The sequence below is a fragment of the Oribacterium sp. Sow4_G1_1 genome (assembly GCF_052116105.1).
In the GTDB taxonomy this organism is placed as follows: Bacteria; Bacillota; Clostridia; order Lachnospirales; family Lachnospiraceae; genus Oribacterium.
In genome coordinates this window covers 57,672-173,014 of record NZ_JBQKLS010000002.1, presented here as the reverse complement: position 1 = coordinate 173,014, position 115,343 = coordinate 57,672, and the positions used below count along the sequence as shown (strand labels likewise).

The following is a 115,343-nucleotide window of genomic DNA, read 5'->3' as shown; positions in this document are numbered from 1 at the left end:
GTCAAGACGTAGCGAAACATGGTAACCGCTCAGAACTTCGGCTTCGGCTGATAATGAATCTCATTCACGTTATAAACCGTCACGAACGCCTTCGGATCGACTTTCATCACGAAATCCATCAGTCGACGGAACTCATGCTTCGTCACGATCGCGATGATCTCCGTGTGCTTCTCGAGATTGTAGGCGCCGACCGCCTCATAGAGCGTCGCACCGCCGATCTCGCGGATGATGAACTGCCGGATCTCCTCGCAGTGGTTCTGCGACACGATGCAGACGCGCTTTTTGATCGTCTGGCCGAAGATGAAGTAGTCGAGGATGATCCCGTTGAAGTAGGTGCCGAGCAGACTGAGCACCACCGTCTTCGAGTCATAGGCGAGCGCACTGGAGAGGGCAATGATGACGCCCGCAGCGGTCATCGCCTTCCCGAGCTCGATATGAAAATACTTATTCAGCAGCTTCGCGACGACATCGAGCCCTCCGGAGGAAGCATTGTCGTTAAACAGGATACTGCAGCCGACCGACACGACGATGCAGTACGCTACGACGTCGAGTGTTGCATCGCCGGTGAGCGAAGTGTAGTGCGGGAACAGCAGCTCGAACAGACCGAGAATCAGCGGCAGGATGATCGAGGTATAGGCGGTTTTGAAGCCAAATTCCTTTCCGAACACCGCATAGCCGACGATCAGCAGGATGCCGTTCATGATCATCGTGAGCTGCGAGATGCTGAGCGGCACGAAGTGCTGCAGCACGATGGCAAGACCCGAGATGCTCGACACCGCCGCATGGCTCGGAACCAGGAAGAAAAAGACCGCAGCGGCGATGATCGTGCACGCAACGGTCATCAGCAGGAGATCCTTCAGGATCAGACGATAAGAGAGATTCTGTTTCATACATTTCCCTTTCATGATTCAGGCCGCACCTGCGCTTCGCATCCGCAGGCAGCCTGAAGAGGTTTATATAGTAGATAAGCGCGACATCCAGACCCCCGAGTCCGACTCAAACGGGGCGCACCCGCACTTGTCTCTGCATCCCATAGCACGCATCAGTATAGCATCCGTCCGCCCGGCGTGCCCACAGGTATTTTATCATAACTCCAGAGAAATGCATCCATAACCGTATCCGTTTTCTCGACGTCAGACCACAATATATAGTGATGTGCCGTCTCAAATATCCCCTATTTACTAGGTATGATATGGTTAGCCTTAACTAAAAGAATTTTTCAAAAAAATACATTTTTTGAAATTTTTCAGGTTGTAGTTTTCGAAAATCTATATTAATATACAGGCATAGGTCGTACGGAAGTACGAAAACCATTCAATTAAATTTTTATTCTAGGAGGAATTTTATCATGGCACATGTTATTTCTGATGAGTGCGTTAGCTGCGGTGCTTGTGCATCTACCTGCCCGGTTGAGGCTATTTCTGCTGGCGACAGCAAGTATGTTGTAGACGCTGGTACCTGCATCGATTGTGGTGCTTGCGAGGAAGCTTGCCCAACAGGCGCTATCCACGCTGAATAATTAGAAGCGATACGTAAAAGTAAAAGAGCGATGGTTCGATGAACCATCGCTCTTTTTAGTTCAGTGAAACGCCCCGGAGGGCCCCTTCACCGAGCTTAAAATCTATCCACCTTCAGCTCAAACTCCTCCGGCATGAAACGCGGGCATACATTATCCGTCGTGGAAATCACCGAGCTTGCGAGACGCGCACCGATATGGCAGGCCTCGCCGAGGGTCTTTCCGTAGGTGAGACCGATGGTCACACCGGAGAAGAATGCATCCCCGGCACCCGTCGTATCGACGACGGCGACATTGATCGGCGGACAGATGCCGAAGCTTCCATCGATTTCCGCATAGACAGCGCCCTGCTCGCCCATGGTCACGACCATACGTGGATACTGCGCAGATTTCACCTTGCGACCGATGATCGGCGCCAGCTCCTCCGGTGACAGCTTCTCATAGTCATCCGAGAACAGCAGCCCGGCCTCCTGCGCATTGCACACGAGACATGCGGTTCGCTTCATAAGGTAACGGCGCTCCATTGCGATGGACATATTCGACACCACCGCATAGACCTGCTTATGGTACTTCTCCGCGAGGTCCAGGATCTGCTTCAGAATATAGGACTCCATATCGATGTCGACTGTCACGGCATCTGCATCTGCGATGATCTCATCGCCCTGCTCCTTCAGAATCGTCGAGATCTCTGAGAGATCCGGACGCTTCGAGATCGACGCGACCACATCCCCGTTATGTGAAAACACCGCGAGCCACGTACCGAGCCCATCCTCGGTGCGACGGATGTAGCTGGTATCCACCTTATGCCGGTTCAGCTTGTTGATGACATCCGTACTGATCCCGGAGTTATCCACCACACTGACGAAGGTCGGCCGCAGCTCCACATTCGCGATATCCTCCACCACATTCCGGCTCACACCACCATGCACCTCGCAGACCGTGCCTGCATTTCGCCCGGCCGGCACGTACTTCCCCTCCGGATACCCCTTGATATCCACGAACGTAGCCCCGATCACGACGATTCCCTTACTCATGCTTACCTCTCCCATACTTCTTTACTGAATATTGACTCGAAAATTATACGATATATACGGAAAAACACAAGTGGGGAATTCCCGTCGCGAGTTTATAAAAATTTAATGGGGTCAGACCCCCTTACGTAAGAGGCTGGCCCCATGATTGGAATCACGCTTTTCTGCGCTTGAGCAGACAGATACACTCGCAGTTGTTCGTGCGCGGGAACATGTCGACCGGGCAGAGCTTCTCGACCTCGTAGCCGGCGTCCTGAAGCGGCACGAGGTCACGGGCGAGGCTCTTCGGCTTGCACGCCACGTAGATCAGGCGGTCGACGCCGTAGTCGATGATCTTTGCGAGCGCCTTCGCATGGATGCCGTCCCGCGGCGGGTCGAGGATGATCATATCCGGGCGCGGTGCGTCCTCGTAGCTGCCGTCCTCACGGATGAGTCGGCCGCCCTCCTCGATAACCTTCAGCACATCGCCGGCGATGAAATCGCAGTTCTCGATGCCGTTCAGCTTCGCATTCTCGTGCGCAGCCGCCACGGCCTCCGGGACGATCTCGACACCGACCGCCATGCTCGCCACGGAGCTCATCAGCTGTGTGATCGTACCGGTGCCGGAGTAGAGGTCGTAAATCACCGGCTTTTTCACCGAAGCTCGCGCCGGATCGGCCGGGCCCGGCTGACCAGCGTCCACACCTTTCTGCGCAGTGTCTGCCCCCGCGTCGCCTGCATTGACTGCGGCCTGCTGCGCCGCCTGCAGCTCCGTAAATCCGGCATACTCGCGCACCTTCGTGTAGAGCTTCTCCGCACCGAGGGAGTTCGTCTGGAAGAAGCTGAACGGGGTGATGCGGAAGCGAAGTCCCAGGATCTCCTCATAGAAGAAGCGTTCGCCGTAGAGTACCTCGGTGCCCTGGTCCTCGACGATATCCGCCAGGGTGTCGTTCTTTGTATGCAGGATACCGGCGAAGGTACCCTCGATCTTTCCCTCGGCCTTCAGCTGCAGCAGTCGATCGCGCCAGCCGGCGAGCACCTCCTCCTCGGAGAGCTCCGGCTGCACACGCACGAAGCGGTCTGCGGTCGGACGGGTATGCTTCTGCTGGGCCTTCGGGCTGTAGCGTCGCTCGAACCACTCGTCGAGTCCCTTCTGACGCTCCGCGATCAGCTCCTCGGATGCCGGCACACGCTTCGCACTCGCCCAGTTCGTCGAGGTCACGAGATCCACGAGGATCTCGCCGGTCTTCACTGCACGGCGGTAGAGCAGATGACGGAGGTAGCCCTCCCGTGTCTTCTTATGAAGGTAGGTGATGTCCAGCTCCGCGAAGTATGCCCGCGTCGCCTGCACGATCACGCCCGCATCCGGATGCGTCAGCTGGCAGACATCCGCATCGATGATGTTAAAGAAGCTCCGCTTCTGGTGGAGTCCCAGCGTCAGCTCCCCGCCCATCCGGCAGTCGCCGAAGGAAAACTCCATCTTATTCCGGTAGCCCTCAGAGACCGGTGACGGCACGATCGGCTCGAAGGTATACGCATTCGAGCGTACCACCGGCTCAAACAGTGCATGTAGCGTCTCCTCCTTCGTCTTCAGCTCTTCCTCGTAGCTCGTGCCCTGATAGAAGCAGCCGCCACAGATTTCCGCATTATCACATACTCTCATACTCTTCATCCTTCTCCATCGCGGTGCGGCCCATGCCTGCATCCGCGTTCCTGACTCTTTTTTGTGATCACACTCTACCACATCTCACGACAGAAAAACAGGGCCGGCCAGCGCCGACCCTTTTGTAAATCGTATAAATCTTCAGTCCTCGTCCTCGAAATCATCCGCATCATCCTCGAAGTCATCATAGTCCTCGAGGTAATCCGGCATCATGAAACGATAAACGGCATACGCGATCCCTGCGACGGTCGCGACACATCCGATGATGGCGAGCACGGTGAGGATCGTCTTCTTCAGACGCTCATCCTCCTTCTTCTCCTGGATGTACTCCTGCAGCTTCAGCTTCTGAAGCAGAAGCTCCGCGTGATCTCTGGCATCATCCTTATATGTTCTGACACTGTCCGCGAACTCTCTTGCATTTGTTCTCAATGCATTCATATCCAGCTTCTCCATATGGCACCTCCTGCGCTGTTTTTCTATTAAGAAAAGTATACCATCGCCGACCCCGTTTGACTACGTTTTCACAGCTTTTTCAGCTTCGCGAAGCTCGCGAGCATCTTCTTCTGGCCAGCGGTATCGAAGTTTACCGTCACGGTATAATCCTTCTTTCCGTCCTCGATGGCCTCGACGGTACCTTCTCCGAACTTGATGTGCTTCACACGATCACCGACCGCATAGTCGAGGGTCTCGAGCTTCTGGATGCCGGTCTGAACTAGACTCTTCGGAATGCCTGCGCCCTTCTTCCGGGCTGCACCTGCCCCGCTCTTCGCGAGATAGCCGACTGAACCCATGCCCTGCAGACCATAGCTGTTCGCCCCGAAGCTGCCGGTACTGCCCGATCCATACGCGCCCGATCGTCCGACGTAGCTGCCGGAGCCAGATCCACCGCCGTAGCTGCTCGAACTGCCTCCACGGCTGCCATAACTGCTGCCGGAACCATATCCGCCGGAGCGTCCGCCCTTCGCACCGAAGCGTCGTGCGCCCCCGCCGAAGATATCCGAGTCGCCATAGTCGTCATCCTGGAACATATCGTCGTAGCTCTTCAGCAGCTTCTTATCGCAGAGCTCATCCGGGATCTCATCGATGAACTTCGACGGCTTCATCCGCTCATACGCGCCGTTCAGCATACGGCTCCGCGCAGAGGTCATCACCAGCTCCTCCTGGGCACGGGTGATGCCGACGTAGCAGAGACGACGCTCCTCCTCGAGATCCTCCGGATTTCCGATAGACGCGAAGCCAGGGAAGAGTCCGTCGTTCATCCCGACGAGGTACACCTTCGGGAACTCGAGTCCCTTCGCACCATGCAGCGTCATCAGCGTCAGAAGATCCTGTCCCTCGTCCTTCCGATCGATGTCTGCCACCAGCGACACATCCTCCAGGAACTCACCGAGCTTCGGCGCGTCGCTCTGTGCCTGATAGTCCGCTGCCTTACTGATGATCTCCTCGATGTTCTGAAAGCGGGTCTCGGCTTCGATCGTTCCTTCCGCCCGGATCTCCATACCGTAACCGGTATCATCCCGCACCGACTCGATCAGTGCCTGAATCGAGAAGCTGTCCTCCTCACCCGGCTCCGCCTCGGTCTCGAGGTAACCGGCTCTTCGGAGCTTCTCCCGCCAGTCGTCCATGCGCTCGACGAACTCCGTCAGCTTCGTGCCCGCCTTTCCGCCGATCCCGATCATCGGTGCACGCTCCGCCGCCTCGAGCAGGGTGATGCGATGCTCCGCAGTCGATGTATCTGCCGCATAGCTCCGGAGCTTCTGCAGGGTCGCCTCGCCGATGCCGCGCTTCGGCACGTTGATGATACGCTCGAAGGCGACATCATCCGCACCGTTCGCGATCAGCTTCATGTACGCGAGGACATCCTTGATCTCCCGGCGCTGGTAGAAGTTGACACCCCCGATGATCTGATACGGCACGCTCATCTTGATGCACTGCTCCTCGAGCAGTCGCGACTGCGCGTTCGTCCGGTAGAGCACCGCCTGGTCATGATACGCCCTGCCGCAGTTCCGGGCCTCCCGGATCACCGCCTGTGCTTCATCATTGGCTCCCTCAAACTCCTGGAAGCGGACATCCGGACCGCCCTTTTTCTCGGTCCACAGCTTCTTCTGCTTCCGGCCATGATTGTGGCGGATGACCGCATTGGCACAGTCGAGGATCTTCTCGGTGGAGCGATAGTTCTGCTCGAGCTTGATCACGCGTGCACCTGGGAAGCTCTTCTCGAAGCTCAGGATGTTCTCGAGGTTCGCACCACGGAAGGCATAGATGCTCTGGTCGTCATCGCCGACGACACAGAGATTCCGGTACTTCTTCGCGAGCGCATGCACGAGACGGAACTGAATATCGTTCGTATCCTGGTACTCGTCGACCATGATGTAGCGGAAGCGCTCCTGATAGTACTGAAGCACCTCCGGCTCCGTCTCGAACAGCTCCACGGTCTTCAGCAGAAGATCGTCGAAGTCGAGCGCGTCGTTCTGATGCAGCTTCTTTTCATAAAGCTCGAAGCAGTCCGCCATCTTCCGCATGCGCAGGTCCCCGCCGCTGGCCTCCTCCTTCCGGAACTCAAGTGGGCTCACGCCCCGGTTTTTCGCACCGGAAATCACCGACAGCACCACGCGCTCCTTAAACATCTTCGGGTCGATGCTGAGCTCCTTCAGCACCTGCTTCATCAGCGTCCTCTGATCATCCGTATCATAGATGGAGAAATCCGATTTGTAGCCGAGACGATCGATATAGCGCCGGAGGATGCGAACACACATCGAGTGGAAGGTCGATACCCAGACCTCACGCGCCTGCGTTCCGATCAGCCGGTCGACACGCTCCCGCATCTCCCCCGCCGCCTTATTCGTGAACGTGATCGCAAGGATGTTCCACGGCGCGACACCACAGTTCTCGATGAGGTAGGCCACACGATGCGTCAGCACACGCGTCTTCCCGGAACCCGCACCCGCCAGCACCAGCAGCGGCCCCTCCGTGCAGCGCACCGCCTCACACTGCTCCTTATTCAGAATCTTCTCCAGATTTTCCATAACTCTCCTAAATCTCAGATTATTTATCAAAACGAATGTGCGTGAATTATAGCACAGAAGCCCAGTTGAATTCAAGCAAAGAGCTGCCCCGGAGAACCCTCGTCAGTGTTCAAACGTAGTTAAGTCAAGGAGTGGCTCGGGGGACGGTTGCCGAGCTACGATTGAGCAGTAACATCCACATGGTTTAGAAAACCATGTCTTGTCGCTCCGGTGTGAATGTGTTATAATCGCTGCTATGGACGAACATTTTTTTCAGAATTTAATGGAATATCTGCAGTCGATCGGGCACATCGCCTCCGATGACATCCCGAACCTCGAGCTCTACATGGATCAGGTAACCGGCTTCATGGACAGCCACCTCACGACCATCAAGCGGCATCCGGAGGATAAGGTGCTGACGAAGACGATGATCAACAACTATGCGAAGAACAAGCTTCTGCCGCCGCCGGATAAGAAGCGCTACAGTCGCGATCATATGCTGATCCTGCTTTTCATCTACTATTATAAGAGCATCCTCCAGCTGAACGATATCGAGGCGATCCTCCGCCCGCTGAAGGAGAAGTACTTCGGTGGTCAGAGCGACGCGAAGCTGAAGGACATCTACGATGAGATCTTCGACCTCGAGCCGGCCGTGAAGGCGAAAACCCTCCGCGATGTCAGCGAGATGGGCGTCAATGCACAGGAAACCTTTCAGGAAAGCGACCCTCGCTTCCAGCAGCTCTCCGACGAGGACCGGAAGGAGCTCCAGCTCTTCCTCTTCCTCTGTGAGATCGGCACCGACATCTACCTGAAGAAGCTCCTTATGGAGAAGGTCGCGGATCAGCTCCACGACATCGACCTCGAGCGCCAGGCCGCCGAGCGCGCATCGAAGATGAAAAAATAATGAAACCCCCGCTCCTTTCGGAGCGGGGGTTTCCTGCCTCATCTTATTTCTTCTTCAGATTATCCTCGAGTCCCAGACGACTGAAGACCATATCATAGCCGTCGGCACCGTAGTTCAGCGAACGATTCACACGGGAGATCGTCGCCGTCGACGCACCGGTCGCCTTCGCGATGTTGAGATAGGTCTCCCCCTCACGCAGCATCTTCGCCACCTCATAGCGCTGTGCCATGGACAGCAGCTCATTGATCGTGCATACATCCTCGAAGAACTTGTAGCACTCCTCCTTCGACTCCAGCGTCAGCACCGCATCAAATAAATGATCAACTTCCTTTGTTTTTAACTTACTATTCATCCTGTTAACAACTCCTGTATATTACTTAAGCACGAAAGCTGCACACTGCTTTACTGGTTCTCAGTTTCAACGTGTGAGCTTTCATGCTTTAATTTGCAAAAGTAGTATAACACCACCGCCCCCGACTTTCAAGCAGATTAAATGTAATCTGTACAAGGAGACACTGCCCGGGGGCATCGCTAAGCACCGCCTTCTGCGGTGTTCAGCGATTAATTCCACTCAATCGGTGTCGGCCGTCTGGTGTCGAAGACGCTCTGCACGTCCATGAGGTCGCTGAGCTTCGTGTCTTCGCCACAGTAGTCCTTCCAGAGGCGATAGCCGTCGAGATTCCGGCGCCCCTGGCGCATGGTGTCTCCACTGATCTGCGTCCATGCCTTCGTGGAGTCGACATTACAGAAGTAGCGGAAGCCCGCCTTGTCAAGCATCTGGAACTTCTCATTGTCGGCACTGTACGGGTGCCAGTCGCCGATATCCGCACCGAACGGATAAAGGATGATATCACACGGCTCCGGCATCAGCGTCTCGACATTCCGCTCCCAGCGATCCGTGTCCCGTGTGAGATCCGCGAGGCTCCGGTTCGTGAAGTTGATGTGGCCCCAGCTGTGGGAAGCGAGCTCATAGCCATCCTCTACCAGCGCCTTCATCAGCGTCTTCACCGTCTCCCGATCCGCCTCGATGTTCGGATTCGCCGTATTCTTCGGATCATAGTTCGGCGAGCTCGCATCGTAGGTCTCATCCGTACGGTAACCGAGCACACCGTTGTAGCCCGTGAACGCCATGATGGCCTTCGCACCACGATAGGAGAAATCCGGATGCTCGTCGACGAAGTTGTCCAGGATCGGGACGATATCATAATCCCCGATAGAGGCATTGCCCGCAGCATCCGTATACTGCAACTTCAGCTTCCCGTTCTCGTCGAGCACCATCTTATCCGCGAAGCCGCGGCCCTCCATGTACTCATAGTAGCAGACGTCGTCCTCCGACATCACGAACGGCTTCTTCCCCTCCGGCAGCATGATCTTCTTCGACACCATCTTCTCCGTGCCGTCGTCCTGCTTCTGCACCTCCGCGATGTCGTGAAGCCCCACGAGCACGTAGCCGCGCTCATACATCTGCTGCAGGATCTTCTCGAACTCCGGGATGGTCGTCATGACCTGATTGAAGTCCTTCCCCTGCCTGTCATCGGTAAACGCGCGCTCCGTATCCACCGTCAGGATATGGAAGAACACATGCGTGATCTCACTGTTGTCCGCCGCCACCATCGTCGCTGCGGTCGCCTGATAGCGCTCGATCCGGCTCAGCGCCTCCGGGTCCTCCTTATAGTCGGAGTTCGCCAATGTCTCTGCCGCGGCATCATAGTCATACATCGCAGCGAGTCGATCTGCCTTCGCAAAGAGTGCTGTCCGCGCATCCTGTGGCGCAGCAGCGGTCTCTGTTTCGCCGCCGTTCTCTCCCGAAGTCACCACCACCGTCCCGTCGCCTGCATTGGCTTCATCCGACGCATCGCTGCCCGGGTTCAGCACACTCTCCTGCGTCTCGCCCTGCTTCCCGAAGTGAAGCTTCCCACCGAGCGCACGCACACCGACGACGAGCAGCAGAATCACATCGATCAGAATAAACGCCGCCAGGATACGGTAGAACCAGGCCTTCCGCACCCGCGCACGGTACCGCGCCTGACGCTCCGCCCGACGCGCCGCGAGCCGCTCCTCATACAGCCGCTCCATCTCCTCCGGATCCTCGTCAAAGGTATCATACACCGGCTCACCCGTCGCGACATCATAACCATCCGGTTCTGCATTCTCAACCGGACCTTCATTCTTCAAATCTATATCCTCAATGTCCAGATCATCCGCTAAACCTTGCTTCAAATTCTTTTCCTTCATAAATCACTCTCACCAATATCTATAAAAGCGTAAAGATCTACAATTACGTTTTTGTCAATTATGCCTACATCTTACCCCAGAAGCTCACTATAGGCAAGAACGACTTCCTTAAGGTTTTTCAACATGCAGGGAGCCCCGGAGGGGCCCCTGCATGTCTGAGCCCCATCACACCTAGACTCCCGATTGACATGTCATGCCCGTCTGCTATAATATCTAGTATTGAAAACTATGTGTTGTTAAAGAGGCGAAGCATGAACTATAAGGTTATAGGTGACAGCTGTTGTGATTATACCCCGGCACTGAAGGCGGATCCGCATTTTACGCTCGTTCCGCTCACGCTGGAAATCGGAGATTATTCCGTCGTGGATGACGACCACTTCGATCAGCTCGATTTTCTGAAGCGTGTACACGCCTCACTGATCGGACCGAAAACCGCCTGCCCGTCTCCGGAAGCCTATATGAAGGCGATGGAGGAAAGTGATGCCGATGAAGTATATGTCATCACCCTCTCCGAGCATCTCTCCGGCTCCTATCAGGCCGCCGTCATCGGAAAGCAGATGTACGAGGAGGAGCACCCGGACGACGGACGAAAGATCTATGTATTCAGCTCCGATACCGCATCGGCCGGTCAGCTGAATTTCTGCCTTACAATTAAGGAATTAAAGGAAGCCGGAAAAAGCTTCGACGAGGTCGTCACCCTCGTAAACGAAAAGATCCAGACGATGAAGACCTATTTCGTGATTGAATCCCTCGACACCCTCCGGAAGAATGGACGTCTGTCTGCCGTGAAGTCCTTCCTCGCATCCGCCCTCAACATCAAGCCGATCATGAGTGCCAACGGCGGTGTCATCATCCAGCTCGAGAACCAGCGCGGCATCAACAAGGCACTGAAGCGTATGTGCCAGATCGCGGTTGAAAAGGCCGGCGGTCCAGAGAAGACCGCTCTTCTCCGTCTCTGTATCACGCACGTGAACAACCCGGCCCGTGCCGAGCTCGTAAAAGAAGAGTTTCTGAAGCTCGCATCATTCCGCGAGATCGTGATCACCGACGCCATGGGCGTCGCCACCGTCTACGCAGAGGACGGCGGGATCGTCATCGGACTTTGATGTTTTTCAAAAAAACGAACCCCTGGAGATTTCCAGGAGTTCGTTTTTATTTTTTCAACGGCTCGGATCTAAGCTTTTGCGCCCGTCTCAGCAAGCGTTGTTTCATCAGAACGTGATGTTCTCATCAAACAGCGAAAAGAAATTATCGGCGTCGCTCTCCGGATGTGCCGTGAGATCGATCTCCTTCCAGAACGGTTCACGGAAACGGACGATGTGCTCATCCGCGTACGCCGTATACTGCTTGAGGAGTGCATTCGAGCGAATCGTTTCCTCGAGCTTTTTCTTCCGCTCGAGGGTCGCCGCCTCATCGTAGGCATCGATGCATTTCAGAATATAGTACTTGCCATCCTGCTCGATGATATCCGAGATCTGTCCCTCCTCGAGGGCGAAGGCCGCCTGGTAGATAGCGTCCTCCTTCTCAGACTTCGCGAGCGTATTCTCGATGTTCGGATCCTCGCTGTTCTGACGCGCGTAGTAGGAGAAGTTTGCGCCCGAAACATTCACCTGCTGCAGAAGCTGCTCTGCGAGGAGCTCATCCGAGACCACGATTTCCTGCACACGGATGATCTTCGCATCTGCATCGGAGACCTCGGAATCCACATCCGAGATCAGGTACTCGGCGGTCTTGCAGGCCACGAAATACTCGGTATAGATCGAGATGACATCCTCGAGCGTGCAGTCACCCATGAAGGCCATATCCTCTGCGCTCAGGCCGTCGTAGAAGTCGTGTGCGACAGTACGGATCTTCTCCATATCCGTCGAGGTCGCGATGATCCCCTTCTCGGTCGCCAGCAGATTCAGCGTCTTGATGTCCTGAAGAAACTCCTTCATCTTCGCAACGAAGTATGGACCGTAGGTACTCTCCTGCTGGTTTTCCACCGGCAGATCCCAGATTTCCGCACCGAGCTGATTCTGATAGCGGTTTCGCTCGGAGCCGATCACGATCATCGCCTGTGCCTCCGTATAGCCGTCGACATCCTCTGTTTTACCCGTGATTTCGATACCCTTACACGAAATGAAGCTGCATGCCATCAGCACGCAGCTCAGTACAAGCACTGTTTTCTTGAAAAGTCGTTTAAACGTCATTCAGTAGTTCTTTCTTTTAATAAAAGCCGCGCATCCAGAAGGCCGTCGCGATGCCGAGGATCGCCCCCATCAGCACCTGCAGCGGTGTGTGGCCGACATACTCTTTCAGCTTCATCTGAAACTCCTCCGGCTTCCAGTTAAACGGGTTATCCTCGAGGATCTTATTGAGAAGCACCGCCTGCTTTCCGGTCTCCATGCGTACGCCGGTCGCATCGTACATGACGACGCTGGCCAGGATGAAGCTGACCGCGAAGGCCGGCGACTGGAGTCCATACTGGAGTGCGGCAGCGGTCGTCAATGCCACAACCGTAGAGGTGTGGCTCGACGGCATCCCACCGGATCCGGTGAGACGCTCCCAGCTGATGCCGTGGTTAAGATAGGCATCCAGCGCAGTTTTGATCACCTGCGCGAGAAACCAGGAAACCACCGCCGAAACCAGCATATAGTTCTGTAATAAGTCATCCAAAAAATTCATCTAGTATGTTCTTTCTGATTAGTACCCTATGAGCCAGTCATACAGCTCCTGGTACTTCATAGCGCTGGTCTTCCAGGAATAGTCCGCAGCCATCGCACGGTCCACGAGCTTGTTCCACTCACGCTTATGGTCGTAGTATACGCTCTCGGCATAGCGGATCGTGCCGAGCATCTCATGCGCGTTGTAGTTCGAGAAGGAGAAGCCGTTTCCGCTATCCTCGTACTCGTTATATGGCTGTACGGTATCGCGCAGACCACCGGTCTCACGTACGATCGGAACCGTTCCGTAGCGGAGGGCGATCAGCTGGCTGAGTCCGCACGGCTCGAAGAGGGACGGCATCAGATATGCATCGCAGGAAGCATAAATCTTATGGCTGATTTCATTGGAATAGTAAATCTGTGCGGATACCTTATCATGGTACTTCCAGTCATAGTGACGGAACATGTTCTCATACTTCTCATCCCCGGTACCGAGCACCACGAACTGGATATCATCCTGGCAAAGCTCATCCATGATGCACTCGACGAGATCGAGACCCTTCTGGTCGGTGAGACGGGATACGATACCGATCATCATCTTGCCCGGATCCACGTTCATGCCGAACTGCTCCTGGAGTGCCTTCTTGTTCTTCGCCTTCTCCTTCCGGAAGTTGCGTGCGTTGAACGGCTTTACGAGGTACTTATCCGTCTCCGGATTCCAGTCATCATAGTCGATGCCGTTAACAATGCCGCGGAGATCATGCGCACGTGCACGAAGCAGTCCATCGAGGCCCTCTCCGTAGAACGGCATCTTGATCTCCTCCGCATAGGTATCGGAAACCGTCGTGATCGCGTCGGCATACACGATACCACCCTTCAGGAGGTTACCATCCTTCTTACACTCGAGCTTATCCGGTGTGAAGTAGTAGTCGGACAGCTGGGTGAAGCGCTGGATCGTCTTCACATCCCATACACCCTGGAACTTGAGGTTATGAATCGTCATCACCGACTTGATGGAGCGGTAGTACTCTCCGCCGGCGAAGCGGTCATGCAGCAGTACCGGAACGAGACCGGTCTGCCAGTCGTGACAGTGGATCACATCCGGATGCCAGTCGAGCAGCGGCAGCGCAGACAGCGCTGCATAGCAGAAGAAGCAGAACTTCTCGAGATCCCAGTACCAGTCACCGTATGGACGGTCACCGGAGAAATACGACTCGTTGTCGATGAAGTAGTAGGTCACGCCCTGGTGCTCATACTTCAGGACACCGACATAGCGGTCCTGTCCGAGATAATTCATATAGAAGTGGGTCACGTACTCCATCTTCTGGCGCCACTCCCACGGGATGCACATATACTTCGGAATCATGACACGACAGTCATAGTACTGCTTGTCGATGGTCTTCGGAAGCGAGCCGACGACGTCCGCGAGTCCGCCCGTCTTGATGAAAGGCACGGCCTCCGATGCGAGCATGAGTATGTTTTTCATTATAGTCCTCCGGTCCATATTTCTTAAATAGAAATATAAATTATAGATAGCATCTATTTTAATCCTTCGTCAAGCGCTACGCAAGGCTTTTAGCTTCGTTCGGCCAATGCCGTCGACCGGCACGCACTCACCGTCGCGCCAGCTTCTTCAGCTCCCGCGCGTTCGCGAGCACTGCGTCCGTGATCTGGCCACCCGCAAGCAGTCGCGCAAGCTCAAGAACGGATTCTTCTTCCGAGAGCGCATGGATCCTGGTATGTGTATGGCCGTCGGACACCGACTTCTCGATGCAGAAATGCTGATCGGCCTTCGCTGCGATCTGCGGCAGATGCGTGATCAGGATGACCTGGTGAAGCTGTGCAATCTTCCGGAGCTTCTCTGAGACTTTCTCTGCCGTCCGACCGGAGATACCGGTATCGATCTCGTCGAAGATCAGGGTCGGGATCTCATCGCTGTCGGCCAGCACAGTCTTGATGGACAGCATGATACGGCTGAGCTCACCACCGGACGCCACCTCACTGAGCGGTCGCAGCGGTTCACCTGGGTTCAGGCTCACGACAAAATGGGCCTCATCCATACCATTCGCCCCCGGCTCCTTCAGTGCGCTGAGCGGAAGCTCGAAGCGGATATCCAGGAAGCCCATCTCCGACAGCTCCTGACGAATGCGCTCACTCAGCTGCTTCGCGCCCTTTTCACGGGCCTTCGTGAGCTCTGCACAGCGTGCCCGAAGCACGGACTCCGCCTTTGCCACGGCCTTCTCGCAGCGTGATCGTGCCGCATCATAGTCCTCGAGCTCAGCGAGGCGCTGCTTCTTCGCCACGAGGGTGTCCTCCACCTTCGCGACAGTTCCGCCATACTTCATCATGATCGAGCGGATATAGTCGAGCCGCTCCGTCACCAGCTGGAAATCCTCTTCGTCGTACTCGTTGTCCTCCATATAGTGGTCGAGCGCACGCACGGTATCCTCGGAGATCGAGGAGAGGTCATACAGGCTGTCGCTGACGTTCTGAAGCGCGCTGTCGTACTGAAGCGCATCCTGCATCTCGTGGATCGCCGACGAGAAATCAACGCCGGCGAGGATTTCCCGCGTCCGTGCGACCGAACCGTAGATGCGCTGCGCATTCTGGTACTTCCGGTACTTCTGGGCGAGCTCTTCCTCCTCACCCTCGCGCAGTGCCGCCTTCTCGATATCGTCGATCTCAAACTGCAGGAAATCAAGCTCCCGCTGACGCTGCGCCTCATCCATGTCGAAGCCGGCGAGCTTCTCCCGGAGCGCCGTCCAGTCATGGTACTTCTCTGCGATCTCCGCACGCAGTGCCCCGGTCTCCTTCTGCTGGAAATCGTCGAGGATCTTCAGATGGTAGCCGTCCCGGAGGAGCGACTGATGCTCATGCTGCCCGTGGATGTCGATGAGGAGCTCTGTTACCTTCCGGAGCTTCGCGAGTGTCACGGTCTCATCATTGATCTTGATTTCCGAACGCGTAGCGGAGATCTTCCGGCGGATGATGAGCTGCCCGTCCTCCGGCTCGATGTCGAGCGCCCGCAGCTTCCCGACGAGTTCCTCGCTGAAATCACCGAAGACAAGCTCCACGAGTCCATACGGTTGTCCGCTGCGGATCATGTCCCGGCTGGCCTTCGAGCCCAGCGCAAGATTGATGGAGCCGATCAGGATCGACTTTCCGGCACCCGTCTCACCGGTCAGAATATTGAGCCCTGGCTCGAACTCCACCTCGGCGGAGTCGATCAGGGCGAGATCCTTTACATGAAGATGATATAACATATGCGTTTCCTCCGAAACTTCCGTTATATGTAGTAAGACCGGACGCCGTAGCGCCCAGTCTGCATGATTCTTCCACCTGCGTACGCTGCGGAGATTCTCTGTACCTGGATGCTCCGTCAGCTCTTCTCTCCGAGGAGTCCTCTGACCTTATGCATGATACGCTCCGCATCGTCACCATTTTTCGTTGCACACATGATGGTATCATCGCCGGCCAGCGTGCCGACGATTTCTTCGAAGCGGAAGTGATCGAGCGCCGCCGCGACCGCGTTCGCCATACCGGACATGGTGCGGATCACCAGCAGGTTTCCTGCCGTATCCATACTCATCAGCGCCTCGCGCAGTACACGGATATACTTATCAGCGTACGCCTGCTCCTCCGGCTCCAGCAGCTGGTAGTACTGTACGCCACCCGGTCCCGGGACCTTGCTTAGCTTGAGCTCCTTGATATCACGAGAAACGGTCGCCTGCGTCACCTTATAACCTTCCTGGTTCAGGATATCCGCCAGCTCCTCCTGCGTTGCGATACGTGTATGCTGCACGAGATCGATGATTTTCTGGTGTCTGGATTTCTTCATTTGTAAACCTCTTCATGGATGCTGCCGCTCCCGGCAGCGCTCGTATCACCGGTGTCCCCACGTCCCTCGGACGCACCCGTGGTCTTTCAGCCGGGCATCTTCGACGCCCGCGTACATCAGTCTTCGTCGTCCATCTTCTCGCGCAGGGTCTCCAGGAAGCTGGACGCGCGAAGCTTCACGAAGGTGGTCATCTCATTCGCACGCCGCACCTTCACGACGTCGCCCGGCTGCAGACGCACGATCCGCTCACCGTCGAAGGCCACGATTTCATTTTCCGATTCGATGCGCACCTCGATATGGCTGGTATCCGGCAGGATCACCGGTCGGCTGTTCGTCGAGTGGGCGCAGATCGGCGTCATGATGATGACCCTGGTCTCCGGTGCCGCGATCGGTCCGCCCGCCGACAGATTATAGGCCGTCGAGCCGGTCGGCGTCGCGAAAAGGATGCCATCCGCTGTATAGTGACTGAGCTCCTCGCCATCACAGAGCACCGTGAAGCGCAGCACGCTGATGCCCTCACAGCGTGAGATCAGGATCTCATTCAGCGCGGTTCCGCGGCGGATCACCTCGCCATTTCGACGCACACTGCCATGCAGCATGGCGCGCACATCGCGTGTATAGTCATGGGCGAGGAGCCGATCAAGCGCACCCGGGATCTGGTCCGCCTGCGAGACCTGGGTCAGATACCCCAGGTGGCCTGCATTGACCCCGAGCAGCGGTGTATCCTGTCCGCGCAGCACGCCCGCGAGACGAAGCATCGTGCCATCACCTCCGATGGAAATGATGGCGTCCGCATCCGAGAAGTCGTCCCGTGTATACTCACCGTACAGCGCCTTCACCTGCACATCCCGCACCTCGAGGTACTGCCGGATGCTCTCTGCATAGCGGCAGGAGTCCGGCTTTTTCGCATTTACTACCAGTGTGATATTCATGTCTCATCATCTCCCGAACCAGAGGATCCTCTATCCGCGCGCATCGCCCTCACTTGATGTCGAGCATCGCGTGGGATGCCTTTACGACCTCCACCGCACGCGCATGCAGCCACGCCGGTGCCGGGCTTTCCTCCCCCTCGGTCGGCCAATGCTTCGGATCCGCTGCATCGTCACCGCCGGCCGCGTTTTCTTCGTGCTCCGCTGCGTCCGGCTTCTCCACCGTCGCGTCGGAAACGGTCATATCATCGTTCTCCGTTGCGGTATCCGGCCGGAGCATCAGCTCTGCGAGGTACTCGATATTCCCCTCCGGTCCCTTGATCGGACTGAAGGTCAGCTCCTTCAGCATGAAGCCGAGGGCATAGGCGGCGGTGATGGTCTTCTCGATGACCTCGACATGGACCGCCTTATCACGGACCACGCCCTTCTTGCCGACCTGCTCTCTACCCGCTTCGAACTGCGGCTTGATGAGGCAGACGACCTGACAGTCCTCGGCGATCAGGGTCTTCACCACCGGCAGCACGAGCTGCAGACTGATAAAGCTGACATCGATAGACACGAGCCGTGCCTTCTCTCCGATATCCTCCGGCTTCACATAGCGGATGTTTGTCTTCTCCATGCAGACCACACGCGGATCGTTTCGGAGTTTCCAGTCGAGCTGGCCGTGGCCGACATCGATCGCGAAGACCCTGACCGCACCGTTCTGCAGCATGCAGTCGGTGAAGCCGCCAGTGCTGGCACCGATATCGAGGCAGACCTTGCCTTCACAGGATACGCCGAACTCGCGGATCGCCTTCTCGAGCTTCAGACCGCCACGGGAGACGTACGGAAGCACGTTACCGCGGACCTCGATCTCGGATTCCGGATCGAAGGTAGAGCCGGCCTTATCTTCCTTCTGGCCATCGACATACACGATGCCGGCCATAATGGTGCGCTTCGCTTTTTCTCTGGATTCTGCCAGTCCTCGATTGACCAGCAGCACGTCAAGTCGTTCTTTCTTCACTGATGACTCTTTCCGGGCTGTGTTCTGCCCTTTGTATTCTTCTACGCCCGGGTCGGCGATGCACATATTCTGGCGCATCTGTCCCCGTTCCGGCGCGTTTTCACTTCGTTTCGTCCGCCGGTTCAGCGCCCGCGGAGCTCTCTTCGTTCCGCTCGTCTGCATTGGCCGGATCCCCCGCCGGAATCACGCCCTCCTGGCGGAGCCGCTCGATGATCGAGTCGCTGTCGATGCCGAGGTAGGCGCGGAGCTTCGTCACATCGCCGTGCTCCACGTACTTGTCCGGGAGGGTGATCGTCACGACCTTCACCTCCGGATGATGCTCATGGATATACGCCTCGACCTGGATACCGAAGCCACCCTGCTTCACGTTCTCCTCGAGGGTCACGATCGTGGTATGGTTTTCTGCGAGACGATCCAGCATATCCGTATCGATCGGCTTCACGAAGCGCGCGTTCACGAGCGTCAGTTGATGGCCGTAGGATACGGCCTTTTCACGTATGTGATCCGCCGTGGAGACCATCGAACCGACGGCCACGAGGGCGATATCACTGCCCTGATAGAGAAGCTCGGCGCGGCCATGCTCGATCGGTGCCGCAAATTCACGAAGCCCCTGGTAAGCCGCACCACGCGGATAGCGGATGCTGATCGGCAGCGGATACTTCATCGCAAATGCCAGCATCGCTGTGAGCTCATCGGCGTTTTTCGGTGCCATCACCGTCATGTGCGGGATGTGCGTGAGATAGCTGTAGTCGAAGATCCCCTGGTGCGTCTCACCGTCGGAGCCCACGAGGCCGGCACGGTCGATGCAGAACACGACTGGCAGCTTCTGGAGGCAGACGTCATGCACGATCTGGTCGTAGGCACGCTGCAGGAAGCTCGAGTAGACCGCAAACACCGGCTTCAGGCCGTTGCTTGCCATACCGGCGGCACAGGTGACGGCGTGCTGCTCCGCGATGCCCACATCGAAGAAACGATCCGGGAATTCCTTTGCGAACGCACTGAGCCCGGTACCGTCCGGCATCGCAGCGGTGATGCCGACGATTTTTTTATTTTCGCGGGCGAGACGGCACAGCGTCTTCGAAAAAACAGAGGTGTAGCTCTCCTTCGATGGCGAGAGCGCCTTTCCGGTTTTCTGATCGAACGGAGAAACCCCGTGATAGTGCGCGGGATTCTGCTCTGCCGGTGCATAGCCCTTGCCCTTCGTGGTCAGGACGTGCACGAGCACCGCGTGGTCGATCTTCTTCGCCTCCTCGATGGTCCGCTCCACCTCACGGATGTTGTGACCGTCGATCGGCCCGAGGTAGGTGATGCCCATATCCTCGAACAGCATGCCCGGAATGAGGAGCTGCTTGAGCGAGTTCTTCGCCCGCTGCACCCGCTTTACGAGCTGTGGTCCGACGCCCGGTACGCGCATCAGCGTACTGCCGACATCGATCTTCAGCTGATTATAGCCACGGTTCGAACGCAGTCCGTTCAGGTACTTCGACATACCGCCGACGTTTCGGGAGATCGACATCTTGTTGTCGTTCAGCACGATGATGAAGTTTTTCTTCATCTGGGCTGCGTTATTGAGTCCCTCATACGCGAGGCCACCGGTCAGCGCGCCATCGCCGATGACGGACACGACGGTATAGTGCTCGCCCTTGATATCGCGGGCCGCGGCGATGCCGAGCCCGGCGGAAATCGAGGTGGAGCTGTGGCCCGTACCGAAGCAGTCAAACGGACTCTCCGCCCGCTTCGGGAAGCCGCTCATGCCATGATACTGCCGGAGTCCGTCGAAGTTTTCCTTTCGACCGGACAGGATCTTATGAGTATAGGCCTGATGGCCTACATCCCACACGATCTTATCCTCTGGCAGATCAAGGGCCAGATACAGCCCGATGGTCAGCTCCACCACCCCGAGATTCGAGGCGAGGTGGCCTCCGTACTCGGAGGTTTTCTCTATGATAAATTGTCTGATTTCGGACGCGAGTTTTCTGAGCTGATGATCATTCAGTTTCTTCAGATCCTCCGGTCCATGTATATCATCCAGTAGCATACTTTTCACTTATCCCGGTGCACGTTTCGCCGCTGTCTCTGCTCCACGTTCCGGTACAGCGTCACGAGCATCCGCCTGCAGCGTCCTGCTGCCACGTCCGCCTGTGAACGCATTCTCCTTTTTACTTTTTCCGATGAATCAGCTCTTCGGTGAGTGCGATGAGGAACTGACGGGCGTCTTCATCGACCTCCAAAAGGCTCTTCAGTCCCTCGATGGCTTCCTCCGAGAGACGCTGCACCTCGGCCTGGGCCGCCTCGAGTCCGTGAATCGACACCCAGGTCGTCTTGTTGTTTTCCTCGTCCGAGTGGATCGGCTTCCCCAGCACCTCCTGTGTGCTCGTCTCGTCGAGGATATCATCCTCGATCTGAAAGGCCACACCGATGCTGCGGGCGATGCCTTCGAGCCGCCGAAGCTCCATCTGCGATGCACCTCCGAGAACCGCGCCCATCATCATGGCGGCCTCCAGCAGTGCCCCGGTCTTCAGCTCATACACAAACTGAAGCTGCGGCTCACTGAGCGGCTTTCCGGTCATCTCGACGTCGACGGTCTGACCGCCGAGCATGCCATCGACACCGGACTTTCCGGCGAGGATAGCCGTCGCCTTCAGTACGGCGTTGGCAAACTTCGAGGATTCATCCGGGCTGTCCACGCCACCGGTCACGGCCGCACGGGAAAGCTGGCGGAGATACACCTCCGTCACCCGCTGAAAAGCATAGAGGGAGAGTGCATCCCCTGCAAGGGTGCCCATGTCCTCGCCGAACCTATACCAGGTCGATTCCTGACCACGACGATACTGATCCCCGTCCATGCACGGAAGGTCATCATGGCAGAGCGAGAAGGTATGGATCATCTCGATCGCCCCCATGAAGGCCTCGACGATCGGCTTCATAAAGCGGTCCCAGCCGGCGTCCTTTCGGTCCTTGTAGAGCGCATAGCACTTCTTCACGAGGATCGGACGGATCCGCTTTCCGCCGGCGGTCACGGAATACTGCATCGCCTCCAGCACGGTCTTCTGCTGTCCCTCCACCTTCGGGAGCTGCGCGAGGACGATCGCGTCGACCTCCGCGACTGTCGTTTTCAGTTCAAGAGAGAAATCCTTCATCATCCAGCACCTTTACCTGTTTTTCGATTCGATCGATACTGTCATTTGCACTCCGGAGAAGCGTCACGCCCTTCTGATACATATCGAAGGTCTTCTCGAGACTCTCCTCACGGCTCATCTTCTCGACGAGCTCGTCAAGCTCTGCAAACACCTCCTGGAGAGGCTTCTGTTCCTTTTCTTTTTCTGCGGCGGCTGCCGCACTCTTTTTCACCGGCATAACTATCCTTTCCGAATTTACTTCGTCGTCGTGATCTGCTCCACCCGACTCCGGAAGCTTCCGTCCTGAAGCTGCGTCGTAATCAGCTCACCGATCGCCAGCTTTCCGACCGAGTCCACGCGATGTCCCTCGGCATCCTGCACATAGCCGTAGCCACTGCTCAGCTTCCGAAGCGGACTCACGCCCTCGAGCTTTTCGGTCCGGAGCGCAAGCCCATGACGGGCGCGGTCCAGTGTCTGCGTCATCCACATCGGCAGCGCATCGTAGCGGTGCAGCTGCTCCTTCGCGCCGTGCAGTCGCTGAAGCATCTGCTCCCGGAGGCCGCTGTAGCCCGCCAGCCGGTCCTTCGCCTGCTGCAGCTGTGTCTTCATCTCTGTGCGTAAGCCGTCATAGCGGCGTGCACGGTCCTTCGCGTCCTGCAGCTTCTCCCGCATCGCATCGCGGAGCTGCGTCTCGTACTGAAGGCTCCGCTTCTGGTACTCCTTCAGGATGCTGCCAGGGCTCAACTGGTTGAGCCGCAGCTTCTCCATCGCGAGCCGCTGACGCTCATCCTGTATGCGCTCGTTCATCACGCTCCCAAGGGTCGCATGCCAGCCTGCCATCTCCTCCATCAGCTTCTGATAGTCGAAGACCGCAAGCTCCGCGCCTGCACTCGGGGTCGGTGCACGGAGATCCGCGACATAATCTGCGATGGTCGTATCCGTTTCATGGCCGACCGCGCTGATGATCGGGGTATCCGCCTCGAAGATCGCCCGGGCCACGGGCTCTTCGTTAAACGCCCACAGGTCCTCGATGGAGCCACCGCCACGTCCGACGATCAGCACGTCGAGGCCCAGCTGGTCCAGTGTCCGTATCCCATGTACGATAGACGGAACCGCCCCCTCCCCCTGCACCAGTGCCGGGTAGAGGACGATCTCCACATATGGATTCCGTCGTTTCGAGATCTGGATGATATCGCGGACAGCTGCGCCGGTTTTCGCGGTCACGACACCGATCCGCTGCGCATACTTCGGGATCGGCTTCTTATACATCGGATCGAAGAGTCCCATCTCCTCGAGCTCCTTTTTCAGCTGCTCGAAACGGATGTAGAGATCTCCGATCCCATCCGCCATGAAGCGCTTCGCGTAGATCTGATAGCTGCCGCCACGCTCATAGACGCCGACACTGCCCGTACAGAGTACGCGCATGCCATTCTCCAATTTAAACGGAAGCCCCGCACGGTCACCGGCAAACATGATACCGGAGATCTGCGAAGCTGCGTCCTTCAGTGTAAAGTAAATATGCCCGGTCGGATGGTATTTCAGGTTTGAAATCTCACCCTGGATCGTGATATTTTTCAGTGCGAAATCCGATGAAAACATGTTTGCGATATATCGGTTCACCTGGGACACAGTATATGCACGACTGTCTTTATTCATAGGAATCCTTTATTCTTATCTGTTGCGGTTCACGATGATCTGAACGCCCTTACCGGCAGTCTTCTTCTCCGTGAGCTCACCCTGCTGCTTACGTGGTGCCTTCACGCTTCGCGTCGATACGCGGTCGCTGTTCACAAGACGTGCCAGGACACCATTGACGAAGGAGCCGGACTCGTCGCCACCATACTTCTTCGCGAGCTCGACCGCCTCGTTGATGGCTACCCTGTCCGGGACCGTCTCGTCATACTCGATCTCATAAAGTGCGAGACGAATCGCCGTCAGGTCGGTCTTCGTCATACGATCGGTCTTCCAGCCCTCGGCAGCGGAATCGATACGCGCATCCAGCTCCGGGAGCTTCGCGGTGATCTTCTCCACCTCCGCCTCCAGACGCTGCTGGTCCTCCTCGCTCAGATTCTCGATGTGCACGACGCCATCGCCATCCTCGTAATCCGGGGACTCGAAATAGCGTGCGAGCTGCTCCGGAATCTCCTGCCCAGGGTAGAACTGTGTGCAGAACAGGAGCTTAAACTTATGATCTCTTTCTTCTCGTTTATTCATGATTTCCTTACCTATACTTTATTTCAACTCACTCGTTCTCAGCATTGACCACACCGGCGATGCGGATGTTGACATCCAGCACACTGAGACCGGTCATGGACTCGATGGCCGAAGCGACCTTATCCTGTACGTTTCTCGATACATCCGGGATGGAGTAACCGTACCTTACGTTCAGGCTCAGCTTCACGGAAACGTGCCCATCCTCGATGCTGATGCTTACACCCTTACTGAGGTCGCGGATACCCATTCTGGAGATGATCTCGCCGGACCAGCCGCCATACATGGAATCGACACCCTTTACCTCGGTCGCTGCGATGCCTGCGATGATCGCGACGACCTCATCCGCGATGACGATCTGACCATGCTCATCCTTCTCATATACAACATGTGTTGCTCTCTCTTCATTCTGTTCCATATAGAACCTCCGTATGTACTGCACCCGGGCATAATCCGAGAATTAAGACTAAACTATGGGAACATGATACCACAAAACATGCATAAAACCAATGTAAAAACATATTTTATGCATCCTGTCAACTTATCTCGATTGTAGCAGTTTTATATGATTTTAAACAGTAATATGTGCCTTCAGCTTATCAAAGGTCTTCTCGCCGATCCGTTTCACGTTCATGATTTCTTCCGGAGCGGCGAAACCGCCGTGGGTTTCGCGGTAAGCGATGATGTTTTTGGCAGTGGAGGGGCCGACGCCGGGGAGTGCGTCGAGTTCTTCCAGAGTGGCGGTGTTCAGGTTCACGCGTTTGTCTTCAACCGGCACCACCGTTGGATCAGCGGCCGATTCCGTCTGCGTTACCATCATCGAAGCATCTGTTACGTTCACAGCAGTGCTCGGTATGATCTGCGTGATCTGGTTTGCATCAGGCAAAGTTTTTTCTGTCGATTCCACCTGGCTTTCCATCGGCGTTTCAATTTCCTGTAGGATGGTCTGGCATGTTTCATCGTCTGTCGTCTCCGGCTGTAGATAGCTCTCGATTTTGAACTTCGTTTCCTGTACTTCTTTATCTTGATTTCTATTTGTTTTCACTGTTGATTCGTCCACGTTCGTCATGATCGCTGCATTCGTCACCTGGCCACGCTCAACGGTCATATAATAGAGGCCGGCGATTGCCATAAGGATGATCATCACGGTCTGGCGGATTTTTGCCAGTTTTTCTTTTCGTTTATGCTGCTCTTTCGCAGTCAGCGGATAATTTCCCATCTCTGTTCCTTTCTGTTTTCCACATTTCAAAGACACGCTGTCCTCCTCCCACAACGTCCTTTCGTTAATCCCACTGTCTGGGCAATGTTGCCGAAATCTTCATGTTGCCGTCCCTCCGGCCCCCTGCCGGAACTGTTACAAACTTCTACATCTTCGTCGTTTGATCGTGCATATCCGCTATTGACATGACTTTCCTCTGTTTTATAATGGTGCTTGATTGCTAGGGGCGCTTATGCTGAGAGGATTCTTCATAGAACCAACCCTTCTCACCTGATCAGGTCAGTACCTGCGTAGGGAAGCATGACAGCATTTTTCTGCTGTCTATATTCTGCCCCTCCTGGCCAAGTCACGGATGATCCGTGCGATTCAAAGGAGGTTTTTTTATGTCAAAAAATGTCAAGGTTCTGGTTTACTGTGCGGTATGCATCGCACTTGCGACGGTCACCTCGATGATCAAGGTGTTTGAGTTCCCGACCGGTGGCTCCATCACCCTGTGCTCGATGCTCTTCGCGATGCTGCCTGGCTTCTTTTTCGGTCCGGCGATCGGCATCGCGGCGGGTGTAGCCTATGGTATCCTGCAGTTCATCATTGACCCATACGTACTGACACCGGTACAGGCGATCCTCGATTATGTGTTCGCCTTCGGTGCATTCGGTATTTCCGGTTTCTTCGCAAGCCATAAGAACGGTCTTCGCCTCGGCTACATCGCTGCCTGCATCGGAAGATACGTCTTCGCCTTTCTGAGCGGCTGGGTATTCTTCGGTGAGTATGCCTGGGAGGGCTGGAATCCGGCAGCCTACTCTGCGGTCTATAATCTCATCTACATCGGTGCAGAGACGGTCATCACCCTGATCATCCTTTCGATCCCGGTGATGTCCACTGCCATCCAGCGCACGAAGCGCAGTGCACTGCAGTGACACGATATCCTGTTCTGCTTATCCACCATCGGTTCACCCGACTTCATGCAGCGTAGAAATGCCTCTGCGGGATATCTTTAAAGACCTTTACACCGTACAAAGTACGGATCGACCGGCCGACGGATGTGCTGTTCTATCCAAGGCCTTTACGCCGTATATATAGTCCACGATAAAGAGTGTCGCATACCGCGGCGCTCTTTTTTCTTTGCAGTTTTATCCAGCCGAAGACGCAGCTTCTGCACGCATGGTGATGCCATGCGTGCATTATGAAGTTTTAAATTTTGAGAACCGGACAGAAGAAATCTGCCCGTGATCGACACCTATTTGTCAGATACACTGATTCTACACGAACCGCCGAAGAAATACAAGAAGCCATCAAAAATCGGCGCCTGTCCATGCTTTTAATAAATCTCAGATATGCATTCCGTCACAAAAAAACTCGCCCGAAGGCGAGTTTTTTTTATCACTCGGGGCCAGATCAGGCTTCTCCGACTGAAATCCTGCCAGCAATATCCTCTGCGGTCATGGTCGACAGTGCGTCGATGAGTGCGATGTGGTAGCTTCCACTGCCGCGTGGGGCCGTCTCCTCTGCGATTTCACCGACGATGCCCATAAATGCGGTAGCGACCACCGCCGCGTGGAAAACCTCTTCGCAGGATGCCACCGCCAGGAAGGCAGTGAGCAGCTCGGTCGCCATGCAGCCGGTGCCGGTCACACGCGACATACGCGGACTGCCATTCTTCACGAAGCAGAGTGCATCCCGTGAAGCGACGATGTCCTCCCGGCCGGATGCCACGAGGATCATCGGAAACGCAAGCGTACGGAGGTAGTTCTGCATCCCGTGTGCCAGTGCGTCCCTGGAAAGTGCCGGATGCGCTGCATCAACGACCGCATCCACGCCTGTGCCGGTGTCTGTACCGGCGAGGAGTGCGTGGATCTCCGAGTAGTTTCCGCGGATAGCCGTCGGCTGCAGCTCAGAGAGCATACGGTGGAGCGCTTCGCGTCGGAAGGTCGAGCCGGAGATCCCCACGGGATCGATGACCCGCGGGATGCCCTTTTCCCGCGCCGCCTGTCCGCTCAGGAACATCGCGTCGAGGTATTCTGTGGCACCGAGGTTCAGCTCCAGCGCCTGACTGCCACGGGTGATTTCCGCCGCCTCCCGCGGATCATGCGACATGACCGGGCGCGCACCGATCGCAAGCAGGGCGTTCGCGCAGTCGTTGACCGTCACATAATTCGTGATGGAGTGCACGAGGGGCGCGGTGCGCTGAATCGCGTCCATCCATGTATATATCTGATTTCTGAAGTTTTCGTCGATCATTCGTGGCTCCTCACTCTCGCCGACTGCTGGCTGTCACTCGGCCTGCCGGCTTTTCCGTCATCCGCCGTACTGCTTCCGAGGCCAATGTCTCCATCCGGCGCCGCCCGGAAAGGGCCGCACGACGGGTGTCCATGGCACGCTCACTTCAGCATTTCCTTCGCACGCTCGAGGAAGCCGGTCTGGCTCAGCGCTACGGTGATGATCACCGCGATCAGGGTACCGCCGCAGGTGCTCACCAGGAACGGAACGACGAAGGTGAAGACGGCCGCCTTCGTGTTGCCCATGATGAAGGCTGCGATCGGGTAGGACAGGATGCCACCGATGATGCCGGTGCCGAAGATCTCGCCGACATAGGCTGCCGGAAGCTTCCGAAGCTTCTTATAAAGATAGCCAGACAGGAAGGCACCGCACATGGAGCCCGGGAACGCAAGCAACGAGCCGAGGCCCATCAGATTTCGGATGACACTGGCGATGAACGCCGCTGCCACGCCGTAGGCCGGGCCGAGAAATACCGCGCACAGCACATTGACGAGGTGCTGTACCGGCGCACACTTCGAGCCGAAAACCGGCACAGAAAAGGTCGAGCCAACCACCGCGATGGCGGCAAATACAGCCGCGAGGGCCAGCTTCTTCGTGTTTACACTTGTGGTTGCTACGCTTGCCGCAGCAGAATTTTCGTTACGCATCATGAATCTCCTTTTACAATCTAAGCATCGCCGAAGGAAGGTTCACCTCACCGCCTTACGAGGCCGTGTTCTTAACTGCCTGAGATCTGACCGCCTGCAGCCGGACCTCCACCGAGGTCGTTTTGCTGCTTCGCGGGTCAGCGGCTCAGACAGATGCCGAATAATCGCCCTGGATCCTGAAGCCGTGGTCCATCGGACCGCTGCCCTTTCCGAGATTCAGCATCGCATTCAGTGCGCCGGAGATATAGTTCTTCGCGTACTGTACGGATGTTTCGAGATCATATCCCTTGGCCAGATTCGACGCGATCGCTGAGGACAGCGTGCAACCGGTTCCGTGCGTGTTCGAATTCTCGATTCGTCTGCCGTGGAACCAGGTCACCTGCTCTCCATGCACGAGCACATCATTCGCATCGTCCAGGCTGTGGCCGCCCTTCGTAAGCACGGCACAGCCGAACGCTGCGTGGATCCGCTTCGCCGCTTCCACCATATCCGCGGAACTGCGAATCGTCATCCCGGACAGCACCTCACTCTCCGGAATGTTCGGTGTGATCACCGTCGCAAGCGGCAGCAGCTTCGACTTCAGTGTATCGACCGCGTCGTCACTGATCAGCTTCGCCCCGCTGGTGGCGATCATCACCGGGTCCACCACGATGTTTCTGGCCTTGTAGAATGTGAGTCTTTCTGCGATTACCTCGATGAGGCTACCAGAGGAAACCATTCCCGTTTTCACTGCATCCGGATAGATATCCGTAAAAATCATATCGAGCTGATCCTTCAGGAAATCAGGCGTCGACTCCATGATACTCTTTACACCGGTCGTATTCTGGGCAGTCAATGCCGTAATCGCGCTCATCGCATACACATGATTTGCGAGCATTGTCTTGATATCTGCCTGGATGCCGGCGCCTCCACAGGAGTCACTTCCTGCGATTGTTAATGCTGTATACATAGTACTCCTCCACACGCATTAATTTTGTATAGCGACCTGAGGTGGTGCCCCCAACCTGCCGCTGTGATGTATTTGAACGCTTAGCGCGGTCAAACCGTTAAAAGTGTCCGTCGGAACGTCTGCCACTGTCCATGCAGAGATCAGACATTCTTCCAGTCAGAAAGCGAAACCGCTGCTCTTCTGTCGGACGCCTCGTCACCGGTCGGTGACGATGTCATCTGCGATCGCCCGCAGCGTCCGCGCCGCTTCTGTGATGTCCGCTGCACCGAAGAGACTGCTGACGACGGCGAGTCCCGCAGCGCCATGGGCTTTCAGGGCGCCTGCATTGGCCGCACTGATCCCGCCGATGGCCACGACCGGAATCTGAACCGACGCTGTGATGGCCCGGAAGGTCTCGAGCGGCATCGTCTTCGCATCGAGCTTCGTGCTCGTGCCGAACACCGCGCCGGAGCCGAGGTAATCCGCGCCGGCCGCTTCCGCTGCCTGCGCCTCCGCCACCGTCCGCGCGGTTACGCCGATGATCTTCGCCGGACCGAGGCGACGACGGGCTTCCGCCGCCGGCAGATCACTCTGCCCGACATGCACGCCGTCGGCGTCCAGCTTCTGCGCGAGGTCGACATCGTTGTTCATGATGAACGGTACCCCATGCTTCCGGCAGACCGCCTGTACGGCCCGCGCGTCCTGCTCGAGCCGCGCGCCCGTAAGTTCCTTTTCACGGAACTGCACCATGGTCGCACCACCGAGGATCGCCTGCTCGACAGCCATGGTCAGTGCCTCTGTTTCGGAGGTCGAAGACTGCTTCAGGCAGTGCCGATCGGTGATCGCATATAATCGAAGTAAATCTCTATTCATAATTGTGTTTCTTTCAAATCACAAACAAAAAAGGCTGCCCGATCGGACAGCCTGGAATACGCGTGCAAAAAGCCCATCTCCCTACGTTGGCATGATCCAAATCAGGTTTCCAGGGTCCGGAACGCACAGTTCCCATCTCAGCCGGTTCTGACCGACACCCCCGTGTACTTTTATTAAACTTCGTCATTATAGCACGGGACAGGACGCTCAGCAAGGGCCCGACGGGCGGCAACATATGCCATACGGAGAGATCGTGTAAAATCAAGCCGGGGCCCCTTGCTGAATCACAGGGTTTTCTTTTGCGAAAAAATCGAGTATTATGACATCGAAGAATCACGAGAAAGAAGGAACATACGATGACATCAGGGGAGACGACGATTCGGACATATCTGGAGCGATTAGGTGCGCGGGAATCCGTGCCGGGCGGTGGAGGCGCGAGTGCGCTGGCCGGTGCCTATGGTGTAAGCCTCGGCATGATGGTCTGTGCATTCACCATCGGGAAGAAAACATATGCGGAGGTTGAGCCGCGCATCCGGGACATCGAGGCGCGGCTCGCGAAGCTGCGTGAGGCCTTCCTGGCGCTCTCCGACGAGGATGAGAAGGTGTTCCTGCCGCTCAGTCAGGCCTATGGCCTCCCGGACAGTACGCCGGAGGAGAAGGACTTCAAGGAGACGACCCTGGAAACCTGCCTGAGCACCGCATCCATGACACCGATCAAGGTGATGGAGCGGGTCTGTGAAGCGCTCGACTATCTCGGCGAGCTGGAGGCGCATGGCTCGAAGCTCATGCAGAGTGACGTCGGTGTGGCCGCTGCTTATCTCGGCACCGCCCTCGAGGGCGCGGTGATGAATGTCTACATCAACACGAAGATGATGAAGAATCAGAACCGTATGATCGAGCTCAATGAATACGCCCGAAAGCTGCTCATGGATGGCCGCGCGAAGAGTCGTCTGATCTACGAGGCGGTCGAGGATAAGGTGAAGCCGCAGTACGATCCGGAGCTGGACCGCATCGACCGGAACAAGGTGGACTTCTCGTAAGAGAGATGGCCCGGAGCCCTGCAGGCTGTTTCATAGCAGACAGCTGCATGCCCCGCGTAGAAGTCCCGAGCTACTCTATAGAAGAAAATCAAACAGATAAAACGAGAGAAAGTGTGAATATATGCAGGAATTAAGAGGAAAAATCATCGCAGATCAGATCAAGGGCGAGTGCCTGGACTTCGTCGGACAATACAACGGCATCCTGCCGGCGCTGGCGATTCTACGTGTCGGCCACAAGGAGGCCGATCTCAGCTATGAGCGCAGCATCAAGAAGCGCTTCATGGATTTCGGCCTGGAGGCGAAGGACTATGAGCTTCCGGAAAACGTATCGAACGAAGAGTTTCAGCAGGTCTTCGACTTCATCAACCAGGATCCGGAGATCCACGGCATTCTCGTGATGCGTCCGCTCCCGAAGCAGATCGACGAGGCAGCGATGCTTCGCAAGATGAATCCGCTGAAGGATCTCGACGGTATCACCGACACAAACGTCGCCGGCGTCATGCGTGGCGATGCGGATGCCTTCGCACCATGTACGGCCCAGGCCGTCGTGGAGATCCTGAAGGGCCATCAGATCGAGATGGCCGGCAAGGAGGTCTGCATCATCGGCCGCTCCATGGTGGTCGGGAAGCCGCTCAGCATGCTGCTGCTCCAGGAGAATGCGACTGTGACCGTCTGCCACAGTAAGACCGAAGACCTGAAGGCCGTGACCAGCCGTGCGGATATTCTGGTAGCGGCCATCGGTAAGGCGAAGTTCATCAGCAGCGGCTATGTGAAGGAGGATGCAACCGTCATCGACGTCGGTATCAATGTCGACGAGGCCGGCAATCTCTGCGGCGACTGTGACTGGGATCAGATCATCCTGAAGGCCGGAGCCGCTACCCCGGTACCAGGTGGTGTCGGCACCGTCACTACTGCTGTCCTTGCGAAGCACCTCGTCCAGGCCGCGAAGCTTCAGATGAAGCTCGCACCGATCGACGACAGCGCAGATGAATACCTCTCCTGATGCTATACAGGACACGATTTCCGTAGACACGTTGCATGATTCGAACCGAATTCATGCCTGCAATACCAAAAATAAACCCCGGCGGACTGCTCCGCCGGGGCTTTCTATTCCTATCTTCTTCGATATGCCATTTCGATCGTCGATGCCTCATGCCAGCTCTGCCAGCACGGCTTCCAGTTTTTCCTTCATCGCGTCGATGTGCTCATGCTCGATGACGAGTGGCGGCACGAAACGAATCGTGTTGTGCTCCGCCGCGATCAGGATGACCTGCTGCTCGAGCAGCATCTTCCGGACGATCTCCCCAGCCGGTACGGATGGGGAGAACTCGAGGCCCTGAATCAGGCCCATGCCACGGTGATCCTTCACCATCTCCGGGAAAGCGGCCTTCACTTCATCGAGGGCCTTCCAGAGGTACGCACCCTGTGCCTTCGCGTGGCCCGGGATATCTGCTTCCTTGAAGACATCCAGCACTGCGGATGCCGCGGCGCAGACAAACGGATTTCCACCGTAGGTGGAGCCGTGGTCACCCGGCTGCATCGCATGCGCAGCCTCGCCACAGGCGAGGAAGGCACCGATCGGCACGCCGTTTCCGAGGGCCTTCGCCACCGTCAGGACATCCGGCTTCACGCCGTAGGCCTGCCATGCAAACATGGCGCCGGAGCGGCCCATGCCACACTGGATCTCATCGAGGATCAGCAGCAGATCATGCTCATCGCAGAGCTGCCGTACGCCCCGGAGAAAGTCCTCCGTCGCCGGATAGATACCGCCCTCACCCTGGATCGTCTCCATGATGATCGCACCGGTGTTTTCATTGATCTGCGCCTTTACGGAATCGAGATCGTTGAAGGTTGCGAAGCGCACACCTCCGATCAGCGGCTCAAACGGCGCACGGTAGTGATCCTTGCCGGTCACGCTGAGCGCGCCCATGGAACGACCGTGGAAGGAGCCCTGCATCGCGATGATCTCGCAGCCGGCCCGGCCCTTATTATAGTGGTAGCGACGCGCGATCTTCAGCGCGCCCTCGATCGCCTCGGTACCGGAGTTCGTGAAGAACACACGGTCCATTCCGCTCGCCGCAAGCAGCTTCTCCGCCGCCTCGATGGACGGCTCATTGTAGAAGAGATTCGACGTGTGCAGCAGCCCCCGGTCGATCTGCTCCTTCATCGCCTGGTCCACCAGCGTGTTGCCATAGCCGAGCCCTGCCACCGCGATGCCCGCACCGAAATCGAGGTACGCATGTCCGCCCGCATCGTAGAGCTCGACGCCCTTCGCGTGATCAAACGCTACCGGAAAACGATTGTAGGTCTTATACAGTACCTGCTCGCCCTCCGTTACGAGGCGGTCATTCACGATATTTCCCTTCACGATGGAATCATCCATAAATTTCATTTTTTTCACCCCTCATCTGTCTATCCGCCGCATGTTTCGGCCAATGCACTCTCACAGCACCCGCCCGCACGGGCACTTCCGCCACGATGCGCAGCGCCTCTTCCCTGAAATTTTCAGAACCACGCGTCGATCGACTTCTCGATCATCGTGCCGATGCCCTGGTTCGTGAATATCTCGAGGAGCAGACAGTGCGGCACACGTCCGTCGAGGATATGCACACGGTTTACACCCTTCTTCATCGCATCGATGCAGTTCTGGATCTTCGGCAGCATGCCGCCGACCAGCTCACCGGCATCCATCATCTCCTGTGCCTGCTCGATGGAAAGCGTCGTGATGAGGGAGCTCTTATCGTTGAAATCCTTATATACACCCTCGACATCCGTAAGGAAGGCGAGCTTTTCGGCGTGCATCGCTGCCGCGATCGCGCAGGCCGCGTCATCCGCGTTGATGTTGTAGCTCTGGCCACGCTCATCGAAACCGATCGGACAGATCACCGGGATGAAGCCGTCGCTCAGAAGATCATCGATGATGGTGGTATCCACACCGACGATGTCGCCGACGAAGCCGATATCCTCTCCCTTTGAGTACTTCTTCACGCACTTCAGGAGATTTCCATCCTTACCGGAGATACCGACGGCCTTGCCACCGAGGTTGTTGATGAGCTGCACCAGGGACTTGTTGACCTTGTTCAGCACCATCTCGGCGATCTCCATGGTATCCTCATCCGTCACGCGGAGTCCGTTCACGAAGTGCGGCTCCATGCCGACCCTGCTGATCCACTTCGAGATTTCCTTGCCGCCGCCATGAACGATGATCGGCTTCAGGCCGACCAGTTTCAGGATCGCTACATCCTGCATGACATGCTTCTTCAGATTCTCATCCGTCATCGCGGATCCGCCGTACTTTACGACGACGACCTTATCCTGAAATTTCTGAATATATGGCAGTGCCTCGACAAGGGTCGCCGCCTTATCCATGATCCTGTTCTCGATTTCCATGTCAGCTCCTATAATCCGCGTTGATGTTTACGTACTCGTGGGTGAGGTCACAGCCCCAGGCCGTGGCCTCCTCTGTGCCCTCGTGCATCTCGATGAGCGCGGTGACCTCCTGGTAGCCGAGGATCTCGGATGCGTAATCCTCATCGAAATCGACCGGTACTCCCTGGTGGAAGACCTCGATCTTTCCGATGTCGTTGACGAAATACAGGTTCACCTTATTCGGATCGAAGCTCGCGCCACTGTAGCCCATCGCGCAGAGCACACGGCCCCAGTTCGCGTCGCGACCATAGATCGCCGCCTTCGTGAGCGTCGAGGAAACGACAGAACGTGCGATTGTCCGGGCCTCCTGCTTGTCCTTTGCCTGGGTGACATGAACCGTGAAGAGGTGGGATGCACCCTCCCCATCGGCCGCCATCTCACGTGCCAGGGTCTTCGACACCTGGAGGAGCGCGGTCTTGAAGGTCTCATAGTCCTCGCCCTCCGTATCGATGATCGGATTCTCCGCAGCACCGTTTGCGAGGATCACGCAGGTATCATTCGTCGAGGTATCGCCATCGACGGAGATCATGTTGAAGGTATCAACGACGTTCTCGCTGAGGGCCTTCTGCAGCAGCTCCTTCGTGATCGAGAGATCGGTCGTCAGGAAGCAGATCATCGTGCACATCTGCGGATGGATCATGCCGGAGCCCTTCGTCATACCGCCGAGGTGGACCTTCTTCCCGCCGATCGTGAATTCGAGTGCGAACTCCTTATTCGTCGTATCGGTCGTCATGATGGCCTTGCTGGCTGCGGTAGCGGCTGCCTCACTCGCCTCGAGCTTCGGTACCATCTCGGAAATCGCATTCTTCATCTTTTCGATCGGAAGCTGCAGACCGATGATACCGGTGGATGCCAGCAGCACGGAATCCGCAGAAATTACCTGACCGAAGGCCTCCGCGGTCGCGTCGGCCTCCTCCTTGCAGATATCCAGTCCCAGCTGACCGGTGCAGGCATTGGCGATACCAGAGTTGATGACGGCGGCATGGACCGGACGGCCACTGTCGACCAGTTCACGATCCCAGAGGACCGGTGCCGCCTTCACCACGTTGCTCGTGAAGGTACCGGCCACGACGCATGGCTTCTCGGAAAAAATCATCGCCATATCATCCCGACGCTTCGACTTGATCTTCGCAGCGGTCGCCGCTGCCATAAACCCCTCGGCAGCACAGATGCCACCCTTGACTGCTATCATTCCCATGACTACTCCCTTTTCATATCTGTTTTATGTCCATCGGTATTATGCGCGGACAGGTGATGGATGTCCTTCCGTCATCAGGTCAATGCTTCCGGAATCTCATCCTCACCTGTCCACCGAATGGATGATTACTTGTTATTTGTAAGATTCTGTACCTCGAGCAGCTTCATCGCACGTACCTTCTCTGGAAGACCGAAGAGGGTGATGAAGCCGGAGGCATCGTGGTGATCATACATGCTGCCCGTCGTGAAGGACGCCAGTGACTCGTTGTAGAGTGAGTACGGTGAGGTCGTGCCGGCCTTGATGATGTTGCCCTTGTACAGCTTCATCTTCGTCGTACCAGTCACATACTTCTGAGTGCTCTGGACGAAGGCCTCGAGTGCCTCACGAAGCGGATCGAACCACTTGCCCTCGTAGACGACCTGCGAGAACTTCACATCCACCATGTTCTTGAACTCCATGGTCTGACGGTCGAGGATCAGCTCCTCGATCTGCTTGTGTGCCTCCATGAGGATCGTAAGACCCGGGGTCTCATAGACGCCACGGCTCTTCATGCCGACGACACGGTTCTCGACGATGTCGATGATACCGATCCCGTTCTCACCACCGAGCTTGTTGAGCTCGAGGATGATCTCCTTCACGGTCATCTTCTGTCCATTCAGCTCGACCGGAACACCGTTCTCCCACTTGATCTCGACATCCGTATCATGATCCGGTGCCTTCTCCGGTGTCACCGACAGCATCAGCATATGATCGTAGTTCGGCTCCTGAGACGGATCCTCCAGCTCGAGGCCCTCATGCGAGATATGCACGAGGTTCCGGTCACGGCTGTAGGAATTATCCTCGGAGAAGGTGAGCGGGATGCCCTTCGACTTGATGTAGTTGTACTCATCCTCACGGGACTGGAAGGTCCAGATATCCGTCATACGCCACGGAGCGATGATATCAAGATCCGGGGCCAGTGCCTTGATGGCCAGCTCGAAACGAATCTGATCATTTCCCTTACCGGTTGCACCATGGCATATCGCCTTCGCGCCCTCCTTCCGTGCGATCTCGACCAGCTTCTTCGCGATCGCTGGACGCGCCATCGAGGTACCGAGCAGGTACTTGTTCTCGTAGGTCGCATTGGCCTCGAGACACGGAAGCACATAGTTGTCGCAGAAGTCGTCAGTGATATCCTCGATGTACAGCTTCGACGCACCCGAGATCTTCGCACGCTCTGCCAGACCATCCAGCTCGTTGCCCTGCCCTACATCGACACAGCAGCAGATCACCTCATAGCCGAAGGTCTCCTTCAGCCACGGCACGATACAGGTCGTATCGAGACCACCGGAATAAGCCAGAACGACCTTCTCACCCTGCGTGTTATTCTTTGGTACCAGATTACTCATAATCACTTCTCCTCTATAAAACGCCCCCGACGCATAAACGCATCCACGGAAGCACCCCTCATTTACGATGCCGTTATCATACGCCATCAAAAAACAGATTGCAAGCGCAAATTTGTATATTTATGCATTTAAAAATGTATTAATTTCCGTTTTTATGCATATCAAATGTATATTATGGCTGATATAACTCATTAATATACACCTTGCAAATGAATATGGCCCGGAGGACCGGCAACAGAAGCCATACGAAGAGGTCGTGAAAAATCAAAATTCCACCCCATAGAAGTACTTGGAGTGATTTTCCTTAGCACCCTCTGCAACGCTGAGTTTTCATAAAGAAAACTCAGTGATTGCAGAGGGCCTAGTACTTCTTAGGGGTGGAATTTTAGATTTTTCCGAGCTCGCAGTACTGTGCTTCTGTTGCCGGCCCTCCGGGCTCTTTCATTCATTCGTAGTTTCGAGCAGTGCCCCCGGCGCGCCCAGCGTCTTCCGGTTCCGCACACAGGTCTCCAGCGAAATCGCCTCATAAATATCCGGATCGATCTCGTCACATACTGTATGATACTCATCGATCGTCAGATCATCGAGCGCACAGCCCTTCTGCTCACAGAGCAGCACCAGCTCCCCGACGATGCCATGCGCCGTACGGAACGGCACACCCTTCCGCACGAGATAATCCGCCACATCCGTCGCATTCGTGAAGCCGAGCTTCGCCGACTCCTCCATCCGCGCCCGGTTCCAGCTCATGGTCGCCAGCATATCCTTCATGAGAATCACCGAATTCTGCACGGTATCCATCGCGTCGAACGCGAGCTCCTTATCCTCCTGCATATCCTTATTATAGGCGAGCGGCAGCCCCTTCATCACCGTCAGGAGACTCATCAGCGCACCATATACCCGACCGGACTTGCCACGGATCAGCTCCGCGATATCCGGATTCTTCTTCTGTGGCATGATGCTCGAGCCCGTCGAATACTTGTCCGAGATCTTCACGAACTTATACTCGTTCGAGTTCCAGATGCAGATTTCCTCGCTGAGACGGCTGAGGTGCATCTGGATCGTCGCGAGATCGAAGAGGTACTCGAGGAGATAGTCACGATCCGACACCGAATCCATCGAGTTCTCGGTCGGCTTCCGGAAGCCGAGCTTCCGCGCAGTGAAGTCGCGGTCGAGCGGGTAAGTCGTCCCGGCGAAGGCACCGGCACCGAGCGGACACTCATTGAGTCGGTCCCTGGTATCCCCGAGCCGGCTGACATCACGCAGGAACATCGCACGGTACACGCCCATGTGGTGCGCCAGCGTCGTCGGCTGGGCCTTCTGGAGATGCGTGAAGCCCGGCATATAGCTCGCCCGGTTCTCCGCCATGATCCCCTCGACCGTATCAAGCAGCGCCTGCATATGCCCAATCAGTTCATCGATGTGGTCCCGCGTATACATCTTCATGTCGAGCGCCACCTGGTCATTCCGGCTCCGTCCGGTATGCAGACGCTTCCCCGGCTCCCCGATGCGCTCCGTCAGCTCCGCCTCGACGAAGCTGTGGATATCCTCGGCGTCACCCTCGATGACGAGCTTCCCGTCCTCGATATCCTGCAGGATCCCCTTGAGACCCGCGATGATCGCCGCACTGTCCTCCTGCGAGATGATCCCCTGCCGTCCGAGCATCTCCGCATGTGCGATCGAGCCCGTGATATCCTGCCGGTACATCCGCTTGTCGAAGCTCAGCGACTCGTTAAATTCCTCCGTCCGCTGATCCTCCGCCTCTGTAAATCGTCCACCCCAAAGCTTCATAATTTCCCCCTCCGGACGTTTCCCGTCCTTTATTCTTCATGAATTGCGATGATCTCGAGATCCGCATCGTCTTCGTTTCCGTTCGTATCCTCTGCCAATGCTTCCGGCGTCGCATCGTCACCATCCGCAGGCGCCGCTGTATTCAGGTCATCCTCCGCCTGAAGTTCCTCCTCGAACACAGCTGCTTCGTCGTCCTCTACGACCGCATGTTCCGTGGTCGCAGACGGATCCGCATCTTCATCCTCCTGCGTCAGCTCCTCATATTCCCGGAGCCCGTCGCTCAGCAGTCCGAAGCGCCGTGTGATCAGCCAGATCGCCAGCAGCATCACGAGGCTGAGCACCGTGATGAGGCCGCCGAGGACGAGGCCCTGCGGCATGAAGCGCAGCTCGATCGTATGCGTGCCCGGCGTGAGCTCTACCCCGAGGAAGGTATCCTTCACCTCGGTGATGTCGGTCTCCACACCGTCCACGAAGATCTTCCAGCCCGGATCATACGGGATGCTCGTCATCATGACGCCACCCTTCTCCGTCGTGATCGTCCCGGAAAGCTTCGTATCCTTCCAGCTCGTGAGCTCCAGGCTCTCGTCCTGCAGCACATCCTGCAGCGCGCGCAGCGCGTTGTAATCGAAACGATATACATCCGCCGACACGCTCTGCCCCTCGGTCTTACTGTGCAGGGTCACGGTATCGCCAGCCTCAAGATAGCCGAGCTCCAGAAGATACCCGCGGTCGACATTGTTGAAGCTCTTCTCGGTGTAGCCGTAATTCGCGCTTACCTGCTTCACCGCCGCGTTGTTCACGTAGGCATAGTACTCCCCTGCCTGATCAGCCGTGAAGCTGTAGTCCGCGTCATAGAACTCACCCAGCACACTGTCCATGACCGGTGCACAGTCGAGGGCCTCGCACAGACTGTTCTGCGCCAGTGCCGGCGTGCCGGCATGGGTATCCCAGGCATCCAGCGCCGACCCAGGCAGCATATAGCCGAGCGGCAGTGCGAACTCTGTCTGGTAGATACTGGTCATACCGGAGCTCGCGATATAGCTCAGTCCCATCTCTCCCGGTGCCTGCGGTTCCTCGGAGTAGATGTCGTATTTCACAGACATCAGCATATTCATGAGCGGCGTGGAGCCGGTGATCGAGTAGGCGTTCGTCGAGGACTCCATGCCCATACGCTTGAAGAAATCCGAGCAGTGAGCGTACGCCGTCGATGAAAAGAGCGATACACTCGGGAAGTTCATCCAGGCACCGTCGTCCTTCGTCTTCCGCGTGATCTTCTCAAAGCGGTAGAAGCCGTCATCCTCTGCACGAACGGCCTGCACGAGCTTTTCGACATCCTGATTGTCACTGACATACGCCGTTCGTGAGGTCGTCGTCACCGAGGTCACGGCCATGTTGAGGGTTGCCTCCACGGAAACGACCACCAGCATCGCGATGGCCGTCCAGCGATGTGTCCTCTTCGTGCGTGTCCGCTCGGTATAGAGGAAGCCGTAGTACAGAAGCACGAACAGACCGCTCAGATAGAACACACTGAAGTGGATCGCATCATCCGTCACGACCTTCTGCGTGACGAGGAGAAACGCGATGGCCATCCCGAAGGAAGCATTGACCTCCCTCGCAGAGGAGGCTGCCCGATCGAGCCAGGCCTCGTAGCAGAGCACGAGGATAAGGAAAATATATATGAAACTCTGGCGACATGGAAGTGAATTCGGGTAATGGAAGCCATGCCAGATGAAATTCAGGATGTTGACGCTGAAGCTCAGATAGAAGAAAACGAGCAGGAGGCCGTTTACGATCTTCTCCCGAAGCCCGATTTTCCGGTTCATGAAGTACAGCGGCAGCAGCAGGAACACGAGTGCGCCGGCGTAGATGTTCGGCCAGTGATCGAGGCCCTGCTCCGTCTCAACGAATGGCATATGCCGCGCGAACATATCGATGATCGTGAAGTACTGCGTCGCGGTCTGCGGGAAGTTCACGTCACTCGACGCCGTCATCTGCAGCGCATAGATCTCCGGCAGCAGTGTCACCGCTGCCAGTCCGCCCGCGATCAGAGAGTAGATCCCGAAGCGCAGGACACGAAGTCCCACGACACGTGCATCTCCGATCCCCTCGAGAACATTGAGACAGATGAAGTAGATGACCATGAAGATGCAGGTCATGATGGAAATATAGTAATTCGAAAGAATCGAGAGTCCCAGTGCGATCACATAAAGCATCGCGCTCTCCCCCCGCACGAGACGTTCGAACCCCAGCATGATCAGTGGAAACAGGATGATGCAGTCGAGCCACATGAGATTCCAGCTGTACGCAGAGATATAGCCGGACAGCGCATACAGAATCGCGATGAAGCTGCAGCCGAGTGTCTGCTGCGGAAAGCGGCGACGCAGGTACCAGCACATCGCAACACCTGCGAGCCCGATCTTCACGACGATCATATAGGTCATAAACTCGAGGATCAGTCCCTTCGGGCAGAGGAGCAGCAGCCAGTTCAGCGGGCTCGCGAGATAGTAGGCGTAGAGCGCGCTGAAATTGATGCCGAGACCGACATCCCAGCTGTACAGCAGTGAACCGCCATGATGGAGCTTATACTGAAACTCCGAGAAAAACGGCGCATACTGATGATACATATCGGTACGCAGAAAGGTTTCCTGTCCGAACGGAAAGATCCCCCGGAAAATAAAAATCAGAATCATCGCCACGACCGGGACGATAAACGCGATCAGGCAGGCTCTCCTGCCCTGCTTACTGTGCTTTTCCATCTTACAGCTCCTTTATGCATGTCTTTTTCCGGCGCCATGCAGACCTCAATATCCTCATATCCACAGTATGAACGAACAGGCTTCCGGCCATCACGGCGCTTCATCCTTCGCCTTCCCAAACACGAGAAACTTACTGAAAATATAATTCAGCACCGTCACGACCACCTGCACCAGCAGCTTCGCCAGCTTGTCATTCATGCCGAGCAGTGTCACCGTCACAAACATGATCAGCATATCGAGCAGCAGTGTGCCCACACGTGACATGTAAAAGCGGGCCGCCTCCGCACGCATCTTCGTACTGTGACTCTCAAACACGAATTTCCGGCTCATAAAATACGCGAAGGTCACCGCCGCGACCCAGGACAGAATATTCGCCAGCTGCAGCAGCAGCGGATTCCCCGGATCCAGCACCGTCAGCACGAGCCCATAGTAGACCCCGAGACTCACCACGGTCGTCAGCACCCCGACGATCAGGTAGTGCACGATTTCCTTGTAACGCGCATATAAACTCTGAAGCAGGTTCATAATAATCTCCTTTATGATCATCAACAGGGTAGAGTATACATAAATCCCCCATTCTTCGCAAGAAGACGGCATCACGGCTTCGGCAGGCAGGGGCCACGGCTTAGAGTTCACCGATCTCGGAGTACTGTGACTCCGTTGCCGCCCCTCCGGGTCCCCAGCCTAAACTGTCACCACCATCACAACGAAATGCAATTAAATTGTGTGAAACTGACTTTTCGAAAAGGAATTTTTGATATAAACTATATGTAAATTATGGTTAACTGCAAATGCGCACCGCCCCGAAGGCGTGCGTCTCATTCGCTGGAAAGGACGAATGGAGAAGAATTTGAAAAGAAGGAGGACCTAGATATTCATTACCTCGATCAGGCTGAAAACATCCTCTATATGGAGCTCTCCATCATCTTCGACGTGCCGAAGGACGAAGTTCCAAAGCTGATCCACCAGACGCTCGTACAGGAAAATGCCATTTAAAAAGGACCCTCATGGGTCCTTTTTATTTATGATATGGCTCGTGCGCATTGATCTTAAACGCACGGTACACCTGCTCGAGCAGGATCACCCGCATCAGCTGGTGCGGAAAGGTCATGCGGCTGAAGCTGAGCTTTCTGTCCGCACGCTTCAGCACGGCCGGACTAAGTCCCAGTGAACCGCCGATGATGAAGCTGATGTCCGAGCGTCCGCACAGCATCAGCTCCTGCACACGCTCCGCCAGCTGCTCGGAGCTCAGCATATCCCCCTCGATGGCGAGCGCGACCACATAGCTCCGATCACTGATCTTCGCGAGGATACGCTCCCCCTCGGTCTCCTTGATCCGGGCCTCCACCGTCTCCGGCGCATGCTCCGGTGTCTTCTCATCCGCAACCTCGATGATGCTGAGATCACAGTATGCAGACAGCCGCTTCGCATACTCCTGGATCGCATCCCGGAGGTACTTCTCCTTCACCTTTCCCACAACAATCAGATTAATCTTCATATATCCTGCCTGTCCCGATACCGAAAAGGCAGGGAGCCTCGAGCGCTCCGGATTTTCGGAGCCTCATCCGCTTCCTGCCTTCATCCTTATAAATCACTTACTTCCGTTCGATTGCGTCCGTAGGTTTTCGCCATGCCGATCATCGTCTGTACGCAGTGACCGTTCGAGTCAAACTGGTACTCCTGACCGTCGATGATATAGCTCTTATAGTAGCCTGCCGTATCACTTCCATACATACCGCTCGGAATGCCGGTCGTCGGATCGCTTCCGAAGTAGTAGTACTGCATACTTCCGTTCGTCGCCCGGATCTGTGCCCAGCCGCTGATGACCTTTCCGGCATCCGGGTTGTTCCGGGCCATGTTATCATACTGTGCGAAGAACCAGCGGCCGCTCGCATCCTGGAACCAGCCCTCGACCATATCGCCCTGCTCGTCGAAATAGTAGAAGCTCGCACCGATCTGTACCCACTTATGGGCGTAGGTCCACTGTGTGCTGGACGGTGTCAGATACAGAAGACGCCAGCTCGTCCCGGTATTCTCCCAGGCGAACTTGCTCTTCTGTGTCGCAGCTACCTCCTGAAGCTCGACCGCGCTTGCAGGGTGCTCGGCCGCCATAGCTGCCACTGGCGCAGTCATCGAAAGGGCCAGTGCCAGAGCGACACCCACTATATGTGTACGTTTCATGATCTGTTTCCTCCCACGTTTACTTTCTGAGGGCAGCGAGACGCTCGGTCACCTGCTGAAGAAGCTGTGTATTCCGCTGAAGCTTTTCACGCTCCTCCTCTACCTTTTCTGCCGGTGCCTTCGAAGTGAAGCGCTCGTTGTTCAGCATACCGGTGGAACGACGGATCTCTGCTTCCCACTTCTGCTTCTCCTTCTCGAGACGCTCAATCTCCTTTGCGATGTCAACGAGATCCGCAAACGGGATATGGATCACCGCATCCGGAATCGCTACCGTTACGGCATCGTCTGCGATGCCTGTTTTATCACTCTGAATTATAACATCCGATGCATAGGCGAGGGTAGCGAAGAATACCTTACTATGTTCGAACGTTTTTCTTACGCGCTCATTCTCGGTCACAACGTAGGTCATCGCCTTTCTGGACGGTGCAACGTTCATATTCGTACGAACATTACGGATCGAACGTACGGCTTCCTTGATGGTCTCGATCTCCGCCTCATCCTCCTGGAAGTTCAGTGTCTCACTGAACTCCGGCCACGACTGACACATCAGCGGTGTCTCCGGGTTCTCGAGGGTATCGAAGATCTCCTCGGTGATGAACGGGCAGAACGGATGCAGAAGCTTCAGCGACGTGATCAGCACATGCTTCAGTGTCCAGAGAGCGGCTGCCTTCGTCTCATCCTCTTCGTTCCAGAGACGTGGCTTCACCATCTCGATGTACCAGTCGCAGAACTCCTCCCAGATGAAGTTCTGTACCTTATCGAGGGCGATTCCGAGGTCAAAGGCTTCCAGATTACGGGTCACATCGGCAGCGAGGCTGTTCACCTTGCTGAGGATCCACTTATCCGCCATGGTCAGGTTCGCCGGCATCGTCTCCGGAAGATCTGCCTTATCGAGGTTCATCATGATAAAGCGGGACGCATTCCATACCTTATTCATGAAGTTTCTGGAGGCCTCGACTCTCGACCAGTAGAAACGCATGTCGTTACCCGGTGCATTACCGGTGAGGAGGGTCATACGAAGGGCGTCGGCGCCATACTTCCGGATGACCTCGAGCGGATCGATACCGTTGCCGAGCGACTTACTCATCTTCCGTCCCTGATCATCACGTACGAGTCCGTGGATCAGGACCTTATGGAACGGAACCTTACCGGTCTGCTCGAGCCCAGAGAATACCATACGAACTACCCAGAAGAAGATGATATCGTAGCCGGTCACGAGTACATCCGTCGGATAGAAGTATCTGTACTCCGGGGTATCCTCCGGCCAGCCAAGGGTCTCAAATGGCCAGAGTGCACTGGAGAACCAGGTATCGAGGGTATCCTCATCCTGTCGGAAGTGATGTCCACCGCACTTCGGGCAGCTCTCCGGTGCCTCGGTCCCGACCACCATCTCACCGCAGTCCTCACAGTAGTAAGCCGGGATACGGTGTCCCCACCAGAGCTGACGGGAGATACACCAGTCCTTGATATTCTCAAGCCAGTGAAGGTAGGTCTTACTGTAGTTCTCCGGAACGAACTGGAGCTCGCCGGTCTCGATGGCCTTGATCGCCGGCTTCGCCATCTCCTCCATACGTACGAACCACTGCGGCTTGATCATCGGCTCGACCGTGGTACCACAGCGGTCGTGGGTACCGACATTATGCTTCGTCGGAACGACCTTCACCAGCAGACCGAGATCGGTCAGATCCTGTACCATGGCCTTTCGTGCCTCATAACGGTCCATGCCATCATACTTCGATCCCGGGCAGTGGATGGTCGCATCATCGTTCAGGATCGTGATCTCCGGCAGATTATGACGCTTGCCGACCTCGAAGTCGTTCGGGTCGTGTGCCGGTGTGATCTTTACAGCACCGGTTCCGAAGGTCATATCCGCATGCTCATCACCGACGATCGGGATCTCACGATCCGTAAGCGGAAGCTTCACCATCTTGCCGATCATGTCCTTATAGCGCGGATCCTCCGGATTGACGGCGACGGCGGTATCACCGAGCAGAGTCTCCGGACGGGTGGTTGCGATCTCGATCTGACCAGAACCATCCGCCAGCGGATAGAGGATATGCCAGAAGTGACCTTCCTGCTCCTCGTGGTTTACCTCTGCATCACTGAGGGAAGTGTGGCAGACCGGACACCAGTTGATGATTCTGGAGCCCTTATAGATATAGCCCTTCTTATACAGATTGATGAAGGTAGTCTGAACGGCGTGTGTGCAGCCCTCGTCCATGGTAAAACGAAGTCTGTCCCAGTCGGCGCTGGAGCCGATCTTGTGGAGCTGGTTGACGATTCTGGACTCGTACTCCTCCTTCCACTTCCAGGCCTCCTTCAGGAAGCCCTCACGACCGAGCGCATGCTTATCGATGCCTCTCTCCTTCAGCTGATTGGTGACCTTCACCTCCGTTGCGATCGCCGCATGATCACTGCCCGGCTGCCACAGTGCTTCATAGCCCTGCATACGCTTCCAGCGGATCAGGGAATCCTGCAGTGTGTTATCGAGGGCATGGCCCATGTGCAGCTGACCGGTAACGTTTGGTGGCGGCATCATGATGGTAAACGGCTTCTTGTTCGGGTTGACCTCCGCATGGAAATAGTGGCCCTTCAGCCACATGTCATAGATGCGGTCCTCAACCTCCTCCGGGTTGTACTGCTTTGCAAGTTCTTTCATAATCATTTCCTTCTTCTATCTATATTCTGAGATGGGTGATGGTGTTCCGGTCGTCTGCACTACCTGATCTTCCGCAGGGCGGAGACGCCACTTCTTTTATACCTTCTCGCGGTATTCCTTTTTCCACTTAACCAGCCAGAGCTTCGCTTCCTTCCGGAATTCGCTGCGATCCCGCTGGTAGACGTCGTCGACCTGGCGGACATGCTCGGAAGCCTCTGCCTGTGTCAGTACATTATCATACTGAAGCTCCCAATCTGCAAGCATTTCCGTATCGATATGGTCGATATACTTTTCGATCGTCTTGACGGACGGTTCGAGCTTCGAGATGAAGTAGAGCTTACGCAGCGGTTCCATCGCCGCGGTCTCGACGAAGACCTGCTCGAAGATATCCGATGCACGGCGGAACTGCATGACCGTCACGCAGGCACTGCCGAGCTTCATCTTGACGAGCATGCTGTCCTGATAGTGCAGCGACTCGGTATAGGCCTCGATCGCCCGGCCATAGCGGCCCATGTGAAAGTATGCATCGCCGAGCAGATCATAGAACTGGTCACGATCGATGTGACGAAGACGCCTGTACTCGGTCTCGAAGTAACTGATCTCCTGCTGCGTGTAGTAGTTGCTCTCACGGAGAATCATGAGCAGCAGACGTTCCTGGAGCTCTCCACCTTCACCGGAGCCCATGTACTGCTCGAGCTTCGCGGCGAGGATACCCATGTGCAGCTCATCACGGATCCAGCCACTCAGCTTCCGGTCCACGAGATCGGTCGGCAGCATGATCGGATAGTGGTAGATCACATAGGAAAGCTCCTGGATCGACCAGAGATTGATATCCAGTTTTTCATAGTAGAACGGGTGCTGTGCACACCTTGTACATAGTAATAAGCCCATATTTCCCGCCTTATTTAAACCTTGTCCGCGAGGTCGATCTCCTCGGTGATTTCCTGTCCGCTGGATGGGAAGAGGTCACCGAAGCCGAGATCCTGTACGGTGACGCGGAGGGTCTCCGCATCCACAAACTCCGTCGACATGCGTATCCTCGTCGTACGGTTCTCCCGCTTCGGGAAGAGGTCGAGCATCATGCGAAGACGGATCGGACGACGTGGATGGGCGAGGGAGGTGACCTGAAAATCGATGTAGTCCTGGTCGTCCTCGATCAGCTCATAGGAGGTTCTCGAGTCCATCCAGTTCGTACCGGCCTTGACGATCGGCAGATTTTCTTCCTTCTCGTTGATCACGACACGTGCAGAGATATCCGCACGCACGCGTGTATCGCAGAGAATCGTGTACTCCTCGCTCTTTCCCTCATCGATGTTCCGGGCATGAATCTCTGCACCGATACAGAAGAGTCCCGGCTCGATCAGCACACGGCGACGATTGCAGATGAAATTCATGAAGTTCGTCGCGAAATTCGTATCCCGGAAGCCGCGCCCGCAGAGAAAGACCGCAGAGTAGGCGTCCTTCCCCAGTGTCCGCTCCGCAACGGTCGTCAGTATCCGGTCGGCGATCTTCCCGCCGGAGGTCGTCTTCAGGATATCGAGGTTGAAGGCCTCCGTTTCCGCCTCCGAACCAAGCAGCGCGAAGCGACGGATTCCGCGGGATACATGCATCTCATAGTAGCAGAGACACTGATTATTTAATTCAAACATGCCCACCTTACGATTGTAAAGGCTGGAATCCTGGTGCAGCACGAAATGCGCGAAGCTTTCCGTATGGCTGATGATGTGCAGGTTCTCCTCCCGGACACCGGTCCGGAGGATGGCCTCCTGCAGCTTCTCCACCATAGCGCGGCTTGCCTTTCGGATCGTGACGACGACGATGTCTCCACTTCGATCCTCCTCGCTCGGATCCTCCTCTGTCCGGAGGAGCTCCTGAAAGTAATGATAGACGATATCGATCGCCGTATACTTCACGCGCGAGATGGTGGCCGTCCCGTTTTTTTCGAGCAGGCTGACCAGTTTATCGACGATCACACCATAGCCGGCGAGGGTTTCCTTATAGGCCTCCTCTCCGACCGTCCAGCGATCGTCCTTTTTATGTTTGGCGATGACTGTCGGCAGCGGTTTCGTTACCGTCTCATCATTGATACAGACATTCGTATAGTCATCGTCCAGTGAAATTCCTATATATCGACTCACAGAACTGCTCTCCTTACTCCACACTCTTCGCTTCCGTCATCTCCTTCGTGAAAAGGGCCTCGATGACGGCTTCATTCCGAACATAACGGTGCATGGCCTCGTATAACTCCTGGTCCTGGTCCTTTCCGATCAGTCCGGACATCTCGCTCAGAATATCGTAGGTGTCCCCCTTCAGGCGCACGGTACCGTCCCAGGCGATGCTGCCACTGGTCGCCGGCACCTGGTCCTTCGTAGATTCATAGATCTGGTACTCTGCGCGCTCTCCGGCAAACAGTGTCACCGGACGCACATAGATATTCTGATAGATTCTCACGATCTCTTCCTCCTCGAAATCCCCCTGATCCGGGAGGATACGGAGATACAGAGACGGGCGGATATCCTTATGACCATGGTACTCGATATAGTACCGGTCCATCACGCTGTCCGGAATCCGCACGAAACGGTACAGCGTTCTCGTATATGCAAAAATCAGCTTCTTCCGGATCAGATAGTCCATCGTATCCTGAAGCACGAGCTTTTCTTCTCCGTTCAGATCCTTCTGCTCGGACATGTGCTTCGACATCGCCAGCAGATAGATCACCGGGACACGCTCCTTATAGCGCTCATCCCGCACGATGCCATAGATATCCGAGAACACCTTCTCCCGGATCACCCGACCATCGATGAAGTAATCCACCGCGCGCTTCGTGATATAGGCACGCAGCAGCACATTTTCCGCATCCGGGAAGCTCCGGTAGAGCTCGAATACATCGTCGAGCCCCTGCTCGGTCCGGCTGAACAGCATCTGCGCCAGCAGACGTTCCGCCATCTCCCGCTGCCCGTCCGCCTTCAGCTTCTGTCCACGCAGCAGAATCGCCAGCATATCCCCGGACAGACCGTTGTAGTACTCCATCAGATAACGCAGGATCGTCTTATCCTTCGTACCGAGCGTAAACAGATCGTAGCCGAGATCCATGAGCTCCGCGGAACGCGTATGGCGCTCCGCGGCGACAAGGCTTCGTACCAGCTTCTCGAGGTACGGACGATCCAGATCACGCTCACCGCTCGACAGCATCCGGCGATAGGCTTCCTCAAACATATTCTGCCGGATCAGTGTCCGAAGCAGCATCTTCTGCTCACTGTGGTCGAGCTCCTGCTGAGGGATCTCCGCAAGGAACTGCTTTTCCTCCTCACTAAGCTCAGGCTCCGAGTCCCGCAGCTTATCATGATATCTCAGAATCACATTCAGAAGATAGGCGCGGTATGGTCCGGCGAGTGGCATCTCGCGTATCACTGATTCGAGAAGCTGCAGCTCCTCCGCACTCTGGATACCATTTCGTGCGATGCGCCGTGCCCGGGCAAGCTTCAGCATCGGCTGCTCCGGCACCACCTGGAAGCAGCGCTTCTCGAGCTCCGGCTTCTCCATGATCCGGGTCTTCTCATAGCTGATATCCGTGTAACGGTCTCCGTACGCATCCTGGAACAGCAGCACACTGTTCTCGAAGAACAGCGGAATATACGCACTCCCCTCCTTCAGCGGATAGAGCTCCTCTCGCTGAAGCTCCAGGTAGCGCACGACGACATAGCGCATCCGCGGGTCGCTGGTCGACACGCGATAGGCGCGAAGAATCGCCGGCAGTACCGTACCGATCCGTTCGTCCACCATATCCACGAGGACCATACGCTCATACAGCACACTCAGACGCTGGTCGAAGGCCGACTTCAGCAGCTGGTCGATCGTGAACTTCTGGATCTTCTTCTCGAAGCGCTGATAGATATCCTCCTCCGCGCCGAAGTTCATCACGACGTTATAGAACAGTGGCAGCTTCATGTTCTCCGGGATATCGTACTCATAGGCGAAGTAGAGATAGACCTCGCGTGGCAGACGCCCCTGGTAGCCCTTCGGCATCGCATACATATAGTACTCGTACAGCCGGGTGATCTGTGACTGCATCTCGATCGCCCGCTGATAGATCCGAAACGCCAGCTCCGTCGTCGCACCTGCACGTATACAGCAGCCGGCCGCCTCCTCGATGAGCTCCGCGTCCTCCAGCGCTTCCACCGGTACGTCTGCTCTGTTCAATGTCTCCTTCGTGCACCCACTCTCTGCACGAGGCATCCGTGTCGTCGTCTCCTGCTTCGGATACCGGATGGCATACAGAAAGGCCTCGAGTGCATGTACCCTGTCCGGCCCCTTCCGGAGGCCATCATAGAGCGCACGAAAACGTGCATCGTTCATAAACGGTGCACGGACGAAATCATCATATTCAAATACACGGAGAGCCGCGCCCCCGTTTGTCTGATACAGCTTTACAAAGTCTTCCGGCGTACGTAAGCCCGGAATCACCTCGGCCGATGCGTAGGAACGAACCTCGAAGGCAAACGGAATCCGTGTTTCTCCACCGTTTGATACGATGCACAGTCCCCCCTCGATATGATCGCCATCCTCCAGCGCACGTGCGTCGACGAGCGCACTGATGCGGGTACGCAGTCCGAGAAAGGTATTCTTCTGAATCGTCACATATGGACTGTCCGAGTAGATCAGGCCCTTCAGAAGGATGCCATTCTCAGATGTCAGGGTCAGATCCAGTTTTAAGGTCTCGCCCGCGCAGACCATGCCGTGGAAGGCCGTATCGCTGAGACGAAGCTCGGGGCAGGCCAGATCGACGATGCCCCTGGCTAGCTTATTTATGCGTTCTTTCATAATCAAAAATCTCCATGAACGTATATTTTAACACAGAAAAGCCATGTGTAAAAGGGTCCGTCACATTGAAATACCCCCTCTTTCCTGTTATTATAATGAAATATAGAACGATAGAAAGGGCATTTTATGATTACCGAGCCTTTAACCCTGTATAAGCTGATGATTCTCTATCTGCTGAAGTCCATCAACTACCCGCTGACGAACAATCAGCTGAGTGCTTTCTTTCTGGATTATGAGTACACGACCTACTTCACCCTGCAGCAGGCGATATCCGCACTGGAGGACGCGCACCTGATCACCGCCCATACGACGCGAAATGCGACGCGCTATGAGATCACACGGGAGGGCTCCGAGACGCTGGAGCTCTTCGGCAGCGATATCTCGTCGGGTGCGATCGAGGATATGAACAAGTTTCTGAAGGCCAACAAGATCAAGCTGCGTCAGGAGTCCTCAAACTATACAGACTATGAGCAGGATGATAACGGGAACTATATCGTGCATATGGAGGTCCGGGAGGAAAGCTCTATCCTGTTCTCTGTCGATATCAATGTTCCGGATCAGGATTTCGCCGAGCGCATGTGTGCGAAGTGGGCCGCCAACAATCAGGAGATCTACGCATATATCATGAAGCAGCTCCTGAACTGATGTACAGGGTATAATCAAATAATTCCGCCGAGGGCCGACTCATAATACCTCTGAGACGGCCCTCGGCGGAATTTTAATTTATGCCTGTGCCGGTGCCTCGGACTCTGGTGCATCCAGAACCTCTACGGCCTGGTGTGTCTTCTCGGAGAGAAGCTTCTCTACGGAGCAGAGCTTTACACAGAGGCAGAACAGATTCGCCGCGATCTTCAGATCATCGACTGGCGGATAGGTCGGCGCGATACGGATATTCGTGTCCTCCGGATCGTGATGATACGGGAAGGTTGCGCCGGCATCGGTCAGCTTTACACCGGCCTTCTTGCAGTGGTCTACGACCGCCTTCGCACAGCCCGGCATGGTGTCGAAGCTGATGAAATATCCACCGTTCGGCTTCGTCCACTCACCGATACCGAGACCCCCGAGCTCCTTCTCGAAGATGCCCTCTACGGTCTCGAACTTCGGACGGATGATATCCGCATGCTTGCGCATATGCTCGATCATGCCATGGATATCCTTGAAGAAACGCACATGACGAAGCTGATTTACCTTATCATATCCGATGGTCTGGTGCTTCATCTGGTTACGGATATCATCCAGGTTGTTCGAGCTCGTCGCCAGCGCTGCGAGGCCGGAACCCGGGAAGGTGATCTTCGAGGTCGAGGCAAACTTATAGACCATATCCGGATTACCCGCGCGCTTACACTCGGCGAGGATCTCGATGAGGTAATCCTGGTTCTTATCATAGAGGTGATGTACACCGTAAGCGTTATCCCAGTAGATACGGAAGTCACGTGCAGCCGGCTGGAGACGTGCGAACCGGCGCACGGTCTCATCGCTGTAGCTGTAGCCCTGCGGGTTGGAGTACTTCGGAACGCACCAGATGCCCTTGATGGCGTCGTCTTCCTTCACGAGCTTCTCGACGATATCCATATCCGGGCCGGTCGGTGTCATCGGGACGTTGATCATCTCGATGCCGAAATACTCGGTGATACTGAAGTGACGGTCGTAGCCTGGTACCGGACAGAGCCACTTCACCTTATCGAGCTTACACCATGGCGTGGAACCCATAACGCCGTGGGTCATCGATCTCGAAATGGAATCATACATGACATTCAGTGAAGAGTTTCCATAGATGATGATGTTGTCCGGGTTGTTCTCCATCATATCCGAGAGCAGTTCCTTCGCCTCTTCGATACCGCCGAGTACACCGTAGTTACGGCAGTCGGTACCGTCCGCACAGTACATATCACAGCCGCTGGTCAGTGCATCCATCAGGCCCATGCTGAGATCCAGCTGCTCCTTACATGGCTTACCACGGCTCATATCGAGGCTCATCTCCATCGCCTGATACTTCTCGTATTGCTTCTTCAGCTCGTGAAGCTCCTTCTCGAGCTCGTCCTTCGTCATCTTCGTGTATGATTTCATAGCGAGATCCTCCTAACGGTGTGAACACAAACAAAACAAAAAAAGTATAATCAAAAAGCCTGATGCATGCAAGCATCAGGCTGTCAAACATCGATATATGTTCTGCGTCCGTATTCGGTAAAATTACAGCAAATCCGCCCGAAAACAGCAGATACCGACACGGGAAGTGCCGACAGAGGTTTGTCACATCCGTAGTCGGACCTCGTGCTTCTCAGCCGGTCGTCGACGGGACACCGGTGCCGCCGGCAGCCGTGTTCGCCGAGAGCTCATCGATCCGGGTCCGCAGAAACGCGAGCTCGCGGGTCGCATCCGCATCCCCCGGATAGTTTTCGAGGAAGGTCTGGACCGCCTCGTAGGCCTCCGTCCACTGTGCCGTTTTCTCGAGGTACACGAGCTCATCGAACTGGTAGTCCTTATCATTCGTGAGGCCGGCGGCCTTCGCCTGGTCGAGGCTTTCGCGGGCCACGTCCATATCACCGTCATTCAGCGCCTTCGTCGCACTTTCGATGTACTGTCGCGCGTCGAGCTGTGTCTGGAACTGGAGATATACCTCCTGATCTCCATTCACCTCACGCAGGGTTTCGATGATTTTCCGGGCCGCATCATAGTCACCGAGCATGTACTCGGCTTCCGCCTTATACAGCAGGATGTCATACTGTTCGGCACCGACCCGGCCCTTGCTTCGCTCCATCGCCTCATCGAGGGTCGTGATCGCCTCTTCATATTTTCCTTTTTCCACGAGATCGATGCCCTGCAGGCGGAGCTCCTCCACCCTGTTTCCGCAGCCGGTCAGCAGCAGGGCCACGCATCCGACCCATGCGGCCGTCTTCATTGGCTTAAGCATATGCATCGCCTGCACCTCAGTTCTTCCCGGTGGAGCCGAAGCCGCCACGGTCCTGGTTACCGAGGGCGTCCACCTCTTCAAATACGATGTGCGGCTGATGCTCGAAGATGCGGAACTGGCAGATCCGGTCGTTCACATGCAGCTCGGTATCGCGGGTCGCATACACCGGCATCCGGATGATGTCGTGATCACCGCAGTAGCTCTCGTCGATAATACCGAGAGAGTTCGTCTGAATCAGGCCGAAGTTCTTAAAGGTCGAGCTGCGCGGTGCGAGCAGCATCTCGTAGCCGTCCGGCACCTGTACGGAGATGCCCATGCTGATGAGGCGGAACTCGCCCTTCTGCAGGGTGACGTTCTCTGCGACACGGAGGTCAATCCAGTCGCTCTTTCCGGCGATGTACTCGAGCTTCTCGATCTCATCGGAATGATATTTGATACGCATTGTTTTTTCCATCATGCTGTCCTTCCTGTGAAGCCGCCTTCATCTGATCTGAGGCGGAGCTGTACGCTGTGTAGATGCGAGGTTCACTCACTGGGCTCCTCCGCCGGCATCTGCCGGCGTATCGTCCCCGCTGTCTGCCGTTCCTTCTTCCGGCGCGGTCTCCTCGGCATGGCCCATGATATCCACGACCTCGTCATGGACCTCCTGCTTGATCTCTGCCTCGACCTCCGGATTCAGGTCCGGAAGCTCCTGGATGGAGCTCACGCCGAAGCGACGGAGAAACTCCTCCGTGGTCGCAAAGAGCGCCGGTCGTCCCGGTGCATTGAGGCGTCCGACCTCATACGCGAGCCCATACTCGACGAGACGGTTGACCGCATGGTCCGAGCTGACGCCACGGATACGCTCGATCTCCGCCTTCGTGACCGGCTGCTTATAGGCGATGATGGACAGGGTTTCCATCACGACGTCGGTCAGTACCGGCTTCTTCGGCTGCTTCGCCACACGGATGAGTGCCGGATAGCAGTCCGGATCCGCGGCCATCTGGTAGCGCTTCTCGAGCCGCCTGATCACCATGCCGCCCTTGCGTTCCTCATACTTCGCGATGAGCCGCTCGACCGCATCCTGCGCGATCTTCTTTCCTGCATTGAGGGCCGTCGCGATCTCATCGAGGCCGACGGAGCGTCCCATCGTAAACAGCAGCGCTTCGACGATGCGCTCCTCCTCGAGAAGATCTGCGGAGAACTCCTGATCGATTTCCTCGGCCAGCTTCTGTGTTTCCGCATCGAGTCCGACGGAGGCATTGTCCTCCTGTGCTGCTGCGGTGCCGGTATCTGCCGTGGTGGCCGGCGTCGCCGTTTCCACCGTCGTATCCTCCGCCCTCGTCTTCTGCTCTTCCTTTTCCATCAGTCAAAATCCTCCAGTCCCTTCATGTCGAGCTCGTCATCCGAGCCCTCCGGGCGTTCCACCTCTGCGATATCGAGGTCACCGAACGGCTGCTCCTGTACGGCCGTGATGCGACCCATCTTCATCAGCTCCAGGATAGCCAGAAAGCTGACGACGACCTCCATCTTATCCTTTTTCTCTGCCACCATGTGCCGGAAGGAGACGCGATGATGACCGCGGACATACTTCAGCACATCGCGGATGCGGCCTTCCAGCGAGATTTTTTCCCGCTTGATCACACCGAAGCGCGAGCGTACCTGATCGACCGACTCGTCTCTCCGCTTCATGACATCCTCGAAGATCTTCCGCATACGTTCGAGGGTCACATCCTTCAGCAGTGCATCGAGATCGATCGGCGGTACATATTTCTCAACCTCCTTCGGGATCGTCGGCGGCTTATAGAAGTAAAGCTCTGCCTGATCCTCCTGGTTTTCGAGCTGCTCTGCCATGTACTTATACTTCCGGTACTCGAGCAGACGCGCAACGAGCTCTGCACGCGGATCGACCTCCTCACCGGTCTCCTCATCCACCTCCTTCGGAAGCAGCATGCGCGACTTGATTTCGAGAAGCGTCGCCGCCATCACGAGGAAATCCGAGACGAGATCGAGATCTTCCTCCTCCATCGTCGTGATGTAGTCCATATATTCTGCCGTGATCTGCACGATCGGGATATCGAAGATATCGATCTTATCGCGCTCGATCAGATGCAGCAGCAGGTCCAGCGGACCCTCAAATTTTTCCAGTTTAAATCTTAATTCCTGTGCCATTCTTTTTCCTGTGCAGGGCCGGTGCCTTCCGGCAGCAGTGTGATCACGGAGATCTCCGGCTTATCGTTGATGCGGATGTTGATCGAGTGTGTACCGAGTCCGCGATTGATGAGCAGTATGCCCTCTCCCTCCCGGAAGATGCCGGCGCACTCCCGGACGAAAAACTGAAACTGCGGCGTCATCAGCGCGCCGATCCCTGGAATCCGGATCGTACCGCCATGGTAGTGACCGCTGAGGACCAGATCCTCTCCATGTCGCAGTGCCTCATGCCCATACATCGGCGTATGCAGCAGCATGATCGAAAACTTCGTTCTGTCCGGCGTACCGACCTTCGCGCGGATCTCCTCTTCCCGAAGCGGCTTCCGCGGGTGCGTCAGCATGTTCCGGAAGTAGCTGAGATCCAGGGTCAGTCCACTGAGTTCGAGCTCATCGAGCACCACACAGTCATCATCCAGTACATGGACGCCCTTCAGCGCTTCCTCGAGTCGTGCATAGTCTGCCCGGGCCATATCCTGTATATATGTATCATATTTCGCCCCACTCGTGCAACGCACGATTCCGGCTTTCTCCCGCAACCGTGCCTCATGGTTTCCGATGGCATAGTAGGTCGGATAGCGCTTCCGGATGGCCTCCAGAAAGCGGCAGCTCACCTCGACACTGTCCTGGTGTCGATGGCCTGTCCATGGCCGGACCTTATGACAACGGATGAAGTCACCGCCGATCAGTATGAACTCTGGATGCTCTGCGTCGATCGCTTCCAGCAGGCGCTGATTATCCTTTCCGAACTCAACCTCATGAAGATCCGAGAGGAAAACGAAGCGATGCGGCCGTCGGATACGGCTGGAACAGAAGCTGTATCTTTCCGGCATCAGTATACTTCTTTCGTGCTTTGATATAGTTGTAAGAATGGCTGGTATAATCAGCAGTAATAATATAATGAGCATTCTCAGCATTCTCTCCCACCCTCGTTATATATAATAAATTTAAAGAACATTATTTATCTGTTTGATATCCTCTCCTCAGCCAAATCCTATTTCTGAAAACCACGCTCGCTGGCTGTTTCAAACCGGTTCGATGTGCCTTTTATTTTCCGATACAATCCCAGGAAAAAATAAAAGAAGGACGGTATCCACCATGAGCTCCAAGCGAAAGCGTTCATATGACAAAATGATTTCCTACGCGCCTTTCTGGCGTACACTGCACAGAAAAAATCTGACACAGTATGATCTCGTCGCACATATGAGCATCTCCAGCAGCATGATGCAGCGTCTGCGTTCGGACGCACCGATTTCACTGAAATCCGTCGCCATGCTCTGCGACTATCTCGACGTCGTTCCGTCGGAGATTTTCACCTTCCTGCCAGAAGATGTTCCTACGCTGCAGGATCTGTAGAGCGTCCGGGACTCGATGAGACGACACAAGCAGCTGACGAAAGTCAGAAGACATGCATGAGAAAAGAGCTGTCTGCGGAGATCATCCAGCAGACAGCTCTGCATTTATACGCATTCGGTATCGGCCGGCTCCGTCACGGACTCCGCCGGATGCTGGATCCGGTGCAGGATATCCATGAACTCCTTACCGGTGATGGTCTCCCGCTCGATCAGGAACGCAGCGATCTGGTCCAGTGCCTCACGGTTCTCACTGAGGATCCGCTTCGCCTCCTCATAGCAGGACTTCAGCACCTGCATCACCTCCTGGTCGACGGCTGTCGCGGTATCATCACCACAGTTCATCACTGTCCGTCCGGTATTGAGATACAGGGACTCCTGACTCTCGAGACCCATCAGTCCGAAGCGCTCCGACATACCGTACTGCGTTACCATCGCACGTGCCAGCTTCGTCGCCTTCTCGATATCGTTGGCAGCGCCGGTCGTCACCGTATCAAATACGATTTCCTCTGCTGCACGACCCGCCAGGAAGGTCACCAGCATCGCATGAAGCTCTGCCTTCGTGTTCAGATACTTCTCTTCCTCCGGCACCTGCATCACATAGCCGAGTGCACCCATGGTACGTGGTACGATGGTAATCTTCTGTACCGGCTCCGCATCCTTCTGAATCGCGGAAACCAGCGCATGTCCGACCTCATGATAAGAAACGATACGACGCTCCTCCTGACTGAGGATACGGTCCTTCTTCTCCTTACCGACGAGCACGACCTCGACCGCCTCGAAGAGGTCCGCCTGGGACACCTTCTTACGACCATGCTTGACCGCCGTGATGGCTGCCTCGTTCATCATGTTTGCGAGATCTGCACCGACCGCACCGGAAGTCGCCAGTGCAATCTCGTTGAAATCGACGGAATCATCCAGCTGCACATCCTGTGCATGCACCTTCAGAATATTGACACGTCCCTTGAGGTCCGGCTTCTCCACGACGATACGACGGTCGAAACGGCCCGGACGCAGCAGTGCCGGGTCGAGGATTTCCGGACGGTTCGTCGCACCCATGACCATGATCCCCTTCGAGGCATCGAAGCCATCCATCTCCGACAGCAGCTGGTTCAGGGTCTGCTCGCGCTCCTCGTTTCCACCGAAGCGGGTATCTCTCGTCTTACCGATGGCATCGATCTCATCGATGAAGATGATGCACGGTGCCGACTGCGTCGCCTGCTTAAACAGATCACGCACACGACTCGCACCGACACCGACGAACATCTCGACGAAATCCGAACCGGACAGACTGTAGAACGGCACCTGTGCCTCACCGGCCACGGCCTTCGCAAGTAAGGTCTTGCCGGTTCCAGGAGGGCCCACCAGCAGGGCGCCCTTCGGAAGCTTCGCACCGATGGCCGTATACTTCGTCGGATTATGCAGGAAGTCGACGATCTCGATCAGCGACTCCTTCGCCTCATCCTCACCGGCCACATCCTTGAAGGTGACACCGGTCTCCTTCTGCATATACATCTTCGCGGTCGACTTGCCGACACCCATGATGCCGCCGTTTCCGTTTCCCATGCGACGCATGGTCATATTCATGACGACGAAGATCAGAACAAACGGGAGGACGATGCTGATGAGGGCCTCCATGATAAATCCGGAATTGTCCGGTTTCTTCTTATAGATGACGACCCCATGCTCGAGCATACGGTCCACGAGCTTCTGCGCGTCTGCACCGACCGGCACGACATAGTAGCGGACATCCACCTGATTCAGGTACGGACTGTATTCACCGGCGCTGTCCGACGGCATCGACGCACCCTCCTTCGGGATGATCGTGATATCACTGTCGCCCCACTCCACCTTCTCGACCTGATCACTGTCGACCATCGTCACGAACTCTGTATAGCTGATCTCCTGCGTCACGCCCGTAACAAACGCGCCACGAATCAGCGTATATACGAAAAAGGTGATGACCGCAGCGATGATCAGAATCATAAATGTCTGACCCGAATGCCGGAAGCCTCGGCCGTCGTTCCCCTGGTTGTTATTATTCTCCATCTGTTCTCCATTTCTTTCACCCGCCGGAATCCTGTCCACCGGATGGCCCGCTGCATCTTTCCTCGGAATCCTCAGCACATATCATGCGCAGAAAACTTCCATTTTTGCAGTAAACATAATTATACGGAAGCCCATCCTCAAAATCAAGATTCCTTCTGTATACAGTTTATAAAACATAAACGTAAAATGCAGGATTTCAGCCGAAGAGGCCGCGGCGGGACGACAACGGATACCATACGGAGAGACCGTGTGAAATCAAGCCGGTCTCGTGGTATTGTGTATCCGTTGCCGCCCCTCCGCAGCCCCTGGATAAATCTTATCGTTCGATTTCGTGAATGAAAATACCGGAGCGAAGCTTCGGCTCAAACCAGGTGGACTTCGGCGGCATCAGCAGATGATGATCCGCGACATCGAGGAGTTCCGTAATCGCCGTCGGATGCATCGCGAAGGCGACCGCCGGACCGAGCTCCTCGAGGCTGCCATCCATCGCGTGTGCATAGGTATGCTGATTCACGCGCTTCTCCAGCTCTCGAAGTCCCCGGATCCCACCGACGAACTCGATACGCTTATCGGTACGCGGATCCCCGATCCCCAGCAGCGGTCCGAGAACCGTATCCTGCAGAAGCGATACATCCAGTGCCTTGACCGGATCGATAGACCGCGCCGACAGCAGTTCCGCGCGTGCACGAAGCAGGAACCACTCACCGCCGAGGTACATGCAGATCTCGCCCTTCACCTTCGGAGAAATCGGCTGTGTCAGATGGAACACCTGATAATCCTCCTCGATGGAGAACATGAAATCCTCCGGATCCATCCCATGAAGATCCTTGACGACACGGTTGTAGTCCATGATCTTCAGCTCCTTATCCGGGAACAGCACCGACAGGAAGTAGTTAAACTCCTCCGTGCCATCATAGTCCGGATGCGCCTCCCGACGTCGGAGACCGACCTTGACCGCGCTCGCTGCGCGATGATGGCCATCCGCGATATAGGTCGCCGGCACCTTCTCGAAAAGTGCCTCCAGCGTCGCTACCCGCTCGCTGTCTGCGATTCTCCATACCCGATGAGTGACGCCATCATCCGTCACGAACGCATAGAGCGCCGTTTCCTTCTTTACCTCCTCCACGATCGCCTGGATACCGGCATGTGCACGATAGGCGAGGAAGATCGGGCCCGTCTGCGCCGAGCAGGTATCCACATGGCGGATACGATCCTGCTCCTTCTCCTCCACCGTGTTCTCATGCTTCTTACAGATCCCGTTCAGATAATCATCGATCGAGCTGAGCGCGACGATACCGGTCTGTGCCCGTCCCTCCATCGTCAGCTCATAGACGTAGTAGCATGCGCTCGTTTCACGCACGAAGGTCCCATCTGCGATCTCTGCCTGCAGCATATCCGACGCCTTCTGGTACACCTCCGGCGCATACATATCCTGCGTTTCCGGGAACTGGGTTTCCGGTCGGTCAATGTTTAAGAAGGAAAGCGGATGGCCGGCCACCGCTTCACGTGCCTCCGCACGGGAATATACATCATATGGAAGTGCTGCTACCTCCCGAACACACGCGGCATCCGGACGGATCGCTCTGAAAGGTTTAACGGTTGCCATAAACTCCTCCTTTATCTCATGATAAATCCTCGGATAGCACTTACATCACCTTTCGTACACGGAGGATGCCATCGATGAGACCGAGATTGTGGAAGCCCTCCTCGGTCAGGTGCTGGTTGATGTCCATCAGCGTATACGCATAGTCACCACGGGACTTGTTCTGGAGACCGTCGATGTTGATGTTCGCATCGCCGAGGGCCTTCGTGATCTGTCCAAGCATGTTCGGGATGTTCCGGTGCAGGATAGCGATACGTCCGCCGCTGCTGCAGACACCCATATCGGTATCCGGGAAGTTCACGGAGTGATGGATGTTACCGTTGTCGAGGTAATCCTGTACCTCCTCAACTGCCATCACCGCACAGTTGTCCTCGGCCTCTTCGGTGGACGCGCCGAGATGCGGCAGGACGACGGCTCCCGGCATCTCCGCCGACTTCGGATTCGGGAAGTCGGTTACGTAGGCCTTTACCTTGCCCCTGGTCAATGCTTCTGCCATGTCATCGTCATTCACCAGCACATCGCGGGCGAAATTCAGGATGCGGACACCGTCCTTCATGCGTGCGATGGCCTCCTGGTTGATCATGCCCTTCGTACTGTCGACGGCGGGTACATGGATCGTGATATAGTCACACTTATCGTAGATTTCATCGAGGATCGCCGCGTGATGCACCTTCTGAGAGAGATCCCAGGCAGACTTCACGGAGAGGTACGGATCATAGCCATAGACCTCCATCCCGAGATCGACGGCGGCATTCGCGACGAGTACGCCGATCGCACCGAGGCCGATGACGCCGAGGGTCTTGCCCTTGATCTCACAGCCGGCGAAGTTCTTTTTTGCCTTCTCGGCATCCTTCTGGATGGTCGGGACATCGGCATGATCCCGGATCCACTGATTGCCGCCGATGATGTCACGGCTCGCCAGCATCAGCCCCGCGATCACCAGCTCCTTCACGGCATTTGCATTAGCACCCGGGGTGTTGAATACGACGATGCCCTGCTCGGCACAGCGGTCGAGCGGGATGTTGTTGACGCCGGCACCGGCACGTCCGATGGCACGGAGCGTCGGCGGAAAGTCCATCGCCTTCATATCGGCGGAGCGCACCAGCACGCCAGCGGCGTGGTCGATCTCGTCCACCAGGGTATAGCCCTTCCGGAAACGTCCGGTTCCGACACGGCTGATATTGTTTAAGCAGTAAATTTCACGATTCTTCATGATGTTCGTCCTTTCCGTATGGGCACCAGCGTCATGGCCGGTCCGCGTGTTCCTCCGGTATGGTACCGCATCGCCGGCAGAAGCATTCGCCGCTGCCTTCAACGCGTTTCTTATCGGTTATTCTTCTCAAATGCATCCATGAACTCGACGAGCTTAACGACGCCCTCCTGTGGCATCGCGTTATAGAGCGATGCACGCATACCGCCGACGGTACGGTGACCCTTCAGGTTCTTGAAGCCGGCTGCGGATGCCTCTGCGATGAACTTCGCATCGAGGTCAGCATCGCCGGTAATGAACGGGATATTCATGAGGGAACGATCCTTCGGCGCGACGGTGCCGCGGAACATCGTCGACTGATCGAGGTAATCATACAGGATCTTCGCCTTCTGCTCGTTCCGCTCCTTCATCACGCCGAGGCCGCCCATCTCCTTCAGCCACTTGAATACAAGGCCGCATACATAGATGTTGTAGCATGGCGGCGTGTTGTACAGAGACTTCGCATCGGCATGGGTCTTGTAACGGAGCATGGTCGGGGTGCCCGGAAGCACGTCCTCACGGATGAGGTCGTCACGGATCACGACGATGGTCACACCGGCCGGACCCACGTTCTTCTGCACGCCACCCCAGAGGACACCGTACTTCGAAACATCCATCGGCTCGCTCAGGAACATGGAGGAGACGTCGGATACAAGGTCCTTGCCCTTCGTGTTCGGAAGCTCACGGATCGTGGTTCCGTAGATCGTGTTGTTCTGGCAGATGTATACATAATCTGCGTCGTCATCGATGGCGAGGTTCTGAAGATCCGGGATGTAGCTGAAGGTCTTGTCGGCTGAGCTGGCGACTACGTTCACCTTACCGTACATCTCCGCTTCCTTTGCGGCCTTCTTCGCCCACTGGCCCGTCACGATGTAATCGGCCACGCCATGGCGCATCAGGTTCATCGGCACCATCGCAAACTGCGTGTTTCCTCCGCCCTGCAGGAACAGTACCTTATAATTCTCCGGTACCCCGAGCAGCTCTCTGAAATCTGCCTCGGCTGTATCGATGATCGCCTGAAAGTCCTTCGAGCGATGAGACATCTCCATCACGGACATCCCGCATCCATGATAATCCAGCATCTCCGCTGCCGCTGTCCGAAGAACCTCTTCCGGTAAAACTGCTGGTCCCGCACTGAAATTATAGACTCTGCTCATCGCTATCTCCTTTGAATCGTGTATTTGAAGGTTTCCCTTGATTAGGCATATGATAGCACCGTTGCACTTTATATAGTATATAAATAATTTTTATGTATCGGCTTTTGTACAATCCGGGCATAAAAAAGCCCGGTGCAGATGCACCGGGCAAAAGATGTTCCTACGCGGACTCGAACCGCGACCACCGGCGTCGGAGGCCGGTACTCTATCCAGTTAAGCTATAAGAACCTATTCGGTTTTACGAACTTGTATATTATAAGTCATTGGCCCGAAAAATACAAGGAAAGAATGCGGAGGCGAGATTTTGAAAATTATTTTTGTTGAAACAAATTTCCGATAATGCTATGATAATGCCGTATGTACTACTGTGATTTTGTTTCGGTGGACTACTGCTTGAGAGGAGAAAACGAGTATGCAGGACGATTACATTACCAAAATACGCTCCGCCTATAATCAGTTTACGAAGGCGGAGAAAAAAGTAGCGGATTACATTCTGGAAAACCCGAAGAAGGTACTTTTCATGTCGATTTCCGACCTGGCCGGTGCCTGCGACGTCGGCGACACCTCCGTCTTCCGATTCTGTAAGACGATGAATGTGAAGGGCTATCAGGAGTTTAAGATGATGCTCTCGCTCAGTATGCGCGCAAGTGAGTCCCCGCTGACGGATACCGAGGATACGACCATCACCCTCGAGGATAACATCTCTGAGCTCGCGAAGAAGGTGCTGTCGGAGAATGTTTCCGCGATTCAGGAAACCTATTCCCTCATCGATGTGAAGCAGATGACGGCAGCGATGGATGCCCTCAGCAGCGCGAAGCGCATCGTCTTCTTCGGTGTCGGCACCTCGATGCTGACCGCGATGAAGGCCATGAACAAGTTCCTTCGCATCGAGCCGAAGGTCATCTGTAACATGGATGCGAACATGCAGCTGATCACCGCGTCGACGCTGACCGATCAGGATGTCGCTCTCATCTTCTCCTATTCCGGTTCGACGAAGGATACGGTCGAGATCGCCCGTTCCGCGAAGGCCGCCGGTGCGAAGACGATCGTGATCACCCGCTTTACGAAGTCCCCGCTCACCGAGTTTGCGGACATCATACTGCTCTGCGGAGCCAATGAAGGCACCCTCCAGAACGGCTCCACCTCGGCAGAGATCTCGCAGCTCTTCCTCGTGGATGTGATGTACAGCGAGTACTTCCGTCGCCACTATAAGCGCTGCAAGCCGAACTGGGACAAGACGGCCCACTCCATCGCTGATAAAAACTACTGATCTATAACCACCGAAGAAGGGCAGCCTCACGAGGCTGCCCTTCTTCGATTCACTCCTCGCCTTTTGACTTTTTCCGGATTTCTTCGATCTTATCGCGGTATTTCATCGCATCCTCGAAGTTGAGCTCCGCAGCAGCGGCACGCATCTTCTTCGACAGCTCACGGATCAGCTTCTCGATCTCCTGATGCGTCATCGACTCCACATCCTTCTCTATGCCATGCGGATCATCCACATCGACGGCCTTTCCGATCGCGATCAGATCAGCGACCGCCTTATGGATCGTGGTCGGTGTGATACCGTGTGCTTCATTATACGCCATCTGGATCTTCCGGCGTCGCTCGGTCTCATCGATCGTATGGCGCATGGAATCCGTGATGGTATCCGCGTACATGATGACATGGCCATCCGCATTACGCGCAGCACGGCCGACCGTCTGGATGAGCGAGGTCTCCGAACGGAGGAAGCCCTCCTTATCCGCGTCGAGGATGGCGACGAGCGCGACCTCCGGGATATCGAGGCCCTCACGGAGCAGGTTGATGCCGACCAGCACATCGAACTTATCGAGACGCATGTCACGGATGATGGACGCGCGCTCCAGGGTGTCGATGTCCGAGTGGAGGTAGCGTACGCGGATATCGGCGTCCTTCAGGTACTTCGTCAGGTCCTCCGCCATGCGCTTCGTCAGGGTTGTGACGAGAATCTTATGCTTTCCCTCGATCTCACGATGGATCTGGGCGATCAGATCATCGATCTGTCCCTTCGTCGGACGCACCTCGATCTCCGGATCCAGCAGGCCGGTCGGACGGATGATCTGATCCGCCCGGAGAAGCTCATGCTCCGCCTCATACTCGCCCGGCGTCGCCGACACGAAGAGCATCTGATCGATCTTCTGCTCGAACTCCGTGAAATTCAGCGGACGGTTATCGAGGGCTGATGGCAGACGGAAGCCGAAATCCACGAGCGTCTCCTTCCGGGAGAGGTTTCCGTTATACATGCCACGTACCTGCGGCAGTGTGACATGCGACTCATCCACGATGACGAGATAATCATCCGGGAAGTAGTCCATGAGGGTATATGGCGGATCTCCCGGCTTTCCGAAGCTTAAGTGCCGGGTGTAGTTCTCGATGCCGGAGCAGAAGCCGGTCTCCTTCAGCATCTCGACATCATAGTTCGTCCGTTCCGCGATGCGCTGTGCCTCGATCAGCTTATCGTTATCCTTAAAGTAACGGACCTGCGCCTCCATCTCCTGCAGGATATTCTCGCACGCACGGTTCAGCTTCTCCTGCGGGATGACATACGGGCTCGCCGGATAGATGACGATGTGGTCCATGACCGCCGTCGCCTTCGCGGTGAGTGCATTGATCCTCGTGATGCGATCGACCTCATCACCGAAAAACTCGACGCGGTACGCCTCCTCGCCCTCCGACGCCGGGAACACGTCCACGACATCGCCCATCACGCGGAAGGTACCACGCTTGAAGTCGATGTCGTTCCGGTTATACTGGATATCGATCAGCTGACGGATGAAGTGATCCCGGTCCTTCCGGGCACCGTTCCAGACGGAGATCGCCATGTTCGCATATTCCTTCGGCTCACCGAGACCGTAGATGCAGGAAACCGAGGATACGACGATGACATCATCACGCTCGTTCAGGGAAGCCATCGCCGAGCAGCGCAGCTTATCGATCTCGTCATTGATATCCGAATCCTTCTCGATGTAGGTATCGGTCGATGGCAGATACGCCTCCGGCTGATAATAATCATAGTAGGAAACGAAATACTCGACCGCGTTCTCCGGGAAGAACTCCTTCATCTCGGAATACAGCTGTGCCGCCAGGGTCTTGTTATGTGAGATGATCAGTGTCGGCTTCTGCAGTCGCTGGATGATGTTCGCCATCGTAAAGGTCTTGCCGGAGCCGGTAACACCGAGCAGGGTCTCGAACTGATTTCCCTGCTTGAAGCCGAGCGTCAGCTTTTCGATGGCCTGCGGCTGATCACCGGTCGGTGCATAGTCAGAATGAAGCTTGAATTCGTTGTGTTCCATAGCGCCCTCCAAATCGTTTTTTCAGTATAGCACAGAAGCGCTGCATTGAACACTTGTTTGGCGTGCTTTCAAGATTTTCTGTCATGGACAGCGGAGGCCGGAGGGGCGGCAGCAGAAACACAGTACTCCGAGCTCGGAAGACTCTAAGTCGGGACCCCTAAGCGGCACTAGGCCCTCTGCTGCGTTCATGTCTTGCATAACCGATCGGTATTGGAACTCGGCAGATAATAATGTAGAGTTATGGGTGTAGAATTCTGATGTAGGCATTGGCCTGCGATTTAAATACAGAGAGCCGCAAAGGATGCGGGGAGGAATGTCGATGAATGCAAAGATTGTGACGATACCGGGAGATGGCATCGGTCCGGAGATCGTGGCCGAGGCCCAGAAGGTGCTCGAGAAGGTAGCCGAGGTCTATGGTCACCAGTTTACGTTTGAGAAGGTGTTGATGGGCGGCTGCTCCATCGATGCATATGGTGAGCCGCTGACGGATGCGACGGTCGCGGCCTGCCAGTCCGCAGATGCCGTGCTCATGGGTTCGATCGGCGGCAAGGTGGGCCAGTCCCACTGGTATGAGCTGCCACCGGAGAAGCGTCCGGAGGCCGGGCTTCTGAAGCTTCGGAAGTCCCTCGGACTGTTCTGCAATCTCCGCCCGGCGCATCTCTATCCGGAGCTTCGGAGGGCGTGTCCGCTGCGCGAGTCGATCGCAGAGCAGGGCTTCGACGTGATGATGGTGCGTGAGCTCACCGGTGGTCTCTACTTCGGCGCACGGAAAACCGAAACCGTCGATGGTGAGGAGGTCGCAACCGATACGCTCGTGTACCACGACTATGAAATCCGCCGGATCGCAAAGAAGGCCTGCGAGATTGCAGAGAAGCGCCACAGCCATGTGACCTCCGTGGATAAGGCCAATGTTCTCGATTCGTCCAGACTGTGGCGGAAGGTCGTTACGGAAGTGGCGGCGGAGCATCCGGATGTACAGCTCGAGCATGCACTCGTGGATTCCACGGCGATGCAGCTCGTTCGGAATCCGGGTCAGTTCGATGTTGTCGTGACCGAGAACATGTTCGGTGACATCCTCTCCGATGAGATGGCAGAAATCGCCGGCTCCCTCGGCATGCTGCCATCCGCTTCCCTCCGCGAGGACAGCTTCGGTCTCTATGAGCCGTCCGGCGGATCGGCACCGGATATCGCCGGTCAGAACATCGCGAATCCGCTTGCGACGATTCTGAGCGCAGCGATGCTGCTCCGCTACTCACTGAATCTCACGAAGGAAGCCGACGCCATCGAGGATGCGGTTGCCGAAGCACTTCGCACCGGCTTCCGCACCGGTGATATCATGGAAGATGACGTAGAGGGTCTCACCTGCCTGCACACCGACGAGATGGGGGATAAGATCGCCTCGCTCATCAGATAACGAAGCTTCCGAGCCCGAGTATAAAAAGAGGACTACCACCGGCAGTCCTCTTTTCGTATACGTTTTTAATCCCCAAGCAGATAATACAGGAGCATGATGATCGCGATCACGGCGATCGTGGTCAGCGCTACCTTGATCCAGCTGATCGGCGTCTTGCCGGATACCTTTCCGGTCTGTCCGTTGACCATGAAACGATAGATCTTATCCTGGTAACGGAAGCAGGAGATCCATACCGGAAGCAGCAGATACTTATACGTTACATCGGCATACTTCGCCTCGATGCTGACTGAACGAACATCATCCGGGTTATGCTGATCACGGATATCATCTTCTGCAAGCTCATGCATCTCTTCATCCATGATGCTCTGCGCCTTCGGCCAGGCATCCGTCAGCTTCAGCGTATAACGCTCGGCCATAAAGCCGGCCAGATACTGCGGCTTGTATGGCTTCACATCATCTGTACGATACGGCTCCACCGACTGAAGTATATTCTGATCATAGCGATCCGAAGCGGTCACCAGCACATCATCGAAGAAGTGCTCGATCTCGCCGCTGCAGCCATACCAGTCCGTGACGATCTCGGTTTTCCCATCGTCCTTTTTCACGGTACGGTTGATACCATACTCACCGGTATAGTCACCGCTTGCCTCTGCATCGAAGGTCCAGTACGGCACATACACGCCATGGAATTTATCCGGCTCCGCACTCTCCTTCGCCAGCTTCGGGCAGAAAAACTTATGCCCGATCCAGGTCTTAAAGAGCTCTGCCGCACGCCTTTGATCGACATCGAAGGTCACCACCCCACCCGGTGCCATGATCTTCTCTTTCTGATCGCCGGCTTCCATCACCTGGGTAGATCCGCAGTACGGACAGACGTTTGCGATGGCGTTTGCGTCGTACATGATTTCCGCGCCACAGGACTTACAGATGACCGTCTTCGTCGCCGTACCCCAGTCGGTCGTCGCGGTGTCCTCCTTTCCGGTATAGGCATGCTCTGTCGCGACGAATCTGCCCTCATCATCGATCGTGCCGCTCTCCTTCGCTTCCTCCTCATGCTGGATCGCTTCGGTATAATCACAGTATGGGCACTTCAGCCCACCGGTCGATGGATCAAATTCGAGCGTTCCACCACACTGCGGGCACTTTCGATCCGTCTCCTGCAGGGTGTTCGTCATCGTGGTCTCGCGATCCTCGGCAGCGGATCCACTCGCGCGGTTCGTTACATTGGTATTCGCCTGTGCCGTCTGCATCTCTGTCCCTCCTTCCATTCTCATATGTATCTTCGATCTCACATTCGTCTCTCAAAGAGAAGACTTCGGAGACGCTGTCGCAGAATCCACCCTCCGAATGCCCCTGTTTCAGATACATATACAAAGTGCGATGTACATTCGGACATCGCACCACAAATCTACTGCATCCGCTTACGCCTTCGGTGTTCCACAGTTCGAGCAGAAATTACCTGTATTGCCCTGATGTCCGCACTTCGGGCAGGTCCAGGTCGACGGCTGTGGCTTCTGGCTTCCACAGTTCGAGCAGAAGTTGCCCGTATTCACGGTTCCACATGCACAGGTCCAGCTGCCTGCCGGAGCAGCGGCAGCTACGCCAACACCTGCGGCCGCCGGTGACGGTGTCGTCGGCGGTGTCTGCTGCGGTGCGCCACCCATACCATAGAGCTGCTGACTGTTCATTCCACCGACCATGTTCGCCATGTTCATACCGGCGAAGGCCAACATCGGTCCGGTCGCGGTATTGTTCGCCGCATCCTTCATCGCCTGTGCCTGCGCAGCTGCGATCGTTGCGGCTGCCATCGTCGGATCCTTCAGTGCTGCGTTCATCTGAAGCACCTTGATGCGCTCTGCATCCTCGTCCGAAATCGTCGCGGAGCTGAGACCGAAGGCTGCGATTTCGATACCGTAGTTCTGTCCCCAGGTATTCGAAAGCTCCACATCCAGTGCCCGTGCGATGTCATCTGCATGCGCCGGAAGCTGTGAATAACGTACGCCCTGCTCGGATACAGCAGCGAATGCCGGCTGCAGTGCCGTAAGCAGCTCCGTCTTCAGCTGGCTGTCGATACGATCTCTCCGGAACTCATCGCTTACGTTTCCGCAGAGCTTCTTATAGAACAGGATCGGATCGGCCAGACGATATGCATACTCACCATGGCAACGAACCGCAACATCGGTATCGAGGTTGATGTTTCGATCGATGATACGGAACGGAATCGGATTCTGTGTTCCATACTTGTTTCCGATGATGTCCTTCGTGTTGAAGAAGTAGATGCGCTGGTCCGTCGCGGTATCGCCTCCGAACGCCACACGCTTCTTCCATGTATTGAAGGAATCCACGATACCCTTCTTCAGTCCACCATAGAAAATCGACGGCTCGGTCGACGCATCCCATACAAACTTACCCGGCTCGGCACTGACCTCTACGATCGCACCGTTGTCGACGATGATCATACACTGACCTTCGTTCACCGCGATGATCGCGCCGTTCGTGATGAGGTTATCTGACTTCTTCGTATTAAATGCTCTTCTCGCCTGCCGCGCCTCGCCCTTCTTCATGAGGACGTCTTCTGTCAACGCATCGCAGTAAAAATATTCACGCCACTGATCCGAAAGAACAGATTCCGCAGCGCCTAAACCAACCTGTAAAAGGCCCATATTATTTCCTCCTTTTCGATAATACTCCGTCGAAACGGTTTCACGGCCATACTCTAGCTTTATTATAAGCGAGAACGCGGAAACGCTCAATCAATATCGGTGAAATCGAGGAAATTAATTTCAACTCTATATTTTCAATGATCCTCCGCTTTTTCATCATTCCGGCATTCATCCAGGCGCTGCCGAAGAAGCGCCACTGTACTGTGCTTCGTTTTCACGCACAGCTTGCGCACACCAGCGCTTTTTTCTATAATAATTGAACTTACACACTACTATTCTCTTCCAGGAGGTACACCATGGAAAAAATCGCAAGCTTTACCATCAATCACGAGAAGCTGGAGCCGGGCATCTACGTTTCCAGAAAAGATAAAGTCGGCGCCGAGACCCTGACGACCTTCGATCTTCGTATGACGAGACCGAATCGTGAGCCGGTCATGAATACCGCCGAGCTTCACACCATCGAGCACTTAGGTGCCACCTTCCTCCGAAACGACCCGGAATGGGCCGAGAAGACCATCTACTTCGGACCGATGGGCTGCCGCACCGGCTGTTACGTCATCTTCGCCGGCGATCTCAGCTCCCGCGACATCGTATCCGTCATCACGCGTATGTTTGAGTTCATCCGCGACTTCCATGACCCGATCCCGGGCGCGGCACCTCGCGACTGCGGAAACTACCTCGACCAGAACCTCGGCATGGCAAACTGGCTCGCGAAGCGCTACCTCGACGAAACGCTCTACGTGATCGATGACACGCATCTGGTGTATCCGGCCTAAAGCAAGCATGGAGGCAGAAAGGTTTTTTTAGCCATTGCCTGCGGTGTTAAAAATCAAAAACGGAACCCTAAGTGGCACTAGGCCCTCTGCAAACGACTGAGTTTTCTTTATGAAAACTCAGTGTTGCAGAGGGTGCTAAGGAAAATAAATCCAAGTGCCACTAAGGGTTCCGTTTTAAGATTTTTATACATCCTCGGCAGAGTCACAAAAACCTTTCTGCCTCTATGGTGCTTCTGCTGCCGGCCCTTCGAGGCCATGGCGAAACGAATAGCTTCCCCGCTCTTCTGACCGATTACTCCGCCTGGCGCTTCTTCACGAGGCCGAAGATCGTCACGGCGATGGCAATCGGACACATTACCTTCAGGACCGGGAAGGAGAAGCTCAGGATACGATACAGTCCGGCGCTGGAAATCACGAAGCTGAAGATCGCGAAGCCGAACAGCCAGGTCTTATAGCTGATCTTCGGCACCAGCTTATGGAAATACTCCGAGCCGCTGGACAGCAGTCCGCAGCAGACGTTGAAGCAGGCGATGAAGAAGATGAGTCCGGCGATGATCTGTCCCGCCGCACCGAAGCACTGCTGGATCGCATACGACAGGATACCGGCACCGGTTTCCGTCTCGGTCAGGAGTCCCGGAACGCCACTCGAGATCGCACCGATATAGGAGGTTGCGAAATATACAAGAGCCAGCATGACACCGGCGATGAGCCCGGCCTTCACCGTTTCACCTGCGATCGCCCGACGATCATGCACACCGAAATCCTCGATGTTCATCGCGATGACGAGTCCGAAGTTGAGCGCCGCCAGGATATCCATCGTCTGATAACCGGTCATGAAGCCGGTCATGATCGGATGCTCCTGATAGCCGATGGTGGATGGCGCTGCGACCGTCACCGGCAGCTTCATCACGGTTCCCACGAAGGTGACGACGATCAGTATGACCAGAATCGGCGTCATGATTCTGCCCAGGATATCCTTCAGCTTATTCGGGTGCAGGGCCACGAAGGTCGCACCGGCGAAGAATACCATGGAGTAGAGAATACGTGCCATCATGAGGACCGATCCGCTCTCAGACGGCAGGAACTGTGCGACCGCCATCTCGAAGGAAGTACTGCAGGTACGCGGGATCGCGACAAAGGGGCCGATCATCAGGCAGATGAGGACCGTAAACACTGATGCAAACACCGGATGGATCATCGAACCGAGCTTCACGAGATTATCATGCTTCGCGACGGCAGCGACGGCCAGAATCGGGAAGCAGACGGCGGTGATGGTCAGTCCGACCATCGCCAGAACCGTACTGCTTCCAGCCTGTGCGCCGAGAAGCGGTGGAAAAATCAGATTACCAGCGCCGAAGAACATAGAGAACAGCATGAAGCCGATCGTGATCGTCTGTCGAAATCCTAGTTTTTGCATAATTGCCTCCTCTAATAAAAAAATTATAGCAATTATAATCCCTATTTATCTATGGAGGCAAGTGTAAGTTTAAATCATCAGAAATGAAATCCCGGAATGGCCTGTGCCCAGTCGCTGATGCCGATGATGGTCTTCGCAAAATCCGATACCATGAGCGAGGTGTTCGGATCGTCGATGTACTTGAAGACCTCGCGGGCCGGCTTCGCGACGAGCGAGGCACCATCTGCGCCGACGGAAGACAGTCCGAAGTAGAGTCCATCCTTCGTTTCGGCGGCATTGTCCAGCTGACGGGAAAGCATGTAGGCATCGATGTCCGGGTTGTTCTCGACGATATAGTGGCCATAGGCGACGGCCGCCGCCTGCTCCATCTGTGCGTCCTGTGTAAGCTTCCGGACGGAGCTGAAGCCCTCCTCGGTCATGAAGATATTTCGTACCTGACCGAGCTTATCCAGCATATACTGACTGTGCATATAGTTCGTCAATACCGAAAGGTTTGCATAGCTGATGACCGGTGTGGTGAGGTCGTTCGTCACCTTGCCAGAGGAGAAATCATCCCAGAAATTCGGATCGGTCAACGGATACGGGTACGGATGGATCGCCAGTGCCCAGTTGGTCTTTCCCTCCTCCTGATCGATAAACATAAAGTTATCCAGCACATCCTTTCCCGGATACTTTCCGACCGATCCGGCCTCCGGTCGGATCGTCCAGTACTGATCCAGCGAGAACATGACATTATCGCTCGCCGAAACCGATTTGATGGCGGTATAGAACACACGGAAGGTCCGCTGGAAAATCCGCGTATAGTCCCGGACACTGTAATTTCCGACATAATTCCAGTACTGGTTATTGATCTCGTTTCCGATAACCCAGTTTGTGATCTTTCCGTACCCGTTATGCCCGTTGTAGCGGCTCGCAAGGAAGGTCGCCATCGCCTTCACCAGCTGGAAGCCATCCTCGGTTTCGACATTGAAGCCATAGTACAGCGCCGCATCGCTCGTGACCACCTTCGTGCCCGGACGGTAGAGCGCCGGCTGCGTCGGATTCCATCCATTTACGAGGTTTACCGTGACCGCCACCCCTGCGCCTGAAAGACGGCTGATCTCCTGATCCAGCTGCTGAATCAGGGCCGAATCGAAGGAATAGACTTTTCCATCATAGTTGTAGCTGACGCCGGTGCCGAAAAGCTGTGCGGTTGTGACCGGGATAAAGGCATGCTTGATCCCGAGGTCGATGGCATCATCGAGGATGTTCGGATCCACCAGCAGTCCCTTCTTCCCGCGGTTCAGCGCCGGCGACTGGTCTGCCGCGATCAGCTCCGGATTCCCGATGTAGCAACGGTTCGATACGATCTGATAGCCGTTCCCACTGGCGATGGCAACTACGAATGCATCATAGGTCCGAAGACTGTTCGGGCCGTCCTGCAGGTCTGCCGTGAATTGAAGACTGCCGTTTCCGACCTCCTGCACCGCCAGATAGTCTGTCCGGCCATCGAGGTTCATCTGGTACGGCTTCACCGCAAAGAGGTACAGCTGCTGCCCGCTGCCGACGAGTGACGCTGCATCGACCGTGATATCGATGACCGCCGGATTTGCGGTATCGATCTCCGCCGACTGCACCGTCGCGTAGTGGGCGCCAATGCTCTGGTCCTGTGCGATCGCCGCTCCGCCCGTCGGTAGCGCTGCCGCTGCGCTCTGTCCGGCAGTCGCACTGTTTCCACCGCCCGGCAGGCTCATCTGGTACGCCGACACATCGACACCGCTGGCTGCCACGCTGCCTGCCACCGCCGTACCAGCACACGCAAGCGTCATCGCACCCGCCAGCACCAGTGCCGGCAGAAGCCTTCCTGTATCTGATGTTCGATATGAATCTTTATGTACTACATGATGTCTCATTCTCTCATCCTCCAAAAAAGCGGAGCCCTTTCGGTGCTCCGCCTCCATTCGTATTTCATATACCCATTTTACGGATGCAGCTACGCCGAAATCTTCAGCGCCTTCAGCTCCTCCTGTACACGTTCATACTCCGCCTTCATCTGCTCATAGGTCTGGTCATCCACGAGGCCGAAGTAGTAATCCTCGTAGAGCTTTCCGTCATGATCCAGATAGACGCGGATATCATAGCAGCGGTTCAGGAAATCATAGCCCGTACCATCCGCGGTGCAGCTCTCATAGACGTCCTCCGGGAGCATCGTCAGATCCTCGCCGATCTTCGCCAGCTTCTTCTGGACACGATTATGGATGCCCATATCCTGTCCCTCGACGAAGGAATTGATATAGAAAATCACATCCGTGCTCTCCATCGATGTGGACTCCAGATGGAAAGCCGCGTTGTCGCGCACGATAAAAGCCGTTTTCGTCTGACGCGAAACCGGATCATTGACCTTACCTGTGATATAGTCGCTGTCGACGACCAGCTTTACCGGACTCTCCAGCTTGTTGGCGATCGTACGATTCGCCGCGAGTGCCGTCACCACCATCATGCAGGAAAGCATGGCCGTCAGCATCAGCACACGTATACCTCTCTTAAAAACCATGATTACTCAGGGCTCCTCTACTCAAAAAAGTGAAAAATCAAATTTGAAAATTCACTTTTTAATATCTGTTTCTTGCATTATAAAGAAAAAACGGGAAGTGTTCAAGACACTTCCCGTTTTTGTAAGTTTATTGTAAGGAACGCCCCGGCGCCTGTGATGAACACAGACCGGCGGCCCCGCGCTTAGCTGAAGATCTTTACGAAGTTCTTCTTACCACGCTGAACGACGACGCCGTCCTTGAAATCCTCCGCGGTGAAGCTCTTCTTCACATCGGTGATTTTTTCCCCAGCGACCTGCACACCGCCTTGCTGCACATTCTGACGAGCCTCGGATCTCGACTTCGACAGGCCGGAAACGAAGAGCATACCGCAGATATCGATGCTGCCATCGCGGTAATCCTCTGCCTTCAGGGTGTACTTCGGCATATGCTCACTGTCGCCACCGCCGACGAAGATCGCCTTTGCGGCTGCCTCTGCCTTCTCCGCCTCTTCCTTACCATGGACGAGATCGGTGAGGGAGTATGCGAGTCTCTCCTTTGCCTTATTGAGGTCTGCGCCCTCCCACTTCGCCATCTCCTCGATCTCCTCGATCGGGATAAAGGTGAGCAGCTTCAGGCACTTGATGACATCGGCGTCATCGACGTTTCTCCAGTACTGGTAGAACTCATACGGTGTAGTCTTATTTGCGTCGAGCCATACCGCACCACCCGCGGTCTTGCCCATCTTCTTGCCTTCCTTGTTGGTCAGCAGGGTGATGGTCAGCGCATAGGCATCCTTGCCCTCCTTCTTACGGATCAGCTCCGTACCGGCCAGCATATTGGACCACTGATCATCGCCACCGAACTCCATATTGCAGCCGTAGTCCTTATACAGACGGTAGAAGTCATAGCCCTGCATCAGCATGTAGGAAAACTCCAGGAAGGTCAGGCCCTGCTCCATACGATTGGTATAGCAGCGTGCACGCAGCATATCATTGACCGAAAAGCACGGTCCGATCTCACGCATGAAATCCAGGAAGTTCAGATTACGCAGCCAGTCGGCGTTATTGACCATCTGGGCCTTGCCCGGTCCGAACTCGATGAAACGGCTCATCTGCTTCTTGAAGCACTCACAGTTATGATCGATCTGCTCGATGGTCATCATCTTACGCATATCGGAACGACCGGACGGGTCACCGATCATACCGGTACCACCGCCGACCAGGGCGATCGGCTTATTGCCGGCCTCCTGCAGACGCTTCATCAGGGTCAGTGCCATAAAGTGACCTACATGCAGAGAATCTGCCGTCGGGTCAAAGCCGATATAGAAGGTCGCCTTCCCGTTATTGACCAGATCACGAATCTCCTTCTCATCGGTAACCTGCGCAATCAGTCCTCTGGCTACCAGCTCCTCATAAACACCCATTTTACTTGCTCCTTATAAATCACATCTTTATAAACTTCAGGCTTCATCCCCTACAGGATCCTGCCCTTCAGGGGAACGCTCTTCTTTAATGATTAAAATCCGTTACAGATACATAATCATAGACCGTCGAGATCAGACGCTTCGTATCATCCCAGCCGATGCAGGCATCGGTGATGGACTTTCCGAAGATATGATCCTCCGGCTTGCAGTTTCCCTCTTCGATATAGGATTCTACCATAAGTCCCTTGACGAAACCAGCGAGCTCCGGAGAATACTTTCTGGAGTGCATGATTTCCTGAGAGATCCGCAGCTGCTCCTTGTACTTTTTCGCCGAATTGCAGTGGTTCGTATCCACCACGACGGCCGGATACACGAGATCCTTCTTCATATAGAGATCGTACAGAAGCTTCAGATCCTCGTAGTGATAGTTCGGAACGATCTGGCCGTGCTTCGACTGGGAACCGCGGAGAATCGCATGGGTATACGGGTTTCCGTCCGACTTTACCTCCCACTCGCGGAAGATGAAATCATGGGCATGCTGTCCCGCATAGATCGAGTTCAGCATGACGCCGAGGTCGCCGGACGTCGGGTTCTTCATACCCGTCGGTACATCGATACCGGACGCCACCAGGCGGTGCTGCTGGTTCTCCACCGAACGCGCACCGACGGCCACATAGCTCATGATATCACTGAGATAGCGCAGATTATCCGGATACAGCATCTCATCCGCGGTACTGAAGCCGGTCTGACGAAGCACCTCCATGTGCAGACGGCGGATCGCTCCGATACCGGCGAGCACATCCGCCCCCTTCTCCGGATCCGGCTGATGCAGCATGCCCTTATAGCCCTCACCCGTCGTACGTGGCTTGTTCGTATAAATACGTGGCACGATCATGATCTTATCCTGCACCTCGTCCGCAATCTCCTTCAGACGATTGCAGTACTCGAGTACTGGATCCGGATGATCCGCCGAACACGGTCCTATAATTAAGAGGAACTTATGTGAGTCCCCTCTGAAAATTGCCTTGATTTCCTCATCGCGCTCTGCCTTGATCTTCGCAAGGTTCTCCGGAAGCGGAATCTGCTCACGGATTTCTGCGCTGGTCGGAAGCTTCGATCTAAATTCAAATCCCATACTGGTCTCCTTCTTCTGAACGGGCCCTCTGCTGGTCCTTTCCGAGGACTGAGTCTGCCAATGTCTACATCCGGCACCTGCGCGCATAGCCACGAAGGTCCACTCAGCCGCATACCCGCAAGTATACGCGGAAAGAACCGCAAAATCAAGTGAACACGTGGCATGGCACATATTCCCTTCGTACAGGGAGGGTCCCGGAGGACCGGCAGCAGAAGCACAGTACTCCGTGACCGGAAAAATCACAAATCAGGACCTAAGAACCAGTAAGCCCTCTGCAATCGCTGAGTTTTCTTGATGAAAACTCAGCGTTGCTAGAGGGTCCAGGGAAAAGTACTAACTGGTTCTAAGATCCTGATTTGGATTTATTCACGGTCTCTCCGTATGGCTTCTGCTGCCGGTCCTCCGGGGCCCTTGCCCATCGCTGCCATGCATCATTTCGGGAAGGTGATGGTGATCTTCGTGCCGCGGTTCAGCTGCGAGCTGATGTCCACCTTTGCGTGGTGGAGCTCGGCGACGTGCTTCACGATCGAGAGGCCGAGGCCGGTGCCGCCGATGGCGCGGCTGTGGGACTTGTCCACCCGGAAGAAGCGCTCCCAGACGCGGTTCAGATCCTCCTCCGGGATGCCGATGCCGTCATCCTGTACCGTGATGGACCTGCCTTCACAGATGACGTAGACATGCCCATCCGGATGGTTGTACTTGATCGAATTATCGATGAGATTATAGATCATCTCCTCGATGTTCGTACGAACACCGGTGATTTCCGCACTGCCGCCCGACAGATCGACCGAAACCTGATGCTTCATCGCTTTATCGCGGAGACGATGGATGATCGTCTCCGAAAGGAGATAGAGATTCACCGGCTCCTGCTCCATCTCGACGCCGGCTTCCAGTCGGCTGAGATGCATGATGTCATCGATCAGCGCCAGCAGACGCTGGGACTCATCATAGATGGTCGTCGAGAACTCCTGCACATGCGCCGCATCGGTCACCATACCATCCTTCATCAGCTCGGCGAAGCCGGAAATGCTTGTGAGCGGTGTCTTCAGCTCGTGCGAGACATTGGCCGAAAATTCTTCTCTTACCTGCTGTGACTGTTTCACTGAATTCACAAATGGTCGTAGCTCCTCATAAACATCTTCATCCGTCAGGTCCACCGTCGGGGTATCCATCTTCTGAATCTGCTCTGCCATATGATCGAGCGGTGCCACGATCTGATGTGTCAGCCGGTTCGCCATCTGCGTCGCGAGCAGAAAGAGCAGCACCATGATGCTGAGAATCGCCGGCAGGATGCGGAGGAAGATCCCGATGATGTTCGAGGTTTCCAGGCCGAGGCGGATGACATATCCTCCACCGGCGGTGAGCATCGCTGCATAGTGGGCATTTCGTCCGAGGGTCTTCGAGAGACGCACGGCATGCCCCGCACCTTTCGCCATGGCTTCCTCGATTTCCGTCCGGTCGAGATGTGAGTCCATGGTTTCGGTGTTTCCCTTCGAGTCATACAGGACCTGACCACTGCCCGCATCCACCAGGGTGATACGCAGCTCTGCATTCTTCGAGCGATGGATATCCTTCAGATACTCATTCAGAAAATCCTCTACCTTCTCGCTTCCCTCTTCTGCGATTTCATTGATGCCGGCACAGAGCGCGTCGGTCTGCAGCATCAGATTCTCATCGGTCTGCTTATCGTAAAACCGAAAATACAGTACCTGACTTGCGAGCGTGCTGAGAACCAGTGCAAGCAGGGCTGTGATACATAGGCTTCTGTAAATACGCTGTTTCAATCTATTTCCTCTTTAAAACAGGCTGTTCTACCTGTATGAGCTGTCGGCTACCTGAACGAACCAGAACCACCTGCTGTACAGGTGGTTGTTTCGCAGCCGTCATCCTGCAAGCGGATCCATCGGTCGCACGATAGCATCAGTCTGCACTCAGACGATAGCCGACGCCACGGACGGTTTTGATGTACTGCCCGGCTTCCCCCAGCTTCTGTCGGAGGGTCTTCACATGCATGTCGATCGTACGGCTCTCGCCCCCATAATCATAATTCCATACCTGACCCATGATCTGATCACGGGTCAGCACGAGCTCCTGATTATGCATCATATAGTCGAGCAGCTCGAACTCCTTCAGTGTGAGCTCCGGATGAATCTCCTCGCCGCCTTCCTGCACGCTTACCCGGTGCTTCGCCTCATCGAGGGTGATCTCGTGAAAGCGGAGCGCAGGTCGTATGACCTGCTCCGTCGCCTCCTGTACGCCACCCATCTTCGCGCGCCGGAGCAGGGCCTTGACACGGCTCAGCATCTCCATGACGCTGAACGGCTTCGTCATATAATCATCGGCACCGAGGTCGAGGGTGGAGACCTTATCCGCCTCGGCCGACTTTGCGGTCAGCATCATCACCGGAATCTCCGCGAACTTCGCGCTTCTCCGAAGACAGCGCAGGACCTGTATGCCATCGATCCCCGGCATCATGACATCCAGCAGCACCAGTGCCGGTTCGAACTTCTCGGCATCATCGAGGAAGGACTGTCCGTCGCTGAAGCCGCGCGCCTCGTAGCCGTTGGCCGTCAGCGCATAGGTAATCAGCTTCTGAATACTCTCATCGTCTTCTACAACTGCAATTCTCGTCATCTCTTATCTCCTGTACTGTATGCACCCTGAACACCGCTGCATCCAGAACTGAACAGGGATGCCGGCGGAAGCCGATGCGTTTCGCTTTTCCCTATTATAAAAAACTCTGGAATTCCTGACTACGACAGAATGGGAATTTTCTGTTTAAATTCCCATCCATGTTACTGTTCAGGCGCAATTCGATCCCGCCGCTGCACGAAGTCAGGTGTAAAACGTAACCCATCCATGATGTCGTTTTACTGAAAACGCTTGAAAACACGTTCATCGCGGGCCAGCTTCTTCTCTTCCATGGTCTTCTGGTCGAAGGTATACTTCGTCATCACCGGACGCTCACCAGTGATGGAAAACTCCACCCACTCCGCGACATTCGTCGCATGATCACCGATCCGCTCAAAATACTTCGCCACCATCAGGAAGTCCAGCATCATCTCACCACGATCCGGGTACTTCGCGATGAGTTCGACGATTTCCTTTTTGATTTCGTCAAACATGTTATCCACGACATCATCCGATTCCTGCACACTCTTTGCAAGTGCGAGGTCCTTCTGAATGAAGGACTCGACGGCCCTCGTCACCATGCGCATCGTCGCGCTGGCCATATCCTGGATTCGAATCGCCGACTCCATACCGTCCTGATCCTTGCCATAGAGATACTCTGCGATATCGGCGATATCCGAGCACTGATCACCGATCCGCTCGAGATCCGAAATCATCTTCAGTGCCGAGCTGATGTAGCGAAGATCCCTCGCTACCGGCTGCTGCTCCAGTAAGAGACGGAGGCACTCCGACTCGATCAGTCGCTCGAGCTTATCGATTTCCGCATCCGACTCATAAATTTTATTGATCATCTGGCGGTTCTTCTCGCTGAGCTCTGTACTCTCTGTCGCCGCGATATCCTGCAGGGTCAGGGCCACCTGTCCGATACAGTTTTCACAGCAGGAGCCCATCTCTATCAGGTTCTGCTTCATCTCATCCAGCTGTCGATCCAACCTGCTACGCATCCTGTTCCTCCTTACATCTCACTATTCTGTACCATATTCTGTGTACGACATACCTCGCGCATGCGGTACATCTCTGTCTTTTCCTTCTTTTTCTCCTGGCGTCTGTTCTCCAGCTCCCAGCCGACATCCTGCAGCTTTCCTGTCAGGATGCGACGTGGCTTCGCCATCCATGTAAACCATGCAGCGAACAGATCAAACAAATCATAGCTTTTCATTCTATTCTCTCCTCCATGCCTCTCCCTGAGCACACTCTCGCCACAGCTGGATGTCCGGCTGTTTCCCGGACCTCTGATCGCAGCCGCTTTTCTTCATCGAAGCATCCTCCGGGCTCAGCCGAAACGTCCCGTGATATAATCCTCTGTCCGCTTATCCTTCGGCATAGAGAACAGCTTTTCCGTCCTGTCTGCCTCGACCAGCTCTCCCAGAAGGAAGAACGCGGTCTTATCAGAGATACGGGTTGCCTGCTGCATGTTGTGCGTGACAATCACGATCGTAAAATCCTTCTTCAGCTGCAGGGTGAGGTCCTCGATCTTCGAGGTGGAGATCGGGTCGAGTGCGGAGGTCGGCTCATCCATGAGCAGGACATCCGGCTTGACGGCCAGTGCACGGGCGATGCAGAGACGCTGCTGCTGTCCACCGGACAGACCGAGTGCGGATTTTCCGAGACGATCCTTCAGCTCATCCCAGATCGCCGTCTCACGAAGAGAGGTCTCGACGATCTCATCGAGCGTCTTCTTGTTGCGGATACCGTGCGTACGTGGGCCGTAGGCAACATTGTCATAAATCGACATAGGGAACGGATTCGGCTTCTGAAAGACCATGCCGACCCGCTTACGAAGTGTATTGACATCGACATCCTTCTGATAGATGTCCTGCCCATCGAGGAGGATCTGACCATCGACGCGGCAGCCCTCCACCAGGTCGTTCATACGGTTCAGCGACTTGAGCAGCGTGGACTTGCCACAGCCGGACGGTCCGATGAAGGCCGTGATCTCATTCGGCGCAATATTCAGGTTGATGTCGTGAAGCGCATGGAATGCGCCATAATGTAAATTCACATCTTTGATTTCAAACTTATCCATCATCTTCGTTATTCTTTCTCCTTACGCCTTCGATGCGAGTTTCTTTGCCAGCATCGATGAGAGTGCATTGATCATCGTAACAACGAGAAGCAGTACCACCGCGGTTGCATAGGACTGGTTCGTATAGAGGCCTTCGTTCGTGAGCACATACATGTGGATCGCGAGGGTTCGTCCGGAACCCATTATGGAGTTCGGAATGCCGGCGACCGTACCTGCGGTATAGATCAGCGCCGCTGTCTCACCGACGATACGTCCGATGGCGAGGATGATACCCGCGAGGATACCCGGCACGGCGGATGGAAGCACGATGGAAAAAATCGTGCGCAGCTTACCGGCGCCGAGTCCCAGGGAGCCTTCTCTGAAAAGATCCGGCACCGCCTTCAGTGACTCCTCGGTCTGACGCATGATGAGCGGCAGGATCATGATGGAGATCGTGAGGGCACCACCTAGGATGGAGTAGCCGAAGTGCAGCTGGATGACGAACAGGAGGTATCCGAACAGTCCGTAAATGATGGACGGAATACCGGACAGGGTCTCGGTTGTCAATCGAATCAGCTCAACGAACTTCGATCCGCGCTTCGCATACTCGACGAGGTAGATGGCAGAACCGACGCCCATCGGAATCGCGATCAGAAGTGACAGCACCGTCATCACGATGGTGTTGATCATCGCCGGCATCAGTGAAACGTTTTCCGTATTGTATTCCCAGGCGAAGAGGCTCGGCTGAAGATATGGGATACCGCGGATCAGGATATAGATGATGAGGAACAGCAGTGTACCGACGGTCAGCGCTGCGGACAGCAGGGTCACCGCACGTAATAAAATACTTTCAGTTTTCTGGTTCATGTCCTACCCTCTTAGTACTTGGATTCCGACTTGTGCTTGATGTAGCTGAAGATCAGGTTGATGCACAGCAGGAAGATAAACAGGACGACGCCCGTTGCGATCAGCGCTTCACGGTGAAGACCGACGGCATAGCCCATCTCGAGGACGATGTTCGCGGTCATGGTACGTGTGCCCTGGAAGATGCCCTTCGGCATACGCGGCTGGTTACCGGCGATCATGATGACGGCCATGGTCTCACCGATGGCACGACCGACGCCGAGGACGATCCCGGCGAAGATGCCGGAGCGGGCCGCCGGAACCATGACATGGAAGATCGAGCGCTCATGGGTCGCACCCAGTGCGAGGCTGCCCTCATAGTAGCTCTCCGGTACCGCATCGATGGCGGCTTTCGCGCAGCTGATGATGGTCGGCAGGATCATGATACCGAGCAGGATGGAGGCCGTCAGAATCGACTTGCCCTTCCCACCGAACGGCTGCGTCAGCACGGCGATGACCGGAACGATCACGACGAGGCCGAAGAAGCCATACACGACGGATGGAATACCCGCGAGGAGCTCCACTGCCGGGTTGATGATTTTATAGATTTTCTTCGAGCAGAACTTCGAAAGGTAAACCGCCGTCAGAATGCCGATCGGCACACCGACGAGGATGGAACCGAGGGTGACATAAACCGAGCCCACGATCATCGGCAGGATACCGAAGATTTCGTTCTTCGGCTTCCAGACCGTGCCGGTCAGAAACTGCTTTACGCCGATCTTCAGAATCGCTGGAATACCGTTCGAGAAGAGGAAGTAACAGATCAGGATAACGAGGAAGATACTCATGCTTGCGAGCAGCATGAATACATATTTCGCGATGCTCTCACGGACGGCGGCCGCACCGCTGCCACGGAGCGGATTTTCACCGCTCACACGTACATTCGTCCTTTCATAAGAAGTAATCATGCCAGCTCAGACCAGTCGGTGGTGTCACCTACATAGATGTCCTTTACCTGCTCGGAAGTAAGATCATCGACCGGGTTGTCGTTATTTACCACAACGGCGATACCATCCATCGCGATGACCTGACCCTGTGCACCCTTGGCGGTCTCCTCATCCTTCAGATCGCGGGAAGCCATACCGATATCACATACGCCCTCGATGGAAGATGTAACACCAGTGGTGGAATCCGACTGCTGAACCTCTACGGTTACATCACTGTTGAGTGCCTTGTATGCCTCTGCCAGCTTCTCCATCACCGGTGTAACGGAGCTGGAGCCTGCGACGGTGACCTTGCCGCTCTTTTCGGAAGCTGTGTACGCACCCTGGTTGCCCTGAGAGATATAGCCGTTATCCTCGACGACCTTCTGGCCTTCCTCGGAGAAGATGAAGTTGATGAAATCCTGTGCCACATCAGAAACCTCACCGGTGGTGACGATGTTGAACGGACGTGCGATCTTATAGCTGCCATCCTTGATGTCATCGACGGTTGCGGCTGCGCCGTCGATCTTCAGTGCCTTTACGGAATCGTTAAGAGATCCGAGGGAGATGTAACCGATGGCCTGCTTATCACCTGCGACGGAGGTGATCATAACCTCGGTGGAGTTGGTGATCTCTGCGTCATCGGTGGTGTAATCGACCTTTTCACCGGAAGCATCCTTCTGCTCTACACCGAAAAGCTCGATGAATGCGCCTCTGGTACCGGAACCATCCTCACGGGAGATGACATCGATGGCACCCTCCATGGAAGCGCCGGCTGCCTCGGTCTGTGCCTCGCTTGCTGCGGCCTCGGTATCTGCGGCTGTGGTATCTGCGACTGCCGCTGCAGTTGTGTCTGCAGCTGGTGCAGCGGTCTCTGTGGTGCTCGCGCCACATGCGGTCATCATCGACATCACCATCACAGCGGCAAGTGCAAGCTTGTTTGACTTCTTCATAATTTTTCATCCTCCTGAAAGTTGCGAATCGTCTGGGCAGCCATTTCATCGGCTTCTGTATGTTCTGTAATCCCCGTCGATTCCTTTTTTCTTTTTACTTATATTTGGTTTTCTTGACTACGCCTACATACTAGAGGACTTTTGTAAAGTCGTCCCTCACCCTTCTGTAAATTTTATGTAAAAAACTCCGAAGGGCCGGTAACGAAACACCAATGGTGTTGTTACCGGCCCTCCGGAGTTTTCTGCGGAAAAGCAGCAGACATCATGTTCTGTTTTTCAGACGCCCTGGTAGATGTGGAAGCCGCCGTCGATCGGGAGGATGGTGCCGGTGACGAAGCGGGAGCCGCGTGGGTCGACGAGGTAGAGGAATCCGCCGACGAGGTCTTCGATTCTGCCGAAGCTGCCCATCGGGGTGCTGTCAACGATGTGCTGTGTGCGTGGCTTTGGAGTGCCGTCTTCGTTATACTGAAGGGCGTGGTTCTGTGTCGTATGGAAGAAGCCTGGTGCGACGGCGTTCACACGGATGCCGCTCTTTGCGAAGTAGATCGCACACCACTCAGTGAAGCTGGCGACACCGGCTTTTCCTGCGGAGTAGCCTGGGATGCGGGTCAGCGGATGATACGCGGACATCGAGGAGATGTTCACGATGTTCGCATTCTCCTGGCCCTTCAGTACCTCACCGAAGACCTGGGTCGGCAGCATGGTGCCGTAGATGTTGAGGTCGAGCTCACGATGCACATTCTCGAGATCGATGGAGAAGAAGGTATCCTCTCCCTCTCCGGCTTCACAGAAGTAATCCTGCGGCACCTGCGCAGCCTTCACGGCACCACCGGCACAGTTCACGAGGATGTTGAGGTGACCGTAGTGGGCGAGGATTTCTTCGCGGGCGGAGATCAGACTTTCCCGGTCGAGTACATTCGCAGACACCGCCATGGCCTCGCCACCATCCGCCGCGATTTCCGCCACGACCTTTTCTCCGTTCTCCCTGCTTCTGCCGAGCACGGCCACCTTCGCGCCACACGCTGCCAGTGCGCGTGCATACATGCCGCCGATGACACCGGTGCCGCCGGTCACCACGGCCACCTGTCTGCTGAGATCAATCTTAAATGGTACGTCCATCGTTTCTTCCTCCTGCCATTCTCTGTAGAAATCATGAATCTGCTGTCATTATGCACTACCCGTTTCCAGATGTCGAGCGTTAAATTATTAACCGGTTTACCGTGCGTAATTTCGTGCTTTTGCTGAAATCACAAGCCTCGTTCACCAAGCCCGAAAAGGCAGCCTTCACAGCGAGACCACGCAAAAGAAAACTGCTCCGCGCATCTGTCTTCTGCAACAGATACACGGAGCAATCATCTATAGGGGTTATCAATTTAAGAAAATATCAACTATCATCATGCAGGAATCGATCCAGACGCCTTCAGGCATCTACATAATGTACCACGATACCGCATGCCACGATGCCGACCATGGCTACGAAGAAATACTGTAAGCACTGCGCTGCTGCCGGAAGACCTGCACTCATCAGCAGTCCGCTGAGAAGCAGTGTGACACATGCAACCACGATGGCTCCTGCCTCGAATGTAACCAGGAGCTCCGAAACGAAATCCATAAATCCATTGATTCTTGACGTATCGTTCATAAAAACATCTCCTCTCGACCATGCTCTCATGACCACGTACAGCAGACAGCTGCTGTCATGAAAAAATCCTGTGAAACATCCTGTGGGAATGGTTCTCATTCCTTCTATTTATATTGTATCGTATTTTTTTCAGTTGTGAAGAGCTTTATATGAATGATAAATTTCTTTTATAGCACCGATTAATCGAAGTTATTCTACGCGCACATTTGTCCGCAGCACGCGGACAAATCGTAAATTTCAAACTACACCGATCAGCCAGAGCCCCGGAGGGCCGGCAACAGAAACCATACGGAGAGGTCGTGAAGAATCAAGCCGTGGCCCCTTAGCGGCACTTGGTGCTATCTCTCCTTGGAACCCTCTGCTTGGAACCCTCTGCAATGCTGAGTTTTCATCAAGAAAACTCAGTGATTGCAGAGGGCCTAGTGCCGCTTAGGGTCCCGGCTTAGCGTCTTCCGAGCTCGCAGTACTGTGTTTCGGTTGCCGCCCCTCCGGGAGCCTGGCGTAGTGATATCATCCTGCCATAGAAAAAGCGGCCCTCCTATGAGAGCCGCTTTGATCATTCAGTGCGCTGTTTATTCTGATTCCTTACCGGTGGCGTGACGGAACGCAAGCATCGCGAGAAGCAATACGACGAAGCCGGAAATCAGTCCGGAGACCGCATGCTTCGTGAAACCAGCCACGATATAAGCGATCGCCGAGGAAAGTGCCGCGGTCAGCGCATACGGGATCTGCGTCGATACATGGTTGATGTGCAGGCACTGTGCGCCGGCACTCGACATGATGGTGGTATCGGAGATCGGTGAGCAGTGGTCACCACAGACCGCACCGGCCATGCAGGCCGACATGGAAAGGATCATCATGTTGTGGTCGATGCCCTGGAAGCAGGCTACGACGATCGGGATCAGGATACCGAAGGTGCCCCATGAGGTACCGGTTGCGAAGCTTAATCCGATGGCGATCATGAAGATGATAACCGGAAGGAACTGCAGGAAGTTCTTCGCAGAGCCCTGTACGACACCGGCGACGAACTCCTTCGCACCGAGGCTGTCGGTCATGGCCTTCAGAGACCATGCGAGCGTAAGGATCAGGATGGCCGGAACCATCTGCTTGAAGCCCTCCGGCAGGCAGTCCATGCACTCGTTGAAGCTGAGTACGTTACGGATCAGATAGAACGCAAGGGTGATGACCAGTGCGCAGAAGGAACCGAAGACGAGACCGACGGAGGCATCCGAGCCGGCGAAGGAATCGATGAAGCTGACACCACTGAAGAAGCCGCCGGTGTAGATCATACCGATAACGCAGCAGATCACGAGTGAGAAAATCGGAACCAGCATGTCGATGAGGTGTCCGCCCTCTCGTCTCGCCTCGTCGGCCGCATTCTCGAACGGACGCTCCGGCGTGGTATAGAGATCGTGGTGCTCGATCGCATTGACCTCATGCTGGTGCATCGGGCCGAAATCCACCTTCAGGGCCACCATCAGGATCATCATCGCGATGGTGAGCAGTGCGTAGAAGTTATACGGGATGGTCTGCAGGAAGAGGCTCATGCCGTTCTCTCCCTCGACGAAACCGGACACGGCCGCCGCCCAGGAGGAAATCGGGGCGATGATGCAGATCGGAGCTGCGGTGGAGTCGATGAGGTACGCCAGCTTCGCACGGCTGATCTTATGCTTATCGGTCACCGGACGCATGACGGAGCCGACGGTCAGACAGTTGAAGTAGTCGTCGATGAAGATGAGGCAGCCAAGGGCGATCGTGGCGAGCTGTGCGCCGGCCCTCGTCCTGATGTGCTTCGATGCCCAGTCACCAAATGCGGCAGAGCCACCACTGCGGTTCATGAGCTGTACCATCGCACCGAGGATGACGAGGAAGCAGAGGATGCCGACATTATAGCTGTCGGACAGAACCGAGATGATACCATCGACGAAGATGTGGTTGATGGTGCCCTCGAAGTGATAACCGGAAAACAGGAGCGCACCGGTCAGGATACCGAAGAAAAGGGAGCTGTATACCTCCTTCGTGATGAGCGCGAGTGCGATGGCGATGACCGGCGGCACGAGCGCCCAGGCGGTCTGCTGCACCGTGTCAGCGGTGGTGATGAAGCCGGCGACCACGATAAACACGAGGACGACAGCGATGGCGGTCAGCGATGCGAAGCGGTTGCTTCGATGCTCTCTGTCTTTAAACTGCATAAAATCTCCTTACCGGGGCGTGTGCCCCTCTGCTCCCTCCCGGGAGAATCCTGGGTAGACAATAGCCGTTTCGCAGAACAGTTTCGGCCCTCCGGGCTCTGGTCTTAAGAATTTCGTAAGGGGGTCAGACCCCCTTACGAAATTCTTAAGAAAAAGGCAGTGATTTCATACGAACCACTGCCTCATAAATATGCATTCTATGAAACAATAGCTCCAACACATTTCTGTGAGAGTCTGCCGTCTCTTAAACGGCAGCCCAACTCGGTGCGTGTGCATCACACTCCGGTTTCGGCGTCTCATCCTTTCACTGCATCTCATGGACTATGCGGTCTCCATGCAGCTACTGATAATCAACGCGCCTCTATTGTCAACCTGTTAAATTTTCATATGCATCGCAACGCGATACATGCATGCATTATATGCTTTCCTATTATATCCGTCAATCCTTAAAAAGGGCGAATAAGCTCTTCTTTCGCTCGATAAACTTGTCGATATGGTCGAGATAGTCCGGAATCGACTTGCCGTTATCGCAGCGCTCCACCCGTTTATGGTAGAGATCCCCATCACGGGACGGCAGGACGACCTTCGTGCTCGTGCCGGCGCCACAGCCGACGACGGTATGCTTCTCCTCCATCATGAGGATGTTATAGAGGCATTCCTTGCCCTCCTCGCAGTACCCGACGTTCTCGAGATTGCCGGCCATGTTCTTCTGCCGGTAGAGATAGTACGGCTTCATCCCGAGGAGCTCTGCGGTATACTCCGAGGCGAGCATCATGCGCGTGATCTCCGGATAGCGGAAGTCGCCCACAGCAGCGTTCTCCTGCTGCTGCGTCTCCGCGAGGATCTCGTGCTCGTCACCCGCACGGTACACACCGGCCCAGAAATCGCGCTCGAGGGTCAGCCGCGCCGCCCGCTTGATGGCGAGGCTGTGTACGGTCAGGCTGTCCGGCCGGAGCCGTCCGATCTCCGAGAGCGTATGCGTCACCTCCGGGAGCTTCTCGCCCGGCAGGCCCAGGATGATGTCCATGTTGATGTTATCGAATCCGAGTTCCCGCGCGAGCCGATACTTCTCGATGACCTCCTCCACGCTGTGCTTTCGACCGATCAGGTCGAGGGTCTTCTGGCAGAAGGTCTGCGGGTTCACCGAGATCCGGTCAACACCGGCCGCCTTCAGAATTTCCAGCTTCTCCCGCGTGATCGAATCCGGTCGTCCTGCTTCGACCGTAAACTCGACGATCCCCGGCATCCCCGTCACGGTATGCATCCACGGTGCCTCGTCCATGTCCGCCGCTGCCGGCTTCGCCAATGCTTCCGCCGTGCCATCGTCACGCTGCGCTTCGTCTGCAACAGGCGCTGCGTTCGCACGCAGGATGGAGATATTGGCCTCCCCGCAGATCTCGTGGACAAGATCCATCAGGACCTGCAGCCAGTGCTCGTCGAGGGCCGTCGGCGTGCCGCCGCCGATGTAGATGGTCTGCAGCGGGCGGTGAAGCTCGCCGCACATATGCTGCACGGTGAAGCGGAGCTCCTTTCGGAGGTTCTCCATATAGTCGCCGAGGCGCTTCTCCCAGGCGTCGATCGTGTTGCTGAGGAAGGAGCAGTAGAGGCAGCGGGTCGGACAGAACGGGATGCCGATATAGAGACTCCAGCCCTCCTTATAGCTCCGGCCGGTGGTCTCGCGGATGCGATCGAGGATGCGCTGCTCCCGGACCGCGATGTCGACCATGAGATCGAGCTTCTCTCCGCGGATGCAGTACTCTCGCCGGAGATCGGCACGGATCTTCCGGAGCGCCTCCTCCGGGAACGTATGCCCTGGCAGTGCCTCCAGCAGCGGGCTCACGAGGGACACCGGACGGATACCAGTGAGGTCACCCCATGGGAGCTCCTTCCCGGTCATGCCGACCAGGGTGTCGTAGAGCTCGGCCTTGATGACGGACTTATCCTCCTTTCGGACACCGGTCAGCGGAAGCGCGGCGGCCTCTACGGTGAAGCTCAGGCGAATGCTGTCCTCCTCCATCCCCTCCGGGGTGACCTCGGACACCATGCGGGCACGGTTCTTCGTGGACTTTTTATTGACGGTGGTCACCTCACCGGTGGCCTGCGCCTGCTTCAGCGCGTTTTTCTCCTCCTGGGTGGTGTTCGAAAAATGCACGCCCTCCGGGGTCCGGATCTCGAACTCCTCCCCCGGATAGAAGGCCTGCACCAGCTCCCGGATGTCCTGCTCATAGCCCGCTGCGATACTGTCTAAAACTAATCGGATCAATGTTTCTACCTCTTCATCCTGTACGCGTAAAAGGACAGGTGCGGTGATGTCAGCGCCTGCCCTTCTCAATTTAAAGATTCACCCTGCCTAAGAATACCGCCGGGTTGTACTTCTGCTCGTTTCCGATCGAGCTCTGTGCCTCATGGCCCGGGAATACACTGGTATCCGCCGGGAGCACCAGCAGCTTCTCTACGATGCTCTTCACGATGGCTTCCTGCGATCCGCCCGTGAAGTCGGTGCGTCCGAAGGACTCCTTAAAGAGCGTGTCACCGGAAAACAGCACCGGATAGATCTTCGGCTCCGTCGCGCCCTCCGGCTGGAAGGACAGTCCGTCTGCGATATAGAAGCAGCAGGAGCCCGGCGTATGGCCCGGGGTTTCCAGCACCTTCCACTCCCGACCGAGGTGGTGCAGGGTATCGCCGTCCCGGAAGGTCTCATACTCCCCCGACTGCAGTGTGACCTCGACGCCGAAGTTTCCGCTCAGGTTCCGCTTCGGATCTGCAAGGGTCTCCGCCTCATCTGCACAGGCGAAGATCTTTATGCCGAAATGCTGAGCCACATCCTTCGCCGCCATGATATGGTCGAAGTGGCCGTGGGTGAGGAGGATCGCCTCCGGCTTCAGATGGAGCTCCTCCTCGATGATTTTGATGATATGCGGTGCGTTCGCTGCCGGATCGATGATGACGCAGGCACGTGTTTCATCATCGTAGCAGAAGTAAACGTTCGTCTGCACCACGCCGGTTACATACTTTGATACTTTTAACATGATCCCTCCAAAAAACAATGCCGGGGGCATCACGGTTGTGATCCATGGCACAAAACCGTGATCAGCAAAGAGACAATGCCATTTGATGCGCCTTCGGCGCGGGCATTGTCGTTTGATTTTGCCGCCTCCTGCGGCAAAACGGCCTCGCCGCCCGGGGGCATCACGCTTGCGTGCTTTCAGTACGCAAGCGTGATCAACCTTGTGCTCTTTCTATATCAATCACGCCGCTGATTTTACGAAGCTTCGAAACCAGTGAGCTGAGTTCTTCTTTGTTATGGATGTCGAAGGAGACGGTGATCGTCGCCTTTTCGTTTTTGCCGACACGGGAGGTCAGGGACTTGATGTCGATGTTCGCATCGGTCAGTACCTTCGAGACGTCGACGAGGAGGCCGACACGGTTTGTCGTGAAGATCTCGAGCTCGGTTGCGTAGGTTTCCTGTGCGTTATCGGACTGCCACTCGGCCTCGATGAGGCGGGCCTTCTCGTCCTCCGGCAGGTTCATCATATTGATGCAGTCCGTGCGGTGGATCGTGATGCCACGACCACGGGTGACGAATCCGACGATTTCATCGCCCGGCACCGGCGAGCAGCACTTCGCGTAGCGCACGGCGAGATCATGGATGCCCTTCACCACGATACCGGACTTCGACTTCCGGATGACCTCCGGCTTCTTCGTCATACCCTCGATGTTGTGCAGGATATCCTCGTCCGAGACATTGTCCTCATCCGACTTATGCTTTAGCTCGATGAGCTTCGCGATGACCTGAGACTCCTTGAGCCCGCCACGGCCGACGGACGCCAGCATGGACTCCCAGTCGGTGTAGCTGTAACGGCGGATGACGCTCTCGACATACTCCGGCTTCGTCAGCTCGCCGAGCGTGTAGCCCTTCGACTTCGCATAGTTCGTGAGGAGGTCCTTACCGCGCTCGATATTCTCGTCCTTCTGCTCACGCTTGAACCACTGGTTGATCTTGTTCTTCGCCTGCGTCGACTTGCAGATCTTCAGCCAGTCACGGCTCGGACCTCTCGAGTTCTGCGAGGTGATGATGTCGACACGGTCGCCGTTCTTCAGCTGATAGGTGACAGGTACCAGCTTGTCGTTGACCTTCGCACCGACCATCTTGTTGCCGACCGCTGAGTGGATCGCATACGCAAAGTCGATCGGACAGGAGCCGGCCGGCAGGTTCTTGACATCGCCCGTTGGTGTGAAGCAGAAGACGTTCTCGTTAAAGAGGTTCAGGTCGGACTTGACCATGTTCATGAATTCCTTCGAGTCGGACTCGTCCTTCTGCCACTCGAGGATCTCATGCAGCCAGTTCATCTTCACATCTTCCTGCTCGCTGGCCTTTTCCTTCGATCCGCCGGACTCCTTATACTTCCAGTGCGCTGCGATACCGAACTCTGCCGTACGGTGCATCTCGAAGGTACGGATCTGGATCTCGAACGGTACACCGTCGGAGCCGATGACCGTCGTATGCAGCGACTGGTACATGTTCGGCTTCGGCATCGCGATGTAGTCCTTGAAGCGGCCCGGAATCGGAGTGTACATCTTATGGATTACGCCGAGCGCCGCATAGCAGTCCCGCACCGTTTCCACGATGATACGGATCGCAAACAGATCATAGATCTGGTCGATGGTCTTATTCTGGTTCACCATCTTACGGTAGATGGAGAAGAAGTGCTTCACACGGCCGCTGATCTCGGCATCGATGCCGGACTCCTTGATATGCTTCGAGACCTCAGAGACGATGTTTCTGATCCGGGCTTCTCTGGCTTCCTTCTTCAGGTTGACCTTCGCCGCGAGATCATAGTAGATATCCGGCTCGAGGTACTTCAGCGACAGATCATCCATCTCGATCTTGATCTTACTGATACCGAGACGCTCCGCGAGCGGTGAGTAAATCTCGAGGGACTCACGTGCCTTCTCCTTCTGCTTCGCCGGCGTCTGGTACTCCAGGGTCCGGAGGTTATGGAGACGGTCGGCGAGCTTGATGATGATGACACGGATATCCTTCGCCATCGAAACGAACATCTTTCGGAGATTCTCCGCCTGCATCTCGACCTTATCGGTATTGAGATTGAGCTGTGTCAGCTTCGTGACGCCATCGACGAGCAGTGCCACATCCGGATTAAACTCCTTCGTGATTTCCTCGAGCGTCATGCCGGTATCCTCGACGACGTCGTGCAGAAGTCCCGCGGCGATGGTTTCCTTATCCATCTGGAGATCGGCGAGAATGATCGCAACACAAAGAGGGTGAATGATGTATGGTTCACCCGATTTCCGCTTCTGATCCTTATGCTGTTCCTTCGCTACCTGATAGGCCTTCTCGATCATCGTGAGATCATCGGATGGATGATATGCCCGGATGGCCCTGATCAGTTCCTTATATAATTCCTCCGGTGGTGTGTTATCCGCAGGTCTCTCCAGTACTACTTCTTCCTCTGTCATCATAGCGCTATCCTCATCATGAAGTGCTGTTCCGCGCAGACAGATGCGCTGCGCACACTTCTCTTTATAAACATATAGTCAAATTTAAATTTTACTATCAGTATGGAATAATGTCAAAAGATGTATCGATTTTCGGCATATCCAGGCGCTGTTCACGCGTCGTATGCCCGGCTTCGCATGTACTTCTGCATCACGCGCCGCCGCGCCTTGTACAAATATCCATACAATCTTTATGAATTTTTAACGATTCCGTCATAGCTTGTACATACCTTTCGGTTAAAATAGATATAGAATCGAAAACAAATGGAGGACTTTTCATGAATATTCTTTTCTTCCTGACTCCGAAATGTGATGTTGCATATCTCGAGGAAGATTATACACTGCGGCAGGCGCTCGAAAAAATGGAGTTCCACCGCTACTCTACCATCCCGATCCTGACGAAGGACGGCAAATACTATGGCACCATGACCGAGGGTGACCTGCTCTGGGAAATCAAAAACGATCTCCACATGGAGCTGAAGGACACGGAAAAGATCCGGGTGGCCGACATCCCGATGAAGAATCACTATGAGCCGGTGAAGGTCAACGCCAGCATGGAAGATATCATGAAGCGCGCTTCCCGGCAGAACTTCGTTCCGGTCGTCGATGATTCGGACCACTTCATCGGTATGATCCGACGGAAGGAGCTGATCAATTATCTCTACGAGCATTCCGACATCAAGGATGCCCTTCTCGACGCCGTAAAAAAGGTCATCTGATCGATTTCTTTTTCACGGACGATCCCGGCAACGCATCGTCGGTCAATGTAAACGATCCGTGGGGCACGTACCCACCCATCCAAAAGAGGCTGCTGCAGGAATCCGCCGGCAGCGGTTCTGATGTACATCAGATTCCGCCGCTCAGGATTCTCTGCAACAGCCTCTTTGCCTGTTCTGATTTTCTTTTCGTCCGCCTGCTTCGATCTGACACGGCTTAGTATGCCTTGATCTGATCATCCGCCGATTCTCCGGTGTTTTCGATGTTTCGGATGATGACATCATAGCTGATGCCGTTCTCCATCCGGACCGTACAGCGGTCGCCGACCTTATGTCCCATGATGGCACGTCCGATCGGTGATTCGTTCGAGATAAGTCCGTGAATACTGTTTCCACGAATCGAGGTGACGATGCGATAGGTCTCCTCCTCATCATCCTCCTCGAAGTACAGGGTCACGGTATTATTGAGCCCGACCTCGTCGTCCTTCGACGAATCATCGATGATCCGTGCGAAGCGAAGAACCCGCTCCAGATAATTGATACGGCCGTTGTTTTCACGATTGGCCTTCTTCGCTGCATAATACTCGAAGTTTTCCGAGCGGTCCCCCTGCGCGGCTGCCTCCGCGATTTCCTTCGTGATCTGCGGACGGAGCACCAGCTTCCGATGGTCGATCTCGGCCTGGATCTTCTCGACGTCCGACTTCGTCAGCTCCTGTCCCATCACTTACCCTCGTAGGTGATCAGGGAGGTCAGCGGATACTTCCGGAGCTGATCACGACCGTTCAGTCCCGCAAGCTCCATCACGACAGCGATCTGTGCCACTTCACCCTGGAGCTGCTCCACCAGCTTGCAGGCAGCGGCAAGTGTACCACCGGTTGCGATCAGATCATCGACGATCACGACCTTCTCGCCCGGCTTGATCGCATCCTTATGGATCTCTATCTCTGCCTGACCATACTCGAGATCATACTTCGCAGAAACGGTCTCTCGCGGAAGCTTGCCCTTCTTACGCACCGGCACGAAGCCCTTATGCATCGCATACGCGATCGCGGTTCCGAAGATGAAGCCTCTGGACTCCAGGCCCAGCACCACATCGAAATCTACGCCCTCCAGGGCCTTGATGAGACCATCCACCGCATCCTGCAGGCCGTCCGGATCCTGTACCAGGGATGTGATATCACGGAACATGATGCCCTTCTGTGGGAAATCCGGAATGGTCAGTACATAATCTTCCAAATGCTCTCTCTTCATAACGTCTCCTCGCTTTTCGTTTCATACTATACCGGCGATGACTCGCCGTACAGACGGATCGGGGCCTGCAAAGAAGCCCCGTCGCATCATCGTTTAATTCTTATGGTACTTTGCTGCATAGCTCATGATCGCGGCGACGGTCTTTCCATCCGTCATCTTCCCATCATAGATCAGCTGCTGCAGATCCTTGAGCTCCCAGGCCTCGACCCCGAGCTCCTCATCCTCATCCCAGTGAACCTTTCCCTTCTCGAGATGATCCGCCACATAGATGCCGATCTTCTCATCGAGAAAGGCGATGGTCGTATTGACATACAGCAGGAAATCGAGGTGATCCGTCTTATATCCGGTCTCCTCCTCGAGCTCACGCATCGCACACTCCTCAAACGGCTCGTCCTCCCGATCGCGCTTTCCCGCCGGAATCTCCAGGGTATAGCGGTCGAGTGCATGACGGAACTGGCGCACCATCAGGATACGACCATCCGGAAGCACCGGCAGTACCGCAGCGGCGCCCTTATGATGGATGAAGTCCCAGTGGGTCTTATGCCCGCCGACATCCACATAGTCATCATAAACGGTGATGACCTTGCCCTGATATGCAAGCTTCCGCTCGATCAGCTTTACCGGTTTCTCTGCATTATTTTCGTTCAACATAAAACTATCCTCCTGTGCTCCAAGCACACGAGGATAGTATAGCATATCTCTTAAAGAATGATGAGCTGAATTTCTACGCATACAGGCGAGGTCAATGCTTATTTCTCCTGCTCATCCACGTCTTCCTTCACTTTTTTCCGGACGATCGTCTTTCCGATGCGCCGGTTCTTGATGTAGGCGACATCGACATTCAGTTCATCCGTCTCGAGATGGAAGGAGCTGCCATCATCCGGTACGGTGCCGATGATGCCCATCAGATAACCGCCGAAGGTATCCGCATCCTCCGTCGGGATGTTCACCTTCAGCTTTTCGTTGACATCCTCGATGTCCGCCGTGCCGAGTACGATCCACTCGTTCTCGCCGATCGCTTCGATCGGATCCGGCTCCGGTACTTCATCCTCATCCTGCAGATCACCCACGAGGGCCTCGATCAGATCATGCACGGTGACGATGCCGGTCATACCGCCGTACTCATCGATGACGATGGCGTAATACTTCCGTGTGCGCTTCATCGTCGCGAAAAGATCCGAGACCTTCATGTTCTGCGACACGAAGAACGGCTTGTCGACCGCGTTTTTCATGACATTTCCACGGGACTGATCCGGCAGGCGGAAATAGTCCTTCGTATCGAGTACACCGACGATATCGTCATCATCCTCTCCACAGATCGGATAGATCGCATAGCGATGGCTGTAGATCGTCTTCCGCCACTGACGGTCCGTGTCCTCAAGATACAGCATCGCCACATCCGGACGGTGCGTGCAGACATCCTCCACGGTCAGGTCGTTAAACTCGAAGACGTTCTGGATCATCTCGTTCTCGACGGTTTCGATCGTACCCTTCTCGGTCCCCTCATCGAGCATCAGCTTGATATCCTCCTCGGACACCTTATCCTCGACATCCTCTGGTCGGATGCCCAGCATGCGCAGTACACGATTGGTCGAAGTGGTAAGAAGCCATACGAACGGGGCGAAAATCGTCGATGCCAGCTCCAGGATGCCGGCGATGCTGAGTGCGATCTTCTCGGTATAGGCCTGTGCCAGCCGCTTCGGAACCAGCTCGCCGAACACGATGCTGACATAGGAAAGGATCATGGTGATCAGGATGATCGCGACGTTCTCGATGACCTCCCGTGCAACCGGAAGTCCGGTCAGCAGAACCACATCGGTGAGTGGCTTCGCGAAGCTGTCCGCCGCAAACGCCGACGACAGGAATCCGGCCAGCGTGATCGCCACCTGAATCGTCGACAGAAACTTCGCCGGCTCGACGGTCAGCCTGAGCAGCTTGTCTGCCCGTTTATTCCCATCCTCACTCAGCTTGCGAAGCTTCGCATCACCGACCTGCAGCACGGCAATCTCTGCGCAGGAAAAAAGTCCATTAATCAGAATCAGCACAATCAGCAGTAACAATCGTCCAACCATAAATTCACTTACCACCCTCCGCGTGGCACCACCCAACGTTCCCGTGCCCGTTTTCCGGCACTCATCTATCCACCATATCGCAAAGGGCACAGAAATACAAGCCCCTTCTTGCGGACAGCCGCTCAGGCAGGGCCCCGGAGGACCCTGCCTGCGTCAGATGGCGTACTTCTCGTACATGGCCTGGAGATAAGCGCAGTCCGCTGCATAGCGGTCTGGAGAAGAATTCTCGAGGGTACCGATGATGTACGGCTTCCACTGTGCTACCTGCCGCATCAGCTCTTCATAACAGAAGATACCCTCGCCCGGATGACGGTACTTCTGGTCCTCGCCCTCGAAGACACAGTCCTTCAGATGGAGGGTCGTGATGCGGTCGCCATAGAGCGTAAAGGCCTGACGGATCAGGGCATTCTGACCGGTCGGGTCGTGCGCAAGCTCCGGGGTGATGAGATTCACCGCATCCAGGATGACGTCGAAGTTTACGGAATCGATGTCATCGAGGAAGCGACGCATCATCTCCGGTGAGCGTAAGGTGTGGTTATACACGCTCTCAACGCCGACCATCACGCCGAGCTTTTCCGCCGCATCGCGGATTCGCTTAAAGCTGTCCAGTACACGCAGGTAGTTTTCCTCGGTATAGGTTTCCGGTACGACCTTCATCTCCGGATCGGCGCGTCCGGTTTCGGTCCCCACCATGTCTGCGCCGATCAGCTTCGCATACTTCATATGCTCGATGAAGCGCTGTACCTGCTGAAGCCGCTTCTCCTCATCCGGATGGGCTGGATTGATATAGCAGCCGAGGATGGAGACATGGAGGTCCCGCTTCCGTAACTCCGAAGCGACATAATCGCCGAGGCCTGCACTAAAATGGCCGACGGAGGTATCCACATCGGAAAAGCTCTTATTCATCGCGAGGTGAATATAGTGGATGTGCAGCTTCTGCACCTCATCCAGCACCTCGCACACACTGCCCTTCGGACAGATGTCATGTACACGCATACCAAACTGAATCATCTTTTCTCCTTTATACTGGTGTCGACGGTTTTACGATACTGTACCGGCGTATGGCCGGTGGTCGTCTTAAATACCTTTTCGAAATACGTGATGTTTCCGAAACCGCAAAGATCAGCGATTTCGGTGATGGAACGGTCGGACTCCCGGAGGAGCTGCTGCGCCTTCTGGATCCGGATGTAGGTCATATACTCGACGACGGAGAAACCGGTGACGTTCCGGAAGCTCCGGGTCAGATAGGAGCGGCTCATGAAGAAGCGCTGGGCCAGCTCCTCGAGCGAAACGCTCTCGTGAATATGGGTCTGCAGATAGAGTGCGACCTCATGTACCTTCTGATGCACACCCGTCTTCACGACGGTTTCCGGTACGACTTTCTGGTTTGCCTCGAGCTCCGCATGGAGCTGCCGGCGTCTCGCCTTCGCGAAGATGCTGGCCAGCTCGAGCGCCTGAAGATATAAAAAGGCGTGGGCGTCCTCCATGGAAACAGCCGCGCCCATTTTATCCTCTTCACACATCGCTTTAAATTCGGATATCACGGCAAGAATCAGCCGCCACTCGCTGTCGTTGAACGTTGCGACGCCGTTAAAGCGGTCACCGAAATCGTCGAAGCCCCGGAGCCCGGCGACCCGCAGGATCTGATCGAAGCGTGAACGATCCAGCTGCAGGATAAAATTATGATGATCCGGTGGAAAGCCCGGTGCCGTCGAGGTCTTATGGATAAGATTATGATTGACGACGATGGCGGAGTGCGGCGACAGGCGGTAGGTCTCCCGGTCTACGAACATGAGTCGCTGTCCCTCGAGGATGAAGTGCAGCTCGATGGTCTCGTGTACATGCCGACTCCGCATGATGAAGCGATGATGACGCACTGCCTCGGATACGCGCAGACCCGGAATTCGCTTTTCAAACACGAGCTCCAGTCGCGAGTTATGAAGATTGACATCTCGGTGCTCAGCCATGGTTTCCTCCAGATTTCAAAAAGGGCATGCATGGAGTCCATGCACACCCTTTAGTTTATCGTAGCATCTCGGTGTAGGCAAGAAGCAACGGGCCGACGCCCTTCGCATCATTCTGCACCACCGGTTCGGACAGATAGTAGGCGGCGGAACCATCGCGATGCTGCTCTCCTCCGAGCCCGCCGACGAGGCAGATGCCCGTCACACATGGTGTTCCATCTGCGTTTTTCGTCAGGCGATGATCGACGATTCCATAGAAGGCCTTTTCACCTACCGCGCGGAAGCTTTCCGGCAGGAAGCCGAGGCGTACCGCCTTCAGCAGTGCGGCACTGATCAGCGCGGTGCCGGAGGTTTCGAGGTAATTTCCCGCAAGCTCCGGAAGGGCGATCAGCTGATACCAGAGGCCGCTCGGATCCTGATACTTCGAGAGTGCCTTCGCGAGGTCCAGCAGCATGTGCTGGAGATGTACGCTTTCGGCCCCCATCGGAAGATCCTTCATGATCTCCAGTACATCGACGAGGCCCAGGATGAACCAGCCCTCCGCACGCAGCCAGAAGTTCGGGCTGCAGCCGGTGTCCGGATCTGCCCAGTACATCTTCCGGGAGGCATCATAGCCATGATAGTAGAGACCGGTTTTCGGGTCCCGCATCCTGATCTCAACATTGGCGATCTGACGACAGATATCCTCACAGTCCTTCTGTGCGTCGAAGCGCTTTTCGTACTCCATATAGAACGGAAGGGCCATATAGATGCCGTCGAGCCAGACCTGGTTCGGATAGATCAGCTTATGCCAGAAGTTCCCCTCCGGGGTCCGTGGCATGGTGCTGAGCTGAGAGCGTACGAGCTCGAGGGCCTTCCGGTACTTCTCTTTTCCGGTGAGATCATACAGTGTAAAAAGATTCTTGGCCGGGTTCACATTATCGAGCGAGTACTCCGCCGGATCATAGGTACGGATGCGGCCATCCTCCTCGACGAAGCCGCTCAGGAAGCGGTCCGCGAAGTCAAGAAAACGTGCCTCGCCGGTGATCTCATAGCGCTCGAGAATGCCGGTGATCATGCAGCCGTCGATATAGTTCCACTTGTTGCTCTTCCAGCTTCGGATCATCTCGAGATTCCAGGCCGGATGCGCGGAATCCGAGTGGGCCATGAGATAGTCGATGTACTCGTCGAGAAGCTGTACGGTCGCTGCCCGATCACCCTGAAGGTGATGTCGTTTCTGATCCATTGCTTACCCCTTTACAGAACCCGCGGTGACACCATCGATGAACTGATCCTGTGCCAGGAAGAAGACAACGAGGGACGGGATGATGGAGATCAGGGACAGCGCGAGGATACGGTTCCAGGAGAAGCCGGTATCTGCATCCATGGACATCTTTACGAAGATGGCGGCCGGATAGCGCTTCGGCGTGGAAACGTAAAGCAGCGGTCCCATGAAGTCGTTGGTGGACCACATGAACTGGAACAGTGCCGCAGAGGTCATGGCCGGCTTCAGCACCGGAACGATGACATGCCAGAGGGTACCGAGGGCGGAGCAGCCATCGATCTTCGCCGCCTCATCGAGCTCCTTCGGGATATTCCGGAGGAACTGGATCAGCATGAAGACGAAGTAGGTATCCTGTGCGAAGAGCGTCGGCACGATCAGCGGAAGGTACAGCGGGGAATCTACCCAGCCCCATTTGTTGTACATGATGAACTGCGGAACGTTCAGTACGACGTTCGGCAGGAAGAGGGTCGCCATCAGAAGCATGAACATGAAGTCATGACCCTTGAACTTGAAACGTGCGAAGCCGTATGCCGTAAAGGTGCAGGATACGATGGTCAGGATGACCTTCGGGATGACGATCTTATAGGTGTTCAGCATGGAGGTCCAGATATTGATATCTCCGCCGTAGCCTTTCAACGCATCGATATAGCCCTGTGTGGTCGGGTGCTTCGGGATGAAGCCGATGCCGGAGAAAATCTCCGCGTTTGTCTTAAAGGACGCACCCACCATCCATACGAGTGGATAGATCATGATGACGCCCACCAGAATCAGGACGACATACTTGATGACGGTCATGATTTGTCTTTTTCTCTCGAGTGTCATGCTTATGCCTCCTCATCTGAATAGTAAACCCAATGCTTCTGGCTGTACTGCAGGATGGCGGTAAAGATCATCAGGATGATGAAGAGTACCCATGCCTGTGCACTGGCGAGACCCATATCGTACTTCTTAAATGCGTTGTTGTAGATCAGCAGGGATACGAGGGTGGTGGCACCACGCGGTCCTCCCTGGGTGATGATGTACGGTCCGTTGAACTCCTGGAATGCCTGTACGAGCTGTGTTACGAGGTTATAGAAGATAACCGGTGTGATCAGCGGTACGGTGATCGTAAAGAACTGTCTCCACTTACCGGCACCGTCGAGGGAAGCGGCCTCATAGAGATCCGGGGATACGCCCTTGAGGGCGGCCAGGAAGATGACCATGGTGGAACCGAACTGCCATACACGTAAGAGACAGATGATAAACAGCGCCGCGGTCTTGTTGGATAGCCAGTGTGGTCCGGCGATACCGAAGAAGCCGAGGATCATGTTGACGATACCGTCATCCTTGAAGATGGCCTTCCAGAGAACCGCGATGGCGACGGAAGAACCGAGGATGGACGGAATATAGTAAACCGTACGGAACATCTTTACACCCTTGATCTTGAAGTTCAGGATGTAGGCGATGAACAGTGCGAAGACGAGCTTCAGCGGTACGGTCATGAATGAATACTTGAAGGTGGTCATAAAACCGGCCTTGATCTTACGGTCGGTAAAGATCTTTATGTAGTTAAATACACCCCACCGGGAAATACCCTCGAAGAGTGATTCATCACTGAAGCTGTAGATCAGCGACGAAAGGAATGGATATCCCTTGAATACGAGGAATCCGATCAGCCATGGAAGGATGAAGAGGAGTCCTCTGTTCTCTTTCCAGAACTTGCCCGAAGGCTTCACTGCTTTTGAATTGGACATAATGTCTACCCCATAAATGCTATGAAATGGTTACGATTCAGCACCTTCGTCGGTAGCCGTATCTGATCTATCGTACGTGCTGAACTTTTCACAAGAGCAGGGTCCGGATCTCGAAAGGTCCGAACCCCCTCTTCATGTTTCATTCGTTGACTTAGTGGATGCGATTAAGCCTTGGAAGCCTCAACCTCATCGACAGCATCGATCATCTCCTGTGCGAGATCCTTCGAATCTTCATCGTCATAGGACATGTTGTTCATGATCTCCTGGTAAGCGCCCTCTGCGTCATCCTTGAGTGCTGAATCCTCATAGTACGGAGAAAGCTTGAACGGCGCATTGGCTGTCGCCAGCTGGTTTGCATCGTATACGAGACCCTCGAGCATACCCTCGGACTTCAGTGTCTCCTGTGCTGCCTTGGAAGCCGGAATACCTCTCTCAAGAGCGAGTGTCTTCACGCCATCACCGTTGAGCATATAGTTAAGAAGCTTTGCAGCCTCTGCCTGATGCTGGGAGTTCGGAGAAATCGCGAAGCCCATGGAAACCTTGTAAACCGTTGCCGGTGTGCCATAATCTGCCGGATACTCACCGATCACGAGCTCCTGGTTCTCATCGAGGGCCTTCTGCATCTTCTTTACAGAGGAATCCCACTCGATCAGACCTGCGTAGTGTCCATCGATGTAGTTCGGGTTCTTATCGAAAGAATCGGCACCATCACCCTTCAGCTTCTCCTGTGTCGGGATCACGTGGTTCTCCTCGAGGCTCTTCAGGAAATCGAAGCCATCAGCGAGCTCATCGACAGTGTAGTTCAGCTTTCCATCCTCTACCCATGCCTTGTTGTACTTCTCCTGCATGTAGTAGGTGAGAAGGATGGTCAGATCGAGTGTGCTGCATGCCATCGGATAGTAATCATCACCGAGCTTCTCCTTGAAGACAGGACCTGCTGCGAGGAGGTCTGCGAAGCTCTTCGGAACATCGAGGCCAGCCTTCTCATAGGTCGCCTTGTTGTAGTAGAATACACGGCCGGTCGAAGCTACCGGAACACCGAGTACATGACCATCGATGGTCATCATATCCACGATCGCCGGATCATACTGGGAAAGATCGAAGTCCGGAAGGGTCTTGATATCGACGAAACGGGTTCCATCCGGGCTGAACTGCCACAGCCAGTTCCAGTTGATCTGGAAAAGATCCGGCTCAGAGTTACCGGCGATCTGGGTTGCGATCTTATCCTGCCAGCCGGACCATGCGCCGTACTCGGACTCGATCTTTACGCCAGGGTTGGCTGCCATATACTCGTCGAGCATCTGAAGGGTTGCGTTATGTCTGGAGTCACCGCCCCACCATGAAATTCGAAGCGTTGCATCGCCACTGGAAGCCTCCTGTGCAGCTGCCGTCGTCGCAGCTGCAGCCTCCGCAGCCTTTGTGGTCTCTGCGGCGGCCTGTGTGGTGGAGCCGGAATCAGAAGAACCACATGCGGCAAGTCCGAGCACCATGGATGCGGCGAGTGAACCTGCAAGTACCTTTGTGAATGACTTTTTCATATTTACCTCCTTGGGAGCCGCTCTGCAGCTCCTCTGTATAAAGACCTTTCGGTCCAGGTTGATGATTTTATGGTCTCAGTTGATCGAGACATGGACGCTGTCATAATCCAGCACGTCCTGAAGCACCGGCTCGGTATCGTCGGAGCCTGTGATCTCGACATTTTCGAGGGTGAGACGCTTTACATTTCTCGCATAGATGGCTCTTCCGCTCATCTCCGGGAAGTGATCCATCATGATGGTCTGGCGCGGCTTTCTCTCCGATTTCGGGAGGAAGTCGACCTTTATGTTCTTGAGAACGATGTTCTCGATGTAGCGCTCCGGCAATCCATACGCCACCAGCATACAGGCATCGGCGCCGGTACATGTGATATTCTCGGCCCGGATCGTTCCGATCGTCGGGGTCTTATCATCCACCGGATGGAAGCTCTGGTTCTGTACGTAGTCGCTGTGACCGTCCGGATCGCAGAAGTAGAACATATTGAAGGTGAACGGCATGTGCACATCCTTCATGATGATGTCGTGGAAATATACCCCATCATACCGTGTTTCCGGTCCGCGACCGCGGCGGGTCTTGATCCGAAGTCCCCGGTCCGTCCCATCGAAGATGCACTGTGCCACCTCGACGTTGATCACGCCACCGGCCGCTTCCGAGCCCACCGTCACACTGCCGTGTCCTCTTTCGAGGAAGGAGTTCCGAATCGTGAAGTGATCCAAGATCTTATGATGGTTCTGACTCATATAGTACTTTCCGGACTTCAGGGCGATACAGTCATCGCCGACAGAAATCTTCGTACCGAGGATCAGGATATCATCACAGCTCTCCGGATCGAAGCCGTCTGTATTCGGTGAATCGGATGGGTTCCAGATTGTGATGTTGTAGACGCCGATATGATCGGTATAGTACGGATGGACTGTCCAGCTCGGGGAATTCTTCACCGTGATGGACTGAAGACGTACATGGCGGCAGTGATTCAGGAAGATGGTGTTCGGACGCCATGCGGTTCGCATCACCTTCGGATTCTGCCACCAGTCACCCTCGGCACCGCCACCATCGATGTGCCCCCGACCGACGATGTCGACGTGCTCTGCACCGATCGCCGAAATGAGGGAGGCGAAGGAGGTCTCCGGGTTTCCTTCCCAGCTCGCGAGATTATACTCGCCCGTTCCATCCGTCGTCTTCGTCATACCCGGCATCAGCGGATAGTGATTCCGGTCCGGATCGCCCTTCAGCACGGCCCCCTCGTCGATCCATAAGCTCATGTAGCTCTTCAGGAAGAGTGGCCTCGACAGGTAGGTTCCTGCCGGCACGTACACGGTTCCATCCTTCGGACAGGCACTGATCGCCGCCTGCAGGTAAATCGTGTCATCGGTCTCACCGTCGCCATGAGCACCGAAGCTCCGGACATCGAGCAGCACCGACTCGGCTTCCGTATGGAAGGACTGTGTCTCCTCTCCATCCTCTGTCCTTAAGCTCAGGGTATAATCGCTATCCGGCTGAAGACCATCGACCGTGAGAACGTTCAGCGTCGATCGCGCACGTTCCTCACCATCGAGGAGCACACTGTACTCCTCCGGTGCATAGCAGATCGTCTGATTGTCACATTCGATAGTGACGCTCCGCTTAAACACCGCCTGGATCGTGAATTTCATGTCTTTTCTCCTGTCATCAACTAGTCAAATCTTTAACGTTATGAAATATCACCAACAAGTTTCGCAACTTGGCTTAAGTATACGAGCAACTATCACAGAATGCTTATATAAAAGGACCTTTTTTGTCCATACTTATCTGATCGGACACTCATCTGGCATGAATTCACCATTTGTAAGCGCTTTTTTATGAATTTTCATGTCCGAAAGTTTGAGCAAGCATGATAAAGTCTTATAATAGACAGGACAATGTCTAAGATATTTATACAAATGGCGCTGCCGCCGAATATGCGCTTGAAAAGGTCGTCTCTTTTGCAGTAAAGAAGGAAAAAGTATGATATACTGACAAATCGGGGCCTGCATCACGCATATCTCTGGAAATCCATCGTCGGTACAGCGTACCGGGGCCCGTCCGAATCATCATATATAGTATGCCATGCCTGGGCATCATCTGCAGGTATGCACCGTTTTGAAGGAGAAGCTATGGGAAAGAAGCTTTTAGTCGCACAGTCCGGTGGACCGACGTCTGCCATCAACGCCACGCTGGCCGGCGTCATCGAGGCCGCCATCCGAAACCCGGAGGTAAGCGATGTGCTCGGTGCACGCTATGGTATTCAGGGCGTGCTGCGTGAGCAGTTCCTGGATCTGAGCGGCATCGAACATATCGAGGACATGCTCGCCACCCTGGCCGTGACCCCTGCCGCCGCACTCGGCTCCTGCCGCTTCAAGCTGAAGGATCCGGCACAGGACCCGTCGGAGTTCGAGGAGCTCATCCGCATCTTCCAGAAGCATGAGATCGGCTATTTCGTCTATATCGGCGGAAACGACTCGATGGATACCGTCTGGAAGCTCTCCGATTATATTAAGGAGCATCATATTCCGGACATCGTCGTGGTCGGTGCGCCGAAAACCATCGATAACGACCTCTACGGTATCGATCACTGTCCTGGCTTCGGTTCTGCCGCAAAGTATATCGCAACCTCCATCTCCGAGCTGGAGCGCGAGCTCGAGGTATATGACACACCGTATGTCATCGTCGTCGAGATGATGGGCCGGAATGCCGGCTGGCTAACGGCAGCGGCCGCACTCGCCGAGAGCGCAAACAGCAACGTTCCGTATCTCATCTATCTCGAGGAGCGTCCGTTCGATCTCAATGACTTCATCTCTGATCTCCGGGGCGAGCTCGCGGTCGGCAAGGACGTCATCGTCGCTATCAGCGAGGGTATCCGTGACCGAAGCGGAAAGATGATCTGCGATTATGCTGATCGTGACCAGTCGACGGATGCCTTCGGTCATACCATCGCGACCGGTGCCGGCAAGGTGCTGGAGAACGCGATCCGCTCAAACATCGGCTGCAAAGTGCGCTACATCGAGCTGAATCTCCTGCAGCGCTGCGCAGGCCATCTCCTCTCCGAGACCGACATCACGGAGTCGACCGAACTTGGTCGCAATGCTGTCCGCCTCGCTGTCGATGGACAGAATGGCGTGATGTCGACACTGACCCGTACGTCGAATCACCCGTACAGTGTAGCCTACGGTGCCGCGGACATCGCCGACATCGCGGATCGGGAGAAGAAGGTCCCGGACAGCTGGATCACCTCCGAGGGCAACGGTGTCACCGAAGAAATGCTCGAGTATCTGCGTCCGCTCGTGCAGGGTGAGCGCTCCTGCAAGTTCGAGAACGGCATTCCGAAGTACGTCGTCTTTGATAAATAACGCTTAAAAGAAAATGGGGCTGTCGCTCGAGCGACAGCCCCATTTTCTTTTATCAGTTCTGTTTTCCGAATACGGCTTCGTAGTCTTTGCGGAAGCGCTCGATGCCGATGTCGGTGAGCGGATGCTTCACCATCTGCATGAGTACCTTGAACGGAACGGTGGCGATATCTGCACCGGTCTTCGCACACTCAACGACGTGCATCGGATGACGTACGGAGGCGCAGATCACCTCGGTCTCGATATCCGGGTACATCTGGAAGATATCCTCGATGTCCTGGATCAGGGCGATACCGTCGGTGGAGATATCATCGAGACGGCCCAGGAACGGGGAAACATAGGTCGCACCGGCTCTGGCTGCAAGCAGTGCCTGGGATGCCGAGAAGACCAGTGTCACATTCGTGTGGATGCCTTCCGCTGAAAGCACCTTGACGGCCTTCAGTCCCTCGGTGGTCATCGGAATCTTCACTACCATATTCTTATGAATCTTCGCGATCTCACGGCCCTCGGCGATCATGCCCTCAGCATCCGTCGTGCTGGCCTTCACCTCACCGGAAATCGGACCATCGACGATCTCTGTGATCTCCTTCAGGGTCTCCATGTAATCTCTTCCTTCCTTTGCGATCAGGGAAGGGTTGGTGGTGACACCTGCGATGATCCCCATATCATTCGCTTCACGAATCTCATCTACATTTGCCGTATCAATAAAGAATCTCATATATTTTTCCTCCTAAAATATCGGCTGAACAACTGCATATAGTGTACCTCTTTTTCAGTGCAAAGCCTAATAAATTCGCGCTATACAAACAATCATTTCAGCATATTTACTTTGTCTTTTACTGCCTCGTACTGCAGTTTTTTCACTCAGACTACAGCATATCTTCTGTTATCAGATCAATGTGTCTCCGCATATACACTTCTGCGATTTCCATATCATGCTCTCGCAGTGCGCTCAGTATCTTCTCATGCGCAGGAATCGCATTTTCAATGTTATGCCTAATCTGAAACGTTTTTAAACGGAACGGCACCAGACGTTCTCGAATTCGATCATTGATAAAAATCAGCATTTCATTTTTCGTCATACTGATGATTTCCTGATGAAAAAGTTCATCCAGACGGGCAAGTTCTTTCGCTCTTGCCTTTCCATGCACCTCCGCCACAAACTGCGTATGAATCGCCGTCAGGTGTTCCAGCTCTGCTTCTGTGCTACGCTCTGCAGCAAGGCGGGCCGCCTTCGGCTCAACGATTTCACGCACTTCTGTGTAATCATTCAGCTTCAGACGGTTTCGATCAAACCACTCGCTAAGAGATACTTCATCATCTCCGGTTTTTCGCACCACAAACGCGCCACGTCCCGGTTTGATTTCGATGTATCCCTGCGCTTCCAGGTTTCGAAACGCCTCACGAACAGAGCCTCTGCCTACATTCAGCGTTTCACAGACTTCATGCTCTGTCGCAAGCTTATCACCGATTTTCGTTTCCGGTTGCAGAATTTTTTCTTTCAGATATTCGATTGTTTTTTCTGTTACAGATATCTTTTGAGACATTCTTTTCCTCTCAACTTACTTAATCAGCATATTCGGAAGCCATGTAACGATGCCCGGAATATACGTGCACATAAGAAGGGTTACGATTAGCGGAATGATAAACGGCAGGATGCTCTTATAGAGAATTTCGAGCTTCACGCGTGCAAGATCCGAGATAATGAACAGGCAGACACCAAACGGTGGTGTAACCTGACCGATCATCAGGTTCAGAACCATCACAACACCGAAATGAACGAGGTCCAGTCCGATGGCCTGAGCGATCGGTACCAGTACCGGGAGCATCAGGGTCAGAATCGCACCTGGCTCCATAAACATACCAAGTACCAGAAGGATGATGTTGATTATCAGAAGAATGATTGCCGGATTCGAGCTGATGCCGAGGATAAAGTTTGCAATATCCTTCGAGATGCCTTCCTTAACCATGACATAGGTAAAAAGCGTGGATGTTCCGATGATAAACAGTGTATTGGCCGCACCTAATGCGGATTCCTTTGCACACTCCAGGAACTTCTTAAGGCCCAGAGAACGATATACAAATGCTGAAATCACCAGGGAATACACTACGGCGATACAGGAAGCCTCGGTCGGGGTAACCCATCCGGTTGTAAATCCGGCAAGGATGATCAGTGGTGTAATCAGAGATAAAATCGAGCCCTTAAAGCTCTCCCATAAAACCTTAAGACGGAACGGAGTACGCTCATATCCTCTCTTGACAGCGAAGATGAATACGAGAATCATCAGTGCAAGCCCCATCAGAAGACCAGGAAGCACACCACCCATAAAGAGCTTCGCAACAGATACCGATGCAACGGATCCATAGATGATAAGCGGAATACTTGGTGGGAAGATCGGTCCGATAACCGAGGATGCGGACGTAACCGCAGCAGAGAAGGCATTATCATAACCATTATCACGCATCGCCTTCATCTCGATGACACCGAGTCCACCGGCATCTGCCGCCGCGGATCCCGACATACCTGCGAAAATGATACTTGCGACGATATTGGCATGACCGAGGCCACCCGGAATCCATCCAACCAGCGACTGTGCGAAATCGAAGATCTTCGTCGTTATTTTTCCTTCATTCATAAGGTTCCCGGCGAAGATAAACAGCGGGACCGCAATCAGAAGATACGAATCCACACCCGTTACCATCTTCTGTCCGACGATCTGAAGCGGATACCCAAGCGCGATGCAGCCTGCGGTTGCACCGGCACCAATCGCGATACTGATCGGCGCACCAATCAGTAACAGCACTACGAAAAATATAAGAAATATAGCCATTATGCATTTCCTCCTTCACTGTCCTTCTTCTCACCGAGGAAATGGTTCAGTATACCATATACCGAAACCAGCACGAAGTATACACCGGTAACGGCACTCGGAAGGTATAACCATGCCTTACTGAGCCACTGCATCGTGGAGTATTTACTGGTTTTCAGAATCGGATACATATCCTTATAGGATACAACCATGATGACACCGAGGAAAATAACGGCAACACGAATCAGAATCCAGAAAATCGTCTGTACACTCTTCGGAACGCGAGAATATACCATGTCGAGATTGATCATTCGATCTTCATCAATCAAGCTGATTAATCCCATAAATGCCATCCACATAAACAAAAAGCCATTCAGCTCTGTCGACCAGCGGAATGAGCTGTTGATCGTATTTCGCGTAATCAGCTCCGCCAGCATAATTGTCACGATGCTCAGAATGCACACAAGTACGATGAGCAATGATAGCTTCTTTAAAAGATCAAGTAATTTACGATATGCTGTCAAATCAATCTCCTTTTCTCGCGATTCCATTTAAATAGCAGGGTGCGCTTGCACCCTGCTCGTGGAAAGCGCAATTACATTACTGGTTAAGCGCTACTAATGCATCTACAATGCTTTGATCGTACCAGGCCTCGTTCTCATACTTCTTATAGAAATCGGTTCCGCCGAGCTTATCCTTGAAGGACTGAACGTCAGGATTATCATCAAACTGAACACCTGCGTCCTCAAGGGTCTTTCTTGCCGTCTCGTTATCAGCCTTGATGGTATCGAAGGAATACTTCGCAGCTGCCTTCGCCTGATCCTTCAGAATCTGTTGATACTGCTCAGGAAGAGAATCCCACTTATCCTTGTTTGCAGACATCGTGCAGCCCATCCACATGTAGTTGATAAAGCTGAAGTACTTGATGGAGTCATAGGTTGCATTTGCTACCAGATGGTAGGTTGCATTGTCCTGACCTTCAGCAGTACCGTTTGAAAGTGCGATTGCAAGCTCCGGAAGAGCGAGTGCTACAGGGTTTGCACCCAGTGTCTGCCATACATCGAGGTAGATCTGGCTGGTCGGTACACGGATCTTCAGACCTTCAACATCCGCAGCCTCATGAACCGGGCCACCAGCTTCTGTGGTAGAGATCTGGCGCATACCATTATCACCCTCGGACAGGAATACCAGGCCTGCATCCTCAAGATTTGCGAAAATCTGCTCACCAACTTCACCGTTGGTTGCTTCATAAGCCTGATCTGCATCTTTGAAAAGGAACGGAAGGTCGAGAAGCTTTGCCTTATCGTAGAACTCGGTATAACCGGATGTTCCTGCAAAGATGATGTCGATGGTGCCAAGACGTGTAGAAGCAAGTGCCTCTGAGTCATTACCTAACTCGTTGGAGTGATGAACCTCCAGGGTGATCTTTCCATCCGAAGCTTCCTTTACGAGGTCCGCATACTCGATGATGGTCTTGGTCGGAACAGAGTTCTCATTTCCAGGTGAATAAATGGTAAGGGTTACAGGATCCAGTGCATCCAGATCAGATGCTGCAGCTTCTGTCTCTCCCTCTGCCTTCTCTGCTGCTGCCGTGGTCTCCTCCGCCTTCGCGGCTGCCGTGGTCTCTGCCGGCTTAGCAGAGTTTCCGCAAGCTGCTAATGATGCTACCATCGCAGTTGCGAGAACCAGTGAAAGTGCTCTTTTTTTCATAGTTACATTCCTCCATGAATTCTGCCATTACTTTCGCCAAAAGTGTATGACAATTATCTTTGCTGGTTATAAATTAACATACAATTTATAGTAATTCAACACTATTTGTGTAGATTTTTTAAATATTATTTTGTTTTATTTGCACAAATGCTGTCTTACAAAAAATGAGCAGATTTCATTCGAATGAAATCTGCCCATTTCAGAGCGCTAAACGCATATATCGCCTGTTATTTCGCAAGCGACTGTACTTCCTTAATCTCCTCCGGTGTAAGATCGCGCACATCACTGTTGTCACCGGAACAGTTCGAATCTTCAATCAGGAACATCTTGGTATCCTTCTCCGTAATGGTATTATGCCATTCAGAGCGAGGAATAACATAAAGCTTACCCTTCTCCATATAGACTGGCTTAAACTTCAGACTTCCGTCAGCCTGCTCATCGGCCTGAATCAGTGTACAGTGACCCTCCACCAGCACAAACATCTCATCCGTCGTATTATGACGTTCGAGATTGCTGATGCCCGTCACATCATTGGCCGGCTTCCAGTTCTTAATACCTACACACCACTTTTCATTCTCGTATACGCGGTGCATACCTTCGCCTGTGAATTCAAAATTCTGAATATCCATCGTTCTTATTCTCCTTTTATAGAAGTCATCTGATATGAAGTCGCTCACGGCTTCAGGAAATCCCGCGCTGTCCTATGACAGACAGCACAGGTACAGGAATTTATTGTGGTCTTACTTAGAAAGCAGATTCTTAATATCTGTAACTGCATGCTCTGCAGTTAAACCATACTCCTCGAAGAGGCTATCCGGTGTACCGGACTGACCAAATACATCATTGATTCCGATGCGACTGAACTTTGCGCCTGCATGGCCAGCCAGAACCTCTGCCACTGCAGAACCGAGTCCACCGATGATAGAATGCTCTTCCATCGTCACCATCGCCTTGACCTTATCGTTATACTTCAGAATTGTATCAGCATCGATCGGCTTGATGGTATGCATATTGATAACGGCAGTGCTGATGCCCTCTGCCTCGAGCTGCTTCGCAGCTTCCAGTGCTCTCGTCAGCATAAGACCGCAGGCGATGATCGCAGCATCGCTACCATCCTTCACGATCGTTGCCTTACCGAACTCGAATGGCTTGTCATCCAGCTCTGGAACATCCTCTACCACCGGTCTTCCGACACGCACATATACCGGTCCATCGATCTCAACCGCTGCTCGAATCGCCTTTTCTGTCTCCTTCGGATCTGCCGGCACGATAACGTTCATGTTCGGCATTACTCTCATAAGTGCGATATCCTCTACAGACTGGTGTGAACCACCATCCTCACCTACAGAGAGTCCAGAGTGAGATAAAGCGAACTTCACATTCAGGTTCTCGTATGCAACCGAGTTACGAATCTGCTCATACGCACGACCGGTACCGAATAAAGCGAAGGTGGATACGAACGGAATAAATCCATCATGTGCAAGTCCGGCTGCTGTATCTACCATGTTCGCCTCTGCGATACCCATATCGAAGAATCTCTCAGGGAATGCATCTCTGAAGAACTTTGACTGTGTTGCATTTGCAAGATCGGCATCCAGTGCGACGATCTTATCATTTTCAGCACCTAACTGTGCCAGTGTCTCGCCAAATGCGA

General features: G+C 55.0%; 102 protein-coding genes, 1 tRNA gene and 3 riboswitches (1 of these 106 only partly in view). Of the genes, 14 read left to right on the top strand and 89 right to left on the bottom strand.

Translation table 11 applies throughout. The annotated features are described in order from the left end of the window. Nucleotides 1-29 precede the first annotated feature (29 nt). Nucleotides 30-890, bottom strand: coding sequence for a YitT family protein (locus ACTQ52_RS02230; RefSeq protein ID WP_410042576.1), 861 nt, complete (start codon nt 888-890; stop codon nt 30-32). 458 nt (nt 891-1,348) lie between these two features. Between ACTQ52_RS02230 and ACTQ52_RS02225 the strand changes: the two genes are divergently transcribed. After that, nucleotides 1,349-1,519 (top strand): DUF362 domain-containing protein, encoded by a 171-nt coding sequence (locus tag ACTQ52_RS02225; RefSeq protein WP_410042575.1) that lies wholly within the window; start codon nt 1,349-1,351, stop codon nt 1,517-1,519. Between the two features lie 95 nt (nt 1,520-1,614). On the opposite strand, the gene ACTQ52_RS02220 is transcribed toward ACTQ52_RS02225, so the two are convergent. From ACTQ52_RS02220 to ACTQ52_RS02205, 4 genes are all read right to left on the bottom strand, one after another. Continuing rightward, nucleotides 1,615-2,550 (bottom strand): carbohydrate kinase family protein, encoded by a 936-nt coding sequence (locus ACTQ52_RS02220; RefSeq protein ID WP_441981643.1) that lies wholly within the window; start codon nt 2,548-2,550, stop codon nt 1,615-1,617. A 151-nt stretch (nt 2,551-2,701) separates the two neighbouring features. Then, the gene (locus ACTQ52_RS02215) at nt 2,702-4,189 is read right to left on the bottom strand and encodes a class I SAM-dependent RNA methyltransferase (RefSeq protein WP_441226071.1); all 1,488 of its coding nucleotides are present in this window, start codon (nt 4,187-4,189) and stop codon (nt 2,702-2,704) included. 141 nt (nt 4,190-4,330) lie between these two features. Beyond that, nucleotides 4,331-4,642, bottom strand: coding sequence for a DUF4366 domain-containing protein (locus ACTQ52_RS02210; protein ID WP_410042572.1), 312 nt, complete (start codon nt 4,640-4,642; stop codon nt 4,331-4,333). Nucleotides 4,643-4,710: 68 nt separating this feature from the next. Further along, nucleotides 4,711-7,215 carry an ATP-dependent helicase gene (locus tag ACTQ52_RS02205; protein WP_441981642.1) on the bottom strand — a complete coding sequence of 835 codons (2,505 nt, stop codon included), beginning with the start codon at nt 7,213-7,215 and terminating at the stop codon, nt 4,711-4,713. 262 nt (nt 7,216-7,477) lie between these two features. Here ACTQ52_RS02205 and ACTQ52_RS02200 point away from each other — a divergent pair, with 262 nt between their 5' ends. Continuing rightward, entirely contained in the window at nt 7,478-8,098 is a 621-nt protein-coding gene (locus tag ACTQ52_RS02200; RefSeq protein WP_441981641.1) for a DUF1836 domain-containing protein, read from the top strand. Between the two features lie 43 nt (nt 8,099-8,141). On the opposite strand, the gene ACTQ52_RS02195 is transcribed toward ACTQ52_RS02200, so the two are convergent. Both ACTQ52_RS02195 and ACTQ52_RS02190 read right to left on the bottom strand, forming a co-directional pair. Continuing rightward, entirely contained in the window at nt 8,142-8,450 is a 309-nt protein-coding gene (locus ACTQ52_RS02195) for a YerC/YecD family TrpR-related protein (protein ID WP_441226074.1), read from the bottom strand. A gap of 209 nt (nt 8,451-8,659) precedes the next feature. After that, entirely contained in the window at nt 8,660-10,273 is a 1,614-nt protein-coding gene (locus ACTQ52_RS02190) for a polysaccharide deacetylase family protein (protein WP_441981640.1), read from the bottom strand. Between the two features lie 311 nt (nt 10,274-10,584). Here ACTQ52_RS02190 and ACTQ52_RS02185 point away from each other — a divergent pair, with 311 nt between their 5' ends. After that, complete coding sequence (locus tag ACTQ52_RS02185) at nt 10,585-11,439, top strand: DegV family protein (protein WP_410042565.1); 855 nt, start codon at nt 10,585-10,587, stop codon at nt 11,437-11,439. Between the two features lie 105 nt (nt 11,440-11,544). Here the strand turns inward: ACTQ52_RS02185 and ACTQ52_RS02180 are convergent, their stop codons facing one another. The 14 genes from ACTQ52_RS02180 to ACTQ52_RS02115 form a co-directional block, all read right to left on the bottom strand. Then, nucleotides 11,545-12,525 carry a peptidylprolyl isomerase gene (locus ACTQ52_RS02180; protein ID WP_441981639.1) on the bottom strand — a complete coding sequence of 327 codons (981 nt, stop codon included), beginning with the start codon at nt 12,523-12,525 and terminating at the stop codon, nt 11,545-11,547. Nucleotides 12,526-12,541: 16 nt separating this feature from the next. Further along, the gene (locus tag ACTQ52_RS02175; RefSeq protein ID WP_410042563.1) at nt 12,542-13,000 is read right to left on the bottom strand and encodes a divergent PAP2 family protein; all 459 of its coding nucleotides are present in this window, start codon (nt 12,998-13,000) and stop codon (nt 12,542-12,544) included. A gap of 18 nt (nt 13,001-13,018) precedes the next feature. Then, complete coding sequence (glgA, locus tag ACTQ52_RS02170) at nt 13,019-14,464, bottom strand: glycogen synthase GlgA (protein ID WP_410042562.1); 1,446 nt, start codon at nt 14,462-14,464, stop codon at nt 13,019-13,021. A 127-nt stretch (nt 14,465-14,591) separates the two neighbouring features. Next, complete coding sequence (gene recN, locus ACTQ52_RS02165; protein ID WP_441981638.1) at nt 14,592-16,241, bottom strand: DNA repair protein RecN; 1,650 nt, start codon at nt 16,239-16,241, stop codon at nt 14,592-14,594. Nucleotides 16,242-16,357: 116 nt separating this feature from the next. Next, nucleotides 16,358-16,816 (bottom strand): arginine repressor, encoded by a 459-nt coding sequence (gene argR, locus ACTQ52_RS02160; protein WP_410042560.1) that lies wholly within the window; start codon nt 16,814-16,816, stop codon nt 16,358-16,360. Between the two features lie 116 nt (nt 16,817-16,932). Then, nucleotides 16,933-17,748, bottom strand: coding sequence for an NAD(+)/NADH kinase (locus tag ACTQ52_RS02155; protein ID WP_441981637.1), 816 nt, complete (start codon nt 17,746-17,748; stop codon nt 16,933-16,935). Between the two features lie 49 nt (nt 17,749-17,797). Then, a complete protein-coding gene (locus ACTQ52_RS02150; protein WP_410042558.1) occupies nt 17,798-18,748 on the bottom strand; it encodes a TlyA family RNA methyltransferase in 951 nt (316 codons plus the stop codon). A gap of 100 nt (nt 18,749-18,848) precedes the next feature. Next, on the bottom strand, nt 18,849-20,786 hold the full coding sequence (gene dxs, locus ACTQ52_RS02145; RefSeq protein WP_441981636.1) for a 1-deoxy-D-xylulose-5-phosphate synthase: 1,938 nt from the start codon (nt 20,784-20,786) through the stop codon (nt 18,849-18,851). A gap of 121 nt (nt 20,787-20,907) precedes the next feature. After that, a complete protein-coding gene (locus ACTQ52_RS02140; protein WP_441981635.1) occupies nt 20,908-21,891 on the bottom strand; it encodes a polyprenyl synthetase family protein in 984 nt (327 codons plus the stop codon). Then, nucleotides 21,869-22,105: an exodeoxyribonuclease VII small subunit gene (locus tag ACTQ52_RS02135; protein WP_410042555.1), complete on the bottom strand. Its 237-nt coding sequence runs from the start codon at nt 22,103-22,105 to the stop codon at nt 21,869-21,871. Before ACTQ52_RS02135 ends, ACTQ52_RS02140 begins: the two co-directional genes overlap by 23 nt. 17 nt (nt 22,106-22,122) lie before the next feature. Beyond that, the gene (xseA, locus tag ACTQ52_RS02130) at nt 22,123-23,523 is read right to left on the bottom strand and encodes an exodeoxyribonuclease VII large subunit (protein WP_441981634.1); all 1,401 of its coding nucleotides are present in this window, start codon (nt 23,521-23,523) and stop codon (nt 22,123-22,125) included. 15 nt (nt 23,524-23,538) lie between these two features. Next, nucleotides 23,539-24,081, bottom strand: a complete 543-nt coding sequence (gene nusB / locus ACTQ52_RS02125; RefSeq protein WP_410042553.1) for a transcription antitermination factor NusB — start codon at nt 24,079-24,081, stop codon at nt 23,539-23,541. 28 nt (nt 24,082-24,109) lie between these two features. Next, nucleotides 24,110-24,496, bottom strand: coding sequence for an Asp23/Gls24 family envelope stress response protein (locus ACTQ52_RS02120; RefSeq protein WP_410042552.1), 387 nt, complete (start codon nt 24,494-24,496; stop codon nt 24,110-24,112). 153 nt (nt 24,497-24,649) lie between these two features. Continuing rightward, entirely contained in the window at nt 24,650-25,297 is a 648-nt protein-coding gene (locus ACTQ52_RS02115; protein ID WP_410042551.1) for a ComEA family DNA-binding protein, read from the bottom strand. A 212-nt stretch (nt 25,298-25,509) separates the two neighbouring features. Further along, nucleotides 25,510-25,611: riboswitch (TPP riboswitch) on the top strand. Nucleotides 25,612-25,680: 69 nt separating this feature from the next. On the opposite strand from ACTQ52_RS02115, the gene thiT reads away from it, so the two are divergent. After that, nucleotides 25,681-26,214: an energy-coupled thiamine transporter ThiT gene (gene thiT, locus ACTQ52_RS02110; protein ID WP_441981633.1), complete on the top strand. Its 534-nt coding sequence runs from the start codon at nt 25,681-25,683 to the stop codon at nt 26,212-26,214. 478 nt (nt 26,215-26,692) lie between these two features. On the opposite strand, the gene thiM is transcribed toward thiT, so the two are convergent. From thiM to thiE, 4 genes are all read right to left on the bottom strand, one after another. Next, the gene (gene thiM / locus ACTQ52_RS02105; protein ID WP_441981632.1) at nt 26,693-27,535 is read right to left on the bottom strand and encodes a hydroxyethylthiazole kinase; all 843 of its coding nucleotides are present in this window, start codon (nt 27,533-27,535) and stop codon (nt 26,693-26,695) included. Nucleotides 27,536-27,675: 140 nt separating this feature from the next. Beyond that, nucleotides 27,676-28,224 (bottom strand): energy coupling factor transporter S component ThiW, encoded by a 549-nt coding sequence (thiW, locus tag ACTQ52_RS02100; protein WP_441981631.1) that lies wholly within the window; start codon nt 28,222-28,224, stop codon nt 27,676-27,678. A 142-nt stretch (nt 28,225-28,366) separates the two neighbouring features. After that, a complete protein-coding gene (gene thiD, locus ACTQ52_RS02095) occupies nt 28,367-29,170 on the bottom strand; it encodes a bifunctional hydroxymethylpyrimidine kinase/phosphomethylpyrimidine kinase (RefSeq protein WP_441981630.1) in 804 nt (267 codons plus the stop codon). A 195-nt stretch (nt 29,171-29,365) separates the two neighbouring features. Beyond that, nucleotides 29,366-30,022 carry a thiamine phosphate synthase gene (gene thiE / locus ACTQ52_RS02090; protein WP_410042546.1) on the bottom strand — a complete coding sequence of 219 codons (657 nt, stop codon included), beginning with the start codon at nt 30,020-30,022 and terminating at the stop codon, nt 29,366-29,368. A 60-nt stretch (nt 30,023-30,082) separates the two neighbouring features. Continuing rightward, nucleotides 30,083-30,194: riboswitch (TPP riboswitch) on the bottom strand. Nucleotides 30,195-30,378: 184 nt separating this feature from the next. Between thiE and ACTQ52_RS02085 the strand changes: the two genes are divergently transcribed. Then, a complete protein-coding gene (locus ACTQ52_RS02085) occupies nt 30,379-31,062 on the top strand; it encodes a cyclodeaminase/cyclohydrolase family protein (RefSeq protein ID WP_441226086.1) in 684 nt (227 codons plus the stop codon). A 121-nt stretch (nt 31,063-31,183) separates the two neighbouring features. Further along, the gene (locus ACTQ52_RS02080; protein WP_441981629.1) at nt 31,184-32,065 is read left to right on the top strand and encodes a bifunctional 5,10-methylenetetrahydrofolate dehydrogenase/5,10-methenyltetrahydrofolate cyclohydrolase; all 882 of its coding nucleotides are present in this window, start codon (nt 31,184-31,186) and stop codon (nt 32,063-32,065) included. Between the two features lie 147 nt (nt 32,066-32,212). Here ACTQ52_RS02080 and ACTQ52_RS02075 read toward each other — a convergent pair whose 3' ends face one another. From ACTQ52_RS02075 to ACTQ52_RS02045, 7 genes are all read right to left on the bottom strand, one after another. Then, a complete protein-coding gene (locus tag ACTQ52_RS02075; RefSeq protein WP_441981733.1) occupies nt 32,213-33,418 on the bottom strand; it encodes an aspartate aminotransferase family protein in 1,206 nt (401 codons plus the stop codon). A gap of 149 nt (nt 33,419-33,567) precedes the next feature. Next, nucleotides 33,568-34,452 carry an acetylglutamate kinase gene (gene argB, locus ACTQ52_RS02070; protein ID WP_410042543.1) on the bottom strand — a complete coding sequence of 295 codons (885 nt, stop codon included), beginning with the start codon at nt 34,450-34,452 and terminating at the stop codon, nt 33,568-33,570. Between the two features lies 1 nt (nt 34,453). After that, a complete protein-coding gene (gene argJ, locus ACTQ52_RS02065; protein WP_441981732.1) occupies nt 34,454-35,683 on the bottom strand; it encodes a bifunctional glutamate N-acetyltransferase/amino-acid acetyltransferase ArgJ in 1,230 nt (409 codons plus the stop codon). 131 nt (nt 35,684-35,814) lie between these two features. Beyond that, a complete protein-coding gene (locus ACTQ52_RS02060) occupies nt 35,815-37,077 on the bottom strand; it encodes an argininosuccinate synthase (protein ID WP_410042542.1) in 1,263 nt (420 codons plus the stop codon). Between the two features lie 441 nt (nt 37,078-37,518). Beyond that, nucleotides 37,519-38,865 (bottom strand): argininosuccinate lyase, encoded by a 1,347-nt coding sequence (gene argH / locus ACTQ52_RS02055; protein ID WP_441981628.1) that lies wholly within the window; start codon nt 38,863-38,865, stop codon nt 37,519-37,521. 29 nt (nt 38,866-38,894) lie between these two features. After that, nucleotides 38,895-41,621 carry a YfhO family protein gene (locus tag ACTQ52_RS02050; protein WP_441981627.1) on the bottom strand — a complete coding sequence of 909 codons (2,727 nt, stop codon included), beginning with the start codon at nt 41,619-41,621 and terminating at the stop codon, nt 38,895-38,897. 90 nt (nt 41,622-41,711) lie between these two features. After that, complete coding sequence (locus ACTQ52_RS02045; protein ID WP_410042539.1) at nt 41,712-42,146, bottom strand: GtrA family protein; 435 nt, start codon at nt 42,144-42,146, stop codon at nt 41,712-41,714. Between the two features lie 252 nt (nt 42,147-42,398). On the opposite strand from ACTQ52_RS02045, the gene ACTQ52_RS02040 reads away from it, so the two are divergent. Next, complete coding sequence (locus tag ACTQ52_RS02040) at nt 42,399-42,617, top strand: hypothetical protein (protein ID WP_441981626.1); 219 nt, start codon at nt 42,399-42,401, stop codon at nt 42,615-42,617. A 22-nt stretch (nt 42,618-42,639) separates the two neighbouring features. Here ACTQ52_RS02040 and rlmH read toward each other — a convergent pair whose 3' ends face one another. The 6 genes from rlmH to ACTQ52_RS02010 all read right to left on the bottom strand — a co-directional run bounded on the left by rlmH (nt 42,640) and on the right by ACTQ52_RS02010 (nt 51,282). Next, nucleotides 42,640-43,119: a 23S rRNA (pseudouridine(1915)-N(3))-methyltransferase RlmH gene (rlmH, locus tag ACTQ52_RS02035; RefSeq protein WP_441981625.1), complete on the bottom strand. Its 480-nt coding sequence runs from the start codon at nt 43,117-43,119 to the stop codon at nt 42,640-42,642. A gap of 86 nt (nt 43,120-43,205) precedes the next feature. Beyond that, nucleotides 43,206-43,802 carry a cell wall-binding protein gene (locus ACTQ52_RS02030; RefSeq protein ID WP_410042536.1) on the bottom strand — a complete coding sequence of 199 codons (597 nt, stop codon included), beginning with the start codon at nt 43,800-43,802 and terminating at the stop codon, nt 43,206-43,208. Nucleotides 43,803-43,821: 19 nt separating this feature from the next. Then, on the bottom strand, nt 43,822-46,461 hold the full coding sequence (locus tag ACTQ52_RS02025; protein ID WP_410042535.1) for a valine--tRNA ligase: 2,640 nt from the start codon (nt 46,459-46,461) through the stop codon (nt 43,822-43,824). A gap of 96 nt (nt 46,462-46,557) precedes the next feature. Then, nucleotides 46,558-47,352, bottom strand: a complete 795-nt coding sequence (locus tag ACTQ52_RS02020) for a hypothetical protein (protein ID WP_441981624.1) — start codon at nt 47,350-47,352, stop codon at nt 46,558-46,560. Between the two features lie 14 nt (nt 47,353-47,366). Next, the gene (locus ACTQ52_RS02015; RefSeq protein ID WP_441981623.1) at nt 47,367-48,599 is read right to left on the bottom strand and encodes a DUF5716 family protein; all 1,233 of its coding nucleotides are present in this window, start codon (nt 48,597-48,599) and stop codon (nt 47,367-47,369) included. Between the two features lie 13 nt (nt 48,600-48,612). Further along, nucleotides 48,613-51,282 (bottom strand): DUF5717 family protein, encoded by a 2,670-nt coding sequence (locus ACTQ52_RS02010; protein WP_441981622.1) that lies wholly within the window; start codon nt 51,280-51,282, stop codon nt 48,613-48,615. Between the two features lie 126 nt (nt 51,283-51,408). Here ACTQ52_RS02010 and ACTQ52_RS02005 point away from each other — a divergent pair, with 126 nt between their 5' ends. Then, nucleotides 51,409-51,927 carry a DUF4364 family protein gene (locus tag ACTQ52_RS02005; protein ID WP_410042531.1) on the top strand — a complete coding sequence of 173 codons (519 nt, stop codon included), beginning with the start codon at nt 51,409-51,411 and terminating at the stop codon, nt 51,925-51,927. A 78-nt stretch (nt 51,928-52,005) separates the two neighbouring features. On the opposite strand, the gene ACTQ52_RS02000 is transcribed toward ACTQ52_RS02005, so the two are convergent. The 6 genes from ACTQ52_RS02000 to ACTQ52_RS01975 all read right to left on the bottom strand — a co-directional run bounded on the left by ACTQ52_RS02000 (nt 52,006) and on the right by ACTQ52_RS01975 (nt 57,213). After that, entirely contained in the window at nt 52,006-53,349 is a 1,344-nt protein-coding gene (locus ACTQ52_RS02000) for an aminotransferase (protein ID WP_410042530.1), read from the bottom strand. Between the two features lie 211 nt (nt 53,350-53,560). Continuing rightward, nucleotides 53,561-54,193, bottom strand: a complete 633-nt coding sequence (locus tag ACTQ52_RS01995) for a tetratricopeptide repeat protein (protein ID WP_410042529.1) — start codon at nt 54,191-54,193, stop codon at nt 53,561-53,563. A gap of 16 nt (nt 54,194-54,209) precedes the next feature. Then, nucleotides 54,210-54,647 carry a dUTP diphosphatase gene (locus ACTQ52_RS01990; protein WP_441981731.1) on the bottom strand — a complete coding sequence of 146 codons (438 nt, stop codon included), beginning with the start codon at nt 54,645-54,647 and terminating at the stop codon, nt 54,210-54,212. 75 nt (nt 54,648-54,722) lie between these two features. Next, nucleotides 54,723-55,538, bottom strand: a complete 816-nt coding sequence (scpB, locus tag ACTQ52_RS01985) for an SMC-Scp complex subunit ScpB (protein WP_441981621.1) — start codon at nt 55,536-55,538, stop codon at nt 54,723-54,725. Continuing rightward, complete coding sequence (locus ACTQ52_RS01980) at nt 55,538-56,344, bottom strand: segregation and condensation protein A (protein ID WP_410042527.1); 807 nt, start codon at nt 56,342-56,344, stop codon at nt 55,538-55,540. Before ACTQ52_RS01980 ends, scpB begins: the two co-directional genes overlap by 1 nt. Next, nucleotides 56,329-57,213 (bottom strand): metallophosphoesterase, encoded by an 885-nt coding sequence (locus tag ACTQ52_RS01975; RefSeq protein ID WP_441981620.1) that lies wholly within the window; start codon nt 57,211-57,213, stop codon nt 56,329-56,331. Before ACTQ52_RS01975 ends, ACTQ52_RS01980 begins: the two co-directional genes overlap by 16 nt. A gap of 265 nt (nt 57,214-57,478) precedes the next feature. Between ACTQ52_RS01975 and ACTQ52_RS01970 the strand changes: the two genes are divergently transcribed. Then, on the top strand, nt 57,479-57,736 hold the full coding sequence (locus ACTQ52_RS01970; protein ID WP_441981619.1) for a helix-turn-helix domain-containing protein: 258 nt from the start codon (nt 57,479-57,481) through the stop codon (nt 57,734-57,736). Between the two features lie 104 nt (nt 57,737-57,840). Here ACTQ52_RS01970 and ftsH read toward each other — a convergent pair whose 3' ends face one another. The 5 genes from ftsH to ACTQ52_RS01945 form a co-directional block, all read right to left on the bottom strand. Then, a complete protein-coding gene (gene ftsH, locus ACTQ52_RS01965) occupies nt 57,841-59,781 on the bottom strand; it encodes an ATP-dependent zinc metalloprotease FtsH (RefSeq protein ID WP_441226094.1) in 1,941 nt (646 codons plus the stop codon). Between the two features lie 316 nt (nt 59,782-60,097). Then, nucleotides 60,098-61,387, bottom strand: a complete 1,290-nt coding sequence (locus ACTQ52_RS01960) for a DUF1015 domain-containing protein (RefSeq protein WP_410042523.1) — start codon at nt 61,385-61,387, stop codon at nt 60,098-60,100. 40 nt (nt 61,388-61,427) lie between these two features. Further along, nucleotides 61,428-62,597, bottom strand: coding sequence for a phosphoglycerate dehydrogenase (locus ACTQ52_RS01955; protein ID WP_441981618.1), 1,170 nt, complete (start codon nt 62,595-62,597; stop codon nt 61,428-61,430). Between the two features lie 110 nt (nt 62,598-62,707). Further along, the gene (gene serC / locus ACTQ52_RS01950; RefSeq protein WP_410042521.1) at nt 62,708-63,790 is read right to left on the bottom strand and encodes a 3-phosphoserine/phosphohydroxythreonine transaminase; all 1,083 of its coding nucleotides are present in this window, start codon (nt 63,788-63,790) and stop codon (nt 62,708-62,710) included. 155 nt (nt 63,791-63,945) lie between these two features. Continuing rightward, a tRNA-Arg gene (locus tag ACTQ52_RS01945) sits at nt 63,946-64,018 on the bottom strand. Nucleotides 64,019-64,202: 184 nt separating this feature from the next. On the opposite strand from ACTQ52_RS01945, the gene ACTQ52_RS01940 reads away from it, so the two are divergent. Continuing rightward, on the top strand, nt 64,203-65,060 hold the full coding sequence (locus ACTQ52_RS01940; RefSeq protein ID WP_410042520.1) for a MurR/RpiR family transcriptional regulator: 858 nt from the start codon (nt 64,203-64,205) through the stop codon (nt 65,058-65,060). Between the two features lie 49 nt (nt 65,061-65,109). Here ACTQ52_RS01940 and uvrB read toward each other — a convergent pair whose 3' ends face one another. Next, nucleotides 65,110-67,104, bottom strand: coding sequence for an excinuclease ABC subunit UvrB (gene uvrB, locus ACTQ52_RS01935; protein ID WP_441226097.1), 1,995 nt, complete (start codon nt 67,102-67,104; stop codon nt 65,110-65,112). A 319-nt stretch (nt 67,105-67,423) separates the two neighbouring features. Here uvrB and leuB point away from each other — a divergent pair, with 319 nt between their 5' ends. Further along, nucleotides 67,424-68,518, top strand: coding sequence for a 3-isopropylmalate dehydrogenase (gene leuB / locus ACTQ52_RS01930; RefSeq protein ID WP_441981617.1), 1,095 nt, complete (start codon nt 67,424-67,426; stop codon nt 68,516-68,518). Between the two features lie 65 nt (nt 68,519-68,583). On the opposite strand, the gene ACTQ52_RS01925 is transcribed toward leuB, so the two are convergent. Together ACTQ52_RS01925 and ACTQ52_RS01920 are read right to left on the bottom strand one after the other, a co-directional pair. Beyond that, complete coding sequence (locus tag ACTQ52_RS01925) at nt 68,584-69,792, bottom strand: hypothetical protein (protein ID WP_441981616.1); 1,209 nt, start codon at nt 69,790-69,792, stop codon at nt 68,584-68,586. Nucleotides 69,793-69,939: 147 nt separating this feature from the next. Further along, entirely contained in the window at nt 69,940-71,181 is a 1,242-nt protein-coding gene (locus tag ACTQ52_RS01920) for an SPFH domain-containing protein (protein WP_410042516.1), read from the bottom strand. Nucleotides 71,182-71,477: 296 nt separating this feature from the next. Here ACTQ52_RS01920 and ACTQ52_RS01915 point away from each other — a divergent pair, with 296 nt between their 5' ends. After that, the gene (locus ACTQ52_RS01915) at nt 71,478-71,957 is read left to right on the top strand and encodes an S-ribosylhomocysteine lyase (RefSeq protein WP_410042515.1); all 480 of its coding nucleotides are present in this window, start codon (nt 71,478-71,480) and stop codon (nt 71,955-71,957) included. Between the two features lie 292 nt (nt 71,958-72,249). Here the strand turns inward: ACTQ52_RS01915 and brnQ are convergent, their stop codons facing one another. The 19 genes from brnQ to ACTQ52_RS01820 all read right to left on the bottom strand — a co-directional run bounded on the left by brnQ (nt 72,250) and on the right by ACTQ52_RS01820 (nt 95,235). Next, entirely contained in the window at nt 72,250-73,374 is a 1,125-nt protein-coding gene (gene brnQ / locus ACTQ52_RS01910; protein WP_410042514.1) for a branched-chain amino acid transport system II carrier protein, read from the bottom strand. Between the two features lie 77 nt (nt 73,375-73,451). Next, nucleotides 73,452-75,266, bottom strand: coding sequence for a DUF5722 domain-containing protein (locus ACTQ52_RS01905; RefSeq protein ID WP_441226100.1), 1,815 nt, complete (start codon nt 75,264-75,266; stop codon nt 73,452-73,454). Between the two features lie 80 nt (nt 75,267-75,346). After that, nucleotides 75,347-75,907: a hypothetical protein gene (locus tag ACTQ52_RS01900; protein ID WP_410042512.1), complete on the bottom strand. Its 561-nt coding sequence runs from the start codon at nt 75,905-75,907 to the stop codon at nt 75,347-75,349. Between the two features lie 182 nt (nt 75,908-76,089). Then, nucleotides 76,090-77,310 (bottom strand): tyrosine--tRNA ligase, encoded by a 1,221-nt coding sequence (gene tyrS, locus ACTQ52_RS01895; protein WP_410042511.1) that lies wholly within the window; start codon nt 77,308-77,310, stop codon nt 76,090-76,092. Between the two features lie 85 nt (nt 77,311-77,395). Beyond that, entirely contained in the window at nt 77,396-78,445 is a 1,050-nt protein-coding gene (locus tag ACTQ52_RS01890; protein ID WP_410042510.1) for a 3-deoxy-7-phosphoheptulonate synthase, read from the bottom strand. A 431-nt stretch (nt 78,446-78,876) separates the two neighbouring features. Continuing rightward, entirely contained in the window at nt 78,877-80,229 is a 1,353-nt protein-coding gene (locus ACTQ52_RS01885) for an ATP-binding protein (protein WP_441981615.1), read from the bottom strand. Nucleotides 80,230-80,365: 136 nt separating this feature from the next. Then, entirely contained in the window at nt 80,366-81,079 is a 714-nt protein-coding gene (locus ACTQ52_RS01880) for a response regulator transcription factor (protein WP_441981614.1), read from the bottom strand. 236 nt (nt 81,080-81,315) lie between these two features. Continuing rightward, on the bottom strand, nt 81,316-82,080 hold the full coding sequence (phoU, locus tag ACTQ52_RS01875) for a phosphate signaling complex protein PhoU (RefSeq protein WP_441981613.1): 765 nt from the start codon (nt 82,078-82,080) through the stop codon (nt 81,316-81,318). Nucleotides 82,081-82,091: 11 nt separating this feature from the next. Beyond that, nucleotides 82,092-82,295, bottom strand: a complete 204-nt coding sequence (locus tag ACTQ52_RS01870) for a hypothetical protein (RefSeq protein ID WP_441981612.1) — start codon at nt 82,293-82,295, stop codon at nt 82,092-82,094. Between the two features lie 114 nt (nt 82,296-82,409). After that, on the bottom strand, nt 82,410-83,165 hold the full coding sequence (gene pstB, locus ACTQ52_RS01865; RefSeq protein ID WP_441981611.1) for a phosphate ABC transporter ATP-binding protein PstB: 756 nt from the start codon (nt 83,163-83,165) through the stop codon (nt 82,410-82,412). An 18-nt stretch (nt 83,166-83,183) separates the two neighbouring features. After that, nucleotides 83,184-84,008 (bottom strand): phosphate ABC transporter permease PstA, encoded by an 825-nt coding sequence (pstA, locus tag ACTQ52_RS01860; protein WP_441981610.1) that lies wholly within the window; start codon nt 84,006-84,008, stop codon nt 83,184-83,186. Nucleotides 84,009-84,019: 11 nt separating this feature from the next. Further along, entirely contained in the window at nt 84,020-84,952 is a 933-nt protein-coding gene (gene pstC / locus ACTQ52_RS01855; protein WP_441981609.1) for a phosphate ABC transporter permease subunit PstC, read from the bottom strand. Further along, nucleotides 84,949-85,920, bottom strand: coding sequence for a substrate-binding domain-containing protein (locus tag ACTQ52_RS01850; protein WP_441981608.1), 972 nt, complete (start codon nt 85,918-85,920; stop codon nt 84,949-84,951). The genes pstC and ACTQ52_RS01850 overlap by 4 nt, the downstream gene beginning before the upstream one ends. Nucleotides 85,921-86,196: 276 nt before the next feature. Next, the gene (locus ACTQ52_RS01845; RefSeq protein WP_441981607.1) at nt 86,197-87,039 is read right to left on the bottom strand and encodes an SDR family NAD(P)-dependent oxidoreductase; all 843 of its coding nucleotides are present in this window, start codon (nt 87,037-87,039) and stop codon (nt 86,197-86,199) included. Between the two features lie 301 nt (nt 87,040-87,340). Beyond that, the gene (locus tag ACTQ52_RS01840; RefSeq protein WP_410042501.1) at nt 87,341-87,562 is read right to left on the bottom strand and encodes a hypothetical protein; all 222 of its coding nucleotides are present in this window, start codon (nt 87,560-87,562) and stop codon (nt 87,341-87,343) included. Between the two features lie 572 nt (nt 87,563-88,134). Beyond that, entirely contained in the window at nt 88,135-89,754 is a 1,620-nt protein-coding gene (locus ACTQ52_RS01835; protein ID WP_410042500.1) for a Na+/H+ antiporter NhaC family protein, read from the bottom strand. A 200-nt stretch (nt 89,755-89,954) separates the two neighbouring features. Then, a riboswitch (Lysine riboswitch) is annotated at nt 89,955-90,126 on the bottom strand. A gap of 67 nt (nt 90,127-90,193) precedes the next feature. Next, a complete protein-coding gene (gene hemZ / locus ACTQ52_RS01830) occupies nt 90,194-92,017 on the bottom strand; it encodes a coproporphyrinogen dehydrogenase HemZ (protein ID WP_441981606.1) in 1,824 nt (607 codons plus the stop codon). A 70-nt stretch (nt 92,018-92,087) separates the two neighbouring features. Beyond that, nucleotides 92,088-92,783: an MBL fold metallo-hydrolase gene (locus tag ACTQ52_RS01825; protein ID WP_441981605.1), complete on the bottom strand. Its 696-nt coding sequence runs from the start codon at nt 92,781-92,783 to the stop codon at nt 92,088-92,090. Between the two features lie 193 nt (nt 92,784-92,976). Continuing rightward, a complete protein-coding gene (locus ACTQ52_RS01820) occupies nt 92,977-95,235 on the bottom strand; it encodes a RelA/SpoT family protein (RefSeq protein WP_441981604.1) in 2,259 nt (752 codons plus the stop codon). A 314-nt stretch (nt 95,236-95,549) separates the two neighbouring features. Here ACTQ52_RS01820 and ACTQ52_RS01815 point away from each other — a divergent pair, with 314 nt between their 5' ends. Continuing rightward, entirely contained in the window at nt 95,550-95,990 is a 441-nt protein-coding gene (locus ACTQ52_RS01815) for a CBS domain-containing protein (protein ID WP_410042496.1), read from the top strand. Between the two features lie 214 nt (nt 95,991-96,204). On the opposite strand, the gene ACTQ52_RS01810 is transcribed toward ACTQ52_RS01815, so the two are convergent. The 11 genes from ACTQ52_RS01810 to ACTQ52_RS01760 form a co-directional block, all read right to left on the bottom strand. Further along, on the bottom strand, nt 96,205-96,708 hold the full coding sequence (locus ACTQ52_RS01810; protein ID WP_441226112.1) for a GreA/GreB family elongation factor: 504 nt from the start codon (nt 96,706-96,708) through the stop codon (nt 96,205-96,207). Next, entirely contained in the window at nt 96,708-97,238 is a 531-nt protein-coding gene (locus ACTQ52_RS01805) for an adenine phosphoribosyltransferase (RefSeq protein WP_441981603.1), read from the bottom strand. Before ACTQ52_RS01805 ends, ACTQ52_RS01810 begins: the two co-directional genes overlap by 1 nt. Before the next feature lie 93 nt (nt 97,239-97,331). Then, nucleotides 97,332-97,889, bottom strand: a complete 558-nt coding sequence (locus ACTQ52_RS01800) for an NUDIX hydrolase (protein WP_410042493.1) — start codon at nt 97,887-97,889, stop codon at nt 97,332-97,334. 98 nt (nt 97,890-97,987) lie between these two features. Then, complete coding sequence (locus ACTQ52_RS01795) at nt 97,988-99,310, bottom strand: hemolysin family protein (protein ID WP_441981602.1); 1,323 nt, start codon at nt 99,308-99,310, stop codon at nt 97,988-97,990. A 153-nt stretch (nt 99,311-99,463) separates the two neighbouring features. Next, entirely contained in the window at nt 99,464-100,321 is an 858-nt protein-coding gene (locus ACTQ52_RS01790) for a sugar phosphate isomerase/epimerase family protein (RefSeq protein WP_410042491.1), read from the bottom strand. Next, nucleotides 100,318-101,277 carry a helix-turn-helix domain-containing protein gene (locus ACTQ52_RS01785; protein WP_441981601.1) on the bottom strand — a complete coding sequence of 320 codons (960 nt, stop codon included), beginning with the start codon at nt 101,275-101,277 and terminating at the stop codon, nt 100,318-100,320. Before ACTQ52_RS01785 ends, ACTQ52_RS01790 begins: the two co-directional genes overlap by 4 nt. A 55-nt stretch (nt 101,278-101,332) precedes the next feature. Further along, complete coding sequence (locus ACTQ52_RS01780) at nt 101,333-102,499, bottom strand: glycoside hydrolase family 88/105 protein (protein ID WP_441981600.1); 1,167 nt, start codon at nt 102,497-102,499, stop codon at nt 101,333-101,335. 3 nt (nt 102,500-102,502) lie between these two features. After that, nucleotides 102,503-103,360 (bottom strand): carbohydrate ABC transporter permease, encoded by an 858-nt coding sequence (locus ACTQ52_RS01775; protein ID WP_441981599.1) that lies wholly within the window; start codon nt 103,358-103,360, stop codon nt 102,503-102,505. A 2-nt stretch (nt 103,361-103,362) separates the two neighbouring features. After that, nucleotides 103,363-104,253, bottom strand: a complete 891-nt coding sequence (locus tag ACTQ52_RS01770) for a carbohydrate ABC transporter permease (protein WP_441981730.1) — start codon at nt 104,251-104,253, stop codon at nt 103,363-103,365. Nucleotides 104,254-104,435: 182 nt separating this feature from the next. Continuing rightward, nucleotides 104,436-105,809 carry an ABC transporter substrate-binding protein gene (locus tag ACTQ52_RS01765; RefSeq protein WP_441981598.1) on the bottom strand — a complete coding sequence of 458 codons (1,374 nt, stop codon included), beginning with the start codon at nt 105,807-105,809 and terminating at the stop codon, nt 104,436-104,438. Between the two features lie 75 nt (nt 105,810-105,884). Further along, a complete protein-coding gene (locus ACTQ52_RS01760; protein ID WP_441981597.1) occupies nt 105,885-107,459 on the bottom strand; it encodes a glycoside hydrolase family 28 protein in 1,575 nt (524 codons plus the stop codon). Nucleotides 107,460-107,939: 480 nt separating this feature from the next. Here ACTQ52_RS01760 and ACTQ52_RS01755 point away from each other — a divergent pair, with 480 nt between their 5' ends. Beyond that, the gene (locus ACTQ52_RS01755) at nt 107,940-109,172 is read left to right on the top strand and encodes a 6-phosphofructokinase (RefSeq protein WP_441981596.1); all 1,233 of its coding nucleotides are present in this window, start codon (nt 107,940-107,942) and stop codon (nt 109,170-109,172) included. Between the two features lie 52 nt (nt 109,173-109,224). Here ACTQ52_RS01755 and fsa read toward each other — a convergent pair whose 3' ends face one another. The 7 genes from fsa to ACTQ52_RS01720 all read right to left on the bottom strand — a co-directional run. Further along, complete coding sequence (gene fsa, locus ACTQ52_RS01750; protein ID WP_441226121.1) at nt 109,225-109,887, bottom strand: fructose-6-phosphate aldolase; 663 nt, start codon at nt 109,885-109,887, stop codon at nt 109,225-109,227. 151 nt (nt 109,888-110,038) lie between these two features. Next, nucleotides 110,039-110,716, bottom strand: a complete 678-nt coding sequence (locus ACTQ52_RS01745; RefSeq protein WP_441226122.1) for a FadR/GntR family transcriptional regulator — start codon at nt 110,714-110,716, stop codon at nt 110,039-110,041. A gap of 15 nt (nt 110,717-110,731) precedes the next feature. Beyond that, the gene (locus ACTQ52_RS01740; RefSeq protein WP_441226123.1) at nt 110,732-112,000 is read right to left on the bottom strand and encodes a TRAP transporter large permease; all 1,269 of its coding nucleotides are present in this window, start codon (nt 111,998-112,000) and stop codon (nt 110,732-110,734) included. Next, nucleotides 112,000-112,416: a TRAP transporter small permease gene (locus ACTQ52_RS01735; protein ID WP_441981729.1), complete on the bottom strand. Its 417-nt coding sequence runs from the start codon at nt 112,414-112,416 to the stop codon at nt 112,000-112,002. Before ACTQ52_RS01735 ends, ACTQ52_RS01740 begins: the two co-directional genes overlap by 1 nt. Before the next feature lie 163 nt (nt 112,417-112,579). Continuing rightward, entirely contained in the window at nt 112,580-113,689 is a 1,110-nt protein-coding gene (locus ACTQ52_RS01730; protein WP_441226125.1) for a TRAP transporter substrate-binding protein, read from the bottom strand. 227 nt (nt 113,690-113,916) lie between these two features. Further along, nucleotides 113,917-114,318, bottom strand: coding sequence for a cupin (locus tag ACTQ52_RS01725; protein ID WP_441226126.1), 402 nt, complete (start codon nt 114,316-114,318; stop codon nt 113,917-113,919). A gap of 111 nt (nt 114,319-114,429) precedes the next feature. Further along, nucleotides 114,430-115,343, bottom strand: partial view of a transketolase family protein gene (locus ACTQ52_RS01720; RefSeq protein WP_441981595.1) — the 3' portion only. The gene runs 19 nt beyond the window's last position; only the last 914 of its 933 coding nucleotides appear in the window; its start codon lies off the right edge, out of view; it ends in the stop codon at nt 114,430-114,432.

Coding starts and splice junctions, on each gene's coding strand:
- ACTQ52_RS02230 (WP_410042576.1), bottom strand. CDS start 890: ATGAAACAGAATCTCTCTTATCGTCTGATCCTGAAGGATCTCCTGCTG.
- ACTQ52_RS02225 (WP_410042575.1), top strand. CDS start 1,349: ATGGCACATGTTATTTCTGATGAGTGCGTTAGCTGCGGTGCTTGTGCA.
- ACTQ52_RS02220 (WP_441981643.1), bottom strand. CDS start 2,550: ATGAGTAAGGGAATCGTCGTGATCGGGGCTACGTTCGTGGATATCAAG.
- ACTQ52_RS02215 (WP_441226071.1), bottom strand. CDS start 4,189: ATGAGAGTATGTGATAATGCGGAAATCTGTGGCGGCTGCTTCTATCAG.
- ACTQ52_RS02210 (WP_410042572.1), bottom strand. CDS start 4,642: ATGGAGAAGCTGGATATGAATGCATTGAGAACAAATGCAAGAGAGTTC.
- ACTQ52_RS02205 (WP_441981642.1), bottom strand. CDS start 7,215: ATGGAAAATCTGGAGAAGATTCTGAATAAGGAGCAGTGTGAGGCGGTG.
- ACTQ52_RS02200 (WP_441981641.1), top strand. CDS start 7,478: ATGGAATATCTGCAGTCGATCGGGCACATCGCCTCCGATGACATCCCG.
- ACTQ52_RS02195 (WP_441226074.1), bottom strand. CDS start 8,450: ATGAATAGTAAGTTAAAAACAAAGGAAGTTGATCATTTATTTGATGCG.
- ACTQ52_RS02185 (WP_410042565.1), top strand. CDS start 10,585: ATGAACTATAAGGTTATAGGTGACAGCTGTTGTGATTATACCCCGGCA.
- ACTQ52_RS02180 (WP_441981639.1), bottom strand. CDS start 12,525: ATGACGTTTAAACGACTTTTCAAGAAAACAGTGCTTGTACTGAGCTGC.
- ACTQ52_RS02175 (WP_410042563.1), bottom strand. CDS start 13,000: ATGAATTTTTTGGATGACTTATTACAGAACTATATGCTGGTTTCGGCG.
- glgA (WP_410042562.1), bottom strand. CDS start 14,464: ATGAAAAACATACTCATGCTCGCATCGGAGGCCGTGCCTTTCATCAAG.
- recN (WP_441981638.1), bottom strand. CDS start 16,241: ATGTTATATCATCTTCATGTAAAGGATCTCGCCCTGATCGACTCCGCC.
- argR (WP_410042560.1), bottom strand. CDS start 16,816: ATGAAGAAATCCAGACACCAGAAAATCATCGATCTCGTGCAGCATACA.
- ACTQ52_RS02155 (WP_441981637.1), bottom strand. CDS start 17,748: ATGAATATCACACTGGTAGTAAATGCGAAAAAGCCGGACTCCTGCCGC.
- dxs (WP_441981636.1), bottom strand. CDS start 20,786: ATGCTACTGGATGATATACATGGACCGGAGGATCTGAAGAAACTGAAT.
- ACTQ52_RS02140 (WP_441981635.1), bottom strand. CDS start 21,891: ATGATGAAGGATTTCTCTCTTGAACTGAAAACGACAGTCGCGGAGGTC.
- ACTQ52_RS02135 (WP_410042555.1), bottom strand. CDS start 22,105: ATGCCGGTGAAAAAGAGTGCGGCAGCCGCCGCAGAAAAAGAAAAGGAA.
- xseA (WP_441981634.1), bottom strand. CDS start 23,523: ATGAATAAAGACAGTCGTGCATATACTGTGTCCCAGGTGAACCGATAT.
- nusB (WP_410042553.1), bottom strand. CDS start 24,081: ATGAATAAACGAGAAGAAAGAGATCATAAGTTTAAGCTCCTGTTCTGC.
- ACTQ52_RS02120 (WP_410042552.1), bottom strand. CDS start 24,496: ATGGAACAGAATGAAGAGAGAGCAACACATGTTGTATATGAGAAGGAT.
- ACTQ52_RS02115 (WP_410042551.1), bottom strand. CDS start 25,297: ATGGGAAATTATCCGCTGACTGCGAAAGAGCAGCATAAACGAAAAGAA.
- thiT (WP_441981633.1), top strand. CDS start 25,681: ATGTCAAAAAATGTCAAGGTTCTGGTTTACTGTGCGGTATGCATCGCA.
- thiM (WP_441981632.1), bottom strand. CDS start 27,535: ATGATCGACGAAAACTTCAGAAATCAGATATATACATGGATGGACGCG.
- thiW (WP_441981631.1), bottom strand. CDS start 28,224: ATGATGCGTAACGAAAATTCTGCTGCGGCAAGCGTAGCAACCACAAGT.
- thiD (WP_441981630.1), bottom strand. CDS start 29,170: ATGTATACAGCATTAACAATCGCAGGAAGTGACTCCTGTGGAGGCGCC.
- thiE (WP_410042546.1), bottom strand. CDS start 30,022: ATGAATAGAGATTTACTTCGATTATATGCGATCACCGATCGGCACTGC.
- ACTQ52_RS02085 (WP_441226086.1), top strand. CDS start 30,379: ATGACATCAGGGGAGACGACGATTCGGACATATCTGGAGCGATTAGGT.
- ACTQ52_RS02080 (WP_441981629.1), top strand. CDS start 31,184: ATGCAGGAATTAAGAGGAAAAATCATCGCAGATCAGATCAAGGGCGAG.
- argB (WP_410042543.1), bottom strand. CDS start 34,452: ATGGAAATCGAGAACAGGATCATGGATAAGGCGGCGACCCTTGTCGAG.
- argJ (WP_441981732.1), bottom strand. CDS start 35,683: ATGATAGCAGTCAAGGGTGGCATCTGTGCTGCCGAGGGGTTTATGGCA.
- ACTQ52_RS02060 (WP_410042542.1), bottom strand. CDS start 37,077: ATGAGTAATCTGGTACCAAAGAATAACACGCAGGGTGAGAAGGTCGTT.
- argH (WP_441981628.1), bottom strand. CDS start 38,865: ATGAAGCTTTGGGGTGGACGATTTACAGAGGCGGAGGATCAGCGGACG.
- ACTQ52_RS02050 (WP_441981627.1), bottom strand. CDS start 41,621: ATGGAAAAGCACAGTAAGCAGGGCAGGAGAGCCTGCCTGATCGCGTTT.
- ACTQ52_RS02045 (WP_410042539.1), bottom strand. CDS start 42,146: ATGAACCTGCTTCAGAGTTTATATGCGCGTTACAAGGAAATCGTGCAC.
- ACTQ52_RS02040 (WP_441981626.1), top strand. CDS start 42,399: ATGGTTAACTGCAAATGCGCACCGCCCCGAAGGCGTGCGTCTCATTCG.
- rlmH (WP_441981625.1), bottom strand. CDS start 43,119: ATGAAGATTAATCTGATTGTTGTGGGAAAGGTGAAGGAGAAGTACCTC.
- ACTQ52_RS02030 (WP_410042536.1), bottom strand. CDS start 43,802: ATGAAACGTACACATATAGTGGGTGTCGCTCTGGCACTGGCCCTTTCG.
- ACTQ52_RS02025 (WP_410042535.1), bottom strand. CDS start 46,461: ATGAAAGAACTTGCAAAGCAGTACAACCCGGAGGAGGTTGAGGACCGC.
- ACTQ52_RS02020 (WP_441981624.1), bottom strand. CDS start 47,352: ATGGGCTTATTACTATGTACAAGGTGTGCACAGCACCCGTTCTACTAT.
- ACTQ52_RS02010 (WP_441981622.1), bottom strand. CDS start 51,282: ATGAAAGAACGCATAAATAAGCTAGCCAGGGGCATCGTCGATCTGGCC.
- ACTQ52_RS02005 (WP_410042531.1), top strand. CDS start 51,409: ATGATTACCGAGCCTTTAACCCTGTATAAGCTGATGATTCTCTATCTG.
- ACTQ52_RS02000 (WP_410042530.1), bottom strand. CDS start 53,349: ATGAAATCATACACGAAGATGACGAAGGACGAGCTCGAGAAGGAGCTT.
- ACTQ52_RS01995 (WP_410042529.1), bottom strand. CDS start 54,193: ATGCTTAAGCCAATGAAGACGGCCGCATGGGTCGGATGCGTGGCCCTG.
- ACTQ52_RS01990 (WP_441981731.1), bottom strand. CDS start 54,647: ATGGAAAAAACAATGCGTATCAAATATCATTCCGATGAGATCGAGAAG.
- scpB (WP_441981621.1), bottom strand. CDS start 55,538: ATGGAAAAGGAAGAGCAGAAGACGAGGGCGGAGGATACGACGGTGGAA.
- ACTQ52_RS01980 (WP_410042527.1), bottom strand. CDS start 56,344: ATGGCACAGGAATTAAGATTTAAACTGGAAAAATTTGAGGGTCCGCTG.
- ACTQ52_RS01975 (WP_441981620.1), bottom strand. CDS start 57,213: ATGCCGGAAAGATACAGCTTCTGTTCCAGCCGTATCCGACGGCCGCAT.
- ACTQ52_RS01970 (WP_441981619.1), top strand. CDS start 57,479: ATGAGCTCCAAGCGAAAGCGTTCATATGACAAAATGATTTCCTACGCG.
- ftsH (WP_441226094.1), bottom strand. CDS start 59,781: ATGGAGAATAATAACAACCAGGGGAACGACGGCCGAGGCTTCCGGCAT.
- ACTQ52_RS01960 (WP_410042523.1), bottom strand. CDS start 61,387: ATGGCAACCGTTAAACCTTTCAGAGCGATCCGTCCGGATGCCGCGTGT.
- ACTQ52_RS01955 (WP_441981618.1), bottom strand. CDS start 62,597: ATGAAGAATCGTGAAATTTACTGCTTAAACAATATCAGCCGTGTCGGA.
- serC (WP_410042521.1), bottom strand. CDS start 63,790: ATGAGCAGAGTCTATAATTTCAGTGCGGGACCAGCAGTTTTACCGGAA.
- ACTQ52_RS01940 (WP_410042520.1), top strand. CDS start 64,203: ATGCAGGACGATTACATTACCAAAATACGCTCCGCCTATAATCAGTTT.
- uvrB (WP_441226097.1), bottom strand. CDS start 67,104: ATGGAACACAACGAATTCAAGCTTCATTCTGACTATGCACCGACCGGT.
- leuB (WP_441981617.1), top strand. CDS start 67,424: ATGAATGCAAAGATTGTGACGATACCGGGAGATGGCATCGGTCCGGAG.
- ACTQ52_RS01925 (WP_441981616.1), bottom strand. CDS start 69,792: ATGAGAATGGAAGGAGGGACAGAGATGCAGACGGCACAGGCGAATACC.
- ACTQ52_RS01920 (WP_410042516.1), bottom strand. CDS start 71,181: ATGGGCCTTTTACAGGTTGGTTTAGGCGCTGCGGAATCTGTTCTTTCG.
- ACTQ52_RS01915 (WP_410042515.1), top strand. CDS start 71,478: ATGGAAAAAATCGCAAGCTTTACCATCAATCACGAGAAGCTGGAGCCG.
- brnQ (WP_410042514.1), bottom strand. CDS start 73,374: ATGCAAAAACTAGGATTTCGACAGACGATCACGATCGGCTTCATGCTG.
- ACTQ52_RS01905 (WP_441226100.1), bottom strand. CDS start 75,266: ATGAGACATCATGTAGTACATAAAGATTCATATCGAACATCAGATACA.
- ACTQ52_RS01900 (WP_410042512.1), bottom strand. CDS start 75,907: ATGGTTTTTAAGAGAGGTATACGTGTGCTGATGCTGACGGCCATGCTT.
- tyrS (WP_410042511.1), bottom strand. CDS start 77,310: ATGGGTGTTTATGAGGAGCTGGTAGCCAGAGGACTGATTGCGCAGGTT.
- ACTQ52_RS01890 (WP_410042510.1), bottom strand. CDS start 78,445: ATGGGATTTGAATTTAGATCGAAGCTTCCGACCAGCGCAGAAATCCGT.
- ACTQ52_RS01880 (WP_441981614.1), bottom strand. CDS start 81,079: ATGACGAGAATTGCAGTTGTAGAAGACGATGAGAGTATTCAGAAGCTG.
- phoU (WP_441981613.1), bottom strand. CDS start 82,080: ATGCGTAGCAGGTTGGATCGACAGCTGGATGAGATGAAGCAGAACCTG.
- ACTQ52_RS01870 (WP_441981612.1), bottom strand. CDS start 82,295: ATGAAAAGCTATGATTTGTTTGATCTGTTCGCTGCATGGTTTACATGG.
- pstB (WP_441981611.1), bottom strand. CDS start 83,165: ATGATGGATAAGTTTGAAATCAAAGATGTGAATTTACATTATGGCGCA.
- pstA (WP_441981610.1), bottom strand. CDS start 84,008: ATGAACCAGAAAACTGAAAGTATTTTATTACGTGCGGTGACCCTGCTG.
- pstC (WP_441981609.1), bottom strand. CDS start 84,952: ATGATTACTTCTTATGAAAGGACGAATGTACGTGTGAGCGGTGAAAAT.
- ACTQ52_RS01850 (WP_441981608.1), bottom strand. CDS start 85,920: ATGAAGAAGTCAAACAAGCTTGCACTTGCCGCTGTGATGGTGATGTCG.
- ACTQ52_RS01845 (WP_441981607.1), bottom strand. CDS start 87,039: ATGGACGTACCATTTAAGATTGATCTCAGCAGACAGGTGGCCGTGGTG.
- ACTQ52_RS01840 (WP_410042501.1), bottom strand. CDS start 87,562: ATGAACGATACGTCAAGAATCAATGGATTTATGGATTTCGTTTCGGAG.
- ACTQ52_RS01835 (WP_410042500.1), bottom strand. CDS start 89,754: ATGCAGTTTAAAGACAGAGAGCATCGAAGCAACCGCTTCGCATCGCTG.
- ACTQ52_RS01825 (WP_441981605.1), bottom strand. CDS start 92,783: ATGTTAAAAGTATCAAAGTATGTAACCGGCGTGGTGCAGACGAACGTT.
- ACTQ52_RS01820 (WP_441981604.1), bottom strand. CDS start 95,235: ATGATGACAGAGGAAGAAGTAGTACTGGAGAGACCTGCGGATAACACA.
- ACTQ52_RS01815 (WP_410042496.1), top strand. CDS start 95,550: ATGAATATTCTTTTCTTCCTGACTCCGAAATGTGATGTTGCATATCTC.
- ACTQ52_RS01810 (WP_441226112.1), bottom strand. CDS start 96,708: ATGGGACAGGAGCTGACGAAGTCGGACGTCGAGAAGATCCAGGCCGAG.
- ACTQ52_RS01805 (WP_441981603.1), bottom strand. CDS start 97,238: ATGAAGAGAGAGCATTTGGAAGATTATGTACTGACCATTCCGGATTTC.
- ACTQ52_RS01800 (WP_410042493.1), bottom strand. CDS start 97,889: ATGTTGAACGAAAATAATGCAGAGAAACCGGTAAAGCTGATCGAGCGG.
- ACTQ52_RS01795 (WP_441981602.1), bottom strand. CDS start 99,310: ATGGTTGGACGATTGTTACTGCTGATTGTGCTGATTCTGATTAATGGA.
- ACTQ52_RS01790 (WP_410042491.1), bottom strand. CDS start 100,321: ATGATTCAGTTTGGTATGCGTGTACATGACATCTGTCCGAAGGGCAGT.
- ACTQ52_RS01785 (WP_441981601.1), bottom strand. CDS start 101,277: ATGGCTGAGCACCGAGATGTCAATCTTCATAACTCGCGACTGGAGCTC.
- ACTQ52_RS01780 (WP_441981600.1), bottom strand. CDS start 102,499: ATGGATCAGAAACGACATCACCTTCAGGGTGATCGGGCAGCGACCGTA.
- ACTQ52_RS01775 (WP_441981599.1), bottom strand. CDS start 103,360: ATGACACTCGAGAGAAAAAGACAAATCATGACCGTCATCAAGTATGTC.
- ACTQ52_RS01765 (WP_441981598.1), bottom strand. CDS start 105,809: ATGAAAAAGTCATTCACAAAGGTACTTGCAGGTTCACTCGCCGCATCC.
- ACTQ52_RS01760 (WP_441981597.1), bottom strand. CDS start 107,459: ATGAAATTCACGATCCAGGCGGTGTTTAAGCGGAGCGTCACTATCGAA.
- ACTQ52_RS01755 (WP_441981596.1), top strand. CDS start 107,940: ATGGGAAAGAAGCTTTTAGTCGCACAGTCCGGTGGACCGACGTCTGCC.
- fsa (WP_441226121.1), bottom strand. CDS start 109,887: ATGAGATTCTTTATTGATACGGCAAATGTAGATGAGATTCGTGAAGCG.
- ACTQ52_RS01745 (WP_441226122.1), bottom strand. CDS start 110,716: ATGTCTCAAAAGATATCTGTAACAGAAAAAACAATCGAATATCTGAAA.
- ACTQ52_RS01740 (WP_441226123.1), bottom strand. CDS start 112,000: ATGGCTATATTTCTTATATTTTTCGTAGTGCTGTTACTGATTGGTGCG.
- ACTQ52_RS01735 (WP_441981729.1), bottom strand. CDS start 112,416: ATGCTGGCGGAGCTGATTACGCGAAATACGATCAACAGCTCATTCCGC.
- ACTQ52_RS01730 (WP_441226125.1), bottom strand. CDS start 113,689: ATGAAAAAAAGAGCACTTTCACTGGTTCTCGCAACTGCGATGGTAGCA.
- ACTQ52_RS01725 (WP_441226126.1), bottom strand. CDS start 114,318: ATGGATATTCAGAATTTTGAATTCACAGGCGAAGGTATGCACCGCGTA.